Source organism: Chryseobacterium capnotolerans (assembly GCF_021278965.1).
In the GTDB taxonomy this organism is placed as follows: Bacteria; Bacteroidota; Bacteroidia; order Flavobacteriales; family Weeksellaceae; genus Chryseobacterium; species Chryseobacterium capnotolerans.
This window is the reverse complement of the sequence record NZ_CP065589.1, coordinates 2,366,162-2,481,504: the sequence shown is the minus strand read 5'-3', so window position 1 is coordinate 2,481,504 and position 115,343 is coordinate 2,366,162. Positions and strand designations below refer to the sequence as shown.

99 protein-coding genes and 3 pseudogenes (2 of these 102 running past the window's edge) are annotated in these 115,343 nt (G+C 35.8%); 54 read left to right on the top strand and 48 right to left on the bottom strand.

The genetic code is table 11. The features are described from left to right. From H5J24_RS11790 to H5J24_RS11770, 5 genes are all read right to left on the bottom strand, one after another. Window positions 1-134, bottom strand: partial view of a DUF6952 family protein gene (locus H5J24_RS11790; RefSeq protein WP_002980002.1) — the 5' portion only. Its footprint begins 115 nt before the window's first position; only the first 134 of its 249 coding nucleotides appear in the window; the start codon lies at window positions 132-134; its stop codon lies off the left edge, out of view. After that, window positions 134-442 carry a thioredoxin family protein gene (locus H5J24_RS11785; protein ID WP_034698499.1) on the bottom strand — a complete coding sequence of 103 codons (309 nt, stop codon included), beginning with the start codon at window positions 440-442 and terminating at the stop codon, window positions 134-136. The genes H5J24_RS11790 and H5J24_RS11785 overlap by 1 nt, the downstream gene beginning before the upstream one ends. 126 nt (window positions 443-568) lie before the next feature. After that, a complete protein-coding gene (locus H5J24_RS11780) occupies window positions 569-1,201 on the bottom strand; it encodes a peroxiredoxin (RefSeq protein ID WP_066692332.1) in 633 nt (210 codons plus the stop codon). A gap of 146 nt (window positions 1,202-1,347) precedes the next feature. Further along, window positions 1,348-4,287, bottom strand: coding sequence for a M16 family metallopeptidase (locus tag H5J24_RS11775; protein ID WP_068943027.1), 2,940 nt, complete (start codon window positions 4,285-4,287; stop codon window positions 1,348-1,350). A 29-nt stretch (window positions 4,288-4,316) separates the two neighbouring features. Continuing rightward, on the bottom strand, window positions 4,317-5,510 hold the full coding sequence (locus H5J24_RS11770; RefSeq protein ID WP_068943028.1) for a pyridoxal phosphate-dependent aminotransferase: 1,194 nt from the start codon (window positions 5,508-5,510) through the stop codon (window positions 4,317-4,319). Window positions 5,511-5,705: 195 nt separating this feature from the next. Here H5J24_RS11770 and rsmG point away from each other — a divergent pair, with 195 nt between their 5' ends. From rsmG to H5J24_RS11745, 5 genes are all read left to right on the top strand, one after another. Beyond that, window positions 5,706-6,341 carry a 16S rRNA (guanine(527)-N(7))-methyltransferase RsmG gene (gene rsmG, locus H5J24_RS11765; RefSeq protein WP_068943029.1) on the top strand — a complete coding sequence of 212 codons (636 nt, stop codon included), beginning with the start codon at window positions 5,706-5,708 and terminating at the stop codon, window positions 6,339-6,341. A gap of 62 nt (window positions 6,342-6,403) precedes the next feature. Further along, window positions 6,404-6,808, top strand: a complete 405-nt coding sequence (locus H5J24_RS11760; RefSeq protein WP_068943030.1) for a hypothetical protein — start codon at window positions 6,404-6,406, stop codon at window positions 6,806-6,808. Further along, window positions 6,808-7,344 carry a DUF922 domain-containing protein gene (locus H5J24_RS11755; protein WP_068943031.1) on the top strand — a complete coding sequence of 179 codons (537 nt, stop codon included), beginning with the start codon at window positions 6,808-6,810 and terminating at the stop codon, window positions 7,342-7,344. Before H5J24_RS11760 ends, H5J24_RS11755 begins: the two co-directional genes overlap by 1 nt. Further along, the gene (locus tag H5J24_RS11750) at window positions 7,341-10,028 is read left to right on the top strand and encodes a PD-(D/E)XK nuclease family protein (protein WP_068943032.1); all 2,688 of its coding nucleotides are present in this window, start codon (window positions 7,341-7,343) and stop codon (window positions 10,026-10,028) included. Before H5J24_RS11755 ends, H5J24_RS11750 begins: the two co-directional genes overlap by 4 nt. Window positions 10,029-10,317: 289 nt before the next feature. Further along, entirely contained in the window at window positions 10,318-12,681 is a 2,364-nt protein-coding gene (locus tag H5J24_RS11745; RefSeq protein ID WP_068943033.1) for a patatin-like phospholipase family protein, read from the top strand. Window positions 12,682-13,191: 510 nt separating this feature from the next. Here the strand turns inward: H5J24_RS11745 and H5J24_RS11740 are convergent. The 9 genes from H5J24_RS11740 to H5J24_RS11700 all read right to left on the bottom strand — a co-directional run bounded on the left by H5J24_RS11740 (window position 13,192) and on the right by H5J24_RS11700 (window position 25,737). Continuing rightward, complete coding sequence (locus H5J24_RS11740; protein ID WP_390881155.1) at window positions 13,192-14,271, bottom strand: cytochrome-c peroxidase; 1,080 nt, start codon at window positions 14,269-14,271, stop codon at window positions 13,192-13,194. A 67-nt stretch (window positions 14,272-14,338) separates the two neighbouring features. Then, window positions 14,339-14,518 (bottom strand): hypothetical protein, encoded by a 180-nt coding sequence (locus H5J24_RS11735; RefSeq protein ID WP_232816321.1) that lies wholly within the window; start codon window positions 14,516-14,518, stop codon window positions 14,339-14,341. Next, a complete protein-coding gene (locus H5J24_RS11730; protein ID WP_232816320.1) occupies window positions 14,515-15,852 on the bottom strand; it encodes a DUF6850 family outer membrane beta-barrel protein in 1,338 nt (445 codons plus the stop codon). Before H5J24_RS11730 ends, H5J24_RS11735 begins: the two co-directional genes overlap by 4 nt. A gap of 1 nt (window position 15,853) precedes the next feature. Then, complete coding sequence (locus tag H5J24_RS11725; RefSeq protein ID WP_068943036.1) at window positions 15,854-17,074, bottom strand: DUF4876 domain-containing protein; 1,221 nt, start codon at window positions 17,072-17,074, stop codon at window positions 15,854-15,856. Between the two features lie 19 nt (window positions 17,075-17,093). Then, window positions 17,094-19,889, bottom strand: coding sequence for a TonB-dependent receptor plug domain-containing protein (locus H5J24_RS11720; RefSeq protein ID WP_068943037.1), 2,796 nt, complete (start codon window positions 19,887-19,889; stop codon window positions 17,094-17,096). Window positions 19,890-20,316: 427 nt separating this feature from the next. After that, a complete protein-coding gene (locus H5J24_RS11715; protein WP_068945068.1) occupies window positions 20,317-22,272 on the bottom strand; it encodes a T9SS type A sorting domain-containing protein in 1,956 nt (651 codons plus the stop codon). A 159-nt stretch (window positions 22,273-22,431) separates the two neighbouring features. Beyond that, a complete protein-coding gene (locus H5J24_RS11710; protein WP_068943038.1) occupies window positions 22,432-23,610 on the bottom strand; it encodes an acyl-CoA dehydrogenase family protein in 1,179 nt (392 codons plus the stop codon). A 128-nt stretch (window positions 23,611-23,738) separates the two neighbouring features. Beyond that, window positions 23,739-24,527 (bottom strand): NUDIX hydrolase, encoded by a 789-nt coding sequence (locus tag H5J24_RS11705; protein ID WP_068943039.1) that lies wholly within the window; start codon window positions 24,525-24,527, stop codon window positions 23,739-23,741. Between the two features lie 529 nt (window positions 24,528-25,056). Continuing rightward, a complete protein-coding gene (locus H5J24_RS11700) occupies window positions 25,057-25,737 on the bottom strand; it encodes an MFS transporter (protein WP_232816319.1) in 681 nt (226 codons plus the stop codon). Window positions 25,738-25,914: 177 nt separating this feature from the next. Here H5J24_RS11700 and H5J24_RS11695 point away from each other — a divergent pair, with 177 nt between their 5' ends. The 6 genes and pseudogenes from H5J24_RS11695 to H5J24_RS11670 all read left to right on the top strand — a co-directional run bounded on the left by H5J24_RS11695 (window position 25,915) and on the right by H5J24_RS11670 (window position 36,372). Beyond that, window positions 25,915-28,827, top strand: coding sequence for a SusC/RagA family TonB-linked outer membrane protein (locus H5J24_RS11695; protein ID WP_068943041.1), 2,913 nt, complete (start codon window positions 25,915-25,917; stop codon window positions 28,825-28,827). A gap of 10 nt (window positions 28,828-28,837) precedes the next feature. Further along, window positions 28,838-30,367, top strand: a complete 1,530-nt coding sequence (locus H5J24_RS11690; protein WP_068945069.1) for a RagB/SusD family nutrient uptake outer membrane protein — start codon at window positions 28,838-28,840, stop codon at window positions 30,365-30,367. Window positions 30,368-30,369: 2 nt separating this feature from the next. After that, a complete protein-coding gene (locus H5J24_RS11685) occupies window positions 30,370-31,794 on the top strand; it encodes a glycoside hydrolase family 30 protein (RefSeq protein ID WP_068943042.1) in 1,425 nt (474 codons plus the stop codon). Window positions 31,795-31,798: 4 nt separating this feature from the next. Next, window positions 31,799-34,020 (top strand): annotated as a pseudogene (gene bglX / locus H5J24_RS11680) (beta-glucosidase BglX). Between the two features lie 67 nt (window positions 34,021-34,087). Then, on the top strand, window positions 34,088-34,897 hold the full coding sequence (locus H5J24_RS11675) for a glycoside hydrolase family 16 protein (protein WP_068943044.1): 810 nt from the start codon (window positions 34,088-34,090) through the stop codon (window positions 34,895-34,897). 35 nt (window positions 34,898-34,932) lie between these two features. Further along, window positions 34,933-36,372, top strand: coding sequence for a glycoside hydrolase family 30 protein (locus tag H5J24_RS11670; RefSeq protein ID WP_068943045.1), 1,440 nt, complete (start codon window positions 34,933-34,935; stop codon window positions 36,370-36,372). Between the two features lie 80 nt (window positions 36,373-36,452). Here H5J24_RS11670 and H5J24_RS11665 read toward each other — a convergent pair whose 3' ends face one another. The 4 genes from H5J24_RS11665 to H5J24_RS11650 are packed head-to-tail and all read right to left on the bottom strand — an operon-like array spanning window position 36,453 to window position 40,942. Then, window positions 36,453-36,806: a DUF4280 domain-containing protein gene (locus tag H5J24_RS11665; protein ID WP_068943046.1), complete on the bottom strand. Its 354-nt coding sequence runs from the start codon at window positions 36,804-36,806 to the stop codon at window positions 36,453-36,455. A gap of 10 nt (window positions 36,807-36,816) precedes the next feature. Beyond that, window positions 36,817-37,521 carry a hypothetical protein gene (locus tag H5J24_RS11660; protein ID WP_068943047.1) on the bottom strand — a complete coding sequence of 235 codons (705 nt, stop codon included), beginning with the start codon at window positions 37,519-37,521 and terminating at the stop codon, window positions 36,817-36,819. After that, entirely contained in the window at window positions 37,518-37,886 is a 369-nt protein-coding gene (locus H5J24_RS11655) for a hypothetical protein (protein WP_141395679.1), read from the bottom strand. The genes H5J24_RS11660 and H5J24_RS11655 overlap by 4 nt, the downstream gene beginning before the upstream one ends. A gap of 2 nt (window positions 37,887-37,888) precedes the next feature. Then, a complete protein-coding gene (locus H5J24_RS11650; RefSeq protein WP_232816318.1) occupies window positions 37,889-40,942 on the bottom strand; it encodes a type VI secretion system Vgr family protein in 3,054 nt (1,017 codons plus the stop codon). A 649-nt stretch (window positions 40,943-41,591) separates the two neighbouring features. On the opposite strand from H5J24_RS11650, the gene H5J24_RS11645 reads away from it, so the two are divergent. Further along, window positions 41,592-42,605 carry a terpene synthase family protein gene (locus H5J24_RS11645; protein ID WP_068943050.1) on the top strand — a complete coding sequence of 338 codons (1,014 nt, stop codon included), beginning with the start codon at window positions 41,592-41,594 and terminating at the stop codon, window positions 42,603-42,605. Window positions 42,606-42,709: 104 nt separating this feature from the next. Here the strand turns inward: H5J24_RS11645 and H5J24_RS11640 are convergent, their stop codons facing one another. Both H5J24_RS11640 and H5J24_RS11635 read right to left on the bottom strand, forming a co-directional pair. Next, complete coding sequence (locus H5J24_RS11640; RefSeq protein WP_068943051.1) at window positions 42,710-43,522, bottom strand: enoyl-ACP reductase FabI; 813 nt, start codon at window positions 43,520-43,522, stop codon at window positions 42,710-42,712. 120 nt (window positions 43,523-43,642) lie between these two features. Beyond that, on the bottom strand, window positions 43,643-43,942 hold the full coding sequence (locus H5J24_RS11635; protein ID WP_082811183.1) for a DUF883 domain-containing protein: 300 nt from the start codon (window positions 43,940-43,942) through the stop codon (window positions 43,643-43,645). A gap of 138 nt (window positions 43,943-44,080) precedes the next feature. On the opposite strand from H5J24_RS11635, the pseudogene H5J24_RS11630 reads away from it, so the two are divergent. Together H5J24_RS11630 and H5J24_RS11625 are read left to right on the top strand one after the other, a co-directional pair. Further along, window positions 44,081-44,646, top strand: a pseudogene (locus tag H5J24_RS11630) (DNA-3-methyladenine glycosylase I). Window positions 44,647-44,892: 246 nt separating this feature from the next. Then, window positions 44,893-46,167 carry a hypothetical protein gene (locus H5J24_RS11625; RefSeq protein WP_068943053.1) on the top strand — a complete coding sequence of 425 codons (1,275 nt, stop codon included), beginning with the start codon at window positions 44,893-44,895 and terminating at the stop codon, window positions 46,165-46,167. Window positions 46,168-46,231: 64 nt separating this feature from the next. Here the strand turns inward: H5J24_RS11625 and H5J24_RS11620 are convergent, their stop codons facing one another. Beyond that, window positions 46,232-46,987: a DUF3667 domain-containing protein gene (locus H5J24_RS11620; protein WP_068943054.1), complete on the bottom strand. Its 756-nt coding sequence runs from the start codon at window positions 46,985-46,987 to the stop codon at window positions 46,232-46,234. A gap of 15 nt (window positions 46,988-47,002) precedes the next feature. Beyond that, entirely contained in the window at window positions 47,003-47,269 is a 267-nt protein-coding gene (locus tag H5J24_RS11615; RefSeq protein WP_068943055.1) for a hypothetical protein, read from the bottom strand. 232 nt (window positions 47,270-47,501) lie between these two features. On the opposite strand from H5J24_RS11615, the gene H5J24_RS11610 reads away from it, so the two are divergent. Then, on the top strand, window positions 47,502-47,930 hold the full coding sequence (locus tag H5J24_RS11610) for a MarR family winged helix-turn-helix transcriptional regulator (protein ID WP_068943056.1): 429 nt from the start codon (window positions 47,502-47,504) through the stop codon (window positions 47,928-47,930). Next, window positions 47,927-48,697, top strand: coding sequence for a Rossmann-fold NAD(P)-binding domain-containing protein (locus H5J24_RS11605; protein WP_068943057.1), 771 nt, complete (start codon window positions 47,927-47,929; stop codon window positions 48,695-48,697). Before H5J24_RS11610 ends, H5J24_RS11605 begins: the two co-directional genes overlap by 4 nt. A gap of 218 nt (window positions 48,698-48,915) precedes the next feature. Here the strand turns inward: H5J24_RS11605 and H5J24_RS11600 are convergent, their stop codons facing one another. From H5J24_RS11600 to H5J24_RS11590, 3 genes are read right to left on the bottom strand one after another with little or no spacing between them, the layout of a single operon-like run. Beyond that, window positions 48,916-49,770, bottom strand: a complete 855-nt coding sequence (locus H5J24_RS11600) for a nucleoside phosphorylase (RefSeq protein ID WP_068943058.1) — start codon at window positions 49,768-49,770, stop codon at window positions 48,916-48,918. Continuing rightward, window positions 49,764-50,093 carry a hypothetical protein gene (locus H5J24_RS11595; RefSeq protein ID WP_232816317.1) on the bottom strand — a complete coding sequence of 110 codons (330 nt, stop codon included), beginning with the start codon at window positions 50,091-50,093 and terminating at the stop codon, window positions 49,764-49,766. The genes H5J24_RS11600 and H5J24_RS11595 overlap by 7 nt, the downstream gene beginning before the upstream one ends. Continuing rightward, entirely contained in the window at window positions 50,069-50,269 is a 201-nt protein-coding gene (locus tag H5J24_RS11590) for a hypothetical protein (protein WP_232816316.1), read from the bottom strand. The genes H5J24_RS11595 and H5J24_RS11590 overlap by 25 nt, the downstream gene beginning before the upstream one ends. Window positions 50,270-50,498: 229 nt before the next feature. Between H5J24_RS11590 and H5J24_RS11585 the strand changes: the two genes are divergently transcribed. From H5J24_RS11585 to H5J24_RS11575, 3 genes are all read left to right on the top strand, one after another. After that, entirely contained in the window at window positions 50,499-52,328 is a 1,830-nt protein-coding gene (locus tag H5J24_RS11585; RefSeq protein ID WP_068943060.1) for a cytochrome-c peroxidase, read from the top strand. Window positions 52,329-52,613: 285 nt separating this feature from the next. Continuing rightward, on the top strand, window positions 52,614-54,779 hold the full coding sequence (locus H5J24_RS11580; protein WP_068943061.1) for an alkaline phosphatase PhoX: 2,166 nt from the start codon (window positions 52,614-52,616) through the stop codon (window positions 54,777-54,779). 134 nt (window positions 54,780-54,913) lie between these two features. Beyond that, entirely contained in the window at window positions 54,914-55,813 is a 900-nt protein-coding gene (locus H5J24_RS11575) for a leucine-rich repeat domain-containing protein (protein WP_068943062.1), read from the top strand. Window positions 55,814-55,815: 2 nt separating this feature from the next. Here H5J24_RS11575 and H5J24_RS11570 read toward each other — a convergent pair whose 3' ends face one another. Further along, window positions 55,816-56,139 carry a translation initiation factor gene (locus tag H5J24_RS11570; protein ID WP_068943063.1) on the bottom strand — a complete coding sequence of 108 codons (324 nt, stop codon included), beginning with the start codon at window positions 56,137-56,139 and terminating at the stop codon, window positions 55,816-55,818. Between the two features lie 154 nt (window positions 56,140-56,293). Between H5J24_RS11570 and H5J24_RS11565 the strand changes: the two genes are divergently transcribed. The 6 genes from H5J24_RS11565 to H5J24_RS11540 all read left to right on the top strand — a co-directional run bounded on the left by H5J24_RS11565 (window position 56,294) and on the right by H5J24_RS11540 (window position 62,585). Continuing rightward, on the top strand, window positions 56,294-57,523 hold the full coding sequence (locus H5J24_RS11565) for a DUF2268 domain-containing putative Zn-dependent protease (RefSeq protein WP_068943064.1): 1,230 nt from the start codon (window positions 56,294-56,296) through the stop codon (window positions 57,521-57,523). A gap of 201 nt (window positions 57,524-57,724) precedes the next feature. Further along, a complete protein-coding gene (gpmI, locus tag H5J24_RS11560) occupies window positions 57,725-59,266 on the top strand; it encodes a 2,3-bisphosphoglycerate-independent phosphoglycerate mutase (protein ID WP_068943065.1) in 1,542 nt (513 codons plus the stop codon). A gap of 150 nt (window positions 59,267-59,416) precedes the next feature. Next, window positions 59,417-60,394: an acyl-ACP desaturase gene (locus H5J24_RS11555; protein WP_068943066.1), complete on the top strand. Its 978-nt coding sequence runs from the start codon at window positions 59,417-59,419 to the stop codon at window positions 60,392-60,394. Between the two features lie 97 nt (window positions 60,395-60,491). Continuing rightward, window positions 60,492-60,923: a BT0820 family HAD-type phosphatase gene (locus H5J24_RS11550; RefSeq protein WP_068943067.1), complete on the top strand. Its 432-nt coding sequence runs from the start codon at window positions 60,492-60,494 to the stop codon at window positions 60,921-60,923. 85 nt (window positions 60,924-61,008) lie between these two features. Next, window positions 61,009-61,818, top strand: coding sequence for a type I methionyl aminopeptidase (map, locus tag H5J24_RS11545; RefSeq protein WP_232816315.1), 810 nt, complete (start codon window positions 61,009-61,011; stop codon window positions 61,816-61,818). Next, on the top strand, window positions 61,818-62,585 hold the full coding sequence (locus tag H5J24_RS11540) for a class I SAM-dependent methyltransferase (protein WP_068943069.1): 768 nt from the start codon (window positions 61,818-61,820) through the stop codon (window positions 62,583-62,585). The genes map and H5J24_RS11540 overlap by 1 nt, the downstream gene beginning before the upstream one ends. Window positions 62,586-62,700: 115 nt before the next feature. On the opposite strand, the gene H5J24_RS11535 is transcribed toward H5J24_RS11540, so the two are convergent. Together H5J24_RS11535 and H5J24_RS11530 are read right to left on the bottom strand one after the other, a co-directional pair. Next, on the bottom strand, window positions 62,701-63,033 hold the full coding sequence (locus H5J24_RS11535) for a DMT family transporter (RefSeq protein ID WP_065397595.1): 333 nt from the start codon (window positions 63,031-63,033) through the stop codon (window positions 62,701-62,703). A 395-nt stretch (window positions 63,034-63,428) separates the two neighbouring features. Next, entirely contained in the window at window positions 63,429-63,992 is a 564-nt protein-coding gene (locus tag H5J24_RS11530; protein ID WP_068943070.1) for a Crp/Fnr family transcriptional regulator, read from the bottom strand. A gap of 404 nt (window positions 63,993-64,396) precedes the next feature. Between H5J24_RS11530 and era the strand changes: the two genes are divergently transcribed. The 3 genes and pseudogenes from era (at window position 64,397) to H5J24_RS11515 (ending at window position 68,321) form a co-directional block, all read left to right on the top strand. Next, the gene (gene era / locus H5J24_RS11525) at window positions 64,397-65,272 is read left to right on the top strand and encodes a GTPase Era (RefSeq protein WP_068943071.1); all 876 of its coding nucleotides are present in this window, start codon (window positions 64,397-64,399) and stop codon (window positions 65,270-65,272) included. Window positions 65,273-65,339: 67 nt separating this feature from the next. Beyond that, window positions 65,340-65,768, top strand: a complete 429-nt coding sequence (locus tag H5J24_RS11520) for a DoxX family protein (RefSeq protein ID WP_068943072.1) — start codon at window positions 65,340-65,342, stop codon at window positions 65,766-65,768. A 151-nt stretch (window positions 65,769-65,919) separates the two neighbouring features. After that, window positions 65,920-68,321 (top strand): annotated as a pseudogene (locus tag H5J24_RS11515) (alpha/beta hydrolase family protein). Window positions 68,322-68,401: 80 nt separating this feature from the next. Here the strand turns inward: H5J24_RS11515 and H5J24_RS11510 are convergent. Further along, window positions 68,402-69,091, bottom strand: a complete 690-nt coding sequence (locus H5J24_RS11510; protein WP_068943073.1) for an HAD family hydrolase — start codon at window positions 69,089-69,091, stop codon at window positions 68,402-68,404. Between the two features lie 255 nt (window positions 69,092-69,346). Here H5J24_RS11510 and H5J24_RS11505 point away from each other — a divergent pair, with 255 nt between their 5' ends. Together H5J24_RS11505 and H5J24_RS11500 are read left to right on the top strand one after the other, a co-directional pair. Continuing rightward, window positions 69,347-69,727 carry a Crp/Fnr family transcriptional regulator gene (locus tag H5J24_RS11505; protein ID WP_283250779.1) on the top strand — a complete coding sequence of 127 codons (381 nt, stop codon included), beginning with the start codon at window positions 69,347-69,349 and terminating at the stop codon, window positions 69,725-69,727. 413 nt (window positions 69,728-70,140) lie between these two features. Then, a complete protein-coding gene (locus H5J24_RS11500) occupies window positions 70,141-70,644 on the top strand; it encodes a GNAT family N-acetyltransferase (protein WP_068943075.1) in 504 nt (167 codons plus the stop codon). A 502-nt stretch (window positions 70,645-71,146) separates the two neighbouring features. Here the strand turns inward: H5J24_RS11500 and H5J24_RS11495 are convergent. The 9 genes from H5J24_RS11495 to H5J24_RS11455 all read right to left on the bottom strand — a co-directional run bounded on the left by H5J24_RS11495 (window position 71,147) and on the right by H5J24_RS11455 (window position 81,068). Then, window positions 71,147-72,508: an MATE family efflux transporter gene (locus tag H5J24_RS11495; protein WP_068943076.1), complete on the bottom strand. Its 1,362-nt coding sequence runs from the start codon at window positions 72,506-72,508 to the stop codon at window positions 71,147-71,149. A 99-nt stretch (window positions 72,509-72,607) separates the two neighbouring features. Further along, window positions 72,608-73,792, bottom strand: a complete 1,185-nt coding sequence (locus tag H5J24_RS11490) for a sigma-54-dependent transcriptional regulator (protein WP_068943077.1) — start codon at window positions 73,790-73,792, stop codon at window positions 72,608-72,610. Between the two features lie 56 nt (window positions 73,793-73,848). Next, complete coding sequence (locus tag H5J24_RS11485; RefSeq protein ID WP_068943078.1) at window positions 73,849-74,508, bottom strand: YggS family pyridoxal phosphate-dependent enzyme; 660 nt, start codon at window positions 74,506-74,508, stop codon at window positions 73,849-73,851. A 100-nt stretch (window positions 74,509-74,608) separates the two neighbouring features. Beyond that, window positions 74,609-75,469 carry a polysaccharide deacetylase family protein gene (locus H5J24_RS11480; RefSeq protein ID WP_068943079.1) on the bottom strand — a complete coding sequence of 287 codons (861 nt, stop codon included), beginning with the start codon at window positions 75,467-75,469 and terminating at the stop codon, window positions 74,609-74,611. A 317-nt stretch (window positions 75,470-75,786) separates the two neighbouring features. Next, the gene (locus tag H5J24_RS11475; protein WP_068943080.1) at window positions 75,787-76,515 is read right to left on the bottom strand and encodes a DUF72 domain-containing protein; all 729 of its coding nucleotides are present in this window, start codon (window positions 76,513-76,515) and stop codon (window positions 75,787-75,789) included. 1 nt (window position 76,516) lies between these two features. Further along, on the bottom strand, window positions 76,517-79,381 hold the full coding sequence (locus H5J24_RS11470) for a heavy metal translocating P-type ATPase (protein WP_068943081.1): 2,865 nt from the start codon (window positions 79,379-79,381) through the stop codon (window positions 76,517-76,519). A gap of 224 nt (window positions 79,382-79,605) precedes the next feature. Further along, window positions 79,606-80,166 (bottom strand): helix-turn-helix domain-containing protein, encoded by a 561-nt coding sequence (locus tag H5J24_RS11465; protein ID WP_068943082.1) that lies wholly within the window; start codon window positions 80,164-80,166, stop codon window positions 79,606-79,608. Further along, complete coding sequence (locus H5J24_RS11460) at window positions 80,163-80,558, bottom strand: acyl-CoA thioesterase (protein ID WP_068943083.1); 396 nt, start codon at window positions 80,556-80,558, stop codon at window positions 80,163-80,165. Before H5J24_RS11460 ends, H5J24_RS11465 begins: the two co-directional genes overlap by 4 nt. Window positions 80,559-80,654: 96 nt before the next feature. Continuing rightward, window positions 80,655-81,068: a DUF6157 family protein gene (locus tag H5J24_RS11455; protein WP_068943084.1), complete on the bottom strand. Its 414-nt coding sequence runs from the start codon at window positions 81,066-81,068 to the stop codon at window positions 80,655-80,657. 422 nt (window positions 81,069-81,490) lie between these two features. Here H5J24_RS11455 and rbp point away from each other — a divergent pair, with 422 nt between their 5' ends. After that, on the top strand, window positions 81,491-81,856 hold the full coding sequence (gene rbp / locus H5J24_RS11450) for an RNA-binding regulator (protein ID WP_045496213.1): 366 nt from the start codon (window positions 81,491-81,493) through the stop codon (window positions 81,854-81,856). A gap of 30 nt (window positions 81,857-81,886) precedes the next feature. On the opposite strand, the gene H5J24_RS11445 is transcribed toward rbp, so the two are convergent. Both H5J24_RS11445 and H5J24_RS11440 read right to left on the bottom strand, forming a co-directional pair. Next, window positions 81,887-82,381 carry a BlaI/MecI/CopY family transcriptional regulator gene (locus tag H5J24_RS11445; protein ID WP_068945072.1) on the bottom strand — a complete coding sequence of 165 codons (495 nt, stop codon included), beginning with the start codon at window positions 82,379-82,381 and terminating at the stop codon, window positions 81,887-81,889. Window positions 82,382-82,389: 8 nt separating this feature from the next. Beyond that, window positions 82,390-82,896, bottom strand: coding sequence for a phosphatase PAP2 family protein (locus H5J24_RS11440; RefSeq protein WP_232816314.1), 507 nt, complete (start codon window positions 82,894-82,896; stop codon window positions 82,390-82,392). A gap of 578 nt (window positions 82,897-83,474) precedes the next feature. On the opposite strand from H5J24_RS11440, the gene H5J24_RS11435 reads away from it, so the two are divergent. The 12 genes from H5J24_RS11435 (at window position 83,475) to H5J24_RS11380 (ending at window position 94,989) form a co-directional block, all read left to right on the top strand. After that, window positions 83,475-83,705 (top strand): NIPSNAP family protein, encoded by a 231-nt coding sequence (locus H5J24_RS11435; RefSeq protein WP_317228586.1) that lies wholly within the window; start codon window positions 83,475-83,477, stop codon window positions 83,703-83,705. A 317-nt stretch (window positions 83,706-84,022) separates the two neighbouring features. Beyond that, complete coding sequence (pdhA, locus tag H5J24_RS11430) at window positions 84,023-85,024, top strand: pyruvate dehydrogenase (acetyl-transferring) E1 component subunit alpha (protein ID WP_068943086.1); 1,002 nt, start codon at window positions 84,023-84,025, stop codon at window positions 85,022-85,024. A gap of 84 nt (window positions 85,025-85,108) precedes the next feature. Continuing rightward, a complete protein-coding gene (locus H5J24_RS11425) occupies window positions 85,109-86,707 on the top strand; it encodes a dihydrolipoyl dehydrogenase family protein (RefSeq protein WP_068943087.1) in 1,599 nt (532 codons plus the stop codon). 112 nt (window positions 86,708-86,819) lie between these two features. Continuing rightward, the gene (locus H5J24_RS11420) at window positions 86,820-87,488 is read left to right on the top strand and encodes an ABC transporter ATP-binding protein (RefSeq protein WP_068943088.1); all 669 of its coding nucleotides are present in this window, start codon (window positions 86,820-86,822) and stop codon (window positions 87,486-87,488) included. Between the two features lie 16 nt (window positions 87,489-87,504). Then, complete coding sequence (locus tag H5J24_RS11415; protein WP_068943089.1) at window positions 87,505-88,080, top strand: murein L,D-transpeptidase catalytic domain-containing protein; 576 nt, start codon at window positions 87,505-87,507, stop codon at window positions 88,078-88,080. Between the two features lie 22 nt (window positions 88,081-88,102). Further along, window positions 88,103-88,780: a RadC family protein gene (gene radC / locus H5J24_RS11410; protein WP_068943090.1), complete on the top strand. Its 678-nt coding sequence runs from the start codon at window positions 88,103-88,105 to the stop codon at window positions 88,778-88,780. Then, window positions 88,777-89,688 carry a hypothetical protein gene (locus tag H5J24_RS11405; RefSeq protein WP_082811188.1) on the top strand — a complete coding sequence of 304 codons (912 nt, stop codon included), beginning with the start codon at window positions 88,777-88,779 and terminating at the stop codon, window positions 89,686-89,688. Before radC ends, H5J24_RS11405 begins: the two co-directional genes overlap by 4 nt. Before the next feature lie 73 nt (window positions 89,689-89,761). Continuing rightward, window positions 89,762-90,550: a phytanoyl-CoA dioxygenase family protein gene (locus tag H5J24_RS11400; protein WP_232816313.1), complete on the top strand. Its 789-nt coding sequence runs from the start codon at window positions 89,762-89,764 to the stop codon at window positions 90,548-90,550. Beyond that, window positions 90,544-90,693 carry a hypothetical protein gene (locus tag H5J24_RS11395; RefSeq protein WP_232816312.1) on the top strand — a complete coding sequence of 50 codons (150 nt, stop codon included), beginning with the start codon at window positions 90,544-90,546 and terminating at the stop codon, window positions 90,691-90,693. Before H5J24_RS11400 ends, H5J24_RS11395 begins: the two co-directional genes overlap by 7 nt. 37 nt (window positions 90,694-90,730) lie before the next feature. Further along, a complete protein-coding gene (locus tag H5J24_RS11390) occupies window positions 90,731-91,243 on the top strand; it encodes a DUF7935 family protein (protein ID WP_068943093.1) in 513 nt (170 codons plus the stop codon). Between the two features lie 17 nt (window positions 91,244-91,260). Then, window positions 91,261-91,872, top strand: a complete 612-nt coding sequence (locus H5J24_RS11385) for an inorganic pyrophosphatase (protein WP_068943094.1) — start codon at window positions 91,261-91,263, stop codon at window positions 91,870-91,872. A gap of 390 nt (window positions 91,873-92,262) precedes the next feature. Further along, on the top strand, window positions 92,263-94,989 hold the full coding sequence (locus tag H5J24_RS11380; protein ID WP_068943095.1) for a sodium-translocating pyrophosphatase: 2,727 nt from the start codon (window positions 92,263-92,265) through the stop codon (window positions 94,987-94,989). Window positions 94,990-95,148: 159 nt separating this feature from the next. On the opposite strand, the gene H5J24_RS11375 is transcribed toward H5J24_RS11380, so the two are convergent. Further along, complete coding sequence (locus H5J24_RS11375; protein ID WP_068943096.1) at window positions 95,149-96,288, bottom strand: aminotransferase class I/II-fold pyridoxal phosphate-dependent enzyme; 1,140 nt, start codon at window positions 96,286-96,288, stop codon at window positions 95,149-95,151. A 220-nt stretch (window positions 96,289-96,508) separates the two neighbouring features. Between H5J24_RS11375 and H5J24_RS11370 the strand changes: the two genes are divergently transcribed. From H5J24_RS11370 to H5J24_RS11345, 6 genes are all read left to right on the top strand, one after another. Then, a complete protein-coding gene (locus H5J24_RS11370) occupies window positions 96,509-97,549 on the top strand; it encodes a M28 family metallopeptidase (protein ID WP_068943097.1) in 1,041 nt (346 codons plus the stop codon). Between the two features lie 135 nt (window positions 97,550-97,684). Beyond that, on the top strand, window positions 97,685-98,128 hold the full coding sequence (locus H5J24_RS11365) for a GNAT family N-acetyltransferase (protein WP_228407621.1): 444 nt from the start codon (window positions 97,685-97,687) through the stop codon (window positions 98,126-98,128). A 463-nt stretch (window positions 98,129-98,591) separates the two neighbouring features. Then, complete coding sequence (locus H5J24_RS11360) at window positions 98,592-99,092, top strand: endonuclease V (RefSeq protein ID WP_068943098.1); 501 nt, start codon at window positions 98,592-98,594, stop codon at window positions 99,090-99,092. A gap of 158 nt (window positions 99,093-99,250) precedes the next feature. After that, a complete protein-coding gene (locus tag H5J24_RS11355) occupies window positions 99,251-100,426 on the top strand; it encodes an acetyl-CoA C-acyltransferase (RefSeq protein ID WP_068943099.1) in 1,176 nt (391 codons plus the stop codon). 71 nt (window positions 100,427-100,497) lie between these two features. Continuing rightward, window positions 100,498-101,382, top strand: a complete 885-nt coding sequence (locus tag H5J24_RS11350) for a leucine-rich repeat domain-containing protein (protein WP_082811189.1) — start codon at window positions 100,498-100,500, stop codon at window positions 101,380-101,382. A 161-nt stretch (window positions 101,383-101,543) separates the two neighbouring features. Then, window positions 101,544-102,848, top strand: coding sequence for a T9SS type A sorting domain-containing protein (locus H5J24_RS11345; RefSeq protein ID WP_068943100.1), 1,305 nt, complete (start codon window positions 101,544-101,546; stop codon window positions 102,846-102,848). Between the two features lie 160 nt (window positions 102,849-103,008). On the opposite strand, the gene H5J24_RS11340 is transcribed toward H5J24_RS11345, so the two are convergent. Continuing rightward, entirely contained in the window at window positions 103,009-104,688 is a 1,680-nt protein-coding gene (locus tag H5J24_RS11340) for a DEAD/DEAH box helicase (protein WP_232816311.1), read from the bottom strand. After that, the gene (locus H5J24_RS11335; RefSeq protein ID WP_232816310.1) at window positions 104,685-106,346 is read right to left on the bottom strand and encodes a hypothetical protein; all 1,662 of its coding nucleotides are present in this window, start codon (window positions 106,344-106,346) and stop codon (window positions 104,685-104,687) included. The genes H5J24_RS11340 and H5J24_RS11335 overlap by 4 nt, the downstream gene beginning before the upstream one ends. 213 nt (window positions 106,347-106,559) lie before the next feature. Between H5J24_RS11335 and H5J24_RS11330 the strand changes: the two genes are divergently transcribed. From H5J24_RS11330 to H5J24_RS11320, 3 genes are all read left to right on the top strand, one after another. After that, window positions 106,560-107,357, top strand: coding sequence for an SDR family oxidoreductase (locus H5J24_RS11330; protein ID WP_068943102.1), 798 nt, complete (start codon window positions 106,560-106,562; stop codon window positions 107,355-107,357). A 51-nt stretch (window positions 107,358-107,408) separates the two neighbouring features. Further along, a complete protein-coding gene (locus H5J24_RS11325) occupies window positions 107,409-108,323 on the top strand; it encodes a helix-turn-helix domain-containing protein (RefSeq protein WP_068943103.1) in 915 nt (304 codons plus the stop codon). A 156-nt stretch (window positions 108,324-108,479) separates the two neighbouring features. After that, window positions 108,480-109,487 carry a T9SS type A sorting domain-containing protein gene (locus tag H5J24_RS11320; RefSeq protein ID WP_082811191.1) on the top strand — a complete coding sequence of 336 codons (1,008 nt, stop codon included), beginning with the start codon at window positions 108,480-108,482 and terminating at the stop codon, window positions 109,485-109,487. Window positions 109,488-109,537: 50 nt separating this feature from the next. Here H5J24_RS11320 and H5J24_RS11315 read toward each other — a convergent pair whose 3' ends face one another. From H5J24_RS11315 to H5J24_RS11305, 3 genes are all read right to left on the bottom strand, one after another. Further along, window positions 109,538-110,185 (bottom strand): GNAT family N-acetyltransferase, encoded by a 648-nt coding sequence (locus tag H5J24_RS11315; RefSeq protein WP_068943105.1) that lies wholly within the window; start codon window positions 110,183-110,185, stop codon window positions 109,538-109,540. A gap of 89 nt (window positions 110,186-110,274) precedes the next feature. After that, window positions 110,275-110,904 carry a DUF3828 domain-containing protein gene (locus tag H5J24_RS11310; protein ID WP_141395680.1) on the bottom strand — a complete coding sequence of 210 codons (630 nt, stop codon included), beginning with the start codon at window positions 110,902-110,904 and terminating at the stop codon, window positions 110,275-110,277. 97 nt (window positions 110,905-111,001) lie between these two features. After that, a complete protein-coding gene (locus H5J24_RS11305; protein ID WP_228407622.1) occupies window positions 111,002-111,847 on the bottom strand; it encodes a helix-turn-helix domain-containing protein in 846 nt (281 codons plus the stop codon). Window positions 111,848-112,039: 192 nt separating this feature from the next. Between H5J24_RS11305 and H5J24_RS11300 the strand changes: the two genes are divergently transcribed. Then, window positions 112,040-113,200, top strand: coding sequence for an MFS transporter (locus tag H5J24_RS11300; RefSeq protein ID WP_068943107.1), 1,161 nt, complete (start codon window positions 112,040-112,042; stop codon window positions 113,198-113,200). A gap of 48 nt (window positions 113,201-113,248) precedes the next feature. Here the strand turns inward: H5J24_RS11300 and H5J24_RS11295 are convergent, their stop codons facing one another. Next, window positions 113,249-113,638, bottom strand: a complete 390-nt coding sequence (locus tag H5J24_RS11295; protein ID WP_068943108.1) for a hypothetical protein — start codon at window positions 113,636-113,638, stop codon at window positions 113,249-113,251. Between the two features lie 28 nt (window positions 113,639-113,666). Continuing rightward, window positions 113,667-115,046 (bottom strand): MFS transporter, encoded by a 1,380-nt coding sequence (locus H5J24_RS11290; RefSeq protein ID WP_068943109.1) that lies wholly within the window; start codon window positions 115,044-115,046, stop codon window positions 113,667-113,669. A 74-nt stretch (window positions 115,047-115,120) separates the two neighbouring features. On the opposite strand from H5J24_RS11290, the gene H5J24_RS11285 reads away from it, so the two are divergent. Next, window positions 115,121-115,343: the start of an AraC family transcriptional regulator gene (locus H5J24_RS11285; RefSeq protein WP_068943110.1), read on the top strand. Its footprint extends 623 nt past the window's final position; only the first 223 of its 846 coding nucleotides appear in the window; its start codon is at window positions 115,121-115,123; its stop codon lies off the right edge, out of view.

Below are 115,343 nucleotides of genomic sequence, written 5' to 3'. Positions count from 1 at the left end.
AGCTCTCCTGCAACATTTAAATCCTCTTCACTTGTTCCTCTGAATTCGCAGAAGCTTTCAAGTACTTCTAATGTTTTTTCTAGGTTCTCAGGAGTCTGATTCTGATAGAATTGTCTGATTACTGGTAATTTCATTATGCTAATTCGTTAAAAAGGTTAATTAAACTTTCTGCCTGGTTAGATTGAACCTGATTTACCAATTCACCATTTTTAAAGATAGCGAATGTAGGTAAATTATCTACTTTTGCTAATTTTCTGCTTTCAGGAAGCTTTTCAGCATCTACATATAAGAAAGGAATAGAGTCATTCTCAGATGCTAATTTTTTGAATTTCGGCTTCATGATTCTGCAGTTTCCGCACCATGTTGCGCCATATTGAACAACTACTTTTTCGTTGTCGTTTACTATATTCTGTAATGTATCTTCTGTTAATTCTGTGTACATGATAGTGATTTGAAAATTTATTAATTTGAAAATGTGCGAATGCTTTGTAAAGAAGAAAATGAGATAATTTCTAACTATCCTGAGATGAATTTTCAAATTATCTCATTTTCAAATTAACACATTATATTAGTTCTTCGCTAAATATTCTGCTGTAGAAGTTCTGTCTGCTTTCATAGCATCTTTACCTTCTTCCCAGTTTGCAGGACATACTTCACCGTGTTTTTGAACGTGAGTGTAAGCGTCAATTAATCTTAAGAATTCTTTTACGTTTCTTCCTAGAGGCATATCGTTTACCGCTTCGTGGAAGATTTTTCCAGTTTCGTCGATAAGGTAAGTTGCTCTGTAAGTTACGTTAGAACCTGTGAAGATTTCTTCTCCTTCTTCATTGTATTCGAAATCCTGATCTACAATTCCTAAAGTGTTTGCTAATTGTCTGTGAGTATCAGCTAAAAGTGGATAAGTTACTCCTTCAATGCCTCCGTTATCTTTTGGTGTGTTTAACCAAGCGAAGTGTACTTCGTTTGTATCACAAGAAGCACCGATTACTTTAGTGTTTCTTTTTTCGAATTCACCTAAAGCCTCCTGGAAAGCGTGAAGCTCTGTAGGACATACGAAAGTGAAATCTTTAGGGTACCAGAACAAAAGAACTTTTTGTTGGTTGTTAGTAGCTTCTTCAAGGATGTTGATTCTTAAATCGTCACCCATTTCAGACATTGCGTCGATTGTTAAATTCGGGAATTTTTTTCCTACTAAAGACATAATTTTCTTGTTTTTATATTTAAATTTCTGATGCAAATATAGAAAGTTTTATCTATCGAACAAATAGTTTTTGATAAATAAAATCTATAATTGTTTTTGATGTGTTGTTAAATAAAAAAGCCCTGAAACCAGGGCTTTTAGTTATGTTAGTATCCAAATATTTCGGTTAGATTGAGTTTTTTAATCTCGCCTAATTTCTGCATATCAGTTTCATTTACTTTGTCTTGTGATGCCACAATACAATACGTGTAGTTCTTGTTTTTCATTTCATTATCATGGAAAGTGTTGATGTCTGCAAAAGACAGTTTGGGAGCCTGTTCATAGACAATCTTTCTGATATCAGATTCATTTCCAAGTCTTTGGGATTTTAAATAAGAGAAAATGATACCATCCTGAGAAATTCTTTCAGAGGCGATAGTTTTTTTCAATCCACTTTTTGCGGTTTCAAATAATTGTTCAGACTTAGGTAGAGTAGTCAATAATTCATTCATTGCAGAAGAAGCTTCATTGAATTTGTCTGCCTGAGTTCCTACATAAGCCATAATAGAGTTTCTATCTGTCTTCTTGCTTGGAAGAGAAAAATAAGAATACGTAGAATAAGCCAACGCTTTAGATTCTCTGATAGTCTGGAAAACAATAGATCCCATTCCGCCTCCGAAGTAGTTGTTGAATAAACTTACAGTAGGAGTGATGGAAGGATTGTATTGCTCAGAATTTCTTGCCCAGAAAATCTCAGCCTGCACCATGTCATAATGAGCGAATAGTACTTTATTCTTGTCTGTTGGAATTTGCTCAAAGGTTTTAGTCTTTGGAAGCTCCTTGAGGGTTGCAGGTAGTTTGTGAACAGGTTTTAAAGAGGCAACAGCTTCAGTTCCTGTTTTTGGACCATAATACAACACTTTATGTTTGAAGTTGAATAAGTCATGAAGGATATTCACAAGATCTTCCGCTTTTAAAGCATCAAGTTCAGCATCACTTAAAACATTGTTGAATGGATTCTGTGCACCGTATTGTGCATAGCTTCTCAGTCCGGCCATGATGGTTGCTTTATTCTGCTTAGCATTAGCTCTGGCTTTCTTAAGTCTGGTTTTGTAAGCATCTAATGCAGTTTGGTCTGCTTTACAGTTCTTAATCAGATCTTCAAATAAAGAAATGGTTTTATCAAGGTTTTCGTTCAGACCTTCCAGGGAAACATAAGTTTCTTCATTGCCTGCGCTTACTTTAAAGCTTGACGCCAGTTTGTAGAATTCTCTGCTGATGGTTTCTGATGACTTGCTGTTTGTTCCTAGGTATTGGAGATATTCAGCCGCTAAAGGAAGCATTTTGTTGTTCCACTTTCCGGAATCAAAATGATAATACATTCTGAATAATGCGTTGTCTGTATTTTTCACAGAAAGCACTTCTACATCACCCAGTTTATTTTTAGCAATATCTTTGTCATAGTTTAGCCATACCGGAGCGATTGCTTTTTCAGGCATTTCGTCAATCTTTTTAAGGAAAGCAGATTGGTCTTCTCTGTTCACTGAAACAGGAGTGATGGTAGGTTTGTCAACCTTTACAATGTTTTTATCTTCTCCTTTTTTCTTATAAACGGCTACATAATTGTTATTTTGAAGATATTTGGAAACAAAATCCATGATATCTTTTTTGGTAAGCTTAGAGATTTCCTCTATATACTCCAGGTTGGCTTTGTGATCCACGTCAGAAGTAAACTCATCCATTAAGATGCTTGCTCTTGAAGCGTATTTTTCATCTTTTTGAATGGTGTTCTTCTTTTCATTGTTTACGATAGACTGAATAAGATCATCCGAGAATTCTCCTTTTCTTAATTTATCAATTTCCTGAAGAAGAAGGGTCTTTACTTCATCCAAAGATTGTCCTTCGGTGGGTTTTCCCTGTAAAAGCAATACTGAGTAATCTTTTAGTGCATAAGGATAAGCAAAAGCACCTAGTAGTTTTTGTTTTTTTACCAGGTCAAGGTCAATTAATCCTGCCTGTCCATTGGTAAGCATGCTTCCTACGAAATTTAATAACCTGGCATCTTTTGTTGAAGCACCCGGGAATCTGAAACCAAGCATTACGCTTTCAGAATCTGGGCCTACCACTTCTTTTATGACTGGAGAGGTGATGGCTTTTTCCTGTCCTACAATATATTCCGGGATCGGTTTAGATTTCATATAAGAGAAAGCTTTGTCGATCTTGGCAATCATTTCATCCGTATTGAAATCTCCTGACATGATGATTCCCATGTTATTAGGAACATAGTAATTGTTGAAGTATTCTCTGATGGCATGTAGAGAAGGATTTTTCAGGTGTTCGATGGTTCCGATAGTGGTTTGTTTTCCATAATTATTATTAGGAAAAAGGTTGGCAAACATCATATCGTATACCTTGTCTCCATCATCATCAAGCGTTCTGTTTTTCTCTTCATATACAGCTTCAAGCTCCGTGTGGAACAATCTTAGAATAGGATCTCTGAACCTTTCCGATTGTAGCGCCAGAAATTTATCCACAACATTAGAAGGAATATCTTCTGTGTATACTGTTTGTTCAAAAGACGTGAAGGCGTTTGATCCGTCAGCCCCCATGCCAGCCATCATTTTGTCGTATTCGTTAGCAATCGCATATTTGGCAGCTTCTCCGGAAACTCTGTCAATTTCTTTGTAAATCTCTTTTCTTTTTGCTTCGTCCTTTGTCTGATTGTATTTCTCATAAAGAGCATCAATCTGATCTAAAAGAGGTTTTTCCTTTGTCCAGTCTTTTGATCCGAACTGGCTGGTTCCTTTGAAAAGCATATGCTCCAGATAGTGAGCAAGACCTGTATGATCTGCAGGGTCAGTTTTGCTTCCTGCTTTAGTGGCAATATACGTCTGAATTCTTGGCTCTTTGCTCGTTGGGCTTAAAATAACTGTTAATCCGTTTTTTAAAGTGTAATATCTTGCTGCAGTAGGATCGTTGGTGACAAATTTGTATTTGTATCCATTGGAAGTGGCTTCTTTCCACTGGTACTCCTGCCCGAAAGCATTGCCTGCAAAACTTGCTGCGGCTATACTTGTAACGATGGTTAATTTTTTAAACAAATTCATTGTTGTGGTTGTGTTTTGTTTGTTAATTCTTAGTTGAATTGCTGTAACAAATCTTTGATTCGCTTCATAGCTTCTCTTAATTCTTCTTCAGAAGCTGCATAAGAGAATCTAATGCATTCCGGGCTTCCAAAGGAGAATCCGCCAACACATCCTACGTGAGCGTTTTCCAATAAGAACATGGCGAAGTCATCAGAGTTATTGATTTTTGTTCCGTTCAAAGTTTTTCCGATGTAATGGGAGATATCCGGGAAGAAATAGAAAGCAGCTTTTGGAAGCAATACTTTGAATCCTGGAATTTCCTTGATAAGTTCATATACAAGATCTCTTCTTTTTTTGAAGGCATCAATCATATATCTGTATTCTGATGGATCAGTTTTTAAAGCAACAATAGAAGCTCTTTGAGCTACCGTATTAGCGCCGCTTGTCATTTGTCCCTGTACTTTTTCACAAGCTTTAGCCAGCCATTCCGGGCATGCAGAATATCCGATTCTCCATCCGGTCATGGCAAAAGCTTTTGACATTCCGTTGATTACGGCTGTCTGCTCATAAACCTCAGGAAACTGGGCAATAGATGTGGTTTTTGTTTCATAATTGATGAATTCATAGATTTCATCTGAAATAATGGTCACATGAGGATATTTGGCAACCACTTTAGCGATAGATTTCAATTCATCATAAGTGTAATATCCTCCTGAAGGGTTACATGGTGAGCTGAAAAGGATTGCTTTTGTTTTGTCTGTAATCGCTTCTTCAAGTTGTTCTGCTGTTACTTTGAAATCGGTAACATAAGAAGTGGAAAGCATAACCGAGTTTCCACCCATCATTTTCACCATTTCATCGTAGCTTACCCAATAAGGAGCAGGAAGTAAAACCTCGTCACCATCATTGATAATCGCTGCCAAAACATTTAAAATAGCTTGTTTTGCACCATTGGAAACGCAGATCTGTGTTGGTTTGTACTCCAGATTGTTGTCTCTTTTTAATTTATAAGCAATAGCCTCACGCAATTCCAGGAATCCCGGAACAGGAGAGTAGTGGCTGTAATTCTGATTAATGGCATCGAATGCTGCCTGTTTGATATTATCCGGAACATCAAAATCCGGTTCACCAAGGGTTAAGCTGATCACATCAATTCCGTTCGCTTTCATTTCCCTTGCTTTATTAGACATTACAAAAGTCTGTGAGTATCCTAATCTTTTTACTCTATCTGAAAGTTTGTCCATGTATTTTTTGAATTTTAACAAATATATAATAAAAAAGACCTTGCAGGAGTAATAAAAAGAGGTCTGGTTTAAAGATTTTTATCAGGTTTACAAGGGACACGATATCCAAAATTAAGGCTGTTTTTTTAATATACTCTTCTTTAAAATTTGAATAAAGCCAATAAAAACTTATTTTTGCAGATTATAATAATTCACATGTCTACATCGTTACTATTAAAATATTTTCCGGATCTTACCGAAACACAGTTAGAACAGTTTGCAAAGCTGGAAGCTCTGTACAATGAATGGAATGAAAAGATCAACGTGATTTCCAGAAAAGATATGGAGTCGTTGTATGAAAAACATATTCTTCACTCGTTAGGAGTTGCCAAAGTGATGGAATTTGCGCCCGGAACAAAGGTGCTGGATATTGGTACCGGAGGTGGTTTTCCGGGGATTCCATTGGCAATCCTTTTTCCTGAAGCAGAATTTACCCTGATAGATTCCATTGGGAAGAAAATTAGTGTAGTGAACGCGGTGGCAGAAGGAGTAGGACTGAAAAATGTAACTGCTATTCACGGAAGAGCGGAGAAATTAAAAGAAAAATTTCATTTTGTAGTCAGCAGAGCGGTAACCCAGATGCCGGAATTTTTAAGATGGCTGAAAGGGAAATTTGAAAAAGAACAATTTAACCCTAAACATAACGGGATTTTATATTTAAAAGGCGGAGATCTTGCTGAAGAACTTGCCGGACTTAAATGTGAAATTTTTAATCTGAAACACTATTTTGATGAAGAGTTTTTTGATACTAAAAAAGTTGTTTATGTATCAAAAGGCAATTTTAATTCCTGATTTTCTTGGAATAGGGAATAATTTTTGCTAAATATGTATTGATAATCGTAAAAGTAAATATTATGAAAAAGTTTCTAAATATTGGATTTTCAGCATTATTGTTGGGCTTGGTATTAGTTTCGTGTAATGATGATGATTATCAGACGATTGAATCTATTGATAAGGTGAAAATAGATAGTGTACAAATTACCCATGATACGATGGATGTTTTTTCGATACAACGTATAAAAACTTATTCTACCTACTCATCTCAATGTCAGGGTTTTTATGGGTATGATTATATTCATAATGGTAATTTTGACAGATCAGTTACTGCCTATAAATATATTACCAACGGGCCTTGTACTCAGAAGAGTTATTCAGCTGTCAACCAGATTAATTTTAATCCTCAGAGAGCAGGGAAATATATCTTTACATTCTGGAATGGAGGAAATAACTGGATTACAAAAACGATTGTAGTAAAATAATGAAATTGACTTTTGTACTCTGTTTGTTGGCTGCCAATATTGTGTTTGGACAGAAAATAATCTGGAGCGAAGAACAAAAGCTGGTGTGGGATAACTTTAAGAGCCCTGTCAACAGAAGAAATAATCCGGATGTGGCGGCGTATACCAATTGTGGGTGGGAGTACTCTGTAGTGAAATCCTCCAACCCTAAGTCACCTGTGAAAATTGAAGTAAAGACAATATTCAACGAAGACAAATCCTGGAAGGACGTCAAAAAGATCAATAGTTACATTTTACTTCATGAGCAGAAGCATTTTGATATTGCAGAACTTTTTGTAAGGAAATTTAGGAAAAATATTACTGAAAAGATCAGAAATTCCGGTGATTATGATAGGTTATTTAAATCTGTTTATAATAAAGTATACAACGAATATAAAAACTTTCAGATGGCTTATGACAGGGATACCCGTCATGGGATGGATGAAATAAAACAGGCAGAATACAATGCTGCCATCTCTCAAGAGTTAGAAAATCTTAAAAGCTATCAGACCCCTTGAAATTCCTCAATAAGATCATTCACGAATTGTTAGCACAGAACACAGATTTATCTGCGTTTAACATTATCCTGCCGGGAAAACGTCCGATTGTATTTATCAGACAGATTCTGGAGGAAAACAACTATTCGGGATTTTTGCCTAACTTTTTTACCATTGAGGAGCTGATTAATACAATTGCTGATAAACAGGTAATCCAGGGAATTCCACTCTGGCTTTTTTCATTTGATGTATACCGAAGCCTGAACCTGATTCCTAGGGATAGTTTTTCCGACTTTTTGAAATGGTTTCCAACGTTGCAGAAGGATTGGGATGATATTCTTAAGTTTTCAGACAGTGATCAGGCAGTACTGCAGTACATGTTTGATGAGGAAAGGATTAAAGAATGGGCTCAGGGTCTTGGTGAAGATGATGATGTACCCAGAAAAAAGTTCCTTAACTTCTGGCAGAATATGAATGTTTTTCTTCCTGAATTAAAAAGCAGACTACAGGAAAAGAACTGGGCGACCTCAGGAATGATTCACGAGGCTGCTAAAGCGAGTATTTCTGATTTTGCAAAGAATACCTCAGAACAATTCGTATTCTGCGGATTTAATGCCTTTACGCCTGTTGAAGAGAAGCTGGTAAGAAATCTTCTGAAATGGAATAAAGCGCAGTGCTTTTTTCAGGCAGACCGATATTACTTTAATGACGAAAGACAAGAGGCCGGAAAATTCCTCAGAAATCATAAAACATGGAAGGAATTTGATGATAACAGGACTTTTCAGTGGATTGAAGATGACTTTAATCAACCTAAAAAGATCAAGGTGTATGAGGTTTCCGGGAATGTAACACAAACGAAGGTGCTGCCGGAGATCTTTAAAGAAATCAATAATAAAACTTACTCGAATACTGCCGTAGTTTTGCTGGACGAAAACCTTCTTCCTGCGAGTCTGGATGTGATGCATGGGGTAGACAACCTGAATATTACGATGGGTTTCCCATTGAAGAACCTTTCTTTCTCCAATGCTGTAAAAAGACTATTCTATTTACAGAAGCAACTCGAGAAAAATAAAACCTCTTATTACTACAGAGATGTATTCCCGATTCTTGAAGAACTTCCGAAATCAGCCAAAGATGAGTTGATCATCAATGATTTTAAATCGAAAATAGAGGAGAGGAATATTGTCTATATTTCTAAAAAGCTTTTGAATGAACTTCTGGGTGGGTTATCTTATTTTGGTCTTCTGCAAAAAGCGGTAAGTACCAACGATTATCTGGATATTTTGATTTCGTTTTGCCACCAGGTGAAATGGCTGGAAATAGATGATATTCAATACGAAAATGTTTCTCACTTCGAGAATGCCTTTAGGATTATTAAAAACCAGTTGACCCCTTACAATATTGAGATTAAAATGGAAACGCTGGAGATCCTTATCAACCAGCATATCAATTCTGAAAGTATCGATTTCCAAGGAGAGCCATTAAGAGGGCTGCAGATTATGGGATTGCTTGAAACACGTCTTTTGAATTTTGAAAACGTAATTCTGCTTTCTGTAAATGAAGGAAAACTTCCTTTGGGGAATTCACAGAATACCTATATTCCTTTTGATATCAGAAGGTTCTTTGATCTTCATACATTTTTGGAAAATGACAGCATCTATGCATATCACTTTTACAGACTGATTCAGGATGCCCAAAATGTTCATTTACTGTATAATGCTTTAAGCTCTGGTGTGAATACGGGAGAAAAAAGCCGTTTCATTACCCAGATCGAAATGGAAAGTTCTCATGAGATAGAACATCTGATTATTGAGAATTCTTCAGAGCCTATTATTACAAAGCCTATTGAGATTTCCAAGACTGTAACTGTAATGGAAAGGCTTCAGAAATGGAAGGAAAGAGTTTCTGCTTCTCACCTTACAAGCTACCTTTATAATCCTATTGATTTCTATTTATCCAAGATCCTGAACACTTCGGAATCGGACGAGATTGAAGAAGAATTATCCATAAAAAATTATGGAAACCTTGTTCACTATTCACTTCAAGAAGTTTATGAAATTTTAAAAGGTAAAGTTTTAAAAGAAAGTGATTTAGAGAAGTCAATTAAAGCGATAGATCACTATATTAATATTGCTATTGAAAAGCTTAAACATCAGCCGGAATTCTATGAAAAGGGGATGAACTACATCCACAAAGCGATCGCAAAAAAGGTGATTGAAAACGTTCTGAATCATGATCTTGAACTCATTAAACAAGGTAATACATTAGAGATTATTGACATCGAAAGGAAGTTTGAAAATATAGAGTTTTATCTTGATGGAAATGATAAAATTTCGTTTTTAGGATTCATTGACAGAATAGATAAACTAAACGGAACTTTAAGAATCATTGATTATAAAACTGCCAAAATTAAAAACCTGCATGTAAAAATTGATGAAGATAATGTAGAACAATATTTTCATAACAGTGAGAGAAAGCAGGCGCTTCAGCTTTGTATTTATCATTATGTGGTACAGCATCTTCCTGAGTTCTGGGGATATCCGATTGAAACGGGGATCTGGAGTTTTGCAGAAGCAAAAAAAGGAATGGTTCCATTGGTATTTGACAAAGGGGATATTGATGATGCGATGAGGGCTGTTAAAAGCCTTATTCTGGAAATTCTGAATCCGGATATCAGCTTTGTGGAAACGGTAAAATCTTACTAAAATTATTTTGCTTTTAATCAAAGGTTTTAGCAGAATCTTTTTATGCTTCGTAAATAACTTTACCTCTGGAATAGATAATTATATATAATTGTATATTGTAAATAAGGATGTTAAATTATTACAGAAACACTATTTTTTTGCAAAAAAAAATTTTGAGGAAATATTTTTGATGATAATAATTTTTCTTAAATTCCTATTCAATAGGGAAATAGGAGATTTTCTTGTCTGTGTATAGGGTATAATTGTATATTTACCGTAAATTTTTATACACATAAAAACGGGTTGTCTCATGAAAAAACTCCTGGTTTTGGGAACCATCATTCTTTCTCTTTTCCTTAAATCCCAACAGATTAACGATTCTCTGAATATCAGATTACAAAATGTAACGAAGGATACAAAGTTTGGTTTGGCCCTTAGCGGAGGTGGAGCAAAAGGATTTGCCCACATCGGTATTCTGAAAATGATTGATTCTCTTGGAATTAAGGTAGATTATATCACAGGAACAAGTATGGGGGGTATTTTGGGCGGTTTGTATGCAATGGGATATAATGCTGATGAACTGAAGAAAACTATCTATAAAGTAGATTGGAATAGGATTCTGAGCAATAAAATTCCCTACAGCAAAGTAAACATTAGTGAAAAAGATGAATATGATAAATATATTCTGGAATTTCCTGTAGTAAAAGGAGTTCCGACACTTCCCAGCTCTTACATTGAAGGGCAGTATATGGGGGAAGTTTTGAATACATTGACCTTTAATGCAAAACATATTAATGATTTCAGTAAACTGAGGATTCCGGTAGAGCTTACTTCTTCAGATATTGAAAACGGAGGATTAATTATGCAGAAAAAAGGGTCTCTTCCATTGGCCATTCGTTCTACTTTGGCTATTCCTGCTGCTTTCGCACCAGTTTATATTGATGGAAAGCTTTTGGTAGATGGTGGATTAGACCGGAATTATCCGGCCAATGAAGTTCGCCAGATGGGAGCAGATTTCGTTATTGGCGGCTATACAGGTTTTAGGCTTTTTACCAAAAAAGAGATTGAAAATCCTATGAAAATGATCTACCAGACGCATGCCATCCGTTCTGTAGAAGATTTTAAACATCAGAAAGCCTTATCCAACATTCTGGTAGACTTTGTAGACCCTTTGGGGGATATTACTACAAAAGACTTCGCAAAGTTCAGAAAGATCATTAAAATAGGGGAAATAGAAGCGAGAAAGCATCTTCCTGAATTTATAGCTTTGGCAGAGGCTCAGAAAAAATTGGGAATCAAGTATGAGCACGAGAAAATTGAAGAAGTAAAACTGCCTACTACAAAATTTACTTTCAACGAAGAAAATGGGACTCCGCTTACTGATGATGTAGAAATTGCAGTGATTAAAAAAGAATTAGGGCTGGCAGAAGGAAGATATTATGATGTAAAAACTGTTAATGAGGCCATAGACAGGGTGTTCGGAATGCGCCAGTACGAAAAAGTGTATTATACCTACACCAATGAAGGAGATGGTCTTGTGATGAATATTTTTGTGAAAAAGGCTAAAAAAGGTGCTTTTAAATTGGCGCTTCACTATGATACAGAACAATCTGTTGGGATTATTGTTAATTATACTTACAGGAATATCCTGGCTAACAGATCAAGGTTTCTGGCTACCATTGATATTTCAGAGCGTTTTAAGGCAAGATTAGCCTATCAGCGTTTCCTTGGAAGCGGGGATCATTGGTGGATTGATCTTGAAGCGAAAATGGTTCACCTTAAAAGTAATGATTTAACTTTCAGAACATTGGGGTATGATGATGATTATACTACAAAATTCCCTAACCACATATACAGAAATATTACAGGGAAAGTAGCTTTAAATTATAATATTAATCCTAATGCCTTTATTTCTTTGGGAACAGAGTTCAGTGCTGAAAGAATGTACACTTTGCTAGATAAGATAGACCAGGCGAAGACTGATAATTTTAGTAAAAAACTCTACAATCATAGTAATTTTAATGCATTTTTAAAGTTTGAGCAGAACAATCTGAATAAAAGATACTTTTCTACCCGTGGCAATCACCTTCAGGTAAGTACAAGGCTGTATTTTGGAGATCAATATAATTTATATGATCTGCAAGTGGTACAGCCTCAGTTATATCCAATTTTAAATCCTCAAGAGCCAGGTTATTTTGTTCCTAAGAATCTGATGTCTTTTACCCTGAACGAAAATTTTGCTTATCCTATTACAAGAAGACTGGCAGCCAAGGTTAATCTGTTCCTGGGAACAAGCTTTGGTGCCTACAGAGAAGATACTGTACCTTATTTTTTTCTGAATCAAAAATATAATTTGGGGGGAAGTGAGTATAATTATGATATGCTAAATCCTGAGTTTAACGGACTTCGTCAGAAAGAACTGCCAATGAATTCTGTAGCTAAAGCTGGAGTATCATTTCAGTATAGAATTATGAAGAGATTGTATGTGACACCTTCATTCAGCTATGGAAAAGTGAGTGAAAAACTGTCTCCTTTCAATGATAGTTTTGAGATGTTTGGGTACGGGGTCAACCTAGGATATGAATCTCTTATAGGCCCTATTAACCTTAATATTTCCAGAAATAACCAGCTTGATTTTTCAAGGATCTATTTCAGTATTGGATTTAAGTTTTAGAGAGGAAAGAAGATGGAGGCTGGAAGAGGGAAGTTCTTGAGGTTAAGGATATAGCTGTACCTCAATTTTATCAGTATCAAGCAAGGTTTAGTAGAGTAAGGAAGCTGGAAGCTGGAAGTTCTTGAGGTTAAGAATATAGCTGTATCTCAATTTTATCAGTATCAAGCAAGGTTTAGTAGAGTAAGGAAGCAGGAAGAGGGAAGTTCTTGAGGTTAAGAATATAGCTGTATCTCGATTTTATCAGTATCAAGCAAGTTTTAGTAGAGTAAGGAAGCAGGAAGAGGGAAGTTCTTGAGGTTAAGAATATAGCTGTATCTCAATTTTATCAGTATCAAGCAAGGTTTAGTAGAGTAAGGAAGCAGGAAGAGGGAAGTTCTTGAGGTTAAGGATATAGCTGTATCTCGATTTTATCAGTATCAAGTTATAGGCTACTAATAGATTAAAATGATTTCCAAAGGTTATTGGAGAAACAGTAACTTCCAGCCTCCCTCTTCCAGCTTCCAGCTCAATTCACTGTCTTGGAATTTCAGGACGCGGCATTTTATAATAGCTCCCGGACATACTCTTCAGAAAAGCTACAATAGCATCTATTTCCTGGTTATTGAGCTGTAATGGTTTCATCCTTGGATCGGTTACCGGGAAGTTGGGATCTGCTTTCTTTTCTTCCGGGCTTGGATTAATCATCTGCATTCCGCTATTGTACAAATTAACAACTCCATGAAGGTCATCCATTAAACCGTTGTGCATCCAAGGGGCGGTGTAGTTTAGATCTCTTAAAGAAGGTGTTTTAAATTTGCCTACATCATTAGGGTTTTTAGTTATATGATAAAGTCCGAGGTCTTCATATTCACGCTGATAGTAGGTGAGTCCTATGTTGTGAAATGATTCGTCAGTCAGATATTGACCGTAATGACAGTTCATACATCTTGCCTTGGTACGAAACAGATGCATGCCATATATTTCCTTATCACTCATTGCTTTGTGATCTCCTTTGATGAATTTATCCAATTTGCTGGGCTGGCTTCTGATGGTACGCTGAAAGGTAGCTAACGAATTGGCGATTTGATCAAATGTAATTTTATCTGTGTGATACACTTCCTTGAAAAGCTGTCTGTATTCTTTATACTTTGAAAGTTTTCCGGCCAGTTTTTCGGGCTTCATATTCATTTCATTGTGAGCAGAGATTGGCCCAACAAGCTGCTCTTCCAGTGTTTTAGCTCTTCCGTCCCAGAAATAAGAAGTTCTGTCCGCAATGTTATAAAGAGATTGTGTATTCCTTTTTCCCAATAAATGGTCATTACCAAGAGCAACTTCCTGTCCGTCACTCCAACCCAACTCAGGATTGTGACAGCTGCTGCAGGAAACCTGGCTTGATGAAGATAATTTTGGATCAAAAAATAGCTTTTTTCCTAGCATTACCTCAGGAAATTCCTGAGTCTCATAATAATTGGAATCCCATTCTATGGCTTTAAACTCTTTCCAATCTACATCTGCATCTATCGAAGGTTTAGGCCAAAATTCTATAGGCTTTTTGTATTGTGCTGCTACCTCTCCGTAATCTGTAGTGTAGGTTCGTAAAGTATGCTGCATGCAAAATAGAGCAATTACGCTTATCAGCAGTATTAATTTAATATCTGAAAATTTCATGTTTTTTTACTTAAAAAATGCCTCCTATAGTAGCTGCAAAAAGCATGTTGTTATCGTTTTTGAAATTACTGTATATCATTTTACCTCCCACATAAGCATTCTTAATAACCGGAACATTGAAATGAAAATTAATATCGAGCCTAGCTTGCCAGAAGTCTGAAGACTGATAGTTGTAGTTTTCTTGTATCATCTGCTGAATGACAGGCTTCCCGGGAGTATTGAAGATTGAATCTTTTTATAGAAATCTGTTACAGAAATTCCCATAGAAACAGAAAGAGCTAGTTGGTCTGTGAATGTTTTTAGCCATTGGTAATCTGCTCCGTATATAAGTTTACTTAAATCAATGGTGGAAATAGGATTGTTGTACTTTTCCTTTTCCTGAATCAGTCCAAAGAAGGGAACGAATGATGATTTTGCATTTCGATGTTCCATTTCTAAAAGACCTTTCAAAACTAGATTTGTTACTTTATGATTGTACTTTTCTGCAGAGCCAATCTGTATATAATTCCTTGAATTATCATTGAGAAATAGATTCTCTGTACCTTTTCTTTGAGTATGATTTCCGGCAGCAGAAATTCCCCAGGAAATTCTGCCTGTTTCAAAAAACTTTCCTAATGAGAAATTAAATTGCTGTTCATCAATGTTGGAAGCATTAAGATCTGCATATTCGGTCAGGAGTTTATCAAGATTGAATTTTTTGATGCCGGCAGTCAGATACCATGATCTGTTTTCTGCTTCGAAGATTTGTAATCCACCACCATAAGTCCAGCCTTCATAATATGCCTCGCGAAGCTTCCCTGAAAGTAGTTCATTATAGTTTCCCAGGCCGTTCATATTGTAAATCATGGGGAACCCTTGATTACTTACAAAACTTAGATAGTGCTTTTGGGTATACTTTTCAGCTTCTATATAAGCCCCGATTTTAAACTTCCCAAACATTATTTTGTTTGCCCCAAGAGCCAATGAAAAGGTAGCAGAGGTATTCTTAGGCCTTGGATCAATGTCGCGATAGCTTAAACTTGCTTTGTAGCTTCCTGTAATTCCAACAGTAAATGAATTGATTTGCTTTGAATATCCTCCTGAAAATTTGTAATTTTCAAACTTCATGTCACCACCTACGCTGTCGGCTGCTACATAAGGATAGATGATATCATAATCAGCATTTTCATTCCATACTACCTGCTTGTTTTTTCCCTGTGAGTAAGAAGCATCGCCCCAAACCACAGTTTTTGGATCCAATATTTGATGGGTACGGGTTTCTGCACCCCAAAGATTTTTTCCTTTACCCTTTTGCTGTATTTCATTAGGAGTATCATTGTTTTGAGTGAATATATTAAAAACAGTAATATGATATTTCCTTGAACCTAACCTATTGGCCGGGTTGGTGTTGATGTTATTTTTGAGTATCCTTTCATAGCTATACTCTTCATGAATTTTCTTCATGATAGTATCATTGTCCTGGGCATACATTTCGGAGCTAAGGAAAAGAACGGGCAGGATAAGTATGGACTGAAAATGTTTCATTTTAGTTGAATAATGAAGGTTTTACACCATGTTCAAAATCCGCAGTAGAATTGTTAGTGTCTTTTAAGATATTCTTACCCTCTGCTGTTTTTCCAATCACTTTTCTGCGGACTGCTTTTCCAAAACGATTAGAATCCCCGTCGAAAGAAGTTACAGAAGTCCATCCCATATCTAAAGAAGGGGAAGCCACTAACCATTGGAAAGAATCCTGTACACTTAGGTTAACAGCATCTGTAATCCATGTATTTGGAATCTTAACAGCAGTTCCGTCCATGGGATACACCTCTCCTCCAAAAGTAAGGTTGTAAGTATAAGTGTATGTATTTTGGCTGATTAGGGCTTCGTTCGTCATTCCCTGTGGCATACGTGCTAATGCATAAGCATAATATCCTTGGGTGTGAATAACCATTTTTTCAAATACATTCAGCATTTTAGGAACGGCAGGATTATCAATATCATCAGAATCTTCTTTGAAAATCTGGAAATTAGCCTGAGAAAGATTGGTAGAAGATGGGTTAAATTCTTTGTGGTTAATAGCATCTTCTGCAATGATAATAGATGAGCCTGGCTGTACCGGATAAGTCATTCCATTACCAGGAATTCTGATGATTGCTCCGGCTGAAAATGTTGATCCTATGATATTGGGGCTATAATCTTGCTTTTCGTTAGTCATAAAAGCAGACTGTATGAGCAGCATTCCGTCGGCATATAATGTTTGATCTGTATTGTTGGTAATTTTAAAGTATTGGTCACCAAAATACATGGCACCCTGTGGTGTTTTGGTCCCTGTAAAGAAAACCTCTTCAAGAATCAGATCACTGCTTCCGGCTTTAAGTGATATATTGATGGTTTTATTTTGTTCAGTACCATTGATGACCATTCCGGTCTGAACACCACCAACTTTGCCCTCTGTAAGCACTGAGTTATCATTATAAACAATGCTTCCTTCTACAGTAATGTTATAAGTTCCTGTAGGAAGAATTATTTTCAGAGAATTGGTGTTTTTAAGTTCCTGAATAACTGTAAAGCCAGTGTTCAGTTCTTTAAAATTAACGGTAAGATGTTTGTATTCTTTCACCTGAATATCTTCCGGAACGACTTTCAGTTCAAGGTTTAAAGTAGTTTGTGCCTGTGTTTCCGGTGCGTCAGAGTCTGACGAACATGCTGCAAGACTTAATACAGCACACAAGAGTAATAGTGTTCTAAATAATTGTTTTAACATAATTATGGGTTTGAAATTGTTATAAATTGAAATTGATTTCCATTCCGAAGTAAGGATCGTGCGCTCCTTTTCTGCTGATAGTAATCCCATTTACACTGTAAGGAGCATAATAGCTGAAAAGCCTATTGGCAAACATGGAAACAATAACTGTTTTGTGTCTAAAGCTTTTGGTTACTTTAAGGTTAACATTGGCTTCCAATGGCCTTCTGTTGGCATTGTACCGGTCTTCATTCTGAATCATCATCAGCCTTTCAAGAATGGTTCCTCTCGCTGTATCAGGATTGTACGGTAATAGAGTGCCGTTTTGATCTACATAATGACTTGGAGTTCCGTTCATAGGATCTAATTTTCTCATCGAAAACCAGGAAAACTGGAAGGAAGTAGAGAAGATCAGATCTAATTTGGGGATGTAGGTATCCATCATCAGATTGGTATTTAGGATTTCATTTACAGAATTGGGCTCCATTCCATTATACAATCCGAGATAAGGATAGGGTCTGCCGTTAATCAATATATCCGGTCTTCTGTAAACAGGCAGGCTGTTGCCATATTGAGTACGAAACCATGCTCCGCTCAAAGTAAATCTTGTATTAATGACAGGAATTCTATTGGAAGAATATTGAAACTCTACACCTTCCTTATCTATTTTACTTCCATTTCGCTGAGAAGAATACATGAAGTTCTCCGTTATAAGCTGATAAGGGAGTGTGATAACATCCGGTGGGGACGTTATTGTCTCATGGTTAAGAGCAGAGGTGTCATATTTTTTATATTGATAGCCTGCATATTCATTCATCGTTCGGAATGCATTGTGCATTTTTTCTTTAAAAACAGTCACTGACAGCTGATGAAGTCCAATACCGAAATCTATCCTTGCCTCAAACTTTTCATTGATAGCAGGTTCTATTTCCGGATTTTGAGGGTTATAAATCAGAGTTTTATAATTCACTCTTCTATAGTTCGGATCAGAATGGAAATAATTGAGCTGCTGGATATCTTTATAAATCAGTTCCGGATATAGAAGATTAAGATCCGGGAATAAGCTCTGCTTACCATAGCCCAATGTCAATGCTATCTGAGTTTTTTTATTCATCAGTTTGAATTCAGGAAGACTCCATTGCAAGTTGATTCTGGGATCCAGGTAGACCTTTCCGTTCATTGTAAATTGAGTGGGCAGATTCAACATTGAGTTTCCTCTTAACCCTAATGACAGTGCAAGTTGATGCTGGCCAAGATTTTTTGTACTGATGGTTTCCAAAAACAAGGCAGCAGTAGAATAGGCCGGAACATCACGATAGGGGCGAGGTCTGAAGGTGGCTTTAGGATCTATCGGTTTATAAATATCAAATAATTGTCCCTGACCCCAGTTTTTACTTAGTTGCCAGTCGAATCCTGCATTGATTTCATTTTTTATGGTTTTAAAATCCCATTGGAAATTATTAACCATTTTCACAAAAATATCAAGTGGTTTACCATCTACAGTATAATCCGAAATATATTGGGCTTGAGGATAATATCCGTCATATTCGCCCTCAGTTCGGGAAAGAGGAAAAGCCATTGCGTTCTCCAGCTGGATAAACTTGGTCTGTTTTATTTTGTCAAACCTTTGATTAATTGTTGCCTGAATCTCTGTAGATCGATAAAATGAAGGTTTATTTTTGGTATAATTGAACACATTGGAAAGGCTCAAAAGATGATTGTTGACTTCGTAAGAGTTGAGTTGAGATAAATCCACGTCAGGATCAGTCTTAGAACCGTCCAATGAACCTGTATAGCTGAGATGGGTCTGCCATCTGAATGTACCATGATTTTGTTGTTTTTCCTTAACCAGAGCAAAATTGGCTGTAATTCTTTTATAGTTCTCAAGTCTGTCTCTTGGGTCAGATTTTGCATTCAGATAGTCAATTCCTGCATTGATTTTTAAATTTCGTTCTTTATCTTCAAATCCTTTACTGACTGCAAAAAGTTTGCTGTAACCATCGGCTTTAAACCTGGATTTCCATGGGGTATATCCGGATTTATTGGTGATTTTAACAATTCCGGAGGTAAGATTTCCGTAGATGACAGAAGGAATTCCGCGCAAAATCTCCACTTTTTCAATCTGATCGGTTGAGATACTTCGCATATCGACCCCGCTTGTAAGGTTAAGCCGTCTTTTTAATCCATTATTGGATTTATCTAAAAAATCATAGGTGTACTGAAGATTAGCACTGGAATTTAAGGGAGCTCCATCTACTAAAAATGCAGTTCCCATTGCTGAAGTATTGTAATCATTACCTGGATTACCTGTTTCACGAAGGCTGATCTTATTCATCTGATTAAGTACAGGATCTCCGGATCTTCCTCCGGGAAGCAGCTCCAGAAGGTCTGTAAAGCTTGATGGCTGTAAATGCTGCATGGCTTTCTGACTGATAACAGAAGAAGAGGTGAAGCCTTTACTTTCCTTAGCTGTAATAATCACTTCTTCAATGGAATTGATTTTGTCAGCCAGCGAAAAGGTAAAAATTTCAGGTTTTGTAATGATTATTTTACCAATATATTCAATAATGCCGTTTTTTTTGATCTCAATGGTGTATTGACCAGGATTGATGGATGCTGTTGCAAGGCCTTTATCATTAGTAGATATTGAATAGGTATGATCAGTAGATAAAATTTTTATTTCAGAACCTTTGATGGGTTCTGCCTGAGTATTCTTTACTTCAAATGAAATAACTGCTTTTTTTTCCTGTGAATGTGCTGTTGAAAATGCACTGAAGAGAATTAAAAATGTGAAAATTTGTGTTTTAATAGGGAATCGTGGATCGTTGCTTACCATCTGGTACTTTTCTTCCGGCAAAGGTAGGAGTCATTAGATAAGATTACTAATTTTATTTAGAATAATTTAAAATAATTGACATAAATCATTTTACTTATTTTATTGTTTTATGATTTTTAGATTTTAAAATTTAGACTCATTTTATTATATGTGGTTGTTTATTAGTGTTCTATTTTATATCATCGGAAGGCTGCAAAACTTTATTTCTAATTTTAATTGTTAGAGTTATCTTTTTTGAAAGAAGAAAATAGCTTTGTTAAAATTTATACCTTAAGAAAATGAAATAAGAAAAGTTAATGGTTTAGATTTTTGTAAACATCTGCGAAATATAAAATCATTGTAGACAAATCATTTATTTCATGAAAAAAGCACCCCATTGCTGGAGTGCCAAAATTAACTTGAAAATGATATATAAAAAGGATTGATACTATAGTTTAACTTTTTTATTGATCGTTTTCCCATTGGAAAGGGTCATCTGCACAACATAAACTCCAGGTTCCATGTTTCTCGATTCGAATTGCTGGGAGTTGACTTCCTGTTGATGAATCAAAGCTCCGGAAATACTGTATATGCTGATATCTTTAATATTATGATTAGCTCTGGCTCTGATCTGTTTGTTCTGAGCAAAGATGTCTGTACTGTTTTCCAATCTGGTGTTTTCAAGATTCTTGCTGAACTGTAGGTTATAGTAGGATGTAACTACCTCGAATGTGTATTTCTGAGGATCCAGTTCCTGCAAGGTGATTCCTCCATTTTTCTGATACAGATCTTTAGAAATGGTTTTAGCCAGATTTTTATTTTCATCAAAAATATGAACTGCTGAAAGTTCATCCTCATTGATCTTTAACTTTAGAATAGCATTGTTTTCGGATTGTATGATTTCATTTTCTGCTACTTCTATAGGAGTGTTTTTAATGTAAGGAAGCATTTTTTCCTGATCACTTTCCGATACTTTCAAAAGATATACACCATCTTTTAAAGAAGATAAGCTTCGATCAGTTGCAGATCTGCTGCTTGCCTTTTCTTTATTAAAATCAGTGATTTCAATCAACTGCATATTTCCAAGTTCAGGTTTTATCTGAGAAGAAAATAGAGCAGGTGTTTCTGATGAAGGTACAGTTGCCTGTTTTCCAAAAATAGATCCCACTGCAGCCCATTGATTGAAAAGTCCGCCACTTCTTAAAGTATTGAATTTGGCATTGGAAGCCAAAACAAATGGAACAATACCACCTACGTGACCAATTGGCCCCCAGTAGAAGGAATCTAATTTATATTTACTCAAATCCCACCAGGCATAATAACCGCGCTGTACATCAATGGTTTTGGATGTGTTCTCTGGCGGAATGGCAAGATCAACGGTAGAATGCCCAAGAGTCATAGGAGTTTTGTTATACCAGTCGTACACGTCTTTAGGCTTCAGGCATTGTCTGAATTTATGATTCGGGTTATTGGTGACATCATTCACAAAATTGGTGGTGAACAGTTTTCGCCATATAAATGGTCCCCATAGTAAACCGCCATTATCCTGAACCACATGATAATTGTATTTGTCAAGATATTCTGCGGAAATAACTTCCGAAATATCATTAGTATATGTTTTGTATCCTGTATTGTTGCAGCTGTGAAGAACATTGGCAAGGAAAGAAGTAAACGGATAAATATCTTTTTCTAGAACACCTTTCTTTAATGTGGTTTCTGACATATCATAAGGGCCGTCTCCCATATAGGCATACTTAAATTTCAAATTGCCGGGATTGGATACATTCAGTCTTTTTAGGGTTGACATTGCGGCATGAGCACCTTGTGAATAACCTGCTAAGAAATATTCATCATAGCGTTTCACTCCCAATTGAGCTAATGCTTTATTAGCTGCGGTAACAAAATCAATAGTAGCTCCGGACTCAGTAGCATAGTCTACATACGGATGTACGCCATCTCCGTCTCCCATTCCTACGTAATCGGGTGCCATTAAAATGTAACCGTTGAGTACATAAGAAAGTTCAACGACAAATCCGGCGGTTAAAGTTCCTTTAAAATTAGAAGGAACATTGTGCCTGCTGTCAGTAGTTCCGTGGTCAGAAACCACGGTGGAAAGCTTCATATTGACATTAGGATACATCAGAAGTCCTGTTGCTTTGACAAGAACATTGTTTTCATTTTTAGTGTAATAGGTTATTTTATATCCTTTTAAACCAACATTGAAACCATTGAGGTAGCTTACAAAGTCAGGGGCATTTTGTTCGCCAAGATTGTTGGCAATGAAATTAACAACCCCCTGGGGTGTTAAATCCAATTTCTTTTCGGCGCTTACCAGATCACCAGCCTGCTGGGCAAGATAGAATGGAGCAGTAAGTCCTATCAAAAAAGTTGTAATTTTCTTCATATCGTGAATTTTTACTACTGTCAAGGTAATAACTTTAATAAATTCACAAAAATATTCAGACATTAATAACTATTCATTGAATATTAAATTCTCTGAAAGGTGAGTAAAATAAAGAGTCTGATCCAAAGACCAGACTCTTAATTCTATATTTTCCTTTTTTTAGAAAGCGTTGATACCTGTAATATCTAAACCGGTGATTAACAAATGAACGTCATGAGTTCCTTCATACGTAATTACAGACTCCAGATTGGCAGCATGTCTCATCATTGGGAACTCACCCATGATTCCCATTCCTCCAAGGATCTGTCTTGATTCTCTTGCAATGTCAATCGCCATTTTTACGTTGTTACGTTTAGCCATTGAAATTTGTGCCGGAGTTGCCTTATGAGCATTCTTAAGGTTTCCTAACTGAAGACATAATAACTGAGCTTTTGTAATCTCCGTTAAAAATTCAGCTAATTTTTTCTGCTGAAGCTGGTAAGAACCGATTGGTTTACCAAACTGCTTTCTTTCCTTAGAGTACTGAACCGCAGTACAGTGGCAGTCAATAGCAGCACCAATGACGCCCCAGGAAATTCCGTATCTGGCAGAGTTCAAGCAAGATAGAGGTCCTTTCAATCCTGTAACTCCCGGAAGTAAATTCTCTTTCGGTACTTTTACATCGTTGAATACTAATTCTCCTGTTTTAGAAGCTCTTAAGCTCCATTTATTATGTGTTTCCGGAGTTGTGAATCCTTCCATTCCTCTTTCAACAATTAATCCCTGTATTTTTCCTTCCTCATTCTTTGCCCATACTACAGCAATGTCGCAAAGAGGAGAGTTGGTGATCCACATTTTAGCCCCATTCAAAAGATAATGGTCTCCCATATCTTTAAAATAAGTTTCCATAGAACCCGGATCAGAACCATGGTTAGGTTCAGTTAATCCAAAAGAACCAATCATTTCTCCAGCAGCAAGCTTTGGAAGATATTTCTTTTTCTGTTCTTCGGAACCGAACTCATTAATGGGAAACATTACCAAAGAGCTCTGTACTGAAGCGGCAGAACGTACTGCAGAATCTCCTCTTTCCAATTCCTGCATGATAAGACCATAAGAAATCTGATCTAATCCAGAACCACCATACTCAACGGGAATATATGGACCTAATGCTCCAATTTTTCCTAGTTCTCTCATAAGACCCGGGAGATCTGTATGATTTTGAGCTGCCTGATCAATCTGCGGCATTACAAAACTTTCAACCCAATCTCTGATAGATTGGCGGATCAGTTTGTGTTCTTCAGTAAGTAAAGCATCAATTCCATAGTAATCAGGGATGCTTGTAAGAGGATAATATGACATGATTTTTTGATTTTGTTAAAAATAACATTTTTCGTGGTGTTTGAGAAATTTTTTTGAAAACTTATCTAAATGCTGGTTTTCAAACAGATAATGTGGCTTTTTCCTGTTTAAGGGATAAAATTCACATTTTAAGCTTCCTCATCATTGGAGATAGGGTACTGATTAGTGGAATTATGCACTTCAGTTTTAAATTTATAGAGGTATGGAGCTTTGTTAGCAGAACCGTCATATAGTTTTTCTAATCGGTCAAGAATATTGAGGCTTAGTATTTTTCGCTGGAAGTTATTTCTTCTGAATTTTTGCCCTAAAATGGTTTCATAAAGAGCCTGAAGGTCCTTCATCGTAAATTTCTCAGGAAGAAGATTACTGGCTGCCACTTCAGTGTTGATATTCATTCGAAGATATTCCAGTCCGGTTTCTATAATTCTGTCGTGGTCAAATGCCATCTTCGGCAGATTATTCACTTCAAACCATTCGCAGCTTTCGTTAAAAGCATCCGGAAAAGTATTTGTGAGTGAAAAATCGATGAGACTGCAGTATCCTACTGTAATAAACCTCTGAAAAATCCAGTGGTCTGCAGGGACTTCAATCCCTTTATTTCTAAGAAGGATCTGATGTACATTATTTTCTGTACGGTCAATTCTTCCGAATGTATGGAATTGTTTTAGAAACAAATCTTTAAGATGAGTTCGCTCATACAAAACCCGTTCTGCCGCTTCTCTAAGATCCTCATCATTGAAAACAAAACCACCCGGGAGTGACCACAGATCCAGATCATGATATTTCAATAACAATACTTTCAGAATGTTATTGTGAAATCCGAATATCGTACAGTCTACAGAAATATGAGCAACGAAATCCTTGGTGTCGATCAGTTCCTGAAGTGTTTCTTTACTTTTTGTGTCTTTGATTTTCATGGTTGTAAAAATAAAACTATTTTCTATATTTTCTTTTTGAGACGTTAAAATATATCAAACTAATCACAAAAAGAAGAATTATAGAGCATAAAATATATAATGGATAAAAGTTTAATAGCCGCTTTCCAAAGAGTATGGCCATAATAATGGAACTCACGGAACTTCCCAGAGAAGAAAAAATAACAATAAGAGAGGTAAACAGATTGATCTTTTCTTTATCTACCAAAGCAATCATTTTTGAATTGACAACCGGATAGAGCGGCGACAGAAATAATCCTATCACTGGAAACAGAAAGAGAATCATTCTGGAATCTTCGGAATCAAAATACTGAATTCCTAAGATGACAAGTAATAAGGCTATAATTAATGATATGCATGTAATGTAATATTTTGATAATGAAAATCTACGGATGATATTGGCTGTGACCGTTCTTCCTGCATAAGAGAAAAGAGATAAAAAGAAGTAGCCTGAAGGGCGAAAAATGAATTGACCTTCAGATGATTCTTGTAAAAAGAAGGCAGCCATGAATTAAACCCCCTGTTCTACAAAGACAATAAAGAAGATTACAGCAAGGAATAAAGCAACTACAGGGGTTGTAAATCCTGAAAGTTCAATGAAAATACTTTTGTTTTCGTAAGGTTTAGACTCTGTAATTTCTATTTTTGAAAGTAAGAATATGGTGACGGCAGATAATACAGCAATCAACAGAAATCCAAATCTCCAGAATTCGGAATAAGGGCCGGAGATCAGCCACCCAAAGCCTGTATTCACTACAAAAATTCCTATCATAAAGGAAGCTTCTACACTGTTCATTGTTTTGGCCAATGATTTTTCATCAGAAATATTATTCCTGATGATCCCAAATACACATATTTTCCCGATTGCAAAGCAGGCGCCAATAATGGCAAACCATACTTTATAAAACCAGAATTCTTCAATAAAAGGAAGGAGGCAGGAACAAAACCCTACAATAGCCAAAGCGGCAATCAATGCTTTTTTTGATCCTGTTTTATTGATAAAGCTTACTGCGAATAGAGAGATAAATGCAATAGGAAGGTCTTTGAAAGATTCCAAAAATCCGAGCTCTCCATAAGTGATATTGGTATCTGCAAGCTGAAGGATAATAAGTCCCATACAGTTTAGAACCATTGAGAAAATAAGGAAGGTCAGTTTTAAAGGGAGAGAAATTTTGGAAAGCTTAGTGGTCATTTCGGGAGTTAACTTTATTGAATTTTTATAGCTTTTTGTGAATAATTGATGCGAAGATATGGCTTTTAACCCTGAATAATAAACGAAATTTTAAAATATTTGTTAATCTAATGTTAATTAATAGAAAAAAAATATATTTTTATTGTCTCAATTTGAGAATTAAAACAATGACTGTATATGAACATAAGAATACCATTAAGCTTAGGCGCGGTTGCCGTTCTTTATTTCACGGCTAATTTCAGTGCCCAGACCAAGAAAGATTCACTTTCTAAAGAGAATAAAATTGAGGAGGTTGTATTGATCGGTTATGGTACTCAGAAAAAGAGTAATGTAACGGGAGCAATTTCCAGTGTAAGAGCAAAAGATATCGAGGATATTCCTTCAGGTAAGCCGGAACAGGTATTACAAGGAAGGGCTGCCGGGGTTTCTGTTGTTACGAATTCCGGGCAACCAGGATCTGCCGCAACTGTAAGGGTACGTGGAGTAACCAGTTTCGGAGCGGGAAGTAATGACCCTTTATGGGTAGTAGATGGTATTGTAGTAGATAATATTGCCTGGCTGAATCAATCCGATATAGAGAATATTGAAATCCTGAAAGACGGTGCCTCTTCAGCGATCTATGGAGTTTCTGCTGCGAAAGGAGTTATTCTGGTGACTACTAAAAAGGGAAGAAAAGGAAAAATGAATTTATCTTATAATGGATTTTATGGTTTAAGTTCAGCTTCTAAGAAACTGGATCTTCTGAATGCCAGTCAATATGGAATGATTATTAATGAAGCATTGACTAATGGCGGAAGTCCTGCAAAGTTTACCAATCCTCAATCTTTCGGAACGGGTACAGACTGGCAAAAAGAGATTTTCAATACAGCGGAGAGAACATCTCATGAATTCAGCCTTAGTGGAGGGAATGATAGATCTACTTTTTATTCTTCATTCGGATATTATGAACAAGACGGGATTGTATTAAAAGACATCTCCAATTATAAAAGAATGAATGTAAGGCTTAATTCAACACATAAAGTGTTTGATTTTCTTACCATCGGGCAAACCCTATCTTATACTCACCAAAAAAACAAAGGGGTGAATGCAAATGATGAGTTTGGAGGACCTTTAAGTTCTGCTATCAATCTAGACCCCATTACTCCTGTAGTGGTTACAGATCCGAATATGTTGAATACAGGTCCCTATAACAATGCAGAAATTTCTCCATATCTGATAAGAGATCCATTTGGTAATCCTTATGGAGTATCTACAATTGTTGAAAATGAGATGACAAATCCATTGGCCTACAGACAAACGCAACTTGGTAAATACAACTGGTCTGATGATTTTGTAGCGAATATATTTGCTGAACTCAAGTTTTTGGATCATTTCACATTCAAAACTACATTGAACGGAAAGCTTTCCTATTGGGGAAAAGAACAGTTTACTCCAAAGTATTACCTTAATACCAATTCCAGAAATACAGTTTTTAACAGCTTTTTGAGAGAGAGCAATAAAAAAATGGAATGGAATACTGAAAATACATTAACCTACGATAATAAATGGGGTGGGCATCATTTAAGTGTTTTAATCGGGCAGGGAGCTTATTTTTATAATATTGGTTCCGGAAGTACCACTACATTTACCAATCTGCCTGTTAATAATTTTGAAGATGCATCTTTTAATTTTGATGTTCCAGCAGAAAATCGCTTGGCAACTGCTTATGATGGTGTTGAAACTCATAAAGCATCTTATTTTGCAAGGGTTATTTATGATTATGAGGATAAATATCTTTTTACAGGAACAATACGTAGAGACGGTTCTTCTAAGTTTGCAGGAAACAGACACTGGGGGAATTTCCCAGCTTTCTCTTTAGGATGGAATATATCTAATGAAAATTTCTGGCCAGAGAATAAAATCGTAAATACGCTGAAGTTTAGAGGTGGATACGGAGTTTTAGGAAATGATGCTATTGAGAATTTTAAATTCGTAAACTCACTTAAATCAGGAAGCAATTATGCATTTGGTGATAATAACATTATTATAGGATATGCTCCTACTACATTAGAAAACCCAGATCTGAGATGGGAGGAAACTTCTCAGCTGAATGTGGCAGCAGATCTTAAACTACTAAATGATTTTACATTAACAGTAGACTGGTTTAAAAAGAAAACAACAGATATCCTTCGTCAGGTAGATATTCCCGGATATGTAGGCGCTCCTGACAGACCATGGAAAAATGTAGGGGATATGAATAATACCGGTATAGAAGTTAATCTGGGGTATAGAAAAACATGGTCAGATTTTGGAATTTCAGTCAACGGTAACTTTTCTTATCTGAAAAATGAAGTGACAAGACTTGAAGATGATAAAATATTTGAAAATTTTGCATCATTCCAATCAATGGGTTATGTGACCAGGTTCCAGGTAGGATCACCGTACGGAGCTTTCTATGGATATAAAAATGCAGGTATTTTCCAAACACAGGCCGAAATAGACGCTTATAGAAATGCCAATGGAAATTTAATTCAGCCTAATGCTAAACCAGGTGATTTTAAAAGATTGGATGTGAATGGAGATGGAAAAATCAACCAGGAAGATTATGAATATTTAGGAAGTTCAGTCCCTAAATTCAATTATGGCTTAACCTTAAACCTGAATTATAAAAATATAGATCTAATGATTTTTGCTCAGGGACAAGGAGGTAATAAGATTTTTCAGGGGTTAAGAAGACTGGATCTATTCAATGCCAATTACCAGACTACTATTCTTGATCGTTGGACAGGACCGGGAACATCTAATACTGTGGCAAGGCTGGATGTCAATGATAGAAATGAAAATTATACCAAAATGTCTGATTATTATCTTCAAAAAGGAGATTTTGTAAGAATTAAATTGATACAGTTAGGATATACATTGCCCGCTGAAGTTTCTAAGAGTTTCGGAGCAAGCAAAGTTAGATTCTATGTGACAGGAGAAAACTTATTTACGTTTACAAAGTATACCGGATATGATCCTGAGATCGCTGTAAATGATTCATATGGTATAGACAGGGCTTATTACCCTCAGGCAAGAACATTTTTATTTGGTGCAAACATTCAATTCTAAAAAAGGTACTATGAAAAACAGATTATATAAAACGATATTATTAGTTGCTCTTACATCAGGAATTGCCTTCAGTTCCGTGTCATGTGGTAATGAATTCATTGAAGATGTACAGAATAAAGGAGCTTTTGACTCCAGTAACTATTTCCAGAATGAAGAACAGGCATTCACAACCTTGGTATCCGTATATGATGTACTTCGAAAATATTCAGGCGGGTTTGAAAATACCGTTACTTTCTTCAATGCCGGGTCAGATGATTTCTACGCAGGAGGAGGAAGCCCTACAGATGGTGCAGGGATTCAAGGCTTTTCGAATTATTCAATAGACCAGATTACAATTCCAAAAACGTATTGGAACGATTTTTATCAGGGAATTGCAAGAGCTAACCTGCTTATCCAGAGAATTCCTGAAGCTAAAATGAACGATAAGACCAGAAGTAGATTTGTTGCAGAAGCTAAAACGTTAAGAGCTTTATATTATTTTGAGCTGTTAAAAATGTTTGGAAATATTCCTTTGATCTTAAAACCAATTACAGCTACTGATGATTACTATAATATTCCTCAGGCGGATCCTCAAGCGGTTTATAGTCAAATCGAATCTGATATTCTGGCTTCAATTAATGATTTACCATTAGCAATTCCACCCACTAATAAAGCTGAGGTAGGAAGAATCAGCCAGGGTACTGCCCGTGCTATTCTGGGGAAAATCTACCTATATAATAATAAAAAAGATCTTGCTGCTGCTCAATTGGCTGAGGTAAATGGTACACCGGGGGAAGCCAGTCAGTACGGATATAAATTGGTGGCTAACTATAACGATCTATGGAAGCCTGATAATAAATTTACATCTGAATCTATTCTTGAGGTAATGCATACCAATAAAGGAAATTCTGATTGGAGTTTTTGGGGCCAGGGAAAAGACGAGGGAAATTCAATCTGTATTATGATAGGGCCAAGAGGGTATAACAGGCTATTGCCTTCTGCTCCTGATATTGTTTCGGGGTGGGCATTCAACACTGCCACTGAAGACCTTTTTAATGTAATGAAAAATGATCCAAGAGTAGGGGCTACAATATTTAATGCAAAACAATTAACTGCTGATAAAGAAATTACTTATTCACCTGCTAATAAAGATACAGGATATTTCTTAAACAAATATCTTCCTACAAGAGCTGAGGTTTCTACACTTCCCGGGGCTCCGGAGCTTAATTACAGCCGAAATTATATAGTAATCAGGTTGGCAGATACTTATCTGATGGAAGCAGAAGCTCTCAATGGAAGCGGAGCAAGAGCTCAGGCATTGTTGGACGCCGTAAGAAGCAGAGTAGGATTGCCATCTGTTCCTGTTACTCTACAGGCTGTTAAAGATGAAAGGAGAAAAGAATTAGCAGGGGAAGGGCATAGATGGTTTGATTTGGTAAGATGGGGAGAGGCCGCCTCTAAATTGTCTTCCAGAGGTTTTGTTGCAAATAGAAATGAACTTTTGCCTATTCCTTATAATGAGCTTATTAATACGGCAATTAAACAAAATCCCGGCTATTAAACATGAAGTTTCACAACTTATATAGTTTCTTTAAAGGTACTGCACTGCTTTGCGGTGTGGTACTTTTTCCTTTATCGTGTACCTCAGTTACTCAGAATAAAGGAAATGAAGTGCATTACTGGCTTACCAAAGGAGATGAAAGTGTACTGTTGCAGCTTCAGACACCAATTAGATTTGTAAATACATCTAATGGCTCTCAGAATATTGAAATTGATGATACCCAAAAATTTCAATATGTTGACGGTTTCGGATATACATTGACAGGAGGAAGTGTTGAGGTTATTAACCGTTTATCACCTTCAAAAAGAAAAGCTTTGTTGAGCGAACTTTTTGGAAACGATAAAAATTCTATTTCCATCAGCTATCTGAGAGTAAGCATTGGGGCTTCTGATCTTGATGGGGAAGTTTTTTCCTATGATGATCTTCCGGATGGACAGACAGATATTTCTCTTTCTAAATTCAGTCTGGCAAAAGACAAGGCTCTGATTGCTATGCTGAAAGAAATTTTAGCCATCAATCCTAAGATTAAAATTATTGCAGCTCCTTGGTCAGCACCGGTTTGGATGAAAGATAACGGAAAGACAAAAGGAGGGAGTTTAAAGCCCGAATTTTATGAAACGTATGCCCGCTACTTTGTAAAGTATATTCAGGAAATGCATAATGAAGGAATTACTATTGATGCCATCACTCCTCAGAATGAGCCTTTACATCCGGGAAATAATCCGAGTTTGTATATGCCATCAGAAAAACAGAGAGATTTTATTAAGGGATATTTAGGGCCTGTTTTTAAAGCAAACAATGTCAAAACAAAGATTGTTGTATACGATCATAATTGTAACAAGCCTGAGTATGCTCTTGATATTTTAAAAGATCCTGAAGCCTATCAATATATTGACGGTTCCGCTTTTCACTTATATGAAGGTGATATTTCAGCATTAAGTACAATACATAATGCCTTTCCGGATAAGAATCTCTATTTTACGGAGCAGTGGACAGGTTCAAAAGGAACTTTCAATGAAGATCTGAACTGGCACATGAAGAATGTAATGATCGGATCCATGAGAAACTGGAGCAGAATAGCTTTGGAATGGAACCTGGCTAATGATTCAAAATATGGACCTCATACAGAGGGTGGATGTACGGAATGTAAAGGAGCGATAACCGTTGCAGACAGTGAGAACTTTACCAGAAATGTTGCTTATTATATTGTAGCACATGTCTCTAAGTTTGTACCTGCAGGATCTCAACGTATTGCTTCCACTCAGACAAAAAAATTATCGACTGCAGCATTCAAAACTCCCAATGGAAAAACGGTCTTGATTGTTCAGAACGATAGTAAAGAAAATGAAAATTTTAATATTAAATTTGCCGGAAAGATCGCTGCAGTAACCATACCTGGGCAATCTGCCGCTACTTATATTTTTTAATCGTATGAAGAGAGTTTATTTTTTACTCGCATTCTCAGCACTTGGAATGAGTGTCTACGGACAGAAAACAACAGATCAGAGAGTCGCAGAACTTTTGTCTAAAATGACACTGGAAGAAAAAGTAGGGCAGATGGTGCAATATAGTGGATTTGAATATGCCACAGGGCCTCAGCATTCTAATTCAGCTGCGGTGTTGGAAGAAATAAAAAAGGGAAAAGTGGGCTCTATGCTGAATGTTGCCGGAGCAGAAGAAACCAGAGCATTTCAGAAACTGGCCATGCAATCCCGATTGAAGATTCCTTTACTGTTTGGGCAAGATGTTATTCATGGATATAGAACTACTTTCCCTGTCAACATCGGACAGGCTGCAAGTTGGGATCTGGGAATGATAGAAAAATCAGAAAGAATTGCCGCTACAGAAGCATCTGCTTATGGGATTCATTGGACTTTTGCCCCGATGGTAGATATCGCAAGGGATCCGAGGTGGGGAAGAGTGATGGAGGGCTCAGGAGAAGATACTTACCTGGGAACTCAAATCGGATTGGCAAGAATTAAAGGATTTCAGGGAAAGGGATTAGGGAATCTTGATGCACTTATGGCCTGTGCAAAACATTTTGCAGCTTATGGTGCGGCGGTAGGCGGCAGAGATTATAATTCTGTTGATATGAGCCTCAGACAATTGAATGAAACTTACCTTCCGCCCTTCAAAGCTGCCGCAGAAGCTGGAGTGGCTACATTCATGAATTCTTTCAATGATATCAACGGAATTCCGGCCACAGCCAATCAATATATCCAAAGAAATTTACTAAAAGGAAAATGGAATTATAAAGGTTTTGTGGTTTCGGATTGGGGAAGTATCGGAGAAATGATTCCTCACGGATACGCAAAAGATGGCGCTGAAGCCGCTGAAAAAGCAATTCAGGGAGGCAGTGATATGGATATGGAAAGCCGGGTATATATGGCAGAACTTCCGAAACTTGTTAAAGAAGGAAAAGTAGATGCTAAACTGGTAGATGATGCCACAGGGAGAATTTTAACTAAAAAATTCGAGATGGGGCTTTTTGACGATCCTTACCGGTTCAGCAATGAAAAAAGACAAAAAGAACAGGTTAATAACCAGGTAAATAGAAAATTCGGAAGGGAGTTCGGATCTAAAAGTATTGTTCTTCTTAAAAATAAAGACAATATCCTTCCCCTTTCAAAAACAGTAAAAACAGTGGCTTTGATTGGCCCATTCGGAAAGGAAACGGTAGCCAATCATGGGTTTTGGTCTATTGCTTTTAAAGATGATACTCAAAGAATTGTTTCACAGTTTGATGGGATAAAAAATCAACTCGATACAAATTCTACCTTATTATATGCAAAGGGCTGTAATGTAGATGATCAGGATAAAACGATGTTTGCAGAAGCTGTAGAGACCGCCAAAAAAGCAGATGTGGTGATTATGACTTTAGGAGAGGGACATGCGATGAGTGGTGAAGCAAAAAGCAGAAATACCATTGGCTTTTCCGGGGTACAGGAAGATCTGTTGAAAGAAGTTGCCAAAACAGGAAAACCGATTGTCCTTATGATTAATGCAGGCAGACCTCTGGTTTTCAATTGGGCAGCAGACCATATTCCTGCTATTGTGTATACCTGGTGGCTGGGAACAGAAGCAGGAAATTCTATTGCCGATATTCTGTTTGGAACGGTAAACCCGGGTGGAAAACTTCCGATGACTTTTCCAAGAACTGAAGGGCAGATCCCTGTCTATTATAATCACTACAATACAGGTAGGCCTGCAAAAAATAATACAGACAGAAATTATGTTTCAGCGTATATCGATCTTGACAATGATCCGAAATTCCCGTTTGGATTTGGGTTGAGCTATACAGACTTTACCTACTCCGATATGATTTTAAGTTCTGAAAACCTGAAAGGAAATCAGAATTTAATCATCAATGTTACAGTTTCCAATACGGGGAAATATGATGGCGAAGAAGTGGTGCAGCTTTATATAAGAGATCTTTTTGGGAAAGTAGTAAGACCTGTAAAAGAATTAAAGGGTTTTAAAAAGTATTCATCAAAAAAGGAGAAGCTAAAAAAGTGGAATTTACACTGACTCCGGAAGATCTGAAATTTTTTGATGACGAATTGAATTTTGACTGGGAAGCAGGTGAGTTTGATATTATGGTGGGGACCAACTCTCAGAATGTACAAACTAAAAGAATTAATTGGACGAAATAAATATTCTTTTAACCTGGCCGCAATAAAAATAAAATACCTTTAGCTCAACTTAATCATCATACCAATTATGAATATTAAATTCCGAAATATCCTTAAGTTTTATGCAGCAGGACTATTAGTTTTATCTGTGACGAATTGTGTTTCAAATAAAGCAGATTTCGGGAGAAAACTGATTTGGAGTGATGAATTTGACGGAAAAGGACTTCCAGATTCACTAAAATGGAACTACGATGTGGGCGGTGATGGCTATGGAAATGATGAAGCTCAGTTCTATACCAAAAATAGGCTTGAAAATGCCCGTATGGAAAATGGAAATCTCATTATTGAGGCTAGAAAAGAAGATTGCGAGAACAATAAATATACTTCTGCAAGGCTTTTAACCAAAGGGAAATTTTCCTTTCAATATGGAACGGTAGAAGTTCGGGCAAAACTTCCAAAAGGGAGAGGAACATGGCCAGCCATCTGGATGATGAGTGAAAATATGAAGAAATGGCCTGATGACGGGGAACTTGATATCATGGAACATGTAGGATTTAATCAAGGCTATATCCACGCTTCGGTACATACTAAAAAATACAATCATATTCTGGGAACTCAAAAGACAGACACTTTGATGGTAAAAGATGTAAGCGAAAAATTCCATGTGTATAAAGCGGATTGGACCCCGGAAAAAATTAATGTTTACATTGATGATCAGAAAATTTTCACGTATGAAAATAAAGAAAAAACCTATGAAGCATGGCCTTTTGACCAGTCTTATTTTATCATTTTAAACCTGGCAGTAGGCGGTTTCTGGGGTGGAAAAGAGGGGATAGATGACAGCATCTTTCCACAAAAGTATTATATAGACTATGTAAGAGTCTATCAAAATAAATAATGAAAAAGAGGACATAGAAGTCCAAAAAAGAAATCATGAGAAAACTAATCGTAAGTTGTTTTGTAATCGGTATTGCCATCAATGTCAATGCTCAGAATTATTGGAAAAAGCATGAAGGAAAAACAGCTAAGGTAATTTTAACCAATTCGAAAGTGAATGAAAGAATGGCAGACAAAGGAGCCGTGAAGTTTGAACAGTTCGGACAGCCAAAAGAAACGGAAGCCTGTATTTTTGTAGCACCTCATTTTAAATACCAAAAACTGATCGGAATTGGAGGGGCTATTACAGATGCATCCGCAGAGACCTTCTACAAAATGCCAAAGAATAAGCAGCAGGAAATTCTGGAGGCTTATTTCGGAAAGAACGGGCTGGGATATACCGTAGTTCGTACCAATATGAATTCCTGTGACTTCTCCAGCGATTCCTATACCTATGTAGAAGATAATGACACTTCTTTAAAAACATTTAACCTTGCTCATGACGAAAAGTATAAAATTCCAATGATTAAGGAAGCACAGAAATCAATAGGAAATAATTTTACTTTTTATTTCTCACCATGGAGCCCACCAGCCTGGATGAAGTCTAATAAAAGTTTATACAAAGGAGGCAGACTGGAAAATCAATATTATCAGATCTGGGCAGATTATTATATTAAATTCATTAAAGAATATGAAAAAAGAGGAATCAATGTCTGGGGGTTAACTGTTCAGAATGAACCTATGGCAACCCAATCCTGGGAATCATGCATTTATACAGCAGAGGAAGAAGGGGAGTTTCTGAAGAATAATCTTGGTCCAACTCTTTGGAAAAATGGCTATAAAGATAAAAAAGTAATGATCTGGGATCACAACAGAGACCTGATTTATCAAAGAGCAACCACCACACTCAGTGATCCTGAAACTTCGAAATATGCGAGTGGAATAGGGTATCACTGGTATGAAACCTGGAACAACAAAACCCAGCTGTTTGATAACCTTGCCGAAACCCACAGAGCTTTTCCGGATAAGTTCCTTGCCTTTACAGAAGGTTGTAAAGAACAGTTTGCTATGGATAGAATTTACGATGTAAGCCTTGGAGAGCTATACAGCAAGAATATGCTGAACGATTTTAATAAAGGAAATGCTTTATGGACAGACTGGAATATTCTTCTGGATGAAACCGGAGGTCCTAACCATAAAGGAAACTTCTGCTTTGCGCCAATTATTGCAGACACAAAAACAGGAGAAGTATTTTATACTTACGAATATTACTATATCGGACATGTTTCAAAGTATATTAAACCTAATGCACAAAGAATAGGCTCTTCTTCTAACAGAGCAGCTTTAACTTCTTCAGCTTTTATGAATGAAAACGGTCAACTAGTCACCGTAATCATGAATGATTCCGACAGCGATATTGAAACCAATCTTTGGATTGAAGGAATGGCAGCCAAGCTGAATGCACCGGCTCATTCTATACAGACCGTAATTTTATAACATCATATTAATATTATTTTAGCAGAATCGGCGGCCTCGTAGAGGCCGCCGATTATTATATCAGGAATTATATGTAATGATTATTTTGTCTCATGCTTTTCTCCATGTCCTTTGTTCACTATTTCGATTTTTCCGCCTGTCCCACACATACAAAATGAATCCTCAGTAAGAATTTTGTAATTATTGATGGTATCTTTTTCCGTGGTTTTTTGCCAAGTAGTTGGAGCAGGAATACACGGTAAATATCCCCCTGAAGTAGGTTTTAATTTGCATTGCCCAAAAGGTTTAATATTTAGATTTGCCTGTTTATCCTGCTCCGTAGCAATATATTTTCCTTCAGCCGTAGAGAAATTCTGGCTGGTAACACTTAGAGTACTTGGTATTGTTCCTTGGTTACAGGATAATTGGGCGGTATCAGTGATTTTTTGTGACATTATATAACGTTTATTTTTTTTCGTAAATTATTTGCTTTTCACCATCACGCCCCAAAATTTTAATTACTTTTAATAATTCTCCATCTGTTCCGTCTAACGTCAGATAATACACTCCAAATACATCTTTATATTTTCCTTTAAAATTAACTTCCCAAGTAGAAGTATTATTTTGCAATACAAAATTATTTGTTACTACAACTTGATCTTTTAGTAAATCTAATTTTAAATTATTTTCAATATATTTTTTCACTTGTTCCCACTTGAATTTAAAGGGTTTATCCCAATCTTCAACTTTTGTAAGTTTACCTTGTTCATCGTATTCATATTTATTGCCTTTTATAAAGCCATATTGTCCAAACGTTTCCCACATTGTATTTAGAGAACCGTTTTTAAAATATTTCTTATGTGTTATAAATAAAGAATTTAACGGTGTGATATCTTTTAAAAAGGTGTATCCATCAATATCACTTTCGTATACTTTGTAACCATTTTTATCAACATACTCATAACTTCCAGATTCCTTATTTTTATGTTTAAAATAGTTTTCAATATCAAATTTTTCGGTTGTATAAGTTTGCATTGTTTTAGGGTTTATTGAGGTTTCAATTTGGATAGACTGTGGCCTGTCTTTAATTTTCTTGTTCACTTTCTCTTTTTCCTGTGAATGGCAAGAAATTATTATTAACAATAACTGTATTAAAATTATTTTTCTCATTTTTTAATAAATTTTAAAGTGTCAGTACTTTCAATTCTGTATAGTGTAAAAAGTAAATCTTTTCTATAAAATAATCTGCCATATTGAAAATTATCAATATCAATTATATTTCCGTCAAATGTATATGTATGATATTCAATTTTATTTTCTCTCATTATTTTAGGATTATTAGTGTCGGCTTGGTAGTATTGGATCTTAACATTATTATGATTAAAGATTAAACGGCAGGAATCATATATCATGTATCCACCGGAAGATGTTTTGGCACAAGATGAACCTACTCTAGCTTCATATAATTTTTTATCCAAATTCTTGTGACAAGAAATTACACAGAAAATAACAAATGAGAAAGCTATTTTTTTCATCATTATATTTTTTTAACATTTTTATAAATAAACGGATATTGCCAATGCCATATTTGAATGACAGGTATTCCGCTTTCGATATCTGAATAATCCATAATATTATCAGTCGTTGAACGCTTAAACATGTGTTCACCACCATGAAAAGGATGCTCTAATCCCATTGCATGAAGCCCTTCATGAGCGATAGTACTATCTGTAAAACCAGGATTATACACTACAACTGATCTTGCAGATGAAGGAATTCCAAATGCACGACCAAATAACCCTCCAGCAGTTTGGGCTATAAAATAGAATTTATAAACATTATCATATTTATTTCCATATTTAGCCCTAACCTGATTATTTAGAAATATTTGAATTTTATCTGTTGCCCCATCAGGAATTATTCCACCAGTTACATTTGCTTCTTTATTGAATAGTGTCATTAAGCCAGTTCTCTTTCCTAATGGATCAGTGTCCGATCTTAAATCTAAATCGATTGCATTTTGAAAACTAGGGTTTACCAAAGCCTGTCTTAAGTATAGATTTAGTGTAGATTGTTTGCTTAGGCTTGGTTTACTTTCTGAGGGAGTACCATTAATGTTTGTATGTACCTTTACAATTACACAATCTACTTTATAACGTTGTTTATTGGGGGTAACTAATAATTTTCCTGCAAGTGCTTTTTCTTCCTCACCTTTTGCATTCTTAAAAACAGATATGACTTTAATATTTTGGTATTTATCAAAAGATTTTAAACATGTTATAGTAATTGTAGTTTTGTGAATTCCTTTTGTTTTTTGGGAAAAACTTTTTTTATCAAAACTAAATAATGATGCATCATCACATTCAATTTCCAGTCTTATTGGTTCTACCTCTACATCAATAGTTACATCTAACTTTGCTGAGGTATGGGTAAAACCTTTTGGAGCCTCATTTTTAGGGTATAATGTCAACCAAGGTACAAAGTAGGTAAATGTTGTTCTTCTTCCTCTACTATCTTTTCTTGTAAAAGTTCTTTGTTGGTAAGCAGTTTTTAAATTATTATAGTTTGATGAAATAAATTTATATGCATTAGGTTTAGTATCCCCTGGCAAAGAAGTGTCTCCCATTCTCATCCAGTCAAAACCATATTCTCCACTCCAATTAGATTGAGGTCTAAATTTAACATAGCATCTCCCATCCATATATATGGGAATCTTTTTATATGGTTGTGCTTTATTGGTTTGATTGTTTCCTTTTTTACCATGCATATCCACAGCACCTTTGCTATTTACAATAGTATTCTGATCAGAATGCATGAATAGCTTTTGCGTACCTGCAACATTCGCTTCTTTTGCCTGAATGAATAGTTCATTTTCTGTATTGATAATCGTTTTTGTTGCCTGAGCGTGGAATAGTTCAGATACAGTCTGCAACATAACAGGAGTATTCATCAATGTCTTCTGAAGATAGTTCATCATTGCTGTATTTCCTACTGTTGATGTCATGTTATTAGTAACATTAATATCAAAATTATTATTGGCATTAATTTCAACATCAGTTGCATTCATTGTGATTTTATTCGGAGCAGTAACATTGATATTCCCATCACCATCCATAAAATATATATTTCCACTTGGATCTTGAATGGTCACACTGCCATTCGCATCATTCATTAAAACTTTAATTCCGCTTCTGGTCTGTATAGATTTCAAATGATTATTTATACCGCCACCTAAAGCAACATTACCATGAAACATTCCTCCCATTGCAAAAGGAAAATCTGGATTATGATATTCAAAACCTACCATTACCTGATCTCCAATTTCAGGGATGGCAACAAATCCTCTATTCTGGCTTATTGCATCCGTTCCGCCTGCATCAGGACTCATCATTCGGATAAAATGAGTGGTATCATTCAACTGCCAGTCGAATCTCACCTGTATTCTTCCTTGGTTTAAAGGATCTACATTAGAGATAACAGTTGCAACTTGTGGTTCTGCTTTTGGCATTATAAAATCAGGCTTAGGCATAAACCCAGTGCCTTCAGCTATGGCTTGAAAACTTCCTGTATAATATCCTCTTGAATCAACCTCATGATTTACTTCAGTTATCATCAAAGTGGTAAAGTGTGAAGTTTGGGAGCTATCTGGTTTCCTCATGGCTAAGTCCGCAACACAGCCCGTGTATAGGAATGGTACAGTTGTCTTTCCAGAAACAATAAAGACATCTACAGCTTTACTCCCTCTGGCACTTTTCTGAGAATCATCTATATCAAGAAACATATTAGGATTTACAGGAGCAGGAGTCAGGGAGCGGGTTTTAAATATATTATTGTTAAGTTCATATGTTTCCGATGATAGTTCACCGAGATGTTTGATCTGATTATCAAACCCTATCATCTTTGCGTGATTACTACTATTGTATCCAAAATATTCAGGTTTGATATGTACTGCATTTAACTCTATCTGTACATCACTTACATTACTCCCGTCAATAAGTTTTATGGACTTTTCATGAGGTGGTAACTTTCCGAAGTGAAGTACCTCTCCATCATAATAGAATTGTTCTCCATAAGCCTCTGCAATTCTAGCTAAATAATTATAATGAGTTTCGCAATATTGTGAACTATAATTAATGTATCCTTTATTTTGTGTATCTATTTTAAAATCAAACTCATTAGTTCCCAAAGATTCTTTAATTATCCTGTCAGCAATAATGGATGTGTTGACTGGCTGATTGCCCCCAAAACTTTGAGTATGCGGAGCAGAATCCATCAGAATGGTTGGGCTATTTCCTTTCAGTACAATATTTCCCAGACTCATTTTTTCCTGACTAAATGCTACCTTCATAATAACTCCTACAAATGTCCGTTCCGGGCTTTCGTTTTCAGGATCTTTATACTTGAAAGTAATGGTCAATCTTTTCCCCAAAAACTGTTTTGCTTGTTCTAAGTTATGGTTTTGTGTTTCCCCTAAAGAATCATGGGCTAGAGTAAGTTCAAATTGATGATGAGTTTTGGCGCTTTGTTGCAGGCAGAAGTGCTTAAAGTGGCTGATAGGCTTTCCATCAATAACAATGTCAAGCTTTACCACACGGTTAATACCCGGAATATGATTCTCTGATATTTTATCTGAATTTGATGTGTTTTTTTTTCATGATTTGTGTGTTTTTCCTGAAGTTATCTCACTAAAGTTAGATAAAAAATCGCATCAAAAGTATAATATTTAATAAAAATTAAAAAATTGTAGTAAAACTACGATTTGTTGATAATCATATAGTTGTGTGACTTTTTACTATGTCCGTCTATTTGCATACTATTTTTGTATCTGAATAATAAATCTAAGATCTAATGATAGAATTTATTCTTAAGTCATATAAATCCGCTTTTGTTTTCGTTTTAAATATGAAGAACTTCTAGAATACGAAATAAAATCGGCGGCCTCGAAGAGGCCGCCGATTTTATTTCGTATTCTTTTCCCTAATCCTGGATAGGAAATTAATTTTAATTTATAAATTATTCACAATAAACGTATATGATTAAATAGTTTTAATTTCAATATTTAAAGGCTTTATTGGTTTTTGATGTTTTTTTTAATTAGTGAATTATTTTAAATATCAGTATTTGTGTGTTTTATGTTTTTATTTTTAATAGGGTCTTTGGTGTGAAATTTAATCATAGTGCATTTTTTATTTTGTTTTTTTATTAATTTTAATATAGTTTTAATATGAAAAACAAATTTTATGAAAACATCAATGACCAACGAAGAATTTTATGCCGGCTTACGGCAACTTCCCAAACCTCAGTATCCTTTCCCTGATTTTGTTCACCCTGCTATGCATGAACAAAGAGAAGAGTACTACAACTGGATTGATACAGAATATGCTTTTCACAGCAAAGAAGCTCGTGAAAAACATAAAAAGCATCATTTAACAGATATTGCAGCTAGGGGTTGTCCCTTTCTTAAAACAATTAAAGAACTCAGACCATTGGCAAATTATACAGCTAACGGAGCTATGATGGATGATTACTTTGATCGTTGTTCGCGCGACGAAATGTATGAAATAACCAATCGTATTATTGAATTGTTAAGTGGAAATGATCCCAAAGAACCGGCTGATAATGGTATATTTCATCTGTATTGGGTATTAAGACAGGATGCTATTGCTTGTGAGGTACCTGCTCATCTCTACAATAGATTTGTAAAATCAATAAGAGATGTATTTATGGGATATTCTGATGAAAAAGTATATTATAGAAAAAATGAAATTCCTCCGTTGTCTGTTTATCTGTTGATTCGGGAAGCGACCAGTGGAGTTCAACCTTATTGTAATTATGTAGCGTTGCAGAAAGAATATCGTTTATTACCGGATGAAATTTTTGATCATCCTCATATGAAAAGGCTTTATACCCTTTGTTCCTTGATGATAGGTATTCATAATGACATTATTTCATTACCTAAAGAACTGCATAGGGAAGGTGATACCATGAATATTGTGAAAGTGGTGCAACAGGAAAACAAACTGTCCCTGCACGATGCTTATATGATGGCACTCGAGATTCATGATGATTTTTTGAAAGAGTTTTTAGTTCTGCAGGAGCATTTACCTTCTTTCAATCAATGGCAGAATATGGTGTATGACTATGTACAGGATTTGGGAGTGATGGTCGCAGGAGTATATGCATGGCACACCAATGATACATCCCGTTATGTTAATGGCGGTTATGTGGAAGGTGAATTCGCCGGAAATGATTAATTCCTGCTTGGACTGTAGCAAATAAAGAAACCCATGAAATGGTTTTCATGGGTTCTATATTGTAAAACGAGTACTCTCGTCAGATTTAATAGTTTGCCAGTAGATTAGTTTTCAGCATCATATTTACTAATCACTCTCTGAGTAACTCCTGAACTGCTGAAACCTCCATCATGGAAAAGATTCTGCATCGTTACTTTTTTAGTAAGATCAGAGAATAGAGTTACACAATAGTCTGCACATTCAAGCGCTGTAGCATTTCCTAGTGGAGACATATCTTCAGCATAACCAAGGAATCCTCCGAAACCTTTCACTCCGCTACCTGCAGTAGTCATTGTAGGAGACTGAGAAACGGTATTTACACGTACTTTTCTTTCACCCCAATAGTTTCCGAAAGTTCTTGCGATACTTTCCAAATAAGCTTTGTTATCAGACATATCATTGTAGTCCGGGAATGTTCTCTGAGCTGCTATATAAGTAAGTGCTAAGATGCTTCCCCATTCATTCATACAGTCTTTCTCCCAAGCTACACGCATTACTTTATGGAAAGAAACCGCTGAAATATCCCAGCCTTTTTCCAACCAATCGTAATTCATTTCCGTATAATGTTTTCCTTTTCTTACGTTGATAGACATTCCGATAGAATGTAGGATAAAGTCAATTTTACCAAATTTTGCAACAGCAGCATCAAAAAGTTTCTCAAGATCTTCGATAGAAGTAGCATCTGCACCTATAACTTCAGAACCTGTTTTTTCGGCTAAACCATTAAGTTCTCCCATTCTCAAAGCGATAGGAGCATTAGATAAGATGAATTCTGCACCTTCCTCATGACATCTCTCAGCAACTTTCCATGCGATAGATTGTTCATTAAGGGCTCCAAATATAATTCCCTTTTTGCCTTTAAGTAAACCGTATGACATAATTTTTTAATGTTTATTGAAATACAAATGTAGCAATAATTGTGGTTATGACATAATAAAAATGGAGCCTTATCAATTATAAGACCCCATTTTCTTGAAAATATTTATATGACTGAAATTTTAATTGGTTTTCTTGTTCCATTCTGCCTTTACATCTTCTGCTGCGTCCTTGGTTTTTTCCCAAGCCTCATCTGCTTTATCTTTAATGTCTTCCCAGGCATCGGATACATTAGCTTTTACCCTTTCTAGCCAGTCTTCTTGTTTAGCCTCTTCGTCATTATTCCGTTTTTCATTAATATAATCCTTGGCTTTATCTGCCAATTCATTGATTTTCCATTTAGCATTTTCCGTTGCATTCTGTAAAGAATTTTCTACATTGTTTACTGCATTTTCCGCTTTGTTGTAATCCGAATTGTTCATAATACTATAAATTTGGTTTGGTAGTATTGAATAAACAATAACCATTCCTAAAATCTGATGACTTTGTTAAATTTTTCATAATCTTTTGTTTTCCTTTTCTAAATCAACCTTACCTTTATTTTATTAAAATCAATAATTATGGAAAAAATACGCTGCGGATGGTGTGAAAAAGATGATCTCTATAAGAAATACCATGATGAAGAGTGGGGGAAACCCGTTTATGATGATCAAACGATCTTCGAATTTCTTATTCTTGAAAGTTTCCAGGCAGGTCTGAGCTGGTACACCATTCTTTCCAAAAGAGATAATTTTAGAAAAGCTTTTGATTATTTTGATTATAAAAAAGTTGCTGTTTATTCTGACGAGAAAATAGAGGAACTTATGAATAATGCCGGAATTATAAGGAACAGACTTAAAATTTTGGCCGCCGTAACCAATGCTCAGAAATTTATGGAAGTCCAGAAAGAATTCGGCAGCTTTTCAAAATATATCTGGGATTTTATAGACGGAATTCCCATTGATAATAAGCCGAAGGCTTTATCAGAAGTTCCCGCAACCACAGAAATTTCTGATTTAATTTCCAAGGATCTTAAAAAAGAGGATTTAAGTTTGTGGGTTCAACAGTTATTTATGCCCATATGCAGGCTACAGGAATGGTAAATGATCATATTGAAACTTGCTTTACAAGAAATTTTCAATTATAGTTTATTCAAAATTTAGTGATTTTTTTTATTAATTATGTATGGTTCGGTTTTTAAGTATGGCAATTTAATTCACCAAATTATACTGATTGATGCGTATTTAAACCACTGTTAATTAATGTATTTTTCATTTATATGTGAATACTGATTGTTTTAATCACTTTGCCGTGTGTTAAATTATTGATTTTTTAAAATAATTATCAATTTATTAAAAAGTTTGTATATTTGCACCCTCAAAAAACATAGGTGATGCAAAGAAATTATAATCCACGATATAGTCTTCTCTTTTTACTGTTTGCTGTCTTTTCATATGCTCAGATTGGGATTGGGTTGGCGAATCCGGATTCTTCTGCAATGCTTCATGTAAGTGCTAAAGATAAAGGAGTGCTTCTTCCAAGTATTGCCTTAACTTCAGATTCGGATGCAGTTACTATACCTACTCCGGCAGATGGACTTATTGTATGGAACAACGGAAAGGCTGGATTAGCAGAAGCTGGATTTTATTATTGGTTTGCTTCCAAATGGAACAGGCTTTCAACATCTGCTAGTACTAATAAGGGAAATGACAGTACTGGATGGAATACGACAGGAGAGAATACCGGAAACTATAGCGGGGCGAATACCACTCTATCGTTAGGAACAAAAACAATGGATGACTTGATCTTTAAAGTAAATGCTGCTACAGCAGGAAGACTAGGTGTTGATAATTCTGTAAGTTTTGGATTGGGGGCTAATGCTGGCCAGAACGGAATTGCCATAGGAAGTTCAAGTTCTGCATTTCAGGGGATTTCTATTGGTAGCGCAGCTGCAGTTACTGCCAATGACGCTTTGGCGATAGGAAATAAATCAACAGCGGGGGCTTTTAAATCAACCGCTATTGGGTATAATGCCCAAACCAGTAAAAATGAGTCTACCGCAATTGGAAATAATGCTTCAGCAGGAGGGTTTCAGTCAATTGCTTTGGGATATAATGCTAAAACAAATACAAACAGTGAAACAGCTTTAGGATATAATACTGTTACCAATAAAGAAAACTCTACAGCAGTAGGTTCAGAGGCAAATGCCCTGGGACAATTCTCTACTGCAATAGGATATGGAGCAACTACCTCACAGGCCAATGCTATTGTGTTGGGGAATAATAATGCGAATGTAGGCATTGGCACGGGGGCTCCAAATACCTCAGTAAAATTAGATGTAAACGGGCAATATAAGCTGGGAGAAAGAGGCAGTGTACAGAAAAATCAGATCAATTTTGAAGTATGGCCGGGTGTTTCCATCAATAATTTGCCTCCGGGAAAATCTACTACGTTGGAAATTGCAGTTCCAGCCGGATTTCAACCAGGCTCTACAAGAGCTGTTGTAGTCGTTTCTCCAGCCGGAGATTTTGCAGGGAACTCCACATTCTCGATTTCTAATCCAAGAATGAACTCCACTTCAAGTATTGTGATTAATCTTACTAATATTTCAGGAAGTGCAAGCAGCCTCTACTCAAGTCATTTTTATGTGATGATTAATGAGTTTTAAAGTTGATAATAAGTTTTATTATAGTTGATATGGTGTTAAGGACCTCCAGTTTTGGAGGTCTTTTTTATGAGTGTGTATGCAAAATAGAAGCTACAATAGCCCAAACATACCCAACGATTATCTGAAAGATTATAAATGAAACAGGAATCATCAGACTTCTGAAAAGTATAGATCCTTTAGAATATCCGGATTGAGAGAAAAACTGCACATAAAACCACAATCCATAGGCAAGACTAAATACAGTAAATGCCATAAAATAAATTGAGATAACAGCAGCAGAGTTCTTAAACAAGAAAGTGATGAGGGTAAATACCAATAGAGCAATCATATCTCCACTTGTTTTATAAGCGTTAAGAACAAGGTGTTCAGAGTAGTTAAATCCAGCTTTTAGAAACCACAGATAACTGAAAATTGAGTTGAAAGGGATAGAAAGCAGCAGAAAAATTTTAAAATAAGTGGTCATAAATTCCTGGAAAGAACTCATCATCGCTTTCTGATCATCAGAAACCAAAGCACTGTAGTCCATATTGGAATAATGAGAAAGTATTGATGAAATGGTGGCTGTTAATAATAAAAGGGTAACAAAATTAAAATAATTTACTCTTTTGCCCAGAATATATTCTCTTACACTGTTTCCAGGTCTTGTAAATAATTCTTTTATCGTGTACAGGATTCCTTTGTCCACATGCCATACTCCATGAATGAAATCATGTTCAATAAAGTGTTTTAAAGAATATCTGTGAGTACTGGTTTTTTGACCACAATGGCCGCAGTATTTGGTCGTAACAGGTTGATTGCAGTTTAAACAGGTATCATGCATTTTGTAAAACTTTTTTTAGTTAGACTGACGAGACTTAATTTCGTTACGCACATTTTTCTGGTTTTTCCAGATGATTAAAAAAATAGGAAGAAAAGCGATAGGCATATAAGTCAAAGAACCTATTCCTTTTTTGATGGTTACATAGAGGCAGGCCACAAGCATAATTCCTAAAATGATACAGAAGAAAAGAAGCAGTGCTGTTCGTTTTTTGAGCTCAGTCTTAAGCTCTTCAACGGATAATTCTGACAGTTTACGATCACCTGTTTGTTGTATGGTTTTCATATTCAATCTTAGTTTTTATAGTTATTAGGTTTTTGCTAAATTAATAAAAAAGAGAATTGATAAAATTGAACCTTTAAAAAAAATGTCTGGATCCCTGTAAATATACCCTAAAGTGTAGTCAGAATTTGTATACAAAAATTTTAAAGAGAACAAATTAATTGAAAAATAATATTTTAAGCAAAAATATTGTGCACAAAATAAATTGAGTATTTTTGCCTTTTAAAAATAAATTATGATTGCTCTGTCAGAACACGTATGCTTTAAGACCTATGCTGTTTCAAGATATATTACAGGACTGTATAAGCCTTATTTGGATGAAATATCACTCACATATCCTCAATACCTCGTAATGCTGGTGTTGTGGGAAAATGGAGAAATGAATATCGGTAAGATTGGTGAACATCTTCATTTGGATAATGGGACGTTAACTCCTTTGTTAAAAAGAATAGAAAAGAACGGATTTTTGACCCGAACCCGAAGTCTGCATGATGAAAGAGTAGTCCGTATCAACCTTACAGAAAAAGGAATATTGCTGAAAGATAAAGCAAAACATATTCCGGAGGCTGTTCAAACCTGTTTTCATTTGAATGAAGAAAAAAAGAAACAGCTCATGTCCGGCTTGAATGAAATATTATCAACACAATCCTCATCCAAAATATGAAAAAAATAGGAATTATAGGGTACGGCTGGCTGGGAGCCAGAGTAGCAGCATCCATTTCAGATCAATATGAAATCTTTGCAACCACAACAATTGATGAAAAAGCAAAAGAACTTAATGATAAAGGGATACATGCCATAGTTTCTAATTTTCCGGATTATCAGCTTTCTGAGCCTTATTTTAAATGGGAGATAATGGATCATCTGGATGTTCTAATTATTACCATTCCGATTTCAGAGAAAAGTTGCTGCGTAAGCTCACTATACAACAGAATTCAGAATTTATCATCTTTTATCGGAGATTTTAAAGGACAAATGTTTTTAATGAGTTCCACCGGAGTTTATCCGGATATTGAAAAAGAATTTATCGAAGATGATATTCCCGTTGAAAAAGTTTCAGGCGAAAGAATGCTTAGAAGCAAATACCCACAGGTAAATATTCTGAGACTAGGCGGCCTGATGGGAGATCACAGACTTCTTAAAAATTATAATGTGAGTAATCTTGATTCTGCAGTTAACCATATCCATTACAAAGATATTGCAGGTATTCTCTTAAAAATGATCGACAATGAAGCAAAATCAAAATTGTATAATGTAACAGCTTTGTTACATCCATCAAAAGCTCAGGTTATCAATGCTCAAAAAGGCATACAAGACAGGGAAGAGGTGGAAGTAATAAAGGGAAAGAAAATTTTATCTTCAAAAGTGGTTTCAGAGTTAGAATATATTTTTAAATACCCAGATCCACAAAAATTTCATGAGAATAATTAATTTGAACCATTAAGAAAATTGAAGAAGCTAAGTTTCATAAAGAAGAAAAAATGAAATCTTCACAATCAGCAAAATTATAAATTCAATAGAAACTTACAGTCCTGAGAATAATCGGAGGATAGCCCGTTTTTTATCAAGATTCCATTGGCTTTAGCAAAAAACTATAAAAAAGCCCCTGAAAATAATTTTCAAAGGCTTGTATCCAATAGAAATGGCATTTATTTAATAATTCTGTCAAGAACCCAAGTGATCAGGTTTTTCTCAGAATTGTGGTGGTCTGTAGAGAACTCTCCACGTCTTCTGTTAGCCACTACGTTATTTACGGTAATTGCTTTGTGACCTAATAATTTTGAAAATGCATAGATCGCAGAGGTTTCCATTTCAAAGTTGGTGACTCCAAGATCATTCAATGTTTCAAGGAATTGATCATCTACAGCCTTTAGACGAAGCTGTCTTCCCTGTGGAGCATAGAAACCTGGGAATGTTGCTGTGTTTCCGTGGTATTTGGCATCTTTATAATATTCACCCATTTCTTCTGCCCAGTCTGAGAAATAAAGCATAGGCTTGATTTTTTCGTAAGGGAATCTTTCCATAAAGCTTCTTGAAAACTCATTTTCAAAGCTGTAGTCCTGGTAGAAGTGCATTAAACCATCTAATCCAACTACGTTTTGAGTTACCAGCATATTATCAACCTGTACATCAGGGTTCACACTTCCACAAGTTCCCATACGGAATAATTCAAGGGCTTTGTGCTCTGTTTTGAACTCCTTATTTTTAAGATCGATGTTTACCAGGGCATCCAGTTCGTTCATTACGATATCGATGTTCTCAGTTCCGATACCTGTAGACATTACGGTGATTCTTTCTCCACGCAATGTTCCTGTATGCGTATAAAATTCTCTTTTGTTTTTTTTGATTTCTACGGTGTCAAAATATTTTGAAACCTTTGCTACTCTGTCCGGGTCACCCACAAGGATGATTTTATCAGCAATATCTTCAGGTAAAAGATTCAAGTGGTATACACTTCCGTCTTCATTCAGAATAAGTTCTGAAGCAGCAAGTTTGTTTAGCATAATTTATATTTTTTGTTTTTAATTGATGAAAATTGCCTCTTTATAAGGTGAAGCCATAAGTTGATAGATCGAATCGTATTCCTCAACAATCCTTTTTGTCCGTCCATTACTTCATAGACGGTAACTACTGTCTTTTCAAAGTTTTTAGGATCTTTTCTCTGGGAAGTAATCTCATAAAAATGATTATCTTTTTTAAGAATAGAAACCAATTCTTCTTTGGTCGAATTATTAGAAGACATCATTCCCGGAAATTCCATGACAACGTCTTTAAGTTCCGCATAGCTTTTGTAAGGTTTGGTTATTCCGTTAGAATATACATACACATTAGGTACCGGCTTATCCTGTTCCAGACGGACCAGATAATAGTCATTCCCTTTTTTTCAGCATATATCGCCATTTCCTGTTGTTTTGCGGGCTTATCTGCCTGCTTTTTCTTTTGGGAAAATGCTGTAAGAGAAAGGAAACTGGCTGTAACAGCAAACAATAATTTTGTTTTCATACTCCTATTTTATTTTTGATGTGTTGAATTTAATTAAAAAAATCCTCTCCCAATAACCACTCGCCATTATTTTAACGGTATTTTAGAATAACCCGTTTCTTAAAGAATAATGAATCTGATTTCGGGGTTTAAAATTAGTGAAAAATATTGTATCAAAAATATAAACATTATTTAATCTGCTATTAAAATTGAGATAACATCATATTAATAGTTTTGCGGATAAAAATTCATGAGATCTTATCCACTGCTTATTGTCATCCTTTTAATAGGAATTGCAGTAATGTCTTTTAATCCTGTTTACCGGGGTAAAGAAAGTGAAAATACATTTATTAATAAAGGGTTGTCAGATTTTAAAGGTAAGCTCGAACAATTAAAGTCTGATGTTCGTAAGTTCTCTGAAGACCGTATTACTCTAGAAGAATTGCAGGAATCATTAAAAAATACAAGAAATTCTTTTAAGGAAATTGAATTTTATATTGCCTATCATTATCCTGAATTCACCAAAACCCACCTCAATGCAGCGCCTTTATTTCATATTGAAGCTGCGGGAACATCAGCATATACACTGCCTCCGGAAGGGCTGCAGGTATTAGATGAACTCGTGTTTTCGGACGAAGCTGCGGATGAAAAGGAAAAGATCAAGACCATTACCGATTTTTTATACAACAGCTATTCGGGATTCTATCTGAGCGCCATGAAAAATGGAATGAGCAAAGGAAACAATAAAACATTGCCTTTGCGCATAGAACTGATCAGGATCTACGCTCTGGGAGTGACGGGCTTTGATACTCCGGGTTCTCTGAATATTTCCGAAGAAGCCGGTCATGCGCTTTCCGGAATGCAGAAATATATCAATGATGATCCGTATTTTAAAAACTATAATAGCCAAAAAGCAGATCAGACCTTAACGGAAGCGATTCGTTATCTTTCAAAAAATAAAGATTTTGAAACCTTTGACCGAATTGAGTTTTACAAAAAATATATTCAGCCACTGTATGAAGAATTAGGAAAATGGGATGGAAGGCCTGATGATCTGAAGGAATTTTCAGGATGGAATGTCAATAATAAAAACCTTTTCAGTAGTGATTTTTTAGATCCCTATTTTTATACCTTATTGAAGTCTTCAGAAGATAATCCGGATCTTCGAGATCTGGGAAAATCAATTTTCTATGATCAGAATTTAAGTGGCAATGGGAAAATGAGCTGTGCAACCTGCCATCTTCAGGAAAATGCTTTTACAGACCTTAAGGCAAAGTCTCCAAGTAATGTAGAAGGAAAAACAGTGTTGAGAAATTCACCGTCTTTATATAATGCGGTTTTTGCCAAAAGGTTTTTCTATGATTTGCGTGCTTTTTATCTTGAACAGCAGGCTGAACACGTTATTTATAATGAAGATGAGTTTAATACAAGCTATGAAAGGATCATTCAAAAGTTAAAGACAAAACCTGAGTATAAAAAAGCATTCCGTACCGCTTTCAAAGACGGTAAGATCAATAAAGAAAATTTTTCAAAGGCATTAAGTTCCTATGTAGCTTCATTATATTCTTTTGATAGTGATTTTGACCGTTTTATGAGAAATGAAAAAAATGTTTCGGATGATGTGAAAAAAGGATTCAATCTGTTCATGGGAAAAGCCAATTGTGCCACCTGTCATTTTGTACCTCATTTTTCAGGGCTTGTACCACCATTTTTTAATGAAAATGAGTCTGAAGTTTTGGGGATAACTGCAAAACCAATTAAACAGCTTCCTATAGAGCTGGATCAGGATCCTGGAAGAGGAAACAGCCCAGTTAAAAAGGAAAAATCATGGATCTATGACTACTCCTTCAAAACAGTTACGGTAAGAAATATAGCCCTTACAAAACCTTATTTCCATAACGGAGCTTTCAATACTTTAGAAGAGGTTCTTGATTTCTATAATGAAGGCGGTGGAGAAGGATTGGGACTCAAGATGAAAAACCAGACACTTGCTTCGGATAAATTAAACCTTACCACAACAGAAATGAACCAGATAATTGCTTTTCTGAATGCTCTTACGGATGTGAGTAAAGCAAAGTAGAAGATTTTCGGGATACAGAAGTTGAGCTACAGCTTTTCTTGGATATCTAATTTAAGCCTAACAGGTTTCTAAAACCTGTTAGGTCTTTTTGTGTATGGAATAAGAATATTCACCATAGCAACTCATGCATTACAAAGAAGAATTTCCACAATTTAACAGAAACTTAATCTCCTTAACATTAGGTTTTAAATTAATTAATATTCTCCTGTCTATATTTAAAATCCTATTAACAGGAAGATCATCTTGAAAAAATAGTTTTGCAAGGTCTAATAAATCAAATTAAAAATGAAGAAAAAACTACTAACAATTGGGGCTTTAGCTCTATTTGCCGGATCGGTTGTTCAGGCGCAGACCATTATTTTTGACAAGGGGACGTCCTGGAGTTATAAAGACTTGGATCAGGCACAACCTGATGCATGGAAAACCCAAAACTATGACATCTCTTCCTGGCCTGTTGGTAATGCACCATTAGGATATGGTGATCCTGTTACTACGACCATTCACGGAGGTACTACAGGATTGGTTACAGCGTATTTTGCAAAAGATATTACGGTGGATCTTGCCACACTTACAGACAACATGGAACTTGGAGTAATGAGAGATGATGGGATTGTAGTGTATCTTAACGGAGAGGAAGTAATAAGAGATAATATGCCTGCCGGGGCCATTACATTCAATACTTTTTCCAGTACAACAATTGACAATGCTGCAGAAAATGTTTATAATATTTTCTCTATTCCAAAATCAAAATTCATCAATGGTGTTAACCGAATTTCTATTGAATTACATAACCGAAGTGTTGGCAGTTCAGATCTTAGAATTGATGCTTATCTGAAAACAAAACCTAACACGACATTTCCGCCTGTTGTATGTAACGGATCACATATTAGCTGTTTCACTTCCATTGTTCCTACGGCACAAACCAATAAACTTATCATTCCTGGTGAACACAAATATCAGCTTATTCTGAAAGAAGGTGATAATTATACTGAAGGAGGCGGGCTAGTAGGCGGGCAGAACGATTTTACAGCATATGTTGGCAAATCGGGAAGCAGTACAAATGGATACCTTTCCGTAAACCACGAAACAAACCCTGGCGGAGTAACGATGGCTGAGATAAATTATAACGCGTCTACAAAACTTTGGCAGTTAACAAAATCAAGAGCGGTAAGTTTCTCAGATCCTAGCTTGGTACAGACAATCAGAAACTGTTCGGGAGGAATTACTCCTTGGGGAACGGTAGTAACAGCAGAAGAATCTGTAACGGCTAATGACATAAATGGTGACGGATACAAAGATTACGGATGGCTGGTAGAAATTGATCCCGCAACAGCACAGGTGATTTCTAAGAATACAGATGGTTCTAAAGGAAAATTATGGCAGATGGGAATCATGAACCATGAAAATGTGGTTATCAATAATGCTGGAACTACTGCATATTACGGAGAAGATGGTGGTACACACATGGTGTATAAATATGTGATGGATACGCCAAACAATCTGGCTTCAGGAAATCTTTATGTATTAAAATTAGATCAGGGATTAACAGCAGCAGGAGATCCGGTGGGAACTACAGCAACATGGATTCAGGTTCCTAATAAAACAAAAGCAGACCAAAATAACACAGCAAACCTTGCTCAATCATTAGGAGGAACAAGATTTAATGGAGTAGAAGATGTGGATATCAGCCCTCTGGATGGTAAGATTTATTTTACAGCAAAAGGATTAGATAGAGTGTATCGTTTACAGGATAATGGAACAACCGCTTCTCAGGTGGAAACATTCGTGGGTGGAGCCAACTCCGTATACTCTTTCGAAACAACACAGGGAACAAAATCTGAAGCTTGGGGAGATGGAAATGACAACCTTACTTTTGACGAACTTGGAAACCTTTGGGTACTTCAGGATGGTGGTAAAAACTATATCTGGGTCATTGCTCCGGATCATACACAGGCTAATCCGAAAGTGAAATTATTTGCTTCAATGCCTGCAGGATCTGAGCCTACAGGATTAACGTTTACACCAGATCATAAATTCGGATTCTTCTCTATCCAACATCCGGATTCTACCATCTCTACTGATATTGATGCTACAGGAAATACAATTGACTATAGAGGAAAATCTGCTACTGTAGTAATTGCACTTAAAGGAAATCTCGGAACACAAGGTTCTTTAGGAACAACTGAAAATACAGCTGCTGAAAACACAGTAACCGTGGCTCCGAATCCTACTTCAGGAATAGTGAAAATCAATTCACCAAAAGGCTTAAAAGATATTTCGGTGACTGCTTACAGTATAGACGGGAAAATTGTCTATACCAAGAAATTCAATGGCGTAAACAAGGCATTAGACCTGGATTTTACACCTCAATTGGAAGGATCCAGAGTTTTAATTCTGAATATTGAAGCAGAAGGAGGATTCCAGAAAACAGTAAAACTTTTAAAGAAGTAAAAGTATTTATAATTCCTGTCTGCCGATACCATTTGTTGTCGGCAGACATTTCTGTTTATAAAATTGCCGTAATAGACACATGCAGATTAAGGTGCTGTGATGATGGGCATTAAAAAAATAATAAACATCTTCATATGAAAAAGTTTTTCTTACTTATTTCCTTTTTATCACTTTCTCAGGTCAATGCTCAGATTGATCCTGTTAAATATCCTACTTTCACCAATATGGAAGAAGCTCTGGACAGTAAGAAGGCTGTTTACAGTATGAGTTTCAGAGAAAAAGGATTGTTTAATATTCCGCCTCAAATTATAAAATTGGATTCATTATTCTTTTTAAATATGATGGCCAATAAGCTAGAAAAAATGGATCAGGAGCTTTTTACATTGAAAGAACTTGAATTTTTGAATGTAAATGAAAACAGCATCAAGTACATCCCGGATGAAATCAGCCAGCTTAAAAAGTTGACTACATTTTCTATGAATCTGAACAGTCTGACAAGTATTAATCCAAATCTTGCAAAGCTTCAAAATCTTAAGGTGGTTCACTTTGATGCCAATAACCTTAATGTTTTTCCTGAAGCTCTAATGGAAATACCCACCTTAGAAGAAATAAATTTACAGGGAAATCAAATTAGTTTTATTGCGGACCGGTTGTTTCAGATCAAAAGTCTGAAATTCTTAAATCTGGCCAACAATCAGATCAATGACATGGGAAACCTTTCATTTCCAAAAAGATTAAAATATCTCGAATTACAGCAGAATGCTATCTGCAGACTTCCTGAAAATCTATTTAAAGCTCAGGAACTTGAATTTCTGAATGTAAGTGATAATAATATTACAGAAATCTCATCTAAAGTAAAAGGATTAAAGAACGTGGTCAGCATGAATCTGGCTAACAATAATCTGAAAGATATTCCTGAAGAAATCAGTCAGCTTAAAAACATGAAAACACTAATTCTTACAGGAAATCCTATAGAAAAATCTAAAATTGAAAAATTAAAAACCTTACTGCCGGAAACCCAGATCTATTTCTAGATCTATCCGCCAACACGTTTGGTTTTATAACCCATATCTTTAAGGATAGCCATTATTTTATCACGGTTGTCACCTTGAATGATAATCGTCCCGTCCTTTTCAGAACCGCCTATTCCTAAGGTGGTTTTTATTTTCTTTGAGATTTTTTTAAGGTCTTCTTCACTGCCTTCCCAGCCTTCAACAATCGTTACAGGTTTGCCGTTTCTGCCTTTCTTCTCAAATTTGCATACCAATGGTTCTTTCTGCTTGAATTCTTCTTCAGGCATTTCAAAATCCTGCTCTTCATGTTCAGGAAAAAGATTCTTCAGTTGATCACGTAAGTCCATACAGCAAAATTAAAAAAGAATTATGAATTTATAGAGGAAATAAGCCTGAAATTATCAATCCATATTAGAGAAATATTTTTAGTTTAGAAAAGGAAGAGAGACCGAAACTCAATATAATATTTTATATTTTTGACCGTTAACCTTAAAAACTAAAATGAAAACCAATCACCTTATACTGCTTTCTTTGTTGGCTTTTGGAATGATGAATGCTCAATTTGCAGAAGATCCTCTAAACGCAGTTTTAGAAACGAAAGATGTACAAAACTTCTGGAAAGCCTTTGATAAAATGGAAACTTCCACTACCAATCCTTTTATAGAATACATAGAAAATGGTTCACCGGGAGTAAAAAGTTTTATCAGGAATCGTATCATTAATGCAGATTCTCTGTATGCAACAGTGAAAAAAAATAAAGAAGAATATCTTAAAACCAGACATGTGCTAGATGGAATTGGGGCAAAAGATAAAAAACTAAAAGCAAGTTACAGCGCTTTAAAATATTGGTATCCAAAAGCTAAATTCTCAACCGTTTATTTCGTGTATGGCAGAATGAATACGGGCGGAAATTCTTCCAATGAAGGAATCTCAATCGGAACAGAATTGTTTAAAAATCTGGATGGAGTTGTACCTCTTATTGTTCATGAAATGATTCATTTTCAGCAAAATAATAAAGGCGGAGAAACTTTATTGAAACAAGCTTTAACAGAAGGTGGAGCTGATTTTATAGCAGAATTTGTTTCCGGAGAACCAATGAATGTAAAAGCATTTCAGTATGGTGAAGCAAATTCAGACAAATTATACAAAGAATTCGTAACAAGATATAAAAGTGATGATTTAAGAGACTGGTTTTATTGGACCTCCAAAAAAGATGACAGACCCAATGATTTAGGATATTGGATAGGATACAAAATATGTGAAGCCTATTTTAATAAACAAACCGATAAACAACAAGCAGTACATGATATTTTAAACATTGAAGACCCATTTTTATTTTTAAAAGAAAGTGGCTTTCTGGATTCTTATATTCAGTCGTATGCAAAAGAAAAGAATTTAAAATATGATGATTTTTTCCAGGAATTTTCAGGGGAGCCTTCAACGGTAACATTATTAGTAAATGTTCCTGATAAAAATGATGAGGTTTATATCGCAGGAAACCAGAAAGGGTTGGGGAGCTGGAGTGCATCTTCAGTTAAAATGGAAAGGAAAAGCGATCTTGAAAGAACCCTTACTTTAAAAATATATTTACCAGCGCAATTTAAGTTTACCAAAGGAAACTGGAATCAGGAAGCTAATGTAAAAGGAGTGGAAAAAGGACAGAATATCAAAATAGAAAATGTAAAATCAAATAAGTTTACTTATAAAATTAATAGCTGGTTTAAAAATTAGAGTTGAAGCCAGAAGTTGAAATCTATAATCATCCACATTTTAAAATCTGCGAAATCAGCAAGATCTGCGAGAATAATAGAGCTCAAAGATTTTGAAGAGAACACAGATTTTTTCATTTTCCTCTGAATACATAAAATTCAGAACTCCAAATTCTTCTATTCATCGGAAATTAGGTAAATTTGTGTACTAAAGTTTTACAAAATGTCAAAAAAAGCAATATTAGCAATCCTTGACGGATGGGGATTGGGAACAAACCCGGACGTTTCTGCAATAGACAAAGCAAACACACCATTTATAGATAGCTGTTATCAAAAATTTCCACACACAACCCTTGAAGCAAGTGGTTTAGCGGTAGGTCTTCCTGCCGGACAGATGGGGAATTCCGAAGTAGGTCACATGAACCTTGGGGCCGGAAGAGTTGTTTACCAAAACCTGGTAAAACTGAATATGGCGGTTGAAAACGGTACTCTTGGACAGGAAAAAGTAATTCAGGATGCTTTTGAATACGCTAAAAAAGAAAATAAAAAAGTACATTTCATCGGATTGGTTTCCAATGGAGGAGTACACTCCCATATCAATCACTTAAAAGGATTATTGACTGCTGCCAAAGAATTTGGATTGGATGAAAATGTCTTTGTACATGCATTCACAGACGGAAGAGACTGTGATCCACATTCCGGATTAGGTTTCATTGAAGAGCTTCAGAACCACATGGAAGCAACTACCGGGAAACTGGCTACCGTTGTAGGAAGATACTACGCAATGGACAGGGACAAAAGATGGGAACGTGTGAAATTAGCTTATGATGCCCTTGTAGAAGGAGTAGGAGAGCAGAGTACAGACGCTCTGGCCTCTATCCGTGCTTCCTATGACCATAACGTAACAGATGAATTCCTTAAGCCAATCATTTTAGTCAATACAACAGCTACAGGAAATGTTGTTCCGGTAGCAAAAATTATTGAAAATGATGTGGTAATTTGCTTCAACTTCCGTACAGACAGAGGAAGAGAAATTACAGAAGTGCTTTCTCAGAAAGATTTTCCTGATTATTCTATGCGCAAACTGAACCTTTATTATATTACATTAACCAATTATGACAAAACGTTTCAGAATGTTCAGGTTGTTTTTGATGAGAATGTTTTAACAGAAACAATGGGTGAAGTACTTGAGAAGAATGGTAAAACTCAGATCAGAATTGCAGAAACAGAAAAATATCCTCACGTTACCTTCTTCTTCTCAGGAGGAAGAGAAGAAGAATTCAATGGAGAGAAAAGATTGTTGTGTCCAAGTCCAAAAGACGTTCCTACTTATGATCTAAAACCTGAAATGTCAGCTTATGATATTACCAATGCTATTGTTCCGGAACTGGAGCAAGGTACTGCGGATTTTGTTTGTCTGAACTTTGCCAATACGGATATGGTAGGACATACAGGGGTGTTTGAAGCTGCTGTGAAGGCTGCTGAAACAGTTGATGCATGCATCGAAAAAGTAGCCACTGCTGCTTATGAAAACGGATATGCAGTATTCATTCTTGCGGACCACGGAAATTCAGATGTTATGTTGAATCCTGACGGAACACCTAATACACAGCACTCAACGAATCTGGTTCCTTTTATTGTTATGGATAAAGACCATACATGGAACCTAAAACCTGGAAAACTGGGTGACGTAGCGCCTACAATCCTTAATGTAATGGGGGTTGAAATACCAAAAGCCATGACAGGAGATATTTTAGTTAGCTAAAATTCAATAATATTGTTAAAAAAATGCCGTTATACTTATATATCGGCATTTTTTTATGATTTATGTCAGATAAGGTATGAGTTGCATACTTTATTATGCGTTAAATAATAAATAAATCATATCTTTGTTAATTAAAAACTGAATATAAAAATGTATCAAAAGCTTGTTAGGAAAGAAGTAATGGGAATATTGGAAAAGGAAGTAGGTTCTTTTCTTGATAAATTTTTAACGCCAATTGAGAAGATTTGGCAGCCTTCTGATTATTTACCAGATCCTTCAAGCGAAGAGTTTAAACATGATCTTGAAGAAATTCAGACTTTTGCCCGTGAAATGCCTTATGATCTGTTTGTAACGCTAATCGGAGATTGTATTACGGAAGAAGCTCTTCCTTCGTATGAATCTTGGTTAATGGGTGTTGACGGTATTAATCAGGAAGAAAAATTAGGCTGGGCAAACTGGGTGAGAGCCTGGACTGCAGAAGAAAACAGACACGGAGACTTATTAAATAAATACCTTTATCTATGTGGTAGAGTTAATATGAGAGAAGTGGAAATCACCACTCAATATCTTATTAATGATGGATTCGATTTGGGAACAAGTATGGATCCATACAGAAACTTTATTTATACAAGTTTCCAGGAAACAGCAACCAATATTTCTCACAGAAGAGTAGGGACATTAGCAAAACAATCCGGAAATGGTAAGTTAGCTAAAATGTGTGGTGTAATTGCTGCAGATGAAGCAAGACACGCAAAAGCATACAAACATTTTGTTGCTAAAATCCTTGAAATAGACCCATCAGAAATGATCCTTGCTTTCGAAGATATGATGCGTAAGAAAATTGTAATGCCGGCTCACCTGATGAGACAATCAGGACAGAAGGCTGGTGAGCTTTGGGGACATTTCTCAGATGCTGCACAAAGATGTATGGTATATACAGGCCAGGATTATATCAACATTATGAAAGACCTGTTAGATGAATGGAAGATTGAGCACGTAAAAGGCCTTACAGAAAAAGCAGAAAAAGCTCAGGAATATCTGATGAAGCTTCCAGCAAGACTACAGAAGATCACAGACAGAGTTTCTACTCCGGATCTTCAGTTCCAGTTTAACTGGGTTAAGAGCTAGTAGCCCATATTATTATTTTAAATTATAAAAGTATTGAGTGCCTTTCTTTTGGGCACTCTTTTTATTTCTTATCTTTGCAAAGCTAAAAAAGAACAAAATGTTAAATAATAAAAAGATTGCTGTTGACTTTGACGGAACTATTGTTGATGATGCTTACCCAGGAATTGGTAAGGCAAAGATCTTCGCTTTCGAAACCTTGAAAAGATTACAGGCAGAAGGATTCAGATTGATTCTTTGGACATACAGACACGGAAAAACGTTAGATGAAGCAGTAGAATTCTGTAAAAAAAATGGAGTGGAATTTTATGCAGTGAACTCAAGCTTCGAAGGAGAAGTTTTTGATTCTGCCACTCAATCCAGAAAATTGGATGCCGATTGGTTCATTGACGACAGAAATATTGGTGGATTTCCGGGATGGGGTGAAATCTATAACATCATTCAGGAAAGAATTGAGTTCCGTGTAGAAGGAAAAGAAGTTTTGGCCTATTCAAAACTTAAAAAAGAAAAGAAAAAAGGACTTTTCTGGTAAGATAAAAATATAACAATTTAACAGTGTAACCATAGAATAATCATATTGTTACACTGATTTATTAATACATTGGTAAATTAAAACAATGATTCAATTAAAGACAATAGACGAATTACGTCTGATGAAGGAGAGCGCCCGATTGGTTTCTAAAACATTGGGAATGTTGGCAAAAGAGATTAAACCGGGAATTACGACTTTATATTTAGATAAATTAGCTCATGATTTTATTAAAGATCATGGGGCTCAGCCTGCATTCTTAGGATACGGAGGTTTCCCGAACTCACTGTGTATTTCTCCAAATGAGCAGGTAGTGCATGGTTTCCCGAATAATGAAGTGGTAAAAGAAGGAGATGTTCTTTCTGTAGATTGTGGAGTAATTCTGAACGGGTTTGTAGGAGATCACGCTTATACCTTTGAAATTGGTGAAGTAAAGCCGGAAGTTAAAAAACTATTGAAAGTGGCAAAAGAATCTCTTTACAAAGGGATTGAGCAATGTATCAGAGGAAAAAGAATCGGGGATATCTCTCACGCGATTCAGGCACATTGTGAAAAAGAAGGATATAGTGTTGTAAGAGAGCTTGTAGGACATGGTTTGGGAAGACAGATGCACGAAGATCCACAAGTTCCTAACTATGGAAGACAGGGAAGCGGAAAAGTAATCAAAGACGGTTTGGCAATTGCTATTGAACCAATGATTAACCTTGGAACTGAAAAAGTAAAATTCCATAGCGATGGCTGGACAGTAACTACATTAGACAACCTTCCATCTGCACACTTTGAGCATGATGTAGCGGTAATCAACGGTAAGCCGGTATTGCTTTCTACATTTGATTATGTGTATGAAGCATTAGGGATCGTAAGTGACGAAGAAAAGCCTTTCCAACTGGATTTTTAATGAAAAAGATAACTAAGCTTTTACTGAATAAAATTCCACGTCCAATGCTTATAAAAATGAGTATCTGGGCAAGACCGCTTATTTATCAGTTTTTCAAAGGAGATGAATTTTATGATCCTATCGATGGAAGATCATACCGGAAATTTCTGCCTTATGGCTATGGAAAACAAAGAGAAAACGCTCTTTCTCCGGGAACCTTAAGTCTGGAAAGACACCGCCAGATGTGGCTGTATCTTCAGAATGAGACCGATTTTTTCATTAAAAACTATAAAGTTCTGCATATTGCTCCCGAACAGGAATTTTTAAGAAAGTTCAAGAGAATGAGCAATCTGAACTATATATCTGCAGATTTATATTCGCCCATTGTTGATGTAAAGGCTGATATTTTGGATTTGCCTTTCGAAAATGAGAGCTTTGATATCGTTTTCTGTAATCATGTTCTGGAACATATTGAAGACGATGCAAAAGCAATGAGTGAGTTATACAGGGTGATGAAACCCGGCGGATGGGGGATTCTTCAGGTTCCGATGAAAAATTCATTGGAAAAAACCTATGAAGACTTCACCATCAAAGATCCAAAGGAACGCCAGAAACATTTCGGGCAGTACGATCACGTTCGCTGGTACGGGATGGATTATTTTGAGCGTTTAAAAAATGCAGGATTTGAAACAGATATCAACTTCTATTCACAGAAATTTTCTGAAGAAGAAATAAAGAAGTATGGGCTAAGAAGCAATGAAATCTTACCTGTAGTTTACAAAAAATAATAAGAAATATAGAGTAAGGAAGCAGAACATTCTGAAATATAATCAAAAAACAAAACCGTCTTCATTACGAAGGCGGTTTCATTTTTAAATATAGATAGAAGTTTATATTTTTATCTTAATGGGAGGAGGAAACAGCTTTTAAACCTACCACAGATCCAATAAGTGTTATAATAAAAAATACTCTCCAGAAGCTTACAGGATCTTTAAAGAAGATAATTCCCATTAAAGCTGTTCCTACCGCTCCAATTCCTGTCCATACCGCATAAGCAGTACCAATAGGTAAGGTTTGCGTAGCTTTAATCAGAAGAAGCATACTGATAGTCATCGTTATCAGAAAACCGGTGTACCAAAGATACATTTCCGTTCCTGATGTTTCTTTTGCCTTTCCTAAGCAAGACGCAAAGGCAACCTCAAATAATCCTGCGATAACTAATATTATCCAATTCATTTTGTTAAATTTTTCTATTGCAAATTTCAGCATTTGAAAGGAGAAAAAATTTTACAATTGTTAAAAAATGAGTTTTTGGTCAGGAAGTTGGAAGAGGGAAGTTATGGTAGTTGGAATAGGTGATGTGCTATTGTTTAATCAATAGGATTGTTTTTAGGAAAAAGCTTTTAACTATATTATTTCTATTTAATAAGTAATCCCCAATATTGATATTATATACGCTTTAATATCAATAGGGCAGATTTTAGTCCGCTCTCAATATAAATATGCATTCCACTGGCTTTAGCCAAAACTTAAAACGCTACTTAAATTAAATAATAAAACATTCAGATCATGTTATAGACCACCAGAATCTCCATCCTCCATCTCCCAGCTTCCATCCTCAAGCGTATAATTTATTTAATTTCCGCCCGGATTCTGCTCAAACTTACCTGCGTAATTCCAAGGTAAGAAGCAATATGCCCAAGCTGAACCCTTTTAAGAAGATCAGGCTGATATTGGATAATATCTTTATATCGTTCCAAAGAAGTTTTGAATTGTCTTGAAATAATTAATTCTTCCGATTTTATCATTTCTGCTTCAGCCAGCTTTCTTCCCCAGTTGGCAATATGAATGTCTTCATTGAACAGTTTTTTAAGATGTTCTGTTTCCAGGATGTACAGCTCGCAGTCTTCCAGTAATTCAATACTTTCATAACCAGGTTTGTCTTCCACATAACTTTTCATAGAAAGAACACATTGCCCTTCGCTTCCAAACCAGAATGTAATATCATTATCTGAAGTAGAAGAGTAAGCACGGGCAATTCCTTTACGGATAAAATAAACATAAGGAATCACTTTATTGGCTTCCATCAGACAGTAACCCTTAGGATGTGAAACTTCAGTAATATATGCTTTTAAGCTGTTTTTTGAAGCCTGGGGAAGGATGTAAATTTGGTCAAGAATCTGGTCTATATTCATAAAAGATGAATTCTAATATTCAAAAATATCAGTTTTAGGTAATGCAATACAAAATTATTTTGTGGTTTTTGTGAGAAATATATCATAGGTTGAACTAAAGAAAAAAATTAGAGTGAGTTTCATGAAAGATAATGATAGATACGGCTTCTGATTGATTACGCCTAAGCTTTGATTTCTGTAGGAGTCTTCATAAAGTATTTTATTTATTTTAAATGGGTTGGATCCTTACAGAATGACAAATAGAATGTTTTAAAAATTGAGGATCTGCTATAAGATGATATAATGTAATTCTTCTTTTGTAAAGTCTCCAGAGACCAATAACTCTCTTTTTTCTTTTAAATATTAAGATTAACCGTAAAGACCAATTTTGTTTTACTAACTTTGCAGTTCGTAATATTATTTTTATGCACAAAGCTGGATTTGTAAATATAGTTGGAAAGCCTAATGCGGGAAAATCAACACTTCTGAACCAATTAATGGGTGAGAAGCTGGCGATTGTAACGCAGAAAGCTCAGACAACCCGTCACAGAATTTTTGGTATTTATAATGAAGAGGATCTTCAGATCGTATTTTCCGATACTCCGGGAGTGTTGGATCCAAAATACGGATTGCAGGAAAAAATGATGGATTTTGTAAAAGACTCCCTTCAGGATGCCGATGTATTCCTGTTTATTGTTGATGTAACAGACAAAGCCGAACCTTCAGAGTTCTTAATTGATAAATTAAATAAAATCCCTGTTCCTGTATTGTTATTATTAAACAAAGTGGATCAGACTGATCAGGCAGGCCTTGAAACATTGGTAGAAACCTGGCATAATAGGATTCCAAAAGCGGAAATCCTTCCAATTTCTGCACTTAATGCCTTTAATACTGAGGTTATTTTACCTAAACTAAAATCTTTACTGCCTGAAAACCCACCTTACTATGATAAGGATCAGTATACGGATAAACCGGAAAGGTTCTTTGTAAATGAAGCAATCCGCGAGAAAATCCTTTTGAACTATGATAAGGAGATTCCATATTCTGTAGAAGTGGTGACTGAGCAGTTTAAGGAAAAAGAAGGAATTATCTTCATTGACTCTATTATTTATGTAGAAAGAGATACCCAAAAAGGAATTATTATCGGACATAAGGGTGAGGCTATCAAAAAAGTAGGTACAGAAGCAAGATTAGACCTGGAAAAGTTCTTTTCCAAGAAAATTCACTTGAATTTATTTGTTAAGGTGAAAAAAGACTGGAGAAAGAATGACAGAGATCTTAAGAATTTTGGGTACAGATAGACTAAAAATGCTCTAAAGCCCGTTGTATTAAAAGATTTTTATTACCTTAGTCTAAATTTTTTAGTAAATGAACTATAATAATTCAAATTCGAGCTCAATACCTAAAGATATTATTTTGTTAGCTGTGAGAGTATTTGTTGGTTTTGCAATGCTTTCTCATGGATACCCGAAACTCCAAATGCTATTGGCTGGTGGAAAAATTGAATTTTTCGACTTTTTGGGAATGGGACCACAAATTACCCTGATTCTTACGGTACTTGCTGAATTTGTTTGTTCAATCCTGCTGATATTAGGCCTTTTTACAAGAGTTTCCTTAGGTTTTCTGATCTTTACAATGGTCATCGCCGGATTTGTAGTTCATGGAGCAGATCCTTTTGAAAAAAGAGAAATGAGCCTTATTTATCTTTCCGTATATCTTCTCCTAATGATTATTGGAGCCGGAAAAGTTTCTGTAGATCATTTGATTGAAAGAAGAAAAAGAGCTTCAGACTGGTAAAAACTTACAATATATAATGAAAAGAGCATCTTCGGATGCTCTTTTTTATTTAGAGTTATTTTTATAAATGTCTTTATTGTTCGGGATTGTAGATCGATTTTTATAGCAAATTTATCTTAAAAATCACTACATTCGTAGAAAATAAATCTATATGAAGATAAAACTGACAATTTGCCTGCTGGCATTTCTCAATTTTTATGATGCCCAGGAGAATATTACTTATCAAAAACCCTCTGCCGAAATTCTAAAACTGGCAGATTATGAAAGACCTCCATCCGTTCTGATGAACAATAAAAAGGATTGGGTGGTTTTTACATACCGTTCTACATACAAAACGTTAGATGACCTTAATCAGCAAGAAATGAAACTGGGGGGATTAAGAATCAATCCCATTACCAATATTGCAAGTACTGTAACCTATTTCAACAATCTTAAAATAAGAAAGTTCAGTGATAAAAATGAGGTTCAGGTAAAGAATCTGCCTACAGGAGCTAAAATCGCCTATGTGCAATTTTCACCGGATGAAAAGAAACTTACTTTTACCAATACCACAAGCAAAGGCGTAGAGTTATGGCTTGTTGACCTGGAAACTGCTGCTGCTAAAAAGATAACAGGAGATATTCTGAATGCCAATTTAGGAACTCCCTATCTCTGGTATAATGATTCCCAGAGTTTATTAATCAGAACGCTGCCTCAAAACAGACCTGCGCTGATTGATTCAGGGAAAGATCTTCCGACGGGACCTATTGTTTCTACAGCAGATGGAAAAGTATCCCAAAACAGAACGTACCAGGATCTTTTAAAAAATCCACAGGATGAAAAGAACTTCGAGACGTTGGTCACTTCAGAAGTATTCAATGTTGACCTGAACGGAAACCTTAAAAAGGTAATAAATCAGGATATGTACACAGGATTAAGTTTTTCTCCTGATGGAAATTATCTGTTATCTTCAGTCATTAAAAAGCCATTCTCTTATATTGTTCCCCTGAACAGATTTCCTATGACCACAACAGTGTATGATACAAAAGGAAATACAGTGAAAGTGGTGAATGAGATTCCTCTGAATGAAATTATGCCTAAAGGTTTTTCGTCTGTAAGAACAGGAAAAAGAGAAATGTCCTGGAGAAGTGATGCTCCGGCAACATTAGTGTTCACAGAAGCTCTTGATGGTGGAGATCAATATAAAACGGCAGAATACAGAGATGAAATCTTTACCTGGGAGGCACCGTTTACAGCTGCTCCTAAATCATTCTTCAAAATCAAACAGAGATTTGAGGATGTAGATTGGACGAATGACCACTATGCGTTAGTATCTGAAGAATGGTATGATACCAGAAATACCAAAACATTCCTGGTTGATCTTAACAATGGAGAATCAAAAGTTATAGACGACAGAAACTCTCAGGATGTGTATAGTGATCCGGGAAGTTTCAATACCGTGAAAAATCAATATGGCAGATCTGTTATCGATATGAAAGGCGGAAAAGCATATCTGATCGGAGAGGGGTTTACAAAAGATGGCCAGCATCCGTTTATTGATGAAATGGATATTAAATCATTGAAGAAAAAAAGACTGTATACTTCTAACCTTAAAGGGGCTAAAGAAAAGATTGTAGATATTTTAAACCCTTCAAAAGGAGAGATATTAACAATACAGGAATCATCAAGCCAATATCCGAACTATTATAAAAAGAATATTAAGTCTAATAAAGCTGAAACGGTAACTCATTTTGCAAATCCTTTTGAAAGCATCAAAGATGTTCACAAAGAAGTCATTACCTATAAAAGAAATGATGGAGTTACATTGACGGGAACTCTTTATCTGCCGGCAAACTACGATAGAAAGGCGAAGAAAGAAAAATTACCATTATTGATCTGGGCGTATCCAAGAGAATTTAAAGATAAGAATACAGCAGGGCAGAGTACTCAGAATGATAATGACTTTACTTTCCCATATTATGGCTCTTTCGTGTACTGGGTGACTAAAGGATATGCTGTTTTAGATAACGCTGCATTCCCAATTATCGGAGAAGGAAAAACAGAACCTAATGATACCTTTATTACGCAATTGGTAGCTGATGCTGATGCCGCGATCAATGCTGTAGATCAGTTAGGATATATAGATAAAAAGAAAGTCGCTGTTGGAGGCCATTCATATGGGGCATTTATGACGGCTAATTTATTGACCCACTCTAATCTTTTTGCCTGTGGTATTGCCAGAAGTGGTGCTTATAACAGAACACTGACTCCATTTGGTTCCAGAGCGAACAAAGAAACTATTGGGATGTTCCGGAGATTTACAACACCATGTCTCCGTTTATGAATGCTGACAAAATGAAAACCCCGTTGCTTCTGATTCACGGTGATGCAGATAACAATCCGGGAACTTTTACCTTGCAGACGGAAAGATATTTCCAGGCTTTGAAAAACCTTGGAGCGCCGGTAAGAATGGTTCTTCTTCCAAAAGAATCACACGGATATCAGGCTAAAGAGAATATATTTCACGTTTTATGGGAACAGGATCAGTTCCTTGAAAAGTGTCTGAAAAAATAATACAAAAAGGCTGTCTCATCTTTGAGACAGCCTTTTTTACGGAATAATAAGCAAAGCTAAGTGGGAATTAATCTTTATAGTTAAAGAAATTGTAAGATCTCATTAATACTTTTCAATTCCATAAAATTCTCGTGTTCAAGATTCACATCATGCTGCTCATGGTTCCATGTCACATGATAAGGAATATGAGCTGCTGATCCTCCGATTTCCAATACAGGTAAAATATCTGATTTTATGGAGTTTCCAAGCATAAGGAAATTCTCTGGTTGGCAGTCAAGATGCTTTAATAGTTTTCTGTAATCATGTTCTTTTTTGTCACTCATGATCTCAATGTGATGAAAATGATCTTGTAATCCTGAGTTTTTAAGTTTGCGCTCCTGATCCAGTAAATCTCCTTTCGTAGCTACTACAAGCCTGTATTTTCCTTTTAAACTTTCAAGAGTTTCTGTAACCCCGTCTAAAAGTTCAATAGGTTTTTGAAGAAGTTCCTGGCCCAGTTCAATCGCTTTATTAACCAGCTCAATAGAAGCTGTGTTGTTTGAAACTTTTCCAATAGTCTCCACCATACAAAGCATAAATCCTTTTACTCCATATCCATATAAATGCAGATTCTTCATTTCCGTTGTAAAGAGTTCCTGAGATACGGAATGCTGAGGAAGATAATCTTCAAGCAGCATACAGAATTCTTTTTCTGCTTCCTGAAAGTAAGGTTCATTGATCCAAAGCGTATCATCTGCATCAAAGGCTATTGTTGTAATGTGATTATTCATTTTTGTTTTGTAAATTTCAGCTTCAAATTTCTATATAAAAAATAAACCGGCAAAGGACAATTGTCCCGAAGAAGTATGTTACGAACGAATCACTCATTTTTAAGTCATCTTGAAGGGCTTTATCACCAACAAACCGGAGAAAATATTATTCTGCAATCATTTTCAAAGGGCAGAAGCTATTGATTCAGGATCAATCGCTGTCCAAAGTTATGCTGGTTAAAGAAGGAATTACAAAATGTTATTTTGAAGAAGAAAATGGAAAAGAGTATATCGTTGAATTTTTTGGGAAATGGGGAAATCCTTGGTGAAGTAGAACTGATTAAAAATATACCTTGTTTATGTGGTATTGAAGCGTTGACGGAAGTTGTGGTGTATACTATAAACCTGTCATATTTTAATGAATTGATGCAAAGAGATTTTATTCTGAATAACTTATTACTGAATTCCTTTGCAGAACGTATTATCAATACCACCAGCAGAGCATCTTATCAACAGCTTTATACAGTAGAGCATACCTTGGCCCAGTTACTTAAAATGCAGGCTAAACAGAATATTCAGATTTCCAAAGAAGATATGGCTGCATATCTAGGAATTACCGTGAGAAGCCTGAATAGAATTCTGAAGGATTTGAAATAATGTTTGTTGGATAACGCAAGGGCGTAAAGAAATGTAATGCTAAGTGTTTTTAGGGCAAGAGAATCAAAGATTCTCAGCAAGGAAAATAACCCTTTTAAACTAACTTTTATTAACATTATTCTATGTGATTATACGCTAATAAATTATTTGTTCATTCGCAGCATTAGAAGCAGCCTTCAATTTTATCGTAGATAAAATCTTTGCACCTTAAAAATATTTACTCCTAAAATACAATTGCGCCTTTGCGTATTTCAACATAAATGAAAGTATTTATTTAAAATTGAGTTTTAGTGTTGTTTTTTATGGGGGTGTATTTGTTTTTTTTATTTTAAAAATAGTGTAATTTGAGTAAAATAAACAGGGTATTTTAAATATTTATTATTTTTGTATCATAAATATTGAATGTAATCTCCATGGAAAATTTAAAATTCAGAAGCGCTGAATTAACCGATTTAAATAAAATTGTAGCCATTTACAACTCAATCATTGCTTCAAGAATGGTGACCGCAGATGTAGAAGAAGTTTCCGTAGAGAGCAAGGTGCAGTGGTTCAATGAGCATAACCCTGATACGCGCCCACTTTGGATGGTAGAAGACTCAGAAGGACATATCGTAGGATGGGTAAGTTTCAGTTCTTTCCATGAAAGACCCGCTTACAGTGGAACCGTGGAAGTGAGTATTTATTTGGATGAAAGTTCAAGAGGAAAAGGGTATGGTAAAACAATTCTTCAGTATTGTATTGATAATGCAGGTAAATTTGGGGTGAATCACCTTGTCGCGCTTATTTTTCTTCATAATGAACCGAGTTTGAAGCTATTCAGACACTTTGGATTTGAAGATTGGGGCACACTTCCGGATGTAGCTATTTTAGATGGAATAGAACGAAGTCTGAAGATTTTAGGGAAAAGAATTCAATAAAATATAAAAGGGTATCTCAGGCGGATAATCTTTTATTAAAAATATCTCTCGCTGATTTAGCAGATTACGCAGACTGTAAAAGATTGATGATTTGTTGAGCTTGTATGAAAAATGATAATTTTTCATTTAAAAATTATTTATATGTCTTTTTGTGGTGCTTAAAAAGTCTTATTCACTTTACAAGGTTTAGATGTTTACAGAATGACAATATTGTGATATTCTGTACAGATTAAAATTCAATAGAAACGGGCTTTAGCCGTTCAAAATAAATAATCTAACCCATTGGCTTAGCCTTACATTTAAGATTTTAAAATTATAATAAAAGATCTGCGTAATCTCCGAAATCCGCAAGAAAATAAAAAGAGGCTGTCTCAAAAGTCAAATTATTTGACTTTTGTCATTCTGACGAAGGAAGAATCTCAATGTTTATCAATTACTTAAGATTCTTCACTACATTTCATTTCGTTCAGAATGACACTTTTGAGACAGCCTCTTTTAAATATTATGAATTCTGCTTAATTCGCTTAGCAGACATATTCAGGAATCGTTTAACTAGGAATACGGCAGAAACCGTTAATCCTAACCCTAGAGCGATCCACATTCCGAAAGCTCCCATTTCCAATGTTACACAGAAGAAATAGCCTAATGGAATCGTAATCACCCAATAGGCAATAAAAGTATATATGGATGGTATTTTCACATCCTGTAAGCCTCTCAACATTCCTAAAGCTGTTACCTGAATTCCATCAGAAAGCTGGAATAAAGCAGCGATAATCATCAGTTTTGAAGCCAGAGCAATTACTTCAACTTCTTCTTTCTTCGTGAAGAAGGTTGGTAAAATATTTCTTCCAAGAATGAAAACCAATCCGCAGATACACATAAAGATAAAAGCAATCTTTAGGTTGTTGATCCCAACTTTTCTTAATTCAACAAAATTCTGTTCACCCAGTTTTCTGCCGATCATTACGGTGGAAGCTACACTAAAGCCAACGCAAAGGTTGAAGGTAAATGAGGCCATACTCAAAGCAATCTGGTGAGAGGCAATGTCATGGGCTGAAATTAATCCGCAAATAAATGCTGCTCCTGCAAAAGCAGTTACCTCAAAGAACATCTGTAATGCTGTAGGTAGTCCCAATCTTACCATTTTATCAAACATGGCTTTTGAGAAGTTTTGAATTTTTAATGAAAAATCCTTGATATAACGTCTCGTTCTCTTTTCTTTCAACAATACAAAATAAAGGAAAACCACCATGAAAACTCTGGAAATTAAGGTTGCTAAAGCTGACCCTTTTACACCCATCGGAGGGAATCCCCAAAGTCCTTTAATAAACACATAGTTTAAAGCAATATTAATGATGTTGGCAATAATGGTTGCCTTAGTTACTCCGATAGTGTATGAAAGTCCTTCAGATACCTCACGAAGCGTCTGAAACGCCATGAATGGAATCATACTGATCACCATAATACTTAAGAAATCTACCGTATCAGGAATGATCTTTGCTGGTTGGCCGGAGTGATAGAGCAGAGGCATTCCCAGTAAAAGAATGACCATCAGAAGAACTCCAACCGTCATATTAATGACAAAACCATGACTGAACACGGAATTGATCGTATCATGATCCTGCTTAGAATGAGCTTCAGAAACCAATGGCGGTATCGCAAATGAAAATCCAAGCGCCAATACAAATATGGAGAAAAACACAGCATTACCTAATGAAACAGACGCCAATGCATCAGCGCCTAAAAGTTTTCCGACAATAATATTATCGAATAAATTCACTGAAACTTGCCCTACCTGGGTAAGCATTACAGGTAGAGCCAAAGTCAGGCATTCTTTTGTGTAGTTTTTGTTTAAAAATTTCATAGTATTTTAAGATTCATATAGTTTATATTCAAAATAGTTCAAAAAAAAATTTGCAGTAGTGATACTGCAAATTTTTATAATATTGTAATAATAGTTGTATTATTTCCTTACAAAACTTGCAACGTCACTTTCAGAAACAGTATTTCCACCAAGAATAATCAATCTTTCCACAACATTTCTTAGCTCCCTGATATTTCCAGTCCATGAAAGCGCTTTTAAAGCATCAATTGCCTTATCATCGAACTTTTTCACAGCAGTACCATGCTCATCAGCAATCATACCGGAGAAGTGTTCAACCAATAACTTGATATCATCTTTTCTGTCATCCAATGGCGGAACATAAATTTCAATCACAGAAAGTCTGTGGTAAAGGTCTTCTCTGAATTTCCCTTCCTCAATCTCTTTCTGCATATTTTTGTTTGTTGCTGCAATTACTCTTACATCAACTTTTATTTCTTTATCACTTCCTACAGGAGATACTTTGCTTTCCTGTAAAGCTCTTAATACCTTAGCCTGAGCGATAAGGCTCATGTCTCCAATCTCGTCAAGGAAGATAGTCCCTCCGTTAGCCTGTTCAAATTTCCCCTGCTTATCTTTAATAGCACCGGTAAATGAACCTTTTACGTGTCCGAAAAGTTCAGATTCAATAAGTTCAGATGGTATTGCAGCACAGTTTACTTCTACCATTGGCCCTCTTGCGCGCTCACTTTGGTTGTGGATCGCATGAGCTACCAATTCCTTTCCAGCTCCGTTTGGACCTGTAATCAGAACTCTGGCATCAGAAACAGCTACCTTTTCGATCATATCCTGAATCTTCTGCAGGGCAGGAGAATTCCCGATCATCTGGTATTTTTTATTGACCTTTCTCTTTAACGTTTTATTTTCTGTTTGAAGGTTTTTGTTTTCTTTCTTCAGTGTTTCTTTAACCAAAGCATTTTTTACACTGGTAATAAGCCTGTTGATGTCAATAGGCTTAGAGATAAAATCGTATGCACCCTCTTTTAGGCAGGAAACGGCAGAATCAATATCGGCGTGACCTGAAATCATGATAAATGTAGTTTCAGGCTTTAATATCATGCTCTGCTTCAAAAGCTCGGTTCCTGAAAGTTTAGGCATTTTGATATCAGAGATCACCAACGCGAAATCTTCTTTTTCTACCTGTTTGTAACCTTCAAGGCCGTCTTCGGCGATAACAAATTCATAATCTGTGAGTTCGTCAGAAAGAATACTGTGAAGTACTCCTGAGATTGCTTTTTCGTCTTCTACTATAAGGATTTTTTGCATAGTTGCAAATTTAAATTTTTTGTTTCAATTATTAGCAAAAACCATACCTAAATATTCTATTGGGAATAGTCTCTTCTTCCGAAAATGGCAGATCCCACCCTCACAGAATTAGCGCCACACTCAATGGCCACAGGGAAATCATCACTCATTCCCATTGATAAGGTTTTTAAAGGTTTTAGTTGATTTAATTCATCAAAAACTGTCTTTAAAGTTAAAAATTCTTTTCTTATCTGCGCCTCATTATCTGTGAAAGTTGCCATTCCCATCAATCCGGTAATTTCAATATGAGGGAAATCCCCATCAATATACTGTTGGAAAAGAGTCTTTGCATCTGAAATTTCAAGCCCGAACTTACTTTCTTCTGCTGCAATTTTTACCTGCAGCAACACTTTAATAGACCTGTTATTTTTACCTGCCTCTTTGTTGATTTCAGCCAAGAGCTTTTCTGAATCTACACTTTGGATCGTATCTATGAATGAAGCAATATACTTTACCTTATTGGTTTGCAGGTGTCCGATCAGGTGCCATTGGATATCCTGAGGCAGGAGAGGTGCTTTTTCCATCAATTCCTGAACTTTGTTTTCTCCAAAGACTCTTTGTCCAAGATCATAGACCTCCTGAATCGCAGAAACCGGATGCGTTTTTGAAACAGCAACCAGTTGAACATCTGACGTAAGTTTATTCTGTATCGCTTTATAATTTTCTTTAATACTCATGTATGCAAATTTCTGAAATTTAGTTTAAGGTTCAAAGTTTAAAGGCATTGAAATGTGGTTTTCTTATGGATCTTCTATTTTTTTCTTTTTAATTTTTAAACTAATTCAATACTTCGTTAATTTTTGGATACTGAGAAATCTTTCTGAAAACAAACTTGTTGCTTTTTTGCAGCTTTTCAATAAACAGATCCAACTCGTTAATAGAATCGGTATCTCTCAGGTACTGGTCATGAGTAAGGAAAACAAGGTGCCTTGAAGTCTTTTCAAGATCATTTAGGAAGATGCTGTCTACTTTTTTCAGCATCGCTTCATGGCTTCCTTTCAAAGTCATTTTGTGGGTAGGTCTCCATTCCAGATCCCAGCCAATAACTTTGTATCCTGCTCTTTTAAGACCATCTGCAGCGGCAGTGGAGCTTTTGATATCTGTTACATTAATATTGTTAAGCCTCCAGATATTTCTTCCGGGAGTTCTTGCTATTTTATCGTGAAGCTTCAGGCTGTCTTTAGCAATATCAAAATCGCGCACAACAGCATCTGCTGTTTTATAGAAATCAGAGTATTTATTATGAGCATGAGTGAAACTATGGTTAGCAAGTTCAATGAGGGGATTCTCCTTTAAAAGCTTAAAATCATTTTTTTGTTTTGTGCTTCCATAAGCATGTCTTCCCACTAAAAAAGCTGTGGCACAAACATTTCTTTTGTCAAGGATTTTTAAAAGATTTTCAGTTCCCTGGTTAGGGCCGTCATCAAAAGTAAGGTAGATTACTCTTTTATCAGAATCTACGCTCTCATCGTCCATTTTGGGGGAGATTTCTGCGGTAGGATGTTCCTGTGAACTGAGCGTTTCGTTCACATCATTTTTAAAATTACAGCTGTTTAATAGTACTGAAGTTGCACTCATCAATGCAAACATCCCGAGAAAAGTCTTATTTGTTGACTTTCCCGCAAAAATTTTTCTCATAAAGGTAATTGAAATTGTGTTGTTAAAAATTGTTAAAAATAACAAGTGAATGTTAACAAATTATATGCCATATTTCGCTGTAATTTTTCTTTTTAAGATTATTTTAAGAACTTTATTTTAAAGTCTTTTTTTATTAAAATACTGATTGTTGGCTTATGGTTTTGTTTTCGGTAAATCTTAACATTTATAAATACCAAAGCGATAGTTGTTTTCTATTTTTGTTGAGAGAATGATATTCTTCCTTTGTTTGGGAATTATTTTATTTTAACAACTTTGAAAATGAAGTAATAATGTGAACTTTGGGATAGATTCAGCTTTTACATTAAAATGCTTTTCAGATACATTGCATTCTTTATGGCAGCAGTTCCCCATGTATTATTGAAAAATATAAAGGCTGTCTGTGGAGTGTTTTTAATACTTTTAGCAAGATGATCGAGAAAATCTTCATTGTATTTAGATTTGTATAGGATAGGCTTTCCGTGGAGTCTGAAGTAAATTATTTCAGAATGATTAGTGATCATATCTTCAGGAAGATTTCCAGGAAAACTTACCCCGGAGAAAACAATACCTTTGTTTTTTAATAGATCGAAAATTTCCTTTTTCCACCAGGATTCGTGACGGAACTCGATGACATTTAAAAAGCTGTTATCAACATTATTAATCACTAAGTCAATATTTTCCGGGGTGTTTTTAAAAGAGGGAGGAAGTTGGTATAGGAATCCGGAAAGCTTTTGTTGAAGATGCTGATGGATATGTTGGCAGAATGCTGTAATCTCTTCTTTTGAATCTGCAAGACGTTTTTGATGCGTAATCGCTTTGGGTATTTTGATAAAAAACCTGAATGATCCAGGAGTTTCATCATGCCACTTTAAAAGTGTTTTAGCAGTAGGAATTCTATAAAATGTAGAGTTGATCTCTACTGCATTGAAAACTTCAGCATATAAAGAAAGAAAATCTTTACTTTGGGCATTTTCAGGATATAAAGACCCTTTCCAGTCATTATTGTAAAACCCTGAACATCCTATGTAAAGATTTTCTTTTGTCATATTATTGTTTTATATCCAGATCTACTGAGTTTAATCTCAATGAATTCAGAATCACTGATAATGAACTGACGCTCATGGCAGCTGCTGCGATCATCGGTGATAACAAAATTCCAAAGAATGGATACAATAATCCTGCCGCAACAGGAATTCCTAGAACATTATAAATAAAGGCAAAGAACAGGTTTTCTTTAATGTTTTTAAGAAGCTTTTCGCTTAGTAGCTTGGCTTTTGCTACTCCTAAGATATCTCCTTTTAATAAGGTGATCTCAGCACTTTCAATGGCTACATCAGTACCTGTTCCCATTGCGATTCCTATATCGGACTGGGCAAGGGCAGGGGAGTCATTGATCCCGTCTCCGGTCATGGCAACGATTTTACCCTGTTGCTGTAATCTTTTTACTTCATTAAGCTTATCCTCAGGAAGGCAGTTGGCTTTAAAATGCTTGATACCTAATTCTTCAGCTACAGCTTTTGCAGTATGTTCATTGTCTCCAGTCATCATAATAATGTCAATATCTTCACTCATCAGTCGGTCTACTGCTTTTTTAGAACTTGCTTTGATTTTATCCGTAAAGCTGATAAATCCTAAGACATTCTGATTATATGCCACATAAGAAATAGTATGAGCTTTTGACTGTACTTCTATAGCTTTCTGTTTTAATGCATTGGGAATCTGAATTTGATGAGAGGTTAACAGGTTTTCATTCCCAAGATAAGCTGTTTTTCCGTTGATATTTCCTTTGACTCCTTTTCCAGAGATATTTTCAAACTGATCCACTTTTTCAGCGGAAATATTTTCATCTTTTGCTCTTTTGATCACTGCATTGGAAAGAGGATGTTCTGAATTTTGATTCAGCGAAAAGGCAAGCTGTAAAATTTGGTTTTTATCTTCATTATTTATCGATTCAATATATTCTACAGAAGGCTTTCCTTCCGTTAAAGTTCCTGTTTTATCAGTAATCAATACATTGACTTTATTCATTTGTTCCAGGGCTTCTGCATTTTTGATCAGAATACCGTTTTTAGCCCCTTTTCCAATTCCTACCATTAAGGACATGGGAGTGGCAAGGCCTAAGGCACAAGGACATGCTACAATTAAGACGGCTACAGCGTTTACGAAAGCAAATAAACTTCTTTTTCCTTCAGGCCCAAAGAACTGCCAAAGAACAAAAGTAAGTACAGCAATAAGGATGACTACAGGAACGAATACCTTAGATACTTTATCTGTCAGTTTCTGGATAGGTGCTCGGCTTCGGCTGGCTTCATTCACCATTTTAATGATTTGAGAAAGAAGGGTTTCGTCACCTACTTTTTCAGCTTTCATGATGAATACCTGATTGCCGTTGATGGTTCCTGATGACACTTTATCGTCAACTGTTTTCTCAACGGGAACTGGCTCTCCCGTAATCATACTTTCGTCTACAATAGAGTTCCCTTCTGTGATCTTTCCGTCAACTGGAATTTTTTCACCTGGTTTTACTTTTAATAAGTCTCCAATTTTTACTTGTGAAAGCAATACTCTTTTTTCTTCACCATTCACTATAAGATTGGCTTCATCCGGTGATAGATTCATTAATTCTTTGATCGCATTTCCTGTTTTTTTATGAGCAGCAGCTTCCATCAATTGACCCAAAATAACAAGCGTGAGAATAACACAGACTGCCTCAAAATATAATGGGATTTCATGGTTATGTCCACGGATTTCATGGGGAATAATATCTGGAAAAGCCAATGCGGTAATACTAAAAATAAATGCCGCAGCAACTCCTAATGCAATTAAGCTGAACATATTAAGATTCCAGGTTTTGAATGAAACCCAGCCTCTTTTTAGCAGAAACCACCCGGAATAAAACATAACCGGAAGCGTTAATGCTAGTTCAATGAACCCCTGAATTTGATGTGAGAAGGGAAAATCAATAAACATTCCGCCCATAGATAGTATGAAAACAGGAACGGTAAACGCCAGTGAAATCAAGAATTTTCTTTTCAGAATGTTATAGGTTTCATCCTCTTCATCATCTCCACTGTCGGGCATTCTTACCAAATCCATTCCGCAAATTGGGCAGCTTCCTGGCTCATCGCTGATGATTTCAGGATGCATAGGACAAGTGTATTTCGCAGTTTTCTTTTCCGGATATTTTACCAGATCCATTCCGCAAACCGGGCATCCTACATTAGAATCATAGGTCTTATCTCCTTCACAATACATGGGACAGTAGTATTTTCCTGCCATTTCATCAGTGATCTTAGGCGCTTCATGATGATGGTGATGACTGTGATTATGGCTATGAGCATGTGAATGGCTGTGATGTGAAACTGCATTTTTAGCCATATCTTCAGAGATTTCCTCTAAATGCATGTGGCAAACAGGGCAATCTCCTTTTTCATCATATACTTTATCACCTTCACAGAACATCGGACAATAGTATTTTCCAACACTGTCTTTAAAATTTTCAGGTAAATGGGTAGATGAATAAGTGGGTTTATGATTAGGATCTTTAGCCAGTTTTTCTTCAATCGGAACCAAATACATATTACAGTCCGGACATCTTTCTCCCTGTTTGAAATATACTTTCTCGCCTTCACATTCCATGGGGCAATAATATACTGAAGATGGAGACACCCGGTCCTGAGGTTTTACAAAAGCTTTTTCAGGGCTGTTTGGATCTTCCAGTCTGTATTTCCCTATTTCTGCAAGGGAGTTATTCAAAACGGAAAGAGCAACTGTATGATCACAGGTGATTGTAGCGGTATTGTTTTCCAGGTTGACATCGGCTGTAACGCCCTCAATGCTGTTCAGTTGGTTGGATATTTTTTTCTGGCAACCGGAACAGGTCATTCCGAGTATTTTATACTGTTGTTCCATGATTCTTAAATTTATACTGCAAATTTCCAAAATGAAAATCTAAGGCTGTTATAAATTTAAGGATAATAGTTATAGAATTTAGATTGGTGAGTTTGAGGGTTTGAGAGTATTAGAGTATTAGAGTATTAGAGTATTAGAGTGGTGGGGATGAATGATTGTTGATATATAAGACACTATCAGACTCCGGCTCTCAAACCTTCAAACTCAAATACTCTCAAACATAATTAAAGATTGTCAAGGGGTTTCCTATGGTGGTCTTTTAATTTTTTGAAATCAGTGGGAGTGAATCCTGTGACGTTACGAAATTGGGTAGAAAGATGCTGAACACTCTTGTATCCCAGCTTTCCTGCGATTTCCGTAAGATTGAATTCATTATATAAAAGGAGCTCTTTTACTTTCTCTATTTTTTGAAGAATAAAAAACTGTTCCAGGGTTATGTTTTCATTCTGTGAGAATGTTTTTGAAAGAGCACTATAATCTTTATGGAGCTTGGTACTTAAAAATTCAGAGAGAAGAAAATCTTCATCAATGTCAAGCTCACTGACTTTTACAATAATCAGATTCTTAATTTTCTCAACAAGCTGATGGGAAGAATCCATGATTCTTTCAAATCCGGTTGCAAGAAGTTTTTCTTCAATTGCTTGCATTGTTGCTGATGAAACTTCCGATTCTGTTTCTACTTCTCCAAGAATAATGGAATGAGTTTTTATATCTGCATTATTAAAGATGGTTTCTACTGCAGCAATGCATCTGTTGCAGACCATATTCTTGATGAAGATCTTCATAGTTCACTGTTTAATCTGTCTTTTACAAATTCAATCCTGGTTTTACCATGCGGAGCTGGATTTCCGTCGCTGTCCAGATTCACCATGACAATTTTTTCAACAGTGATAATAGTTTGATGAGTCATTTTATTACGTACGTCACATCTTAAAGTAATAGAAGAGGAACCAAAGTGAGTGGCTTCAATACCAATTTCTATGATATCTCCTTGCTTTGCAGAACTTACGAAATTGATCTCGGAAATAAATTTTGTAACCACTTTCGTGTTTTCAAGTTGGATGATCGCGTACAATGCCGCTTCTTCATCAATCCATTGTAAAAGTCTTCCTCCGAATAGTGAATGATTGGGATTTAAATCTTCGGGTTTTACCCATTTTCTTGTATGGTAGTTCATGTTCTTAATAATTTGCAGTACAAATTTAGCGTTAAAAGCTGGGTTTTTCAAAAGAATCGTATTTATTGATCTGAAGAGAATTATTTATTTTCTCAATCATTTTCTTTTGGAACGCATTGCTTTAGTCTTTGTAATACCGGGATTCTTTAAGCACTTTTGATATTCTTCACTTTCTATAGGATATAGGGCTACTTTTCCTTCCTTATTATGATGAAATCCGAACCCATATCTTTTGGCTAGGGGAGAAGATCGAAGGCATGCCTGACCTTTAGAAAAGAATTTTTCTCTTTCCGCTTGTTTTTCATTTTCTGAAATATCATTCTTAAAGGCATAGCAATCAAAAATAATATCATCAGATGAATATTGGTAAGGATTTTTACTTACTTTTTCATATTGAAGATTAGCTAATGTCTTTTCTTTTTTCTCAGGGGGAATCTGTGCCTTAGAAACAGGACAGTCTTCAGCGACTTCTATAAAAGTATTGAGGTAATTGGTGGTGTGCTGTTTCATAATAAAATTCGGTTATATAGCCTTATATATATGATGCTAAAAGTGATTTATAAATATACTGCTATTCTTTGTATGCTAAAATATTATAAGTTCCGGCAAATATAGGCCTGAATAGGATTTAAGCTTATTCAGGATAATTATTTTTTTAAATAATGGGAGGGTAATTTATTATGTTAACTAACTTTAACTTTTTATTGTACTTTTGATTTAACGTGTTGTTTTTCAGTGTTTTAAATAGGTTTCTTGGTGCGTTGTATAAATTAAATTCAAACTAAAGTGAGAAAGAGATAAAAAAAAGCTTTGATTTGAAGTTTTTAATTGTATCTTGCATACGTTTATATTTGGAATCAATATTTGTTCATTAATTTATGTTGTTTTTCTTTTATATACCAAATTTTTATTAATTTTTTAATTTATTCAAAATGAACATTTTTGTTTCAAACATCAATTACGCAACTAAAGAGTATGAGTTGCACGATCTATTTGCAGAATTTGGTGATGTATCATCAGCTAAAATCGTAACAGACAGAGAAACTGGCCGTTCTAGAGGTTTTGGTTTCATCGAAATGGGTGATGAAGAAGGACAGCAGGCTATTGAAGCTCTTAATCAAAAAGAATTCAACGGAAAAACATTAAACGTATCTGAAGCTAAGCCAAGAGAAGAGAAGCCAAGAAGAAGCTTCGATAACAACAGAGGCGGAGGTTACGGTGGTAACAATCGTGGAAACGGTGGCGGTGGCTACGGCGGTGGAAATCGTGGTGGTAACGGCGGTGGAAATCGTTGGTAAAAATATAAAGCGGCTTTTAAGCCGCTTTTTTTATGGTTTCTTTTTCTTCTTCTTTTTGTCTTTGTCTTTGTCTTTGTCTTTGTTGACTTTTATCTTTTTCTCTTTCTTCGGATTTAAGATTTCCTCAGCAACCTCAAACTTCGGTTCTTCAACTTTCGCAGGCTTAATTTCAATTTTAAGATCAAAGTATCCTTTGAGATCATCCTGGGTAAGAAGTTTTTCACTGAACAAAAACTCAAGAATTTCCTTTCCTGAATCATTGAAAAAGTTGTGCGTAAGTTCCTTTAATAGAAATTTTCTGTATTCTTCAGACGGAACAAGGACCGTATATTTGAAGATTCTTCCTTCTTTTACAGTAGATAAATACCCTTTTTCAACCAATATTTTCAAATATGTGGAAACCGTATTTTGGTGTGGTTTGGGTTCCGTATGCTGCTCCATAACGTCCTTCAGATAGAAAGATTCCATTGTCCAAAACAGCTTCATAAAGTTTTCTTCTGCGGCGGTAAGATGATTGATTTTCATATATTCTTCTAATGTTGAAATTGTATATTGCAATAAAGGTAAATAAAAGATACCACAAAAGCTATTCCAGCTCCCATAAATACTTCTTTTACCGTATGCCTTTTTAAAATAATTCTGGTGAGCCCTACCAGGCTGGCAATCCCAAGCCATAAAAGACCCATTCCCCAATCTAAAGTAAAAAATAATGCAGCTACAAATATATTAAATGCAGTATGCATAGAACTTTTAATGAAAAAATTGCTGATCTGAAGGGCAAAAAGCAGGATTAAAATAAAAAGCATCACCAGATCGATATATCCATTTCTAATGTAATTGAAAACAAGATAAATGATAACACATGCTGCTATAAATACATAAAGTGTCTTTCTCTGAACCCGGTTAGATACATCCATATTGGTATACCTGCCAGTTTTTACATTCCATACCAGCCAGATAACAACCGGCGCAATAATCATTAATAGTAAAGGAAGAAAATAAAGAAGGGATTCTTTAAAAGTATATTCCCTGATGCTCATATACACAAAAAAAATAACCAGAGAAACCAACGGATTGAAGAAATCTGAGATGACTTTTGAGATATTGTGGAGAAGCGAAGATTTTTTTTTCTTCCATATTTCAGTTTAAAAGCCAAATATAAGATTATAAGCCCAAAAAACAAATGAAGGTCGGAAGATGATGTCGTTTTTAGGATGCTGAAAATATAGATAAGTGTGGATGATCTTTGCTAAATCAAATATTTATTATGTTTTTGTTGAAAATAATACGCGTTATTTCCAAAAATATTTAATTTTAATTACTTCTGTTTTCAAAGAGAAAAGGAGTGGTTTAGCGTTGACTATTTTTAAAATATGAAATGAGCAAAGCTCAAAGGATTCATCAATTAATACCAATTACTTAATATAATGAAACAGTTATTTATACTACTCCTGTTTGTTCTGGGTGGTTTTGTTTTCGCACAAACTTATTCTTCAAAAGATTCATCGCCGGCATTACCTCCTGTTCATCAGTTGATGAATTTATGAAATTCCAAAAGTAAACAAACAAGTCTTCTTGGACCGATTTAGAGATCATGCATTAAGAATTATGATTTAATATCGTTTCCATCTGGGAGTCTGAATTTGAAGGAAAAACAGAGTTTGTCTATCTGCTGCAATGGAAAGATGAAAATACAATGACACTGGCATGGCAAAGCTTTATGGCGGATAAAGAATGGAAAGAAATCAAGCTTCAAACGTCAAAATTACACGGTGATTTTGTGAATAATATTGAAGACCGAACTTTAAAACTTACTGATTTTTCACCCAAAAAGGAGCTGTTGAAATAACCAAAAGACATGTTAACAATAATTAAAGATGAAGAGAGAAGGAGAACAAAACGTTATATTTTATTGATGCCTCATTTTGTTGATTGTTTTCGGGAAACTACACAGATAGGCTGATTTCTCAGATATTGCAATAAGAAAATAAAAGTCAAAATGCTGTTGCATCTGCCTTCACAAGGGTCGAAAATTAAGAATAATCCGTTCCGCCTGCAAGTAGATTTTAGAGAAAAAACGAAAAGTTACTTATGCATACAATAAAAACAAAGTTTTTTTCATAATTTTGCTCAACTATTTCATCATAAAAAAGCAAGAGCTAACACATGAAAGAATTTTCTAAAGAGGTATACCTGAAGTGGTATGAAGATATGACAATGTGGAGAAGGTTTGAAGACAAATGCCGTTCTCTTTACCTAAAACAAAAGATCAGAGGATTTTTACATTTGTATAATGGCCAGGAAGCAATCCCTGCCGGATTTACACATGCAATGGATCTTACAAAAGACAGTATGATTACTGCTTACAGATGTCACATCCATCCAATGGCGATGGGAGTAGACCCTAAGAGAATCATGGCTGAACTTTGTGGTAAAGCTACAGGTACATCCGGAGGTATGGGTGGATCTATGCACATTTTCAGCAAAGAGCACCGTTTCTACGGAGGTCATGGTATTGTTGGAGGACAAATTCCTTTGGGAGCAGGTATTGCTTTTGCAGATAAATATTTTGACAGAAAAGCTGTAAACATCTGTTTCTTCGGAGATGGTGCTGCAAGACAAGGTTCATTACATGAAACATTCAACATGGCGATGAACTGGAAACTTCCTGTAGTATTTGTGGTAGAAAACAACCAATATGCAATGGGAACATCTGTAAAAAGAACAGCTAACCACGAAGATATCTATAAACTAGGATTAGGATACGAAATGCCTTGTCTTGCTGTAGATGCAATGGACCCTGTAAAAGTAGCTGAAGCAGCTTATGAAGCTATCGAAAGAGCAAGAAGAGGAGACGGACCAACATTTATTGAAGCAAGAACTTACCGTTACAGAGGACACTCTATGTCTGATGCTGAGCCTTACAGATCTAAGGAAGAAGTAGCTGTTCATAAGAATGATGACCCAATCGAATTGGTAAAACACAGAATTCTTGAAAACGGATGGGCTACAGAAGCTGAATTGGAAACTATGGATAACAAATCAAGAGATTTCGTTGAAGAGTGTATCGAATTCATGGAGAACTCTCCATATCCGGATGCTGAGAAAATCTATGAGTATGTGTATGCTCAGGAAGATTATCCATTCTTAGACAAATTAGAAAACTAAAAAATAAAAATTAATTTGAAATTTGAAGTTTGAAATTTCTGAAATCTCAAATCTCAAATCTCGAATCTCAAATCAATATAGATTATGGCAGAAGTAATTACGATGCCCCGCCTTTCCGACACTATGACGGAAGGTAAAGTGGCGAAATGGCATAAAAAAGTAGGAGATAAAGTAAAGGAAGGAGATATTTTAGCTGAAATTGAAACTGACAAAGCAGTTCAGGATTTCGAATCTGAAATAGAAGGTACCCTTTTATACGTTGGTGTAGAAGAAGGTGCTGCAGCTGCTGTAGATTCAGTTTTAGCAATTATCGGTAATGAAGGAGAAGATATTTCAGGACTAACAGGTGGGGCTGCTGCTCCGGCTGCAGGTGCTGAAGAAAAAAAATCAGAAGAACAGCCTAAAGCAGAAGCTGTGGAAACTGCTTCCGCAGAAGTTCCTGCAGGAGTAGAAATTATTACAATGCCAAGACTTTCTGATACAATGACAGAAGGTAAGGTTGCTAAATGGCACAAAAATGTTGGAGATACAGTAAAAGAAGGTGATCTTCTTGCTGAAATTGAAACAGATAAAGCAGTGCAGGATTTCGAATCTGAATTCAATGGAGTATTATTGAAGCAAGGTGTAGAAGAAGGTGGCGCTGCTCCGGTTGACTCTGTATTGGCTATTATTGGCCCTGCAGGAACAGACGTTTCAGCAGTAGGAGCTCCTAAAGCTGCTGCTCCGGCATCAGAAAAACCAGCTGAACAAAAAGCAGAAGCTAAAACTGAGGAAAAAGCTGCTCCGGCTGCTAACACTTCATCTTCTGATAGAGTGGCCATTTCTCCATTAGCTAAGAAAATGGCTCAGGATAAAGGAGTTGACATCAACAGTGTTCAAGGTTCTGGTGAAAACGGAAGAATCGTTAAAAAAGATATTGAAAATTACCAGCCAGCTGCAAAACCAGCTGCTTCAGCTCCGGCTGCAAGTGCTGCTGCTCAGGTTGCGGTAAGTTTCGTACAGGGAGAAGATACAGAGACTCCAAACTCACAGGTAAGAAACGTTATCGCGAAACGTCTTTCTGAAAGTAAATTCTCCGCTCCGCACTATTATCTAATGGTTGAAATCAACATGGATAAAGCGATTGAAGCGAGAAAAGAGATCAATTCTATTCCTGATACGAAGATTTCATTCAATGATATGATCATTAAAGCAACAGCCATTGCTTTAAGAAAACACCCGCAGGTAAATTCAAGCTGGGCAGGTGATAAGATCATTCACAGAGGAAATATCAACGTTGGAGTAGCGGTAGCTATTCCTGACGGATTGGTAGTTCCTGTATTGAAAAATACAGATCAGATGTCTTACACTCAGATCTCTGCGGCTGTAAAAGATATGGCATCAAGAGCTAAGAACAAAGGTCTTAAGGCTAACGAAATGGAAGGATCTACATTCTCTATTTCTAACCTTGGAATGTTCGGAATTGAGACATTTACAAGTATCATCAACCAGCCTAACTCTGCTATCCTTTCAGTAGGAGCTATTATCGAGAAACCAATCGTTAAGAATGGTCAGATTGTAGTAGGAAACACAATGAAACTTTCATTAGCATGTGACCACAGAGTAGTAGATGGTGCTACAGGTGCACAATTCTTACAAACGCTAAGAACTTATTTAGAAAATCCATTAACTTTGTTACTGTAATTTCTAGAATAAAAATAATGAAACCTCCCCATCGGGAGGTTTTTTTGTTTTAAAAACAATATTGTTGATATAATCTGTTGTAAAATCGACAATATGTTACTATTTTTGAATCATGATTAAAGCGAGAAATATCCATAAATCTTATGGGAATTTAGAAGTACTGAAAGGAGTTGATATTCACATCAAAGTAGGGGAAGTAGTTTCTATTGTAGGGGAATCTGGTGCAGGTAAATCAACATTGTTGCAGATTTTAGGAACGTTGGATCATCCTACTCAGTCTGGGAAATATGATACTGAAATTGAGATTGCAGGAGAGTCATTTATCAACATGACTGATAAACAGTTATCAAAATTCAGAAATCAGAATATTGGTTTTGTATTTCAGTTTCACCAGCTGCTTCCGGAGTTTACTGCTTTGGAAAATGTACTGCTTCCTACTAAAATTGCAGGCGCTAATGAAAGAGAAGCTCTTGAAAAAGCCTATGCTTTATTTGAAGACCTTAAGATAGAACAACGACTGAATCATAAACCCAATCAGCTTTCCGGTGGAGAAGCGCAAAGGGTAGCCGTTGCAAGAGCTTTAATCAATTCACCGAAAATTATCTTTGCTGATGAGCCTACGGGAAACCTGGATTCAAAAAATGCGGATGACCTTCACAGGCTGTTTTTTGATCTTAGAGATAAGTATAATCAAACCTTTGTGATTGTTACCCACAACCCGAATCTTGCTGAAATTACCGATCGTAAGCTCGTGATGAAAGATGGGATGATTATAGAATAAATTTTTAACACACCTGATGAAACACTTTATCTTTCTTTTGATACTTTTAGTTTCCTGCTCAAAAGCTAAATCGCAGCAGGCAGAGGTGTTGGGAGTGCCCCAATCCAAAATTTTAGAAATTAAAAGTTTTATTAAAGATAAAGCCTATAATCAGGACCTTGCCATTTTTATTAATTTTAAAATCCCATCAGGAAAATATCGTTATTTTATTTACGACCTGAAAAATAATAAAATAGTACAAAAGGCTATTGTTGCTCATGGTTCAGGATCTGTAATTTCAGGATCAACAGCTTTGAAATTCAGTAATATTGAAGGTTCTTATCAATCTTCTCTTGGAAAATATGCGATTGGAGGAAGCTATATGGGGCAATTTGGAAAAGCTTACCGCTTAAAAGGGCTGGATTCTACAAACGATAATGCCATCCAAAGAGCTATTGTTCTTCATTCTTTTAGCAGTGTTCCCGATGTAGAGTCTGAACAACCAGCATGTTTGAGTCTGGGCTGTCCAATGCTTTCCATCAAAGCTTTTAAAGAAACAGCAAAATATATAGACCAATCAGAGAAACCAATTATCCTATATACTTTCTACTAATCTATAATTTATAACTTATTCCATGTCCTTAAAATTTCTGGCAGAAGACGATAGACCACGGGAGAAGTTCTTGCAAAAAGGTAAGAATGCACTTTCCGATTCTGAGCTTCTAGCCATTATTATGGGAAGTGGCAACAGGGAAGAGAGTGTGGTAGAACTGGCTAGAAAAATTTTAGCATCTGTAAACAATAGTTGGCATCAGCTAAGTTTGCTTTCTGTTCAAGACCTGATGAAATTTAAAGGGATAGGCGAGGCTAAAGCTATTTCTATTATTACAGCTTTAGAAATCGGGAGAAGAAGAGCAGGACAGGAAATCCCGGAACGTTCTGTTATTGGGAACAGCAATGATGCCTATTCAATCCTGAGAAATCAGCTGTCGGATCTACGAACTGAAGAATTTTGGGCTATTTTTCTTAATAACAGCAATAAAGTAATATACACTTCACAACTGACACAAGGCGGAATCAGCCAGTCTATTGTAGATGTAAGAGTTCTGTTTCGAACTGCCCTTGAACATTTTTCAACAGGAGTGATAGTTGCCCACAATCATCCTTCAGGAAGCCTGAAGCCAAGCAAAGAAGATATTACTATTACACAAAAAATAAAAGAAGCTGGAAAAGTATTGAATATTCAGCTTTTAGACCATATTATCATTACACAAAATTCATATTTTAGTTTTTCGGACACAGGAATATTATGATTAGAAGATTGAAATACCATGAAATTGATTTTGTAAAATATTCTCAATGTTTAGAAAATTCTGAGCAAAGAAAATACTCTGCTACAAAAGACTTTTTAGACACTACAGCTCCTAAACAATGGGAAATACTCGTATATAATGACTATGAAGCTGTAATGCCTGTTCCTTTTGTGAAAAAATATGGAGTGAAAATCGTTCATAATCCTAAACTTTGCCAGCAATTGGGCATTTTTTCGGGTAAAGATGATGTCAACCTTAATGAACAGTTTCTATCCTACCTGGAAAACCACTATCTGATAAGAGCTTATCCTTTTAATGACGGGAATCAGCTTCACACAAAATTCAGAATGAAGAAAAACTTTCTCATTTATCCTGATGCTTATGAGAAAGTATATGCCAGATATTCTCCTAAAAGAAAGCGCAAACTAAGATTGGATGAAGAAGTTTTGGAGCATTCAGAAGTAAGAACTGTTTCTTATGATGAAGTGAAACCTTTTATAGAATCCAATATAGTAGGATTGAGTAAAGAAGATGATCTGGCTGGTTTTATGGAGATTTATGAAACATCTTATCAGTTAAAATATTTAAGTTTCTTAGCTTTTTATTATCATGGTAAAATGATCAATGCTATTGCTACATACTCAGATTGCAATATGGTTGCACTTTTGGGAAATTTCAGTGATAAAGAATATGTAAAATTATCCGGGGCTTCTCTATTGATTGACAGGAAAATTAAAGAAACAATTGAGACTCATATTTTTGACTTTGAAGGAGGAGATATTCCAAATATTGAAGAGTTTTTCAGAGGATTCCGCCCAGAGCTGAAGCCTTATGGAATCATAGAACGTTCCAAGAAAGAGCTGTTTAAAAAATTAGGATCATTACTTTTAAAAGGAAGGATTTTTTAATGATTAAAAGTATTGTTTAGATTGGTTCTAATTTAGTATAATTTCTTACCTTTATAAAACTATAATAACCGTTATGTTAGAACAAATTCGTCATTATAAATTATCTTATATGCTTTATAATTTCTTTAAAAAAAGTAAATTAAAGCATAATATTCCACTATATAAAAAGTACGGGATCAACAAAAGTTACTTTTCGAGTATTTCAAGTAAAGATTTTGCTCATCTTCCTCAGACAGAAAGGAGTATTGCTGAAGATAAACTGTCATCCACTGCTTTTTTTAACAATTTATCAGAAGAAAATAAAGAAAGTGCTCTTCGTTATGATGACAACGGGTATATGATCCTGAGAAATTTTATCAGCCCGGAAACCGCAGAAAATATCAATATTGAGATTGAAAAGCTGATGAAAGACGGAACTTTAAAATTCCGTTATGGTGGAAAACTCATGTTTGCTATTCATCATTCTGAAATTATTAGAAATATCGGCAACGATAAAAACCTGCTGGAGTTTCTGTCTGTTTTATTAGATGGCAAAGCGAAACTATTTCAAAGTATCAATTTTATAAATGGAAGCCAGCAGAAAACCCATTCAGATAGTATTCACATGACAACATTCCCATTGGGAGGGCTTTTAGGAGTCTGGATTGCTTTGGAAGATGTGGATGAGAATAATGGAGCATTACATTATATTCCGGGAAGTCATAAATTACCCTATTTCCTCAACTCAGACTATGATAATGAAGGAACAGCTTTAAAAATAGGGAAGAAGAGTTATAAAGCTTACGAAGAGTTTCTGGAAGATAAGGTCAAAGAATTGGGATTGAAAAAGAAGTTTTTAGAGCTAAAAAAGGAGATATGCTGATCTGGCATGCCAATATTCTTCACGGCGGAGAGCCGCATACTGATAAAAACAGAACCCGAAAAAGCCTGGTATACCACTTTTTTGATGAAAACAGTGTTTGCTACCATGAAGTTACACAAAGACCTGCATTATTTGAACTGTAATATCAGAAAATATTAGTAATTTTGCAGTCATAAAATTATGACGAGTCTTTCAGGATATTTACCCTATGCATTTGCATTGATTATTGCAATTCCTTTTCTGGTTTTGCTGAGACAATTTGTACACTCGTATATTACTCTTAAAAACCAGGAACTCAAATTACTTACCGTGAAGTCGAATTCAGAGAATAAAGCCCATTCTTACGAGAGAATGACTTTGTTTCTGGACAGAATAAAGCCTTCTAACCTGATTCAGCGATTTGATAAAGGATTGGCGGTTCATGAGTTTATTTTCCTTACCGAAAAAGCCATCAATGAAGAGTTTGAATACAATTCTTCTCAACAGCTTTATGTAACAAAGAACTCTTGGAAAAATATCGTAGACTCTAAAAATGCCATTTTAGATCTTCTTCATAAGACCTATGACGGATTGAAAGGTGAAGTGAAGTTGGATGAGTTCAAAACCATCTTCATCATGAACTATATGGAAAGCAATGATTATGTTGCTGAAACAATAGAGGATTTAAGAAAAGAAATTTTAATAATAACTTAAAAAATAACAGATAAATAATGATTCCAAATTTTAAAGCACATCCATGGCACGGAATTTCTGCAGGAGAAGATGCGCCAAATGTTGTAAATGTATTTGTGGAGATTGTTCCTTCAGATACTATTAAATATGAAGTAGATAAAGAAACAGGATATTTAAAAGTAGACAGGCCTCAGAAATTCTCTAACATCATTCCAGCTTTATATGGTTTTGTTCCAAGAACATATTGTGATAAAGAAGTAATGAGATTAGCAGTAGAATCTGGAGCTAATGATGTGACAATGGGAGATCATGACCCGCTTGATATTTGTGTTTTAAGTTCTCACAATATCCACGCTGGAGGTTTATTGATGGAAGCTATTCCAATTGGAGGTTTTAAAATGATCGATGGTGGTGAAGCAGATGATAAAATTGTAGCTGTAATGATTAATGACCATGCTTTCGGACACTTCAGAGATATTACTGAGTTGCCAGAAGCAGAAGTAAGAAGATTGATGCACTATTTCCTAACTTATAAAAACTTACCGGATGAGCCTGCAAAATGCAGAATTCAGGAAGTGTACGGTGCTGAGCATGCAAGAAAAGTGATTAAAGCTTCTCAAACAGATTATGCAGATAAATTCGGAGGATAAGCATCTCTGATGTAATAATACAAAAAGGATAAATGGGAAACTGTTTATCCTTTTTTTTTTAAATAGGAATCTGGAGGCTGGAAAAAGCAAGTTATTGAAGTGTTTAATATAAAAGACTAACCCCACTTTGATATTTTTACTACTTAAAGCGAAGCTTTCCTTAATGCTTTTAAAACCTCAATAAACCTTAATGGTTTAAAAATTGAAATCATTTTCAAGCGTGATTCCATAAGCTTTTGTATCAATTTTCAATCTGCAATATTTTCTGAAAAACGATCAGTGATAGATAAGATTCTTTTGTGTGGTAATGAAAAGTCCATGTTTTTTTTAATGCTTTGGTGATAATTATTTATTATATTTATTTTTATATTACCAAAAAAATATTAAACTATGGATCTATTTATGTTAGTACCAATTTTTGGTGTCATCGCTTTGCTCTATACATTTCTTCAAAGCAACTGGGTGAGTAAACAGAATGCCGGAAATGAAAAGATGAAAACAATCAGCGGCCATATTGCTGATGGTGCCATGGCCTTCTTAAAAGCCGAATATAAAGTCTTAGCCTATTTTGTCGTCATTGTGGCCATTCTTTTGGCTGTAATGGGATCAAGCAATGCCAATTCTCACTGGAGTATAGGGCTTGCCTTTGTGGTGGGTGCTATTTTTTCTGCTACAGCTGGTTTTATAGGGATGAAAATCGCAACCAAAGCCAATGTAAGGACTGCGGAGGCCGCAAGAACTTCCTTATCTAAAGCACTTAAAGTTTCTTTTACGGGAGGTTCCGTTATGGGAATGGGAGTTGCAGGACTTGCTGTATTGGGATTAGGAGCCCTGTTTTTAATCATTAAACAGATTTTTGCACCGGAAGCTGCCGTAGATTCCCATGAAATGGAAACAACCATAGAAATTCTTACCGGATTTTCCCTTGGCGCAGAATCTATTGCTCTTTTTGCAAGAGTTGGCGGTGGTATTTATACAAAAGCAGCTGATGTTGGTGCTGACTTAGTGGGAAAAGTAGAGGCTGGAATCCCAGAGGATGACCCAAGAAACCCGGCAACCATTGCAGACAATGTAGGTGACAATGTAGGAGATGTGGCAGGGATGGGAGCAGACCTTTTCGGATCTTATGTAGCGACTGTATTGGCAACAATGGTATTGGGAAGAGAAACCATTTCTGATGATTCATTTGGAGGTTTTGCGCCGATTCTTCTACCTATGCTGATTGCAGGAACAGGGATTATCTTTTCAATGATAGGAACTTTATTTGTAAAAATCAATGATAATGAAGGTTCATCTACTTCCAGTGTACAAAATGCCTTGAATTTAGGAAACTGGGGCAGTATTGTGATTACAGCAATAGCCTCTTATTTTCTAGTAACATATCTTCTTCCTGAAAAAATGATCCTAAGAGGCCATGAATTTACCAAAATGGGTGTATTTGGGGCCATCATGGTAGGGTTGGTTGTAGGAACCCTGATGAGTATTATCACAGAATATTATACTGCTATGGGCAAGAGACCGGTTTCCAGTATTGTGAGACAGTCTTCAACCGGACATGCTACCAATATTATCGGTGGACTTTCTGTCGGAATGGAATCAACATTACTTCCGATCATTGTATTGGCAGGAGGAATCTATGGCTCTTATCTATGTGCCGGATTGTATGGTGTAGCGATTGCGGCCGCCGGAATGATGGCTACTACAGCGATGCAGTTAGCAATCGATGCTTTTGGTCCAATTGCAGATAACGCCGGAGGTATTGCTGAGATGAGTGAGCTTCCTAAAGAAGTTCGTGAAAAAACAGATATTCTGGATGCTGTAGGAAATACAACCGCTGCTACAGGAAAAGGATTTGCTATCGCTTCTGCAGCATTAACGGCATTAGCACTGTTTGCAGCTTTTGTTGGAATCGCAGGTATTGATGGTATTGATATCTACAGAGCAGATGTTCTGGCAGGTCTATTCGTGGGCGGAATGATTCCGTTTATATTCTCTTCATTAGCCATTACCGCTGTTGGACAGGCTGCTATGGCCATGGTAGAAGAAGTAAGAAGACAATTCCGTGAGATTCCAGGAATCTTAGAAGGTAAAGCCCAGCCAGAATACGAAAAATGTGTAGCGATTTCTACCGATGCATCCATCCGAAAAATGATGCTGCCAGGAGCTATTGCCATTATTTCACCATTATTAATTGGGTTCATCTTTGGGCCTGAGGTGCTGGGAGGTTTCCTTGCAGGAGCTACGGTAAGTGGTGTATTAATGGGGATGTTTCAGAATAACGCTGGAGGGGCTTGGGATAATGCTAAAAAATCATTTGAAAAAGGAGTTGATATCAATGGCCAGACCTACTACAAAGGTTCAGAACCTCATAAAGCTTCTGTAACAGGAGATACAGTAGGAGATCCGTTTAAAGATACTTCAGGCCCGTCAATGAATATTCTGATTAAGCTGATGTCGATTGTTTCATTAGTAATTGCACCTACTTTAGCAGTGATACATAAAGATAAAATTGAAGCTAATAGAAAGGCGAAAATTGAAAGTTTAACAGGAATTTCAGGAGTTGCTGCAACTTCTTCAGACCTTAAAGTGCCGGTTGTTACAGGGGAAGTGAAAGGCCATCTTAATGAAAGCGGAGACTTTGTATACGAAACCGGAAATCTGCAAAAAATAAAACTGAAAGGTGGAAAAACAATAGAATTAGGTGAAACCAGCCAGCTATATCAGTTGTATAATTCAGTCAATCAAAAAGATAAGGCGATCATGGATCCTAATAAATGGTATACCATTGAAAATCTGTATTTTGAAACAGGGTCAAGTGATCTGAAAGCAGGATATGAGTTGCAGCTGAATAATCTGGCAGAAATTCTGAATGCTTATCCTGATCTGAAAATAAAATTAGGCGGCTATACTGACAATAGTGGTAATGAAGAAAGCAATCAGAAATTATCTAATCTGAGAGCACAAACAGCAAAACTTAAGCTGTTGGAACTAGGAGTATCGGCTGATAGGATAGAAGCAGAAGGATATGGTTCCCAGCATCCGATTTGTGAAGCCAATGACACTGAAGAATGTAAAGCAAAAAACAGAAGAATTGATGTGAGGGTTCTGGCTCTCTAAAGTCAATATAGATAATAGTAAAGCACCACATTGGCGGTGCTTTATTTTTTTAGATAAAGATTTAAGTCACTACAATCTATATTCGTGGCAAAATATATAGTGTCCTTACTGAGAATCCTTGTATCCCTGGGATATGTTCAACCTAAAAAAGCTGGTTTATTATAGATTTTTTTTAAGATGTTCCAGCGCCCGGATGATCACTTCATCCTTCTTGGCAAAGCTGAATCGTATATAATCTGAATTCTGTCTGGAGTTATAAAAAGCGGAGAGCGGGAGGCAGGCTACTTTTTTATCAATGGTGAGCCATTTTGAAAATTCTACATCAGTCATGGTTTTGGAAACATTTCTGAAATTGACAATCTGAAAAACACTACCCTCAGCTTCTTGCTCAATGTGTAATGGGGTTTCCTTCAGTAATTCATTGAAAATATCCCGTTTTCTCTGCATTATTCTTTTGTTTTCACAAGGGTCAAATACTTCCAGATACTTGGCCAGGGCATATTGAGCAGGAGCATTGGCACTGTAGGAAATATATTGCTGATACTTCCTGAATAAAGCTGTAAGGTCTTCTGAAGCGAGCATATAACTTACTTTCCACCCTGAAGTATGAAACATCTTTCCGAATGAAAAAATACAGAATGTCCTGTTTCTAAGCTCTGCATGAATAAATGAACTGTAATGCTCTGCTTCATCATAGCAATAAGTATCATAGATCTCTTCTGAAATCAAATAAATTTCCTGATGGTTTATTAATTCATACAATTGTTTCCAATCATCCTTATTCCAGATTTTTCCGGTAGGGTTTTGTGGTGAATTGATGATAATAGCTTTGGTTTTTTCAGAAATACAGGATTTAAACTGATCCCAATTGACGGTGAAGTCGTGACTCAGGTCGTAATAAACAGGAATGCCTCCATTCATCACAACGGAAGGGGCATAAGTATAATAAGAAGGCTGGATAATAATGACTTCATCTCCTTGATTTAAAATAGATTTAAGTGCAGTATGTAAAGCAAAGGTTGCGCAGGGTATAACGGTTACTTCATTTACTTGTAAAGAAATATTGTTTTTCCGTTTGCTATTAAAAAGAATGATATTTTCAATTAATAAAGGATTTCCGGCAAGAGGTTCATAATGATGGGTACCTAGATTTGCGGCTTCTTTTAAAAAAAAATTAAGACGTTCATCAATATCAAAATCCGGCAGGCCCAATGAAAGATCAAAGCTTCCATGCTTTAAGGCGAGTTCAGACATTTCTGTGAAAAATGAATAATGAGTAAATCTATCAATTTCTTTCATCTATTTTGTATTTTAATCAAAAATAATAAAAAATTGATATCGTATATAATATATGTTTTTAAATATATTAATTTTAATGATTGTTTTTTCAATGTTTTATATGCTCAATGAGTTTGAATAATCACTCATATGTATCGGAAAGCCGATGATACCTCTATATGCTCTTTTTTCTGTGTTTCAGATTCAATAAAAATTATTATTTTTAAGAAATTTATTCTGTATGAAAAAACTACTTATACCGCTAATTGCCCTTGCCATGATGACGAGCTGCGGAACAGCACAAGTTGCTGATGGCCCATCTACAAAACGCACGGCTGAGAAACCAGATAAAGCGTTTATGAATGCTTACAAAATGATTAAAGCCGATGAGTTAAAGAAAAATCTGTATGTGATTGCCTCAGACGAAATGGAAGGGAGAGATACAGGGAGCAAAGGCCAGAAAAAAGCGGGTGAGTATATGGTCAATTATTATAAAAACTTAGGAATTTCTTATCCCAAAGCCTTAGGTTCTTATTATCAGAAAGTTCCTTCGGATTTTATGAAAAAAAGAGGCGGGGGTAATCTTCCGGACTCAGAAAATATCCTGGCTTTTATAGAAGGAAGTGAAAAACCTGAGGAAATTGTAGTGGTTTCTGCACATTATGACCATGTGGGAACCAAAAATGGAGTCGTATACAATGGTGCTGATGATGACGGAAGTGGGACTGTTGCTGTAATGGAGATGGCCAAAGCTTTCCAGGAAGCTAAAAAAGCTGGGAATGGTCCTAAAAGATCTGTTTTGTTTCTTCATGTAACCGGAGAGGAACATGGTTTATTTGGTTCAGAATATTATACGGATAATCCTGTTTTTCCACTCGCTAATACTGTTGTGGACCTTAATATTGATATGATCGGACGTGATGATCCGGATAACAGAGGAAAACAATATGTGTATGTGATAGGTTCTGATATGCTAAGCTCCCAGCTTAAGGTAATTAATGAAGAAGCTAACAGAAAGACCAATAATTTAGAGCTGAATTATAAATATGACGATCTTAATGATCCTCAACAGCTATATTATCGTTCAGATCACTATAACTTTGCCAAAAATAATGTTCCGGTAGCATTCTTCTTTGACGGAATTCATGAAGACTATCACAAACCTACAGATGACCCTGAAAAGATTGATTATAAACTTTTGGAGAAAAGAACACAACTTGTTTTTACTACGGCTTGGGACATTGCTAACAGAGCAGAAAGAATTGTGGTAGATAAAAAATAAAGATACCTGTTTAAACTAACATACAGAGGTGCAGGATTTCACGCATTCAAATTTTTAAGGGAAAAAAATCTTTCTTACATGATTTGAAAAATGTGTTTTTTGCACCTTTGTCTTATTCAATACTCAATTTTACCTATGAATATAATCATTCGTGAAGCCAGATTAGAAGATATTCCCCAAATTCAGGTGGTAAGAAACTCAGTGAAAGAAAATATCTTATCTAATCCCGCGCTGGTTACAGACAAGGATTGTGAATGGTTTATGTTTGAAAGGGGAAAAGGCTGGGTAGGTGAAGCAGATGGCCGTATTGTAGGCTTTTCGATTGTTGATTTGCAAGAAAATAATATCTGGGCATTATTTGTACATCCTGATTTCGAAAACAAAAAGGTTGGAAGAAAGCTCCATGACATCATGCTTGATTGGTATTTTGAACAGACCAAAAGCAATATTTGGCTTGGGACCTCGCCTCAGACAAAGGCAGAAACTTTTTATCGGAAATCAGGCTGGCAGGAGATCGGAATGCATGGGAAAAATGAGATTAAGTTTGAGATGACCTATGACCACTGGAAAAATAAATAGGATGAGAACATCATTGAAATCCATCAGACCTTTGAGATAAGCAGAAACTTTTATAAAGATTTGGGATTTGAAGAAATCTTCCTTGAACCTAAACTCTCATTGTTTAAACGGAAAGAAATAGGGTTTTATCTTCAGGACTATTATACTAAAGATTGGGTTGATAATATTATGGTTTTCATGGAAGTCGCAATACAGAAGAATTCTGGAAAGAACTTTTAACTTTAGGTCTTACGGATAAATATAAAAATGTAAAACTCACTCCCGCAAGAACAATGGATTGGGGCAAAGAATGTTTTGTACATGATCCCTCCGGAATTTTATGGCATTGTGGGGAGCTTTTTTTAAGACTTTATATCTAACGATTGGGAACATTTGATAACAGATTTATATCCAAATTAGTTCTTTAGACTTTTGTTTGCGATCAATATATACTTTATCTTGGCTGTTTAATTTTTTAAACAAAATGATTTACGCTTTTGATACTTACTATTATGAAGATTATGCCAATACCGTGTGTATTGGATTTGAAGACTGGACCTCCGATCGGGAGTTAGAAATCTTTACAGAGCAGACGCCCATTACTTCAGAATATGAAAGTGGAGCCTTTTACAAAAGAGAATTGCCGTGTATTTTGAGTTTACTTAATAAGATTGTGGTAAAACAAGGAGATATAATCATTGTAGATGGCTATGTCACTCTTGATAATGAAGGAAAAATTGGTCTCGGTGGATATCTTTATGAAGCTTTACAGGAGAAATATCCAATAGTAGGAATTGCAAAAAATGAATTTACGACACCCGATTCTCAAAGAAGAAGTGTACTCCGTGGTGATAGTAAAACCCCTCTTTTTGTGACTGCAAAAGGAATTGATGTAGAACAGGTTAAGCTAAATGTGGAACATATGCATGGTCCTTACAGGATTCCTACCTTATTGAAAAAACTGGATCAACTCAGCAGAATATAAAATATAGGTCTTACTTTTATGAGTAAGATTTTTTTTATTTATTAATATACTGATCGGTATATTTTATTATATTTGTAAGTCTATCCGCTTTGAAAATAGAAGCGGTAAATTTTTAATCAAAAACATACCGATTGGTATATTTTAAAATAAATAAAACTATGAAAGAAGCATTTATCATTGCAGCAAAAAGAACACCTATTGGTGGTTTTATGGGAAGTTTGTCAGGCTTTACTGCTCCGCAGCTTGGGGCTATAGCTATACAGAAAGCTTATGAAGGTGTAGGAATTTCCCCAGAGAATATAGACAGTGTATACATGGGAAATGTATTAAGTGCAGGAGTAGGACAGTCACCGGCAAGACAGGCTGCTATTTTTTCAAACATTCCTGTAGATAAAGATGCTGCTACAGTGAATAAAGTATGTGCTTCCGGAATGAAGGCCGCCATCATCGGGACACAACAGATCCAGCTCGGACTGGAGCATCTTGTTATGACGGGGGGAATGGAAAGTATGAGCAATGTACCGCATTATCAATATCTTCGAAAAGGTCAGAAACTAGGTAATACTATTTCTACAGATGGCTTGATTAAAGATGGTCTGTGGGATGTGTACCACGATTTTCACATGGGGAGTGCTGCAGAGTTAGGAGTAAAAAAATATGGTTTAACAAGGCAGCAATTGGATGATTATGCATTAATGTCTTACAAAAGAGCTCAGGAAGCAGCTGCTGGGAACAAATTCAGTGCAGAATTATTCAGCATCTCAATAGAAGGAAAAAAAGGAAGTGTAACGATGGATAGAGATGAGGATATAGATAAGCTTATTCCTGAAAAGATCTCTCTGCTAAAACCGGCTTTTGAGGATGATGGGATGCTCACTGCTGCCAATTCAAGCAATCTGAATGATGGCGCTGCTGCAATCCTGATTGGCTCTTCAGAGGCTCTCCAAGAATTTAATCTTAAACCATTAGCTAAAATTATTACGTATGCGGATGCCGCTCAATCTCCTGAGTGGTTTACAACCTCTCCATCAGTTGCCATTCAAAAAGTACTGAAAATCGCAGGACTCAGCCTTTCTGATATTGATTACTTTGAAATCAATGAAGCCTATTCTTCTGTAATTCTATCCAATCAGCAGATCCTTGGGTATGATCTAGATAAAGTAAATGTGTATGGCGGTGCTGTGGCATTAGGGCATCCAATTGGGGCTTCGGGAGCCAGGATTATGGCGACCTTAGTGAATGTGCTGCGCCAGGAAAGGGGAAGATATGGTATTGCAGCCATTTGTAATGGTGGTGGAGGGGCTTCAGCAATTCTTATTGAAAATCTGAATTAAATACATAATTTTATACCATAGAAAGACCGCTAAAAGAATTCAGGGACTACACTCCATTAAAAAGATCAGATATGAAACAGGAAAGTGAAGGATTGTTAGGAAAAATAGATCATTACTGGAAAATGATTCCGACTCATCATACACTGTCTTATTCTGTAGATAAAGAGAGTTTTGATAATAGAACGGTTAAAATTTTAACACTCAGTAAGCACCATCAAAACTGGAAACGTATTTTTGAATGTCCTGACCTTGAGGAAATACATTTGGATAATCCCAGCCAGGAACAGCTTCAAGCAATGAATGAACTTAAATGGCTTAAAAGATTAAGATTAAAATCTTTTCGGGCTAAAGATATTGGCTTTATCCGTTCTCTGATAGGTTTAGAAGAAGTTTCATTGGAATATGTTTCCGGCTTTTCAGACCTTTCTCCATTGCAAAGTCTTCCTAATTTGAAAGCGCTGCATCTTGAAAATCTCCGGAAGGTTTCCTGCTTTGAAGGACTGCAAGGAATTAAAAATCTAAAATACCTTCATATTAGCGGAACTTTAGACTGGAAACAACCTATTGAAAATTTCACATTTCTAGAAGAGCTTCCGGAACTTGAAGTCCTCAGTTTTATGTCTTTTACTCTTAAAGCTCCGTTTCCAGCTTTTACATCTGTTTTAGGACTTAAAAAGCTTGTGGAGGTAAGAATACCAAGAGAAACATTAGATACAGCAGAATATGCTTTTTTAGAGGTTGCTATACCTAACATAATAAAAGGATTTGAAAATGAAACTTTCTGGCCATTGTATATTAATAAAGATTACACAGATCAGGGGTATGTAAGTTTACTTGGAAAAGGAGAGGGTAGAATAAAGCTTAATCATCCTGATACTGAAGAGAAATTAGAGGCTTACATGAAAAAATTTGAATATCATAAGAAAATTGCCAGAGAAATCATTCGAAGTCAATAATGATTCAAACTTATTGATAATTATGTGATTAATCTTACTTTCATTGTTTATTTTTTAATGTTTTAAAGATAAATATCTTTAAACTGATAAATATAATTATGTTCTTATTTTTATTGATTCTAAATAAATATAAATTTGTCTCCATAAAAATTAAGAATTCTATGAAAAAAATAACTACTCTTTCTTTTGTCATATTATGTGGGCTTGCCAAAGCTCAATATTGTACTCCTACGTTTCAGTATGGGGCAGGAAGTAATATGATAAGCAATGTTACCTTTGGAAGTATCAACAATAATTCATCTACCAATTCTTCCACCACACAGGAATATGAAGATTTTACTTCATTGTCAACTGATGTGGCGGCAGGAAATGCATATCCAATATCAATAAAAGGGCCGTCAAGTACTTTCCCCAGTGATGTAATGGTTTATATCGATTTTAATGGAAATGGCAGCTTCGATGATGCAGGGGAAAGCTTTTATATAGGAAGGCTGGAGGCAGCTAATCCGGCCAATGCCTTTACTATTGATAATACCATTACAATTCCGGCTAATGTGGCGGGCGGCAGTAAGAGAATGAGAGTTCTTAAAAATACAAATGTCCCTGCGTATTCGGATTCAAGTGCTCCGAACTCTATTTCTTCCGCTTGTGATTCGGGATTAAGAGCCGGACAGACAGAAGATTATATGGTGAACATCCAAGGGGGTGCACCTGCTTTTCCTTTTCCTTATTGTGGATCTGAAGGGATAACAAGCCTTACGGTCAGTGAAATAACTAAGGTGGAGTTTGCGGGACTTACTAATGAAAGTTCAATTGATGGAAGCTCACCGGTAATTGAAGATTTTACAAGTACTGTTTTTAATGTCAGCCGAGGAAACGGATATCCAATTACGGTAACCGGAGGAACTCATGGGCAAACAACCGTTTCTGCCTACGCTTATATCGACTTTAACCATAATAATCAGTTTGATGCTGATGAAAAGTTTAATCTGGGATATCTGGACAATTCAAATCTGGTTTCGGGTCATGAATCAGGAGTGACTTCAGAAACCATTACTATTCCAGCTAATACATTACTAGGAAATACACGTTTCAGGTTAGTAAAAGCATATGAATCCAGTTCATGGATGGGAACGCTGGAAAATCTACCCTGTCCTTCAGGTTGGGTTATTGGCCAGGCAGAAGATTATACCATCAATATACAGCCGGAAAGTCTTTCTACAACAGAGGTTTCTAAGGATAAATCTATAGAAGTGAAAATATATCCCAATCCAACTTCCGGAAATGTAACGATCAAAATGAAAGATAGGCTGGAGAAATATGAAGTGTATAACATTTCAGGACAAAAGCTTTCAGAAGGAAATTCCGATACTGTGAATATGAACAGCTTTGTTCCGGGAACTTACCTGATTAAAATCCAGACAAAAGATAAAAAAATGATTACCGAAAAAGTAATTAAAAAGTAAAACACATATCTAATCATATCCATATCAATTTTTGTTTTTTACCGGCAGATTATATCTGTCGGTTTTGTTTTATATCGCTGACAATAAATATGTTGTATCGTTAAAGTATTGAGTAAAATCAGGGTGGTTTTAAACCGGTTCCATCAAATAATTTAATCCTTTATTTCTGCTCTAAAATATCCAGAAGGTCATGCTTTGAAAGCCCCTTGAACTTTGTTCCTTCTGTTTTAAGAAGGTTTTGAGCCAATAATGTTTTCTTTTTCTGTAGAGTAAGGATTTTCTCTTCCACCGTATTGGAGCAGATCATACGCACGGCAATCACATTTTTAGTTTGTCCGATACGGTAACTTCGGTCAATTGCTTGGTTTTCAGCAGCAGGGTTCCACCATGGGTCAATCAAATAAATATAATCGGCCTGGGTAAGATTAAGGCCTATACCACCAGCTTTTAAACTTATTAAAAATACACGAATGTCTTCATTTTCCTGAAAATTGGCTACTTTTTTACCTCTTTCCTTCGTTTGTCCGGTGAGATATTCAAAAGGAATTCCATGACTCTCCAGTTCAGGCTTCAATAGATCCAGCATTCCAACAAATTGTGAGAATACAAGGATTTTATGGTCTTTTGATTTTCCAAGAATCTGCTCCATCAGAATCTCAATTTTTACTGCATGTTCTCCGGAATAGCCTTCTTTAATCAATACAGGAGAATTACAGATTTGTCTGAGTCTTGTAAGCCCGGTAAGAACGTGCATACTGTTTTTATTAAGGTCATCGTCATCATTGGCCGCAATGAATTCACGAAGCTCTTTTTCATAAGCATCATAGATCCTGCGCTGTTCAGCATTCATTTCACAATAAATAACCGTTTCTGTTTTCTCCGGAAGTTCTTTGGCTACTTGTTTCTTCGTTCTGCGAAGGATAAATGGTTTTATCTTCTGCTGAAGTTCCATAGCCCGTTTATTGTACTCAAACTTATCAATAGGAATAGCATAAATATCTTTGAAAGACTGTTTACTGCCCAATAAGCCGGGGCATGCAAAAGAAAGCTGGCTGTAAAGATCAAAAGTACTGTTTTCAACAGGAGTACCCGTTAAAACAATTCTGTTTCTGGCCTGGAGAAGCCTTGCTGCTTTATATCTTTCAGAATTAGGGTTCTTGATGGTCTGAGATTCATCAAGGAAAATATAATTGAAATTAAAGGTCTTCAGGAAGCGGATATCAGAAAGCAGCATTCCGTAGGTGGTCAGCACCACTTCGTAATCAGAAAAGTGAGTAGTCACTTTCTGCCGATCCGGGCCATAATGTACTAAAACCTTTATGGAAGGGGCAAACTTGCTGATTTCTTCCTGCCAGTTGAAAAGAAGAGAAGTAGGAACGACTACAAGATTTGTAGTGTGCCCTCGGTTTTCCCTTTGAGAAAGAATAAATGCAATGATCTGAAGTGTTTTTCCCAGTCCCATATCATCAGCAAGGCATCCGCCGAAGTTGAACCCATCCAGAAAATTAAGCCAATTTAATCCCTCGTGCTGATAATCTCTTAATTCAGCCTTTAATTCAGCCGGAATATTGACCTGAGGAATATTTTTATGGGCTGCAAACTGAGTGGAATATGTGGTGATCTCATTCTGAACCTCTGTACTCAATACTTCTTTTTCAAAAAGAGAAGAGACTTCAGTAAAGTTGATTTTCGGAATTCTTAATAATTCTTCATCAATTTCGCCAACTTGAAAATAAGCCGCAATTTTGTCCATCCATTCTTCAGGGAGAATGCCCAGGCTGCCGTCATCCAGCTGAACGAATTTACTTTTATTGCGAATGGTTCTGTGAAGCTGTTTCAAAGTAGTTTCTTTTGCCCAAACCCTACTTTTAATTTTGCATTAAACCAATCCAGCCCACTCGTAATCTGAATATTAATTTTGGCGCGGTGAGGGTTTAGCTTATTGTTTTTCAGGTCGTTAAAACCTAAAATGACAATACCTTCATTCCGCCATACTTCAAAAGCATTCAGGAACCAATTGTTATCAAGGAATTTTTCCCTGTGAAGATAGAAATACTGGTAACCATCCATCTGTTCTTCAAAGTCAGGATGCTGCTGCATCACCAAAGAGGTAAAGCGTGCTTCTGCGGCATCATTTCTTTCTATCTTGAAAGGGTTTCCATTCTGATCGGTATCAAAAATCTGCTTTCTGGAATATACAGGAACTTCCACCTGACCATATTTCATGACAGGGGTAATACCAATATAATTTTCCTGCTGACGAAGATAAATTACTCTTTCTATCTGAAAATTCTTTTCTTCAAGCTGTACTTTCGTTGCGGTTTGTATGTAGCTGTAATTTATATTAATATGTTCTTCAAGGTTGGATAAAATTTGCTTCATGAAACCCTCGTATTTCGAAGAATGGATCAGTAATATTTCATTGTTAGCTTTGAAAAACTTGATGATCCTGAGCATGTCAGGATGGTCTATGAGACTGAATGTGTTGTTGTTATATATAAAATACTCATTTCTTAAAATTATATTTTTAAAAGGAACCAGCAAGTCATTTAAAAGTAATTCTCCAGTTATTTCAAAAAATGGATCTTTCTTAAATACAGATAGTTGGATGTTTGTATTTAAAGTATTAAGTGTAACTTGTGTCAGCGATTTTGCAGACATCGTTTCAGCGATTTCACGATCATGATAATACACATCTAGGCCGAGGGGATTCTTTACAATCAGTTTTAGAGCTTCCATTTCAGAAGCATTATACTCTTCATTGTAATTGTTTTGAAAAGAAGAAATAGCCGTATAGAATTTTATATCCAGAGGTTTTTCAGCTTTCCAAATCAATTGCATGGCATCGACAGCAGTAACAGGATTTTTAAGCTTTCCGGTTTGTGTAATTTCGGCTTCCATGAGAGAGAACACCAGATGATTGTAGTAACGGTGTTTACCAATGGCCAGTATTTGTTTCTTTCCAGTTTCCTGTACTGCCAGTTCATCTAGTTTAGACAGAACCTGAGGCAGAAGGTCTCTCTGAAACATCTGCTCATCCATAGTAAGCATTTCTTTGATCCTGGGTAGAATTTCCAATTTCCCTTCTGTCAGTTCCAGTTGAAAATAGTGATCGAGATCCGGTTCATTTTCTAAGCCATAACCTTTGGCCTTAGATAAGAATGTTTTTTTACGTAGAATATCATCAAAGAAAATCCGGTATTTCTTTTCTTCCAGAATACAATGGATGATTTCTGCCTGGTGAGCACAAAGCTGAGGCTTAGAATTGTCGCAAGTACAACTACAAATCAATGAATGATGTATACGACTTATAGTTACTATGGGAAAATCATGTAGTGAAGATTCTTTTGTAAAGATTCCCATATTATTTTCAATGGTGACAGGATATACTTCATGAAAATCAGTGATTTCCACAAACGAACTTTCTGTTGTATGCTTTAACAAGTCGTATACGGAAAGTGTACTGATATTGATGTTTTCAAGAATATATTCTGCCATAAAAATTGATCCGAGCAAACTTACAAAAAAACGATAAAATGAAAGAATAATTGAGGCTTTCATACCCTATAAAATATTTTCAATATAAGCGGTTAGGAAAGTCTATGATTATTAAATTAATGCTATCCATTTTGGCTACAGCTTAGTCCGTTTTGGCAACTCTTATGTTTTTTCTGATTCTGACCTTTGTCCTGTAATTTTAAACAAGAAAAAATGAAAACAATTTTTATAACAGGTGCTTCTACAGGGTTAGGTAAAGCAACTGCACAATTATTTCAACAGAAAGGATGGAAGGTAATTGCTACCATGAGAAATCCTGAAGCGGCTTCTGATCTTACTGCTTTGGATAACGTAACAGTGCTTCCATTGGATGTAACGAATCCTGAACAAATACGGGCTGTTGTCAATCAATCATTGGAATTGGGGGATGTAGATGTGGTTTTTAACAATGCAGGGTATGGACTTTTAGGACCTTTGGAAGCTTTGAATGATGATCAGATTGTGAGACAACTGAATACAAATTTATTGGGTACTATTCGGGTTACTCAGGCATTCACTCCTTATTTTAGAGAGAAAAAGAAAGGAATGTTTATTTCTACAACATCTATTGGCGGATTAATGGCTTTTCCTCTGAATTCAATTTATCATGCTACAAAATGGGCGTTAGAGGGATGGAGCGAAAGTATGGCTTTTGAATTGAATAAGTTCGGAATAGATATTAAAACAGTTTCTCCCGGAGGCATAAAAACGGATTTTGTAAGCCGTTCTCTGGATTCTGCATCAAGTCCTGCTTACGAAGAGATGATTAATTCTTTGTATTCTGCTATGGAAGGAATGATGGAAGCTGCTTCTACGCCGGAACAAATTGCTGAAGTAGTTTATGAAGCCGCTACAGATAACAAAAAACAATTAAGATATGTAGCAGGTGAGGATGCAAAAGCTTTATATGAAGAACGTCAGAAATTAGGAGCTGAAGTATTTAGAGAACAATTAGGTAGTCGGTTTATTTAATTGTCTGTCAGTTGTATATGGAGCTTCATAGAAAAATCATAACTTTATAACATGGAAAAGAAAGAAAATTCTTTAGTAAAAATTTCCTCAATATCGGAGCTGCACAGTTTGTTGCAGCTTCCGGGGCCTCTTCATCCGCTGGTAAGTCTCATAGATAATGAAAAAATGAGCATTAAAGAGGATTGGGCAGGAAGAAGTTTTATGTTCAATTTCTATAAAATTTCTTATAAATATTCTACAAACGGGAAAATGGGATATGGACAAGGATATTATGATTTTAATGAAGGCGGCATGATGTTTACCGCTCCCGGGCAGATACTTTCTCCTGAAGAGAATTCAGAATATTGCGGCTATACACTGTTGATACACCCAGATTTTATCAGAAATTATCCTTTGGCCCAAAATATAAAAAAACTGGGGTTCTTTTCTTATGATACAAATGAGGCTCTTCATTTGTCTGATCAGGAAAAGACGATCATGCAAGGGCTTTTGAACAGTATTAAAAATGAATTGAATACTGCTATTGATGAAGTAAGTCAGGATGTGATAATTTCCTATACTGAAGTTCTCCTCAATTACAGCAATCGTTTTTATAAAAGACAGTTCATCACAAGAAAGACGGTAAATAATGATCTGTTGACTACCATGGAAAAAGTGCTGGAAAACTATTTTAATGATCAGAAAACATTGACAGCCGGACTTCCTACAGTAGACTTCCTGGCTTCAGAGCTTAATCTGTCACCTCATTACCTCAGTGATATGTTGAGAAATCTCACAGGCCAGAATGCGCAGCAGCATATTCATGAGAAGCTGATTGAAAAAGCAAAAGAATATCTTACAGCCACTAATTTCTCTGTATCGGAAGTTGCTTATGCGCTAGGATTTGAGCATCCACAATCTTTTAATAAATTATTTAAAAAGAAAACAGATCAAACCCCTTTAGGTTACAGACAGTTATTTAATTAGTATAAAAATGCCCAGCTATTTCTGCTGGGCATTCTCTTTGTGTCATTCGTAGAAGAAATAAAGTTTTAAATAGATAAATGATTGCCGAAAGGAATTTGTTATTTATCTTTATGTTGTGAAATATAAGTATGTAACTAATCTTAAAATCAACATAATATGAAAAATTTAAACTTTGTTTTATTCCTTCTTTTAGGGATAATGTCCTATGCCCAGCCATCCGTAACAAGAGCTGGAGTTGACCGTCTGAATACAGTGATTAATCTAAAATCCGAGGATGTAAGCGGAACGTCTATTACTGCAGGTTCTGCAGGAGCCAATATTACCTGGAATTTTTCAGCATATACAGGAACTAATCCTGTTTCTTATACCGCTAAAGAATGTCCCGGACAGGCCAATTGTTTTAGATTTCCTGGTGCTAACAGGATTACATCGATGGCTAATATTGACACTCAGGATTTTAATTCCATGACAGATGTTGAAGCGACTATGTTAGGATCTTATTCAGGACCTGCACTGGGAGATGTTACAGTGACCTACGTTAATCCTTTGATTGAGTATAAGTTTCCGATTACTTATCTTCAACAGTTTGATGATACATATGAGTTTAACAGTGTTTCTACTGCCATAGGAAATACCAATGAAACAGGGCAGGTGAGTGTTACTGTAGATGGCTACGGTACTATCACTACTCCTAAAGGAACTTATTCTAATGTATTGAGAATAAAAAGAATGAGATCTGCAACACAGACTATTGCCAGTTCACCTACCCCTATTACAGCTACTTATACCAATGAATCTTATCAGTGGGTAAGCCAGACTGATGGTATGGTGTTTAGTTTTGCCATCAATACATTTGTGCTTAATGGAGTTACCAATGTTTCAAAAACGGTATCGTATCTTGATAGCACAGTATTGTCTACTGTTGATTTGGATAGCAAAAAAGCGACGATCTCTATCTATCCGAACCCAAGTGCAGATTTTATTGCAATAGCGTCAAAAGAGGATCTTAAAAAGATTACAGTGAGCTCTTTGGAAGGTAAAACCGTTATTACAGCGGGTGCTTCAAGAAATATTGATATTTCAAAACTTCCAAAAGGTGTTTATATCCTTCAGGGAGAATTGAAGAATGGAACCATAATTTCAAAGAAAATTATTAAAAAGTAAATGACTATTGAAAAAACGGACGTAAAATACTTGATTTTACGTCCGTTTTTTTATTTTATGCCATACTGCTTCTCAGAAAATTGTTTTAGCTCAGAAGCTTCTTTTTCTTTGATTAAGGTTTCAATTTTCAGTTTTGCATTTTCCCATTCATCATCAAGGATACTGTAATAGGCCGCATTTCTTGTGGTCCCGTCATTCTGAATTTTGTCTTTTCGTAAAATACCTTCAAATACGCCACCTATTTTTTCAATCGCTTTTCTTGATCTGAAGTTGTCATCTTTAGTTTTCAGTTGTATACGATTGGTTTTTAATACATCAAAACAGTAACTGAGCAGAAGTAATTTGCATTCCAGATTGACAGATGTTCCCCAAAATTCTTTTGTAATCCAGGTCCAGCCGATTTCTAATTTTTTATCAGATGGATATATTTCAAAAAACCTTGTGGAACCTATCAGCTTCTGAGTCTTCTTATGTCTTATGACGAAAGGATATTGCCTTCCTGCTTCTCTTTCTGATAGGGCAAATTCATAGTTTTGATAGAATATTGATTTATCGGAACCGTCAGTAGGAATTAATGTCCAAAGGTCTTTATCTGCTGCGGCAGCATATAATTCTTCAAAATGTTCTTTTTCCAAAGGGATGAGCTCTACATTTTTTCCTTCTAAAATAGTTGGATGGGATATCCATTTCTCCTTCATATTAATATTTTTTGGAATAGCTAATTTAATCAAAAACAAGATACTGTTGTATTAAATCAATCGTATTTCTAGTTTTATGTGAATTAAATTTATTTGCTAATGTTTTCAATGGAATCAATTTGCCATTGATGGTCTTTATTCTTGCTAAGAATATATTGATATGTCATCCCTGAGTTTTTCAGATGAAATTGTACATAAGATAGCTGAGAGCTGATTTGCTTTACAGTGAATTTTACAGCTTCAATATCCCTTACATCAGATTGATAATCATCCTGAGTTTTGAAAAAATAATCATAATCAAAACCATGTGGAGGACCGTCATTAGCAGGATTCTTTTTAAAATATTCATCACCTTCCACATAATTTTGTCTATAAGCAGCCAGAAACTTTTCAGATAGGAAATGGCTGCTTTTCATAAAGGCTATTTCTTTATCAACCTGATCAAAATTTATAGAATAATCTGTCGGAGGATCATTTTCCTGAGGTCCGCCTTTTATGGTATTGAAATGGGAGAGGTTATCCTCATTGTCTCTGTACCAGATCATAAATGATTTTACAGTTTCAATGGCAGAATTATCTTGAAGTTTGGGTGTTGCAGATCCTGTATCCTTTTGATGGATGGTATCCCGAAAAATAGAAGGTTTGATGGTCTCTTCTTTTTTGCAATAGATCAATAGCAGACATGCTGTTGATAATAATAATGGTTTCCCTGACATCATTCGTTTTCTTTTTTGGAGGGGTCTAAATTACAAAATAATCAACCGGTTTTTATGTGAACGGCCGCAAATACACGAATTTTTATTTAAGAGGAATCATTTATTTTTTAATCTTGTAGTTTTCTCTGTATGTATTGGCTGTAATGCCTGTACAACGTCTGAAATACCTGCAAAATAGGGAAGAATCTACAAATTGTAACTGGTTACTGATTTCTTTAATGGATAATGAAGTTGTTTTGAGGAGCTCTTCAGCATGCTTGATCACTCTATAACTTATCCATTGCTTAATAGGCTTTCCGGTTTCTTTTTTGATTAAACTGCTTAAATACTGAGGGGAAAAATGCAACTGATCAGAATAAAATAATACACTTCTTTCCAGATGCCCATGTTGATTCAATAATTCAAAAAAATGATCAATAATGCCCTGGCTTCTGGTTTGTAAGAGACTGTTATTTTTGATAACCGGAAGATACAGTTTAGAAACCACTTCCAAGAGTGCATAGAGCAAATATTGTACAGATTCTACAGTACTTTCTTCCTTGGTTTTGGAGTTGTATTCCTGAATTAATTTTACGGTGGACCCAATGAGCTTTTTTGCTGTGGACTCAACCTTCATGACCGGATTGAATTTGATTTCATCACTGGCTAAGAGTACCGTTAGAAAACTATAAGTACTAATGAAATCCAAAGAGATAAAAAATACGGATAATTCAAGGTCAAGACTTCCGGAAAGATCACCCAGGTCTGTATCAGGCAGTAGCATAATGATAGAGTTAGCTTGTATGGAAAAAGGAAGAGCATTGATCTGAATATCCAAAGTACCGTTTGATGCGAAACAAAGTAAGAGTTTATTAAGGTTTCCTGCTTTTGTATGAAATTCAGAGAGGCTGTTTATCGTATATCTTTCAATACATAATCCTTCAAAATTGGGCTTGATCTCTATCATTGTACAATGGGATGACTTCTTAGAATGGTTAATAATTTGTCAAATTTATTCCGGTGATCAAATGTAAGCAGTTAATTTTTCTTTTTAAAAGCATTGTTTAAAATGGAATATAAAATATCAAAAATGGAATGTATTTTATTCGTTAAGTGTTGCTAACTTCGCAAACGGAAATTTTAATCAAACACTGTTTTAATGCACGATAGAGAATCATTCAATGCAAAAATGCCTACGGCCTGTTTTTTACTTTTCTTTGCCCACGGGCTTGTTTTCTCGTCATGGGCCAGCCGGATTCCCATTATTAAAGATGCCCTTTCTATCAATGAAGCCCAGCTTGGAACCCTTTTGCTTCTGATGCCGATAGGTCAGCTTTCTACCATGATGTTATCCGGGAAATTAATCAGCAGATATGGAAGCAGTACGATGATTAAAAGCTGTTTCCTACTGTACCCGGGCTTTCTTTTACTGATAGGGCTTTCTCCGTCTTACTGGATTTTAGCAGCTGTTCTGTTTTTCTTTGGAGTAACAGGAAATCTGTGTAATATTGCAATCAATACACAGGCTATTGAAATAGAATCCATCACCAAAAGAACACTGTTATCTTCTTATCATGGAGCCTGGTGTTTTGCAGGATTGATAGGGGCGCTTGTAGGAATGCTTACGATTAATCTGCATATAGAAACTTTTCATCACTTTGTGCTGACTTTCATTCTCGTCACTCTGATCTGGATGTATAGCAGGAGCAACCTTACCAACATTATTCATAAAGTTCAGCCGCAAACGCAATCCATTTTTAAATCTGTAAATCCAACATTGGTTGGATTAGGAATCATTGGATTTCTAAGTATGGCGATTGAAGGAGCTATGTTTGACTGGAGTGGAGTGTATTTTCAAACGATTGTAAAAGCACCGAAAAGTCTTGTGATATTGGGGTATACAAGTTTTATCTTAATGATGACTTTAGGACGGTTTATTGGAAATAGGATCATTGAAAGGCTGGGAAAAAGAACCGTATTGCAGTTCTGTGGAATCCTGATGAGTTTCGGCCTTTTCCTGAGCGTTTTCTTTCCTGAGTTATGGATTTGTATTATTGCCTTTATGATTATTGGGCTTGGAGCTTCTTTAAGTGTACCATCAGTATACAGTACCATTGGGAAAGTCAATACGGTTGCCCCAAGTATAGCCTTGTCATTCGTGTCCAGTATTTCATTCTTAGGCTTTCTGATTGGACCGCCTTTGATTGGATATGTTGCAGAAAGTTTTGATTTAAGATATTCTTTCGGACTTTTTGCCTGTTTTGGAATTCTATTGAGTATGATGGCTGGAAAAATGAAGGTATTTCGAAAGGATAAATAATTATTGTTAAAAATAGAACGGACTGTTGAAAAAACAGTCCGCTTACCTTTATATCCAGGTTTCTACCAGATGGAACCATAAAGCTTTCTCTTCTTTAAAAAAGAAAACGGCTGAGCCCTTTCGTTGGTTTATGATCCCTTCTGTAATCTGAATTTCAGTATAAGTAGCCAGACCATGATACTCAGAACAATGAATTTCTACATTTTCGATCTGTATACTACGATCTGGGAATTTCCCAAAAACAGTAGGAAGCCATTCTGAAAATAGGTTTAGGCTAATAGGATTTCCGTCTCCATTAATCATATTGAATTCAGGAGAGAATCCGGAAAGGATCTTTCTTGATAAAGCATTCGCATCCTTCTCATTCCCCTGAAACCATTTTTCGATATTTTCACAGAAATCTTTTAATTCTTTAGTGATTTTTTCTTTGTTATTCATGAGATTAAAAATTTATTATTGATAAAAATTAGGTGTTACTATATTGACGTAATCTGCTGCTGATTAATATCCCTATTACCTGAACGGCTCCAATCATAAAGATGGATATAGCAAAGGCCTTTGGAAAACCCAGTATTTCAATCAGATTAAAAAATAAGGTTCCAATTACGGCGCCTCCGGTTACACTTCCTACTTGTATTCCGATACTTATCAGGCCTGAAGCCTGGCCAGCCTTTTCTTTGCTGGTAAAAGTAATGGCCGTCCGCATCATCACCGGCATAATAGTCCCATGTCCCAAACCCGCTATAAACAAAGTAATATTTGTGATGAAAGAAGGTTTTTGCTGTAAATAAAAACACAATGCACTAAAGATAAACCCTCCCATTAATAATCCTAGACCAATATAAATCAGGGTATGGGAAGACCGTTTTATTTTAGATACCATCAATGGTCCCAGGAAAAAAGCAATTCCGTAAGGGACAATAGCGAGTCCAGTCTGTATGGAGCTCTGGTGAAGAAACTCCTGGAGATAGTAAGGGTAACAAATGAAGAGACCTGAAGTGAAATTGTAAAAAAAGAGAATGAGAAGGCTCAATGCAAAAGGTTTGTATTGAAGGAGTGTAGGATCTATAAGTACCGAACGGTTGTTTTTTAGCAGATACATTTCGTATCTAAAGAAAATAATCATTAGAGATACGCCTGATAGCATCACTGCAAATATCCACCATGCCCATTGGTATTTCTGCCCGAAAATAAGAGGACATATCAGCATGAGCAAAGCGAGAATCAGTAATAATGCCCCTTTAAAGTCAATTCCAGACTTAGATTCTTTGTGACTGTTGTCCATTGTAAAATGAATCCCGGCAATACAAATGATCGTGACAGGAACATTCACGAGAAACACCAGTTCCCATGAAAAATATTCCCAATGCATGCTGAGAAGGAACCCTCCAAGTAATTGCCCTACGACAGAAGCTAAGCCAAATACTGAACTGAAAAGGCTTACTGCTTTTGGCTGTTCCTGGCTGCTGAATAATACTTTTATGGAAGCCAGAACCTGTGGAGCAAGTAATGAAGCCCCAACTCCCTGGAATAATCTTGCTATAATAAGCCATGTAACGGTAGGAGAAAAAGCACAGGCCAAAGAAGATAATAAAAAAGTATATAATCCCAATGTGAAAATTTTCTTTCGTCCATAGAGATCACCCAGCCTGCCGCCACATACTACTAAGGCTCCATAGGTAAGTCCATAAATAGCAATAACCATTTGTAACTGGTGGTCACTGGCTTTGAAAGCATTTTTTATGGAAGGTAAGGCCATATTCACAATAAAGTAATCCAGGGGTGAAAGGAAGGCTCCGGCCATCAGAAAATTGAGGGCATGCCATCGTTTCGGATAAGTGTTCATATTTTTTTATGCAAAAATAACCTCCTTATGTTATGGTAAAATTGTACTTTTGGAGGAAAATATAGTGTGCATACATGAAAGGGATTCATCTCGAAGGAATTACAGTAAAAGAAATAAAACTTAAAGGAGAGGCAGTTTTTAAAACAGCAGTTTTTCTTTCATTTGTATACATTGTAAAGGGAAAAGGAAAGCTGCTTTATGATGACCGTTATATTGATTTTACGGAAGGAAAACTTTTTATTATTCCCCAGCAGGAATCCTATCGCTTTGAAAGTGATAATGCTGATTTGATCAGTA

What these genes read in the sequence shown, in the direction of transcription:
- H5J24_RS11785 (WP_034698499.1), bottom strand. Translation starts at nt 442, where the DNA reads ATGTACACAGAATTAACAGAAGATACATTACAGAATATAGTAAACGAC.
- H5J24_RS11780 (WP_066692332.1), bottom strand. Translation starts at nt 1,201, where the DNA reads ATGTCTTTAGTAGGAAAAAAATTCCCGAATTTAACAATCGACGCAATG.
- H5J24_RS11775 (WP_068943027.1), bottom strand. Translation starts at nt 4,287, where the DNA reads ATGAATTTGTTTAAAAAATTAACCATCGTTACAAGTATAGCCGCAGCA.
- H5J24_RS11770 (WP_068943028.1), bottom strand. Translation starts at nt 5,510, where the DNA reads ATGGACAAACTTTCAGATAGAGTAAAAAGATTAGGATACTCACAGACT.
- rsmG (WP_068943029.1), top strand. Translation starts at nt 5,706, where the DNA reads ATGTCTACATCGTTACTATTAAAATATTTTCCGGATCTTACCGAAACA.
- H5J24_RS11760 (WP_068943030.1), top strand. Translation starts at nt 6,404, where the DNA reads ATGAAAAAGTTTCTAAATATTGGATTTTCAGCATTATTGTTGGGCTTG.
- H5J24_RS11755 (WP_068943031.1), top strand. Translation starts at nt 6,808, where the DNA reads ATGAAATTGACTTTTGTACTCTGTTTGTTGGCTGCCAATATTGTGTTT.
- H5J24_RS11745 (WP_068943033.1), top strand. Translation starts at nt 10,318, where the DNA reads ATGAAAAAACTCCTGGTTTTGGGAACCATCATTCTTTCTCTTTTCCTT.
- H5J24_RS11740 (WP_390881155.1), bottom strand. Translation starts at nt 14,271, where the DNA reads ATGCAGCATACTTTACGAACCTACACTACAGATTACGGAGAGGTAGCA.
- H5J24_RS11735 (WP_232816321.1), bottom strand. Translation starts at nt 14,518, where the DNA reads ATGATACAAGAAAACTACAACTATCAGTCTTCAGACTTCTGGCAAGCT.
- H5J24_RS11730 (WP_232816320.1), bottom strand. Translation starts at nt 15,852, where the DNA reads ATGAAACATTTTCAGTCCATACTTATCCTGCCCGTTCTTTTCCTTAGC.
- H5J24_RS11725 (WP_068943036.1), bottom strand. Translation starts at nt 17,074, where the DNA reads ATGTTAAAACAATTATTTAGAACACTATTACTCTTGTGTGCTGTATTA.
- H5J24_RS11720 (WP_068943037.1), bottom strand. Translation starts at nt 19,889, where the DNA reads ATGGTAAGCAACGATCCACGATTCCCTATTAAAACACAAATTTTCACA.
- H5J24_RS11715 (WP_068945068.1), bottom strand. Translation starts at nt 22,272, where the DNA reads ATGAAGAAAATTACAACTTTTTTGATAGGACTTACTGCTCCATTCTAT.
- H5J24_RS11710 (WP_068943038.1), bottom strand. Translation starts at nt 23,610, where the DNA reads ATGTCATATTATCCTCTTACAAGCATCCCTGATTACTATGGAATTGAT.
- H5J24_RS11705 (WP_068943039.1), bottom strand. Translation starts at nt 24,527, where the DNA reads ATGAAAATCAAAGACACAAAAAGTAAAGAAACACTTCAGGAACTGATC.
- H5J24_RS11700 (WP_232816319.1), bottom strand. Translation starts at nt 25,737, where the DNA reads ATGACCACTAAGCTTTCCAAAATTTCTCTCCCTTTAAAACTGACCTTC.
- H5J24_RS11695 (WP_068943041.1), top strand. Translation starts at nt 25,915, where the DNA reads ATGAACATAAGAATACCATTAAGCTTAGGCGCGGTTGCCGTTCTTTAT.
- H5J24_RS11690 (WP_068945069.1), top strand. Translation starts at nt 28,838, where the DNA reads ATGAAAAACAGATTATATAAAACGATATTATTAGTTGCTCTTACATCA.
- H5J24_RS11685 (WP_068943042.1), top strand. Translation starts at nt 30,370, where the DNA reads ATGAAGTTTCACAACTTATATAGTTTCTTTAAAGGTACTGCACTGCTT.
- H5J24_RS11675 (WP_068943044.1), top strand. Translation starts at nt 34,088, where the DNA reads ATGAATATTAAATTCCGAAATATCCTTAAGTTTTATGCAGCAGGACTA.
- H5J24_RS11670 (WP_068943045.1), top strand. Translation starts at nt 34,933, where the DNA reads ATGAGAAAACTAATCGTAAGTTGTTTTGTAATCGGTATTGCCATCAAT.
- H5J24_RS11665 (WP_068943046.1), bottom strand. Translation starts at nt 36,806, where the DNA reads ATGTCACAAAAAATCACTGATACCGCCCAATTATCCTGTAACCAAGGA.
- H5J24_RS11660 (WP_068943047.1), bottom strand. Translation starts at nt 37,521, where the DNA reads ATGAGAAAAATAATTTTAATACAGTTATTGTTAATAATAATTTCTTGC.
- H5J24_RS11655 (WP_141395679.1), bottom strand. Translation starts at nt 37,886, where the DNA reads ATGAAAAAAATAGCTTTCTCATTTGTTATTTTCTGTGTAATTTCTTGT.
- H5J24_RS11645 (WP_068943050.1), top strand. Translation starts at nt 41,592, where the DNA reads ATGAAAACATCAATGACCAACGAAGAATTTTATGCCGGCTTACGGCAA.
- H5J24_RS11640 (WP_068943051.1), bottom strand. Translation starts at nt 43,522, where the DNA reads ATGTCATACGGTTTACTTAAAGGCAAAAAGGGAATTATATTTGGAGCC.
- H5J24_RS11635 (WP_082811183.1), bottom strand. Translation starts at nt 43,942, where the DNA reads ATGAACAATTCGGATTACAACAAAGCGGAAAATGCAGTAAACAATGTA.
- H5J24_RS11625 (WP_068943053.1), top strand. Translation starts at nt 44,893, where the DNA reads ATGCAAAGAAATTATAATCCACGATATAGTCTTCTCTTTTTACTGTTT.
- H5J24_RS11620 (WP_068943054.1), bottom strand. Translation starts at nt 46,987, where the DNA reads ATGCATGATACCTGTTTAAACTGCAATCAACCTGTTACGACCAAATAC.
- H5J24_RS11615 (WP_068943055.1), bottom strand. Translation starts at nt 47,269, where the DNA reads ATGAAAACCATACAACAAACAGGTGATCGTAAACTGTCAGAATTATCC.
- H5J24_RS11610 (WP_068943056.1), top strand. Translation starts at nt 47,502, where the DNA reads ATGATTGCTCTGTCAGAACACGTATGCTTTAAGACCTATGCTGTTTCA.
- H5J24_RS11605 (WP_068943057.1), top strand. Translation starts at nt 47,927, where the DNA reads ATGAAAAAAATAGGAATTATAGGGTACGGCTGGCTGGGAGCCAGAGTA.
- H5J24_RS11600 (WP_068943058.1), bottom strand. Translation starts at nt 49,770, where the DNA reads ATGCTAAACAAACTTGCTGCTTCAGAACTTATTCTGAATGAAGACGGA.
- H5J24_RS11590 (WP_232816316.1), bottom strand. Translation starts at nt 50,269, where the DNA reads ATGAAAACAAAATTATTGTTTGCTGTTACAGCCAGTTTCCTTTCTCTT.
- H5J24_RS11585 (WP_068943060.1), top strand. Translation starts at nt 50,499, where the DNA reads ATGAGATCTTATCCACTGCTTATTGTCATCCTTTTAATAGGAATTGCA.
- H5J24_RS11580 (WP_068943061.1), top strand. Translation starts at nt 52,614, where the DNA reads ATGAAGAAAAAACTACTAACAATTGGGGCTTTAGCTCTATTTGCCGGA.
- H5J24_RS11575 (WP_068943062.1), top strand. Translation starts at nt 54,914, where the DNA reads ATGAAAAAGTTTTTCTTACTTATTTCCTTTTTATCACTTTCTCAGGTC.
- H5J24_RS11570 (WP_068943063.1), bottom strand. Translation starts at nt 56,139, where the DNA reads ATGGACTTACGTGATCAACTGAAGAATCTTTTTCCTGAACATGAAGAG.
- H5J24_RS11565 (WP_068943064.1), top strand. Translation starts at nt 56,294, where the DNA reads ATGAAAACCAATCACCTTATACTGCTTTCTTTGTTGGCTTTTGGAATG.
- gpmI (WP_068943065.1), top strand. Translation starts at nt 57,725, where the DNA reads ATGTCAAAAAAAGCAATATTAGCAATCCTTGACGGATGGGGATTGGGA.
- H5J24_RS11555 (WP_068943066.1), top strand. Translation starts at nt 59,417, where the DNA reads ATGTATCAAAAGCTTGTTAGGAAAGAAGTAATGGGAATATTGGAAAAG.
- H5J24_RS11550 (WP_068943067.1), top strand. Translation starts at nt 60,492, where the DNA reads ATGTTAAATAATAAAAAGATTGCTGTTGACTTTGACGGAACTATTGTT.
- map (WP_232816315.1), top strand. Translation starts at nt 61,009, where the DNA reads ATGATTCAATTAAAGACAATAGACGAATTACGTCTGATGAAGGAGAGC.
- H5J24_RS11540 (WP_068943069.1), top strand. Translation starts at nt 61,818, where the DNA reads ATGAAAAAGATAACTAAGCTTTTACTGAATAAAATTCCACGTCCAATG.
- H5J24_RS11535 (WP_065397595.1), bottom strand. Translation starts at nt 63,033, where the DNA reads ATGAATTGGATAATATTAGTTATCGCAGGATTATTTGAGGTTGCCTTT.
- H5J24_RS11530 (WP_068943070.1), bottom strand. Translation starts at nt 63,992, where the DNA reads ATGAATATAGACCAGATTCTTGACCAAATTTACATCCTTCCCCAGGCT.
- era (WP_068943071.1), top strand. Translation starts at nt 64,397, where the DNA reads ATGCACAAAGCTGGATTTGTAAATATAGTTGGAAAGCCTAATGCGGGA.
- H5J24_RS11520 (WP_068943072.1), top strand. Translation starts at nt 65,340, where the DNA reads ATGAACTATAATAATTCAAATTCGAGCTCAATACCTAAAGATATTATT.
- H5J24_RS11510 (WP_068943073.1), bottom strand. Translation starts at nt 69,091, where the DNA reads ATGAATAATCACATTACAACAATAGCCTTTGATGCAGATGATACGCTT.
- H5J24_RS11505 (WP_283250779.1), top strand. Translation starts at nt 69,347, where the DNA reads ATGGAAAAGAGTATATCGTTGAATTTTTTGGGAAATGGGGAAATCCTT.
- H5J24_RS11500 (WP_068943075.1), top strand. Translation starts at nt 70,141, where the DNA reads ATGGAAAATTTAAAATTCAGAAGCGCTGAATTAACCGATTTAAATAAA.
- H5J24_RS11495 (WP_068943076.1), bottom strand. Translation starts at nt 72,508, where the DNA reads ATGAAATTTTTAAACAAAAACTACACAAAAGAATGCCTGACTTTGGCT.
- H5J24_RS11490 (WP_068943077.1), bottom strand. Translation starts at nt 73,792, where the DNA reads ATGCAAAAAATCCTTATAGTAGAAGACGAAAAAGCAATCTCAGGAGTA.
- H5J24_RS11485 (WP_068943078.1), bottom strand. Translation starts at nt 74,508, where the DNA reads ATGAGTATTAAAGAAAATTATAAAGCGATACAGAATAAACTTACGTCA.
- H5J24_RS11480 (WP_068943079.1), bottom strand. Translation starts at nt 75,469, where the DNA reads ATGAGAAAAATTTTTGCGGGAAAGTCAACAAATAAGACTTTTCTCGGG.
- H5J24_RS11475 (WP_068943080.1), bottom strand. Translation starts at nt 76,515, where the DNA reads ATGACAAAAGAAAATCTTTACATAGGATGTTCAGGGTTTTACAATAAT.
- H5J24_RS11470 (WP_068943081.1), bottom strand. Translation starts at nt 79,381, where the DNA reads ATGGAACAACAGTATAAAATACTCGGAATGACCTGTTCCGGTTGCCAG.
- H5J24_RS11465 (WP_068943082.1), bottom strand. Translation starts at nt 80,166, where the DNA reads ATGAAGATCTTCATCAAGAATATGGTCTGCAACAGATGCATTGCTGCA.
- H5J24_RS11460 (WP_068943083.1), bottom strand. Translation starts at nt 80,558, where the DNA reads ATGAACTACCATACAAGAAAATGGGTAAAACCCGAAGATTTAAATCCC.
- H5J24_RS11455 (WP_068943084.1), bottom strand. Translation starts at nt 81,068, where the DNA reads ATGAAACAGCACACCACCAATTACCTCAATACTTTTATAGAAGTCGCT.
- rbp (WP_045496213.1), top strand. Translation starts at nt 81,491, where the DNA reads ATGAACATTTTTGTTTCAAACATCAATTACGCAACTAAAGAGTATGAG.
- H5J24_RS11445 (WP_068945072.1), bottom strand. Translation starts at nt 82,381, where the DNA reads ATGAAAATCAATCATCTTACCGCCGCAGAAGAAAACTTTATGAAGCTG.
- H5J24_RS11440 (WP_232816314.1), bottom strand. Translation starts at nt 82,896, where the DNA reads ATGAGCATCAGGGAATATACTTTTAAAGAATCCCTTCTTTATTTTCTT.
- pdhA (WP_068943086.1), top strand. Translation starts at nt 84,023, where the DNA reads ATGAAAGAATTTTCTAAAGAGGTATACCTGAAGTGGTATGAAGATATG.
- H5J24_RS11425 (WP_068943087.1), top strand. Translation starts at nt 85,109, where the DNA reads ATGGCAGAAGTAATTACGATGCCCCGCCTTTCCGACACTATGACGGAA.
- H5J24_RS11420 (WP_068943088.1), top strand. Translation starts at nt 86,820, where the DNA reads ATGATTAAAGCGAGAAATATCCATAAATCTTATGGGAATTTAGAAGTA.
- H5J24_RS11415 (WP_068943089.1), top strand. Translation starts at nt 87,505, where the DNA reads ATGAAACACTTTATCTTTCTTTTGATACTTTTAGTTTCCTGCTCAAAA.
- radC (WP_068943090.1), top strand. Translation starts at nt 88,103, where the DNA reads ATGTCCTTAAAATTTCTGGCAGAAGACGATAGACCACGGGAGAAGTTC.
- H5J24_RS11405 (WP_082811188.1), top strand. Translation starts at nt 88,777, where the DNA reads ATGATTAGAAGATTGAAATACCATGAAATTGATTTTGTAAAATATTCT.
- H5J24_RS11400 (WP_232816313.1), top strand. Translation starts at nt 89,762, where the DNA reads ATGTTAGAACAAATTCGTCATTATAAATTATCTTATATGCTTTATAAT.
- H5J24_RS11395 (WP_232816312.1), top strand. Translation starts at nt 90,544, where the DNA reads ATGCTGATCTGGCATGCCAATATTCTTCACGGCGGAGAGCCGCATACT.
- H5J24_RS11390 (WP_068943093.1), top strand. Translation starts at nt 90,731, where the DNA reads ATGACGAGTCTTTCAGGATATTTACCCTATGCATTTGCATTGATTATT.
- H5J24_RS11385 (WP_068943094.1), top strand. Translation starts at nt 91,261, where the DNA reads ATGATTCCAAATTTTAAAGCACATCCATGGCACGGAATTTCTGCAGGA.
- H5J24_RS11380 (WP_068943095.1), top strand. Translation starts at nt 92,263, where the DNA reads ATGGATCTATTTATGTTAGTACCAATTTTTGGTGTCATCGCTTTGCTC.
- H5J24_RS11375 (WP_068943096.1), bottom strand. Translation starts at nt 96,288, where the DNA reads ATGAAAGAAATTGATAGATTTACTCATTATTCATTTTTCACAGAAATG.
- H5J24_RS11370 (WP_068943097.1), top strand. Translation starts at nt 96,509, where the DNA reads ATGAAAAAACTACTTATACCGCTAATTGCCCTTGCCATGATGACGAGC.
- H5J24_RS11365 (WP_228407621.1), top strand. Translation starts at nt 97,685, where the DNA reads ATGAATATAATCATTCGTGAAGCCAGATTAGAAGATATTCCCCAAATT.
- H5J24_RS11360 (WP_068943098.1), top strand. Translation starts at nt 98,592, where the DNA reads ATGATTTACGCTTTTGATACTTACTATTATGAAGATTATGCCAATACC.
- H5J24_RS11355 (WP_068943099.1), top strand. Translation starts at nt 99,251, where the DNA reads ATGAAAGAAGCATTTATCATTGCAGCAAAAAGAACACCTATTGGTGGT.
- H5J24_RS11350 (WP_082811189.1), top strand. Translation starts at nt 100,498, where the DNA reads ATGAAACAGGAAAGTGAAGGATTGTTAGGAAAAATAGATCATTACTGG.
- H5J24_RS11345 (WP_068943100.1), top strand. Translation starts at nt 101,544, where the DNA reads ATGAAAAAAATAACTACTCTTTCTTTTGTCATATTATGTGGGCTTGCC.
- H5J24_RS11335 (WP_232816310.1), bottom strand. Translation starts at nt 106,346, where the DNA reads ATGGCAGAATATATTCTTGAAAACATCAATATCAGTACACTTTCCGTA.
- H5J24_RS11330 (WP_068943102.1), top strand. Translation starts at nt 106,560, where the DNA reads ATGAAAACAATTTTTATAACAGGTGCTTCTACAGGGTTAGGTAAAGCA.
- H5J24_RS11325 (WP_068943103.1), top strand. Translation starts at nt 107,409, where the DNA reads ATGGAAAAGAAAGAAAATTCTTTAGTAAAAATTTCCTCAATATCGGAG.
- H5J24_RS11320 (WP_082811191.1), top strand. Translation starts at nt 108,480, where the DNA reads ATGAAAAATTTAAACTTTGTTTTATTCCTTCTTTTAGGGATAATGTCC.
- H5J24_RS11315 (WP_068943105.1), bottom strand. Translation starts at nt 110,185, where the DNA reads ATGAAGGAGAAATGGATATCCCATCCAACTATTTTAGAAGGAAAAAAT.
- H5J24_RS11310 (WP_141395680.1), bottom strand. Translation starts at nt 110,904, where the DNA reads ATGATGTCAGGGAAACCATTATTATTATCAACAGCATGTCTGCTATTG.
- H5J24_RS11305 (WP_228407622.1), bottom strand. Translation starts at nt 111,847, where the DNA reads ATGATAGAGATCAAGCCCAATTTTGAAGGATTATGTATTGAAAGATAT.
- H5J24_RS11300 (WP_068943107.1), top strand. Translation starts at nt 112,040, where the DNA reads ATGCACGATAGAGAATCATTCAATGCAAAAATGCCTACGGCCTGTTTT.
- H5J24_RS11295 (WP_068943108.1), bottom strand. Translation starts at nt 113,638, where the DNA reads ATGAATAACAAAGAAAAAATCACTAAAGAATTAAAAGATTTCTGTGAA.
- H5J24_RS11290 (WP_068943109.1), bottom strand. Translation starts at nt 115,046, where the DNA reads ATGAACACTTATCCGAAACGATGGCATGCCCTCAATTTTCTGATGGCC.